The organism is Bifidobacterium bifidum ATCC 29521 = JCM 1255 = DSM 20456 (assembly GCF_001025135.1).
GTDB classification, from domain to species: Bacteria; Actinomycetota; Actinomycetes; order Actinomycetales; family Bifidobacteriaceae; genus Bifidobacterium; species Bifidobacterium bifidum.
Genome location: NZ_AP012323.1, coordinates 57672 through 173014 on the forward strand (window position 1 = coordinate 57672; position 115343 = coordinate 173014).

Genomic DNA, 115343 nt, shown 5'->3' on the forward strand with positions numbered 1-115343 from the left:
TACCGCGCGCAGGGGCAGTGAAGCGACCGCCTCTACAGGCGGCCTTTCCGCGGCAGGTCAACGTTGCGCAGCAGCCGTTGCAAGGGCTTGAGCACCACGATGTCGGCGACCACCGCGAACGCCAACGCCGCGAGCAGCGTGGCGGCGAACATCAGCACGCTGATGCCCGCGTACGACCATCCGTCCGTGGGCGCGGGAATCCGCGGGCCGATCAGAACCTTGGACAGCGGCAATGCACCAGATACATCGTGTAGGAGTATCCCGCCAGCCAGGTGGGTAGCAGGGTGCGGTTAGAGTTGGCGATTAGGGCGTTCGCGCCGAATTATTTGGGTTTGATGACTTTATTCGAGAGAGGCTGACGAATGGTTTCGCCACATCATCTTTTGAAGATTGCGACTGCGCTGTCTGCGGTTGCGTTGACGGCTTCCGTTGCGGTTACGCCGGCTTACGCATTGCAGGATATCGCGATTGAGGATGCTGTCGCGCAGAGCGGTCCCGTTACTGCAGATAATGGCGTTGTTGTGCAGTCTGACGATCAGCCGGATGATCAGACAGGCGACCAGCAGTCGCAAGACGGCATGCCTGACAATCCGAATGCGAAACTTCCGGATACCGTCAGTGACGAGATTTCCGACGATGCCACCGTGGTTTCGGAAGACCTGGCTGTCACCCCTGAAGGTGAGGTCAAGAATATTGAAACCGGCGAAACCGTGACCGATGCGACACTGGTCGGTACGCAGGATCAGCAGCCGGATCCGCTCGCCAAAACCAATGGCGAATCCTTCATTCCGGTGAGTGCGGAAGATGTCAAAAATGCTGTAGCCGACGCGAACGTACAGCTCTCCAAATTCGAAGGCAATGAATACGGCGCGCACTGGGGCACTTACAACAATACGAAAGCCTTCTTCGACTACCAGAACAACCTGTTCGTGCAGCAAGCCAAAGGCGTGATTGACGTTTCCGAATGGCAAGGCGACATCGACTGGGCCAAAGCGAAAGCCGACGGCGTGGAAGGCGTGATCATCCGCCTCGGCTACGGTTGGGGCAACAATGCCGACAAGAAAGCACAACGTAACATTTCCGAATGCAAGCGATTTGGCATCCCGTTCGGCATCTACTGGTATTCCTACGCGGACACTCCGTCGATTGCCAAAGAAGAAGGTGCCGGCGTGGTCGCCAAACTCAAGCGATTCGGTGTGCGCGCGAGCGACTTGGCGTACCCCGTGTACTACGACCTGGAAAAGTGGACGTGGAAGGGGCATCAGCCGCCCACCGATCCGAACGTGTACAACGATATCGTCAACAATTGGTACGGCGCGCTGCAGTCCGCCGGATACAAGAACCTGGGCGTCTACTCGTACACCAGCTACCTGCAAGGCCCGCTGAAACATGCCGACATTTACGCCAAAACCACGTGGGTGGCGCAGTATGGCGCTCGCATGGGATTCGACTCGTTCCCGACCAACAGTCGCGGATGGCAATACACCAGCTCCGGCAAAGTGGGCGGCATCAGGGGCAATGTGGATATGAATGCGTTTGGGAATAAGGAGTATGTGAATGGCGGGAGTAGTAATGATTTACAAGCGGCCATTGATGTACGCAAAATGACTGCAGTTACCATTCCGAATGGCAATTATTACATCAATGTTCGTTCCAAAGTCGCGTCCAGTGTTGATGTTCCTGGTGGAAGTGCTGCGGATTCCACCGCCATTCAGTTGTATTCCGGCAACAGTTCCAAGGCTCAGCAGTTCACTTTTACTAGGCAGTCTGATGGGAGCTACGAGATCGTCAATGTGAATTCCGGCAAGGCTTTGGACGTGCGTAATGGTGTTGCTGAGAATAACGCTATAGTGCAACAGTATTCTCGAAATAATTCCCAGGCTCAACGATGGTTTATTCGTGATTCCGGAGCGGGATATTATTTGCAGTCCGCTCTCGGTAATTGGGTTCTGGATTTGAGCGGCGGAAATACTGCGAATGGTGCTGCGATTCGGCTGTATACGCCAAATGGCACTGCTTCACAGCTATTTGTTGTTTCGTCAAGCGATGTCAATATAGCTACTGGAGTGTCGATGATTATCACTTCGGTTGCGAATAAAAAACTTGTCACGGATGTGACGGGTGCGTCAACGGCGAACGGGGCGCGAGTCCAGCTTGATTCAAGTAATAATACGAACGCCCAGAAATATCGATTTGAATCAATCGGCAACGGAACTTACAAGATTATCAATGCTAATTCAGGCAAGGTGCTGGATGTGGCTGGCGGATCCACTGCTGATGGAGCGGCATTGCAGCAATATACGAGTAACAATACTGTTGCTCAGCAGTGGACGGTGCGGAATTACGGCAGTGGCAGGATTGCGCTGGTGTCGGTGAACGCCAACAAAGCTGTCGATATTCCAGGTGGCAATGCCGTGCAGCAGGCTCAGTTGCAGCTTTATTCGCCGAATGGCACTGTTGCTCAGCAGTGGTTGGTCGCAAAGGCGCCGTTGACGTTGCGCGAACGTTTGAATGAAACCGCAGCCAAGCATAGGCAAGATCTGCCGGATGGCACCTACACGTTCGGATCGAAGCTTAGTACGTCCATGAAGATGGATGTAAGCGGCGCTTCCCGTTCAAATTATGGAAACGTGCAGATCTGGGCCAATAATGGAACCAATGCTCAGAAGTGGAAAGTGACGCATGATTCCAACGGATACGCGACCTTGACCAGTGTGAACTCCGGCAAAGTGTTGGATGTGAATGGCGGCGTATCTGCCAGCGGAACCAACGTGCAACAGTACGATTCCAATGGAACATACGCTCAGAAGTGGATAGCAGTCAAGAATTCCGATGGCTCATACACGTTCCAATCGGCGCTCGCGGAAAACAAAGTTCTTGATGTTTCGGGTGCTTCTACCTCGAATGGTGCCAATGTGCAGCTGTATACCGCAAATGGCACGAATGCCCAAAAGTGGGTGAAATAGCAGACAGATTAACCAATAAAATATGGCTGAGGACAAGTATCTTTTTGCTCTCAGCCATATTTGGAATCTGTGCTATTTCTGGCGCCGCATCATGGCGAATTGATTGGCGTCAATGATGAATGCTTTGCGGTCGTTTTTGGCCATGACATCGAGGATGATGCCGGTGATGAACAATAGCAGTCCGGCAATGACGAGCATGACAGCGCCGATAAGCGTGGGGAATCGCGCCACCATGCCAGTGTGCCAGAAATCCACGGTCACGCTGCCGCACAGCACGATGCCGATGATGCCGAGGATGGCGCCAAGTCCGCCGAAAAACGGCAGCGGCTTGTATTCGCGAATCATGCGGAAAATGGTGCCCATCACCTTGATGCCGTCACCCACGGTGTCGAGCTTGCTGACCGAACCCTCGGGGCGGTCCCGATACTGAATCGGCATCTCAAACAGGCGCAGATTGTTGTTCAACGAGTGGATGGTCATCTCGGTCTCAACCTCGAAGCCGCGCGAAAGCACCGGATAGGTTTTGACGAACGTGAACGAGAAGGCGCGGTAGCCGGTCATGATATCGGTGACGTTCGCGTGGAACAAGCCATTGATGGAATCACGCACGAGACGGTTGCCGAAGTTGTGGAACGGACGCTTGTTCTCTTGGAAATAGGTGGAGCTCAAGCGGTCGCCGATCACCATATCGTAGCCTTCGAGCACCTTATCCACCATGGCAGGTGCCGCGTCTGCCGGATAGGTGTCATCGCCATCTGCCATGACGTACACGTCGGCGTCGATGTCTTCGAACATGGCGCGAATCACGTTGCCCTTGCCCTGTCGTGGCTCCTTGCGGACGATTGCGCCCTCGCTGGACGCGATTTCCGCCGTGCGGTCGGTGGAGTTGTTGTCATACACGTAAATGTCGGCATTCGGCAGTGCTGTTTTGAAATCGCGTACCACCTTGCCGATGGTGACTTCCTCGTTGTAACAAGGTAAGAGGACGGCGACGGAGGCGTTCAGGTTCTTAGACATGCTATTTACTATGTATGGCTCTTGTGTTGTTTTCGTGGGTGTCGGTTCGTCGGTGAGCCGTTGAGTTCCAGGGTGTGAAGGGGCGCTTCCTGTAGGTTTGTTTTTCGACCAAGAAATACAACCGAAGAAAGCGCCTTGGTTGAAGAGGATATTCAAGCGATTGCTGAACGTCAATGGCATGGTCGTCGAGGATGTGTCGTTGGACGACTCGCCGCTGCGCCCGGCGCCGGTCCTGGTGGCCCGGGTGCGGTGCAGGAAGGCGGCGCTCAGGTGCTCGCGCTGCGGACGCAAGGCGCCCGGGTACGACAACGGCGGGGGCGAGCGGCGTTGGCGCCACCAGGACTTCGGCTGCTTCCGCGTCGAACTGGCCGGACCGGTTCCACGCGTGGCGTGCGCGGAGCACGGGGTGGTGGTGTCGCGCGTGCCGTGGGCGGAGCCGGGCAGCCGGTTCATGCATGACTTCGAGACGCAGTGCGCGTGGCTGATGACGGTCGCCAACCAGAAGACCGTGTCCGGCTTCCTGCGCGTGGCGTGGCGGACCGCCGGCGAGATCGCGCGCAGGGTCGCCGACCGGCTGGAGGCGTCGATGCCGTCGATGTTCGACGGACTCACGGCGATCGGCGTGGACGAGACGTCGTACCGCAAGGGCCACACGTACATCACCGTCGTCGTCGACCACGAGCGCAAGCGGGTCATCTGGGCGCACGACGGACACGGCAAGGAGATCCTCGACCTGTTCTTCCAGCGGTTGACGCCGGAGCAGCGCGCGTCGATCAGGATCGTCACCGGCGACGGCGCCAGGTGGATCGACTCGTCCGTGGCCGAGCACTGCCCCAACGCCGAGCGCGTGCTGGACTCGTTCCACATCGTCTCCTGGATGGAGCTTGTCAAGTTGTTTGTGTTTGGGGTGTGTTTTATAAATAAGGTTCCATTCGTTCGGGGTATGCGGCCGCGAGTTGGGCGAGGGCCTGTTTCCAGTTGGTCGTCATGCGCCCCTCGATGAGCCTTCCCTCGCTTTTGCGCCTGGTTGTGTTGCCGTTTTCGGCGCGTCTGAGACTGCGTTTGTCCTCGATGTCGCGGATCGCCAGCCAGAACAGCTTGACCACGGCCTGGTCGTTGGGGGAACCGGCCGCGGTCGCGGCTGACCTTGCGCAGCCGGTAGTTGAGCGATTCGATGCTGTTGGTGGTGTACACCACCCGGCGGAGCATGGGCGGGAACCGCGGGAACGGGACGAACCGGTCCCACGAGCGTTTCCACGTGGCGGCCACCGACGGGTATCTCCGGCCGAGCCCGCTTTCCGCGAACTCGCCGAGCGCCTTTTCCGCGGCCTGCCCGTTGGGCGCGCAGTACACGCTCCCGAGCGCCGCGCACACCCTCTTCCTGTCGTGGTCGGCGACGAACCTGTTGGCCGCGCGTATCAGGCGCACCACGCAGGTCTGCACGATCGCCTTGGGCCACGTGGCCTCCACGGCCTCGGGCAGGCCCTTGAGCCCGTCGCAGCACACGATCAGCGCGTCGGCCATGCCCCGGTTGGCCATCTCGGCGCACACGTGCGCCCAGAAGGAGGCGCCCCCGTCGTCCTGGACCCATACGCCAGGCACATGCTTGAACCCGTCCATGTCGACGCCGATGGCGATGTGCGCCGCCTTGGGCGGCACCCTGCCGTTGTCGCGCACCTTGACCCTGACGGCGTCCAGGTACAAGACCGGACAGAACTCGTCCAGCGGCCGCTCCTGCCATTCGAGCACGGCGTCGCTCACCGCGTCGGTGATGTTGGATATCGTCTCGGGGCTCAGGTCCGCGCCGATCGTCTTCTCAAGGTGGTGCTGGATGCCGCGCACCGTCATGCCGCCCGCGTACAGGGATATGATCATCTCGTCCAGTCCGCCCAGCCTCCCGGAACGCCTGGGCACCAACCTCGGGGCGAACGAGCCGTCCCTGCCGTAGGGAACCTGCACGGCCGCCTCTCCCACCGGCGTGGACAGCGTCTTGGGACACGAACCGTTGCGCGAGTTCGCATGCCCGCCGCCCGCCTTCGACCCCCCGTCGCCGGGCGCGTAGCCCAGATGCGGCGTCGTCTCGGTCTGCAGGCCGCGTTCCAGGGCGACCCTCGTGAGCTCGCCCGGCAGACCGCCGTCGCCGGTGAGCTCGATCCGCCCGCCGTCTATCCGTTCGAACAGGGGATCCAGCGCTCCCGACGCGACCAGCGAGTCCACCAGGGGCCGCGAATCCGTCACGGCGCCATTGTCATTCCCGGCCACATCGCCGGCCATAGGCTTCACTGCCTCGGTCACCATGATCGTTTCCTTTCCATCAGATGATCCCATACACAAACAATTAGACACCCTCCCTGGATGGGCGACGCCCTCGACCAGGTGCGCAAACGACTGTGGAACCAAGCCCGGCGCGAAGGCGACAAGAAGACGACCGGGACGATGCGCGGCCTGAAATACGCTCTGCTCAAGAACCCCGACGATCTGACCGACCGGCAGAACACGGCCCTCGCCACGCTCGGGGACGTCGATCCCAGGGGCCAGCTCTACCGCGCCTGGCAACTCAAGGAACTCCTCAGGACCCTCCTGCGCCAACCCGTCGAACAGGCCGAAGCCGAATTGAAACGATGGATCGGCTGGGCGTCCCGCTGCCGCATACCCGAAGTCACGGACTTATGCGGGAAGATCAGACGCCGCCGCGACGACATCCTGCGCACCATCCGCCTGGGCTACTCCAACGCCAGGCTCGAAGCGTTCAACAACAAAATCAAGGTCACCATACGCATGGCCTACGGCTTCCGCGACACCGACAACCTCATCGCCATGATCAAACTCCGATGCAGCGGCCTACCGATCCACCTGCCAGCACCCATCCCCTAACCCACGAAAACAGCAGAAGCCTCCTATAATTCTGTATTGGTCTTTTTCATTGATTATGATTAAAGTTCGCAAGAAGATTTGAATCCCATTCCTGATGTCGAATAGAGGCTTTACATGGCGGAAAATAAGGTGAAAAGAAAGCATCTAGTCTATGTTGACGTACTGAATATTATGTCGTGCTTCGCTGTGGTCATGCTGCATGTTTCTTTGAATGTTTTCAATCCCTCCGACACTTACTGGACGCAAGCGGTTTTATTTCAGGCGATTGCCATTTTCGCTGTTCCGATTTTTTTCATGATTAGTGGTATGAACCTTATTGGTTATGCTGATAAATACGATACGAAAACATTTTTTAAAAAGAGACTGTGGCGTGTAGGTCGTGCGCTCATTCTGGCAAGTGTCTTCTGCTATATCTTATTCTGCATATTTCCGTTCTCTTTTTATGGCGCCGAACAGTATGCGAGCGGAATTGGTGTTAGGGATTTTGTATCGCGTTTTTTAACGAATTCAATAAACGACATTTATTGGTTTTTGTACACAATAATTTATCTATATATGTTAACGCCGTTGTTGACTCAGATACGAAATAATAAAAAAACTCTGCAATATTTGATTGTGCTGCAGTTTGTTATTAGCATTTTAATTCCGTTAATTGAACGATTTGGCGTACCTAAAAAATATTTCGGAACCCTTTTCAATTGGCCGCTGTTCTCTTCAAGCGCATTGCTTTATTTTTTGTTGGGATTCTATATCGCCAATTACCTGTGGAAGCTTCCTCCCCTTTGGCTTGCAGGAATCATTTGTGTAATTTCAGCTGGAGCGATGTTTTTCGGTGGTTTGTACACTAACGGATACTTCGCAGTACGCGATGTTGAATACCATAGCTACGTGATTAGTGCTTCCTCTCCATTGTGTGTTATTGAGGCGGTTGCATTGTTCCTATGTGCCATGCAAGTGGAACAGCGTTTGCGGGAGATGTCTCCTACGGTTTTGCATTGTATCCGCGAGGTTTCCGGTGCATCCCTTGGCGTATACCTTTTCCATATTTTAGTGATTAATTGGATGGGAAAGCGCAATTGGGGCAATGTATCTCAATTCTGGGGAGAACATATGGGAGTACGAGCCATGGTTGTATATTTGGTTACGTTGATTGTCGTTGTCATATGTAGACATATTCTGATGCAGATTAAGAAAATATTTACTAAGCGGAGGCCTGATTGTGTTGCCTGAAATAGTATTGCACGGAGATGAGAAGAAACGATTTGCTGGATGGGGATTCCCAGTGGTACTGGGTTTTGTCTTCGCTTGTGGAACGAATGCTTCGACTGATGCGATAGTTCCATTTGATCGTCCGTATTTTTATGCGCAGTGGCTGCTCTTTGCAGTTCTCTTCCTCGCGTTTTTTCAGATTGGTTTCAAAATCGTTCAGATGGGAGCATCTGACGGTTTAACGAAGCAGGCTTCGAAGACGAATGCATTTTCGAATAAGTTTTTGTTGCTTCGATTTGAGTATGGCCAATCAAAAAAGTCCAAGTTCAAAGATTCTTTGAGAATCTTGGCTGCTTGGCTGCCGTATATTGTTTTGCTCTATCCAGGTGTTTTGTATTGGGATACCGGAGATCAAGTCGCGCAGTTCTTCGGAATCTCCGCTTTCGGGCAGAAGCCGGGCAAGATCTGGGATCACCATCCTTTCTTCGATACCTATCTATACGGAGGGTTCATTTGGCTTGGTCATGCAATTACCGGTAGCTACAATGTGGGGATTTTCCTATATGCCATTGCACAATGTGTTTTTGTTGCCGTCGCACTTGCGTGTTGGTTGAGTTATTTGAAGGAACGTGGCGTCGGACGAGTTCCGTTGAAAATATGCGCCATGTTCTTCTGCTTCTTCCCGATCTTCCCTATAGCGTTTATGAGTCTGTCGAAAGACATCACTCATGCCGCGTTCTTTATCGCATGGCTTCTGATGTTCATGCGCTTGGTTGACACGAAACTTGAAAAAATCAAGCAGCCTTCTTTCTTCTTTGGTTTCTTGATTCTCGGGCTGTGCTCTTCCCTGAGCAAGAAAATGGGAATGTATATCATTCTATTCTGTTTGATTATCCTCGTCTTTGGAAAATTTAGGATACGATTCAAGGCAGTGGTTGCGGGGATTGCCGCATTTCTTTTTGCAATCGTCAGTATCGTTCTGCCTAATTACTACTATCCGAGGGCGAATATCGTTCCTGGAGGTGGACAGGCTGCATTCGCGATGCCGATTGAACTCTTAGGACGTTCGGCTCACGCGTATCCTCAGGATGTTACCGATTCGGAAAAGAAAGCCATTGAATCATATCTGGTATATTCTTGGGATCAGATTAGCACGCAATACAATCCGTATATTGCCGATCCTGTTACGGGATACAAGTTACGCAAAGGGGCTTCTACGCCGGATTTCCTCAAGGCATGGTTAAAGATTGGTTTGAGGCATCCAATGACATATCTCAATGGTTTTGTCTGTCTTGAATCTGGATGGATCTCCTTTTCCGGAAATGATAAATCTTCTGTTTCCTATAAGGATGTAAAGAAATCGGTACAATATCCAGTGCAGTTGCAAATGGATGCCAGCGTATACACTGTCGCGAATGAAGACACTCTCGGCAAGCTAATTCCCAATAAAGACAAGAATTGGGCACAGGAAATAGTCGACAGCATTACTTCTATACTGAAATCGATTCCTGTGGTGAATGTTCTTACCTATGTGGCTTTTTGGGCATCGGTATTTCCTACGTTTATCGCTTACCTGCTATGGCGTAAGCGTAAAGAATATGTAACAGCTAAAACGATGTTCCAATTGCTGCCTTACTTCGTATCGGCAGCTTCGCTTTTCGTCTATCCTGTGTCCCGTGTAACGGGAGGTAGCCATGGTGGAGATGCTACGAGATATATGTTCCATGCATTGTTGCTTGCGCCTATCGTGATAGGGCTTTTGCTCTCGCTAAAGAAAAAGCCCCAAAAAGAAAAAAAATAGATGGAGTCCCTACCAAGGACAATCGGGATAACGTAAGGGCGAATCATCTCGCCCTTACGTTATCCCGATTGTCTTACCGCCTGCCGCGTGCTACGCGCGCGATGGCCTTCAACGCATCACGACGCCTCGAACCAATCGGCATCAATGGGTCGATGAACTTGCGGATCGGATTGTCCTCTCCGACCGCACGCTCATGTTTCGGCAGGAAGACATCCTCCGGGATTTGCGGCTCGTTCGCCAGCACCACGCGCTTGATCAGACGTTCGTAGAACGGTGTTTCGCGGGCATAACGCCAGTAGATCGAGGCGTAATCGCAATCCGGATCCACCCACGGCTTCTGGTAGCCGGCATAGTGGATGATCTGCGGATTGCTGCGCGACTTCATGTATGCGTCGTAGATATCGTTCGGTGACTGGGTGAACAGGTTGCCCACACGTCCGCCGCAGTCGTGCAACACGTTCCATTCCCATGGCAGATACAGCACGTTACCTTCGCAGTGTGCGTTGAGCACATCCTGGTCGTTGTAGATGAACTCGTCATTCGATGCGTAAGCGAGCCATTGCTCGATGGTGTAATGCTCACGCATCGCCTTGGTATTGAGCACCAGCACACCAGCCTGGAAGTAATCGTAGGGGTTCTGCATCTTCAGCACGGTCTTCGCATAATTCATACGCTTACCATGCTTTACGTTCAAATTGCCAAGGAAATCGATATCGCGCACTGCGCCAAGCAGCTTGCCCTGCAAATCGATGTTGTAGAGCTTTGCGATATCACCGTTGATGATGATGTCGGAATCAAGGTACAGCACCTTGTCATAGAACGGCAGGAGCTTTTGAATCAGGAAACGATAGTATGTTTCCACACTGATATGGGCGTTGTTGGTGGAAAGCTCATATCCGGCAAGTTCGCGGTCCACGTTGGTGAATCGCAGATTCATGTTCGGGAACTGTTTGAAGAACCCGCGCATACGTTCCTGCTTGTCCCAAGCGATGTTGCGCTGCAGTACGGTGACATCGTAGAAATAGCTCGGATCAGCGTTCTTCATGGCCGAATACACGGTGGTAGTCAGCTGTGGCACATAGTTGTCATCTGCTGCGTACACCACCGGAATGATCGGCTTGTCGGTGATATCAAGCGGTTTAAGCTGCTCGGCTGGCTCTGGATTGGTGAAGTGCACGCACTGCAGCTCCTTGAACTTCCAGTTGGATCCGATGCGCTTGTGATGCATGAGATAGATATTCAGCAGGCGTTCGGAAAGATGGCCTGGCGTACGCAGTGCCTCTTTGCTGTACGTGCTGTAATCGGTGTTCTTATCGAATTCCTCGAGAATCGGGAACATCCATTCACAATAATCGAAGAAGATTTCCTTCTTCATGATGAACATGTTGCAGAAGCATGCCTTGTTGCCGTTGAAGAAATCCTGCGCATCCTCCTTATAATCGGGATACATGGCGCACAGAATCTGGTAGCAACGCTTCAAATCGTCATCATGCAGCAGAGGAGCAGCCTCCCACAGAGCGCGTGGGCTTCCATACTTGTTGATGATTACATCCAGATTGCCGAACGGTGTGGTGATGACGTCATACTGTTTGACCACGCGGGCGATGTTCTCATCGTCCAGACCGTACTTCTTCTCAGCCTTGGCGTCGATATAATCATCCATAATTTCACCAAAGGCATTTTCCTCATGCGCTGTTTCGGAGAAATCAAAATAACGGCGGTAATGGCAGAAGCCGTAGTAGTCGGCATTGATGTTTTTCCATGCCCAGTACTGCGTGGTCAGTTCGCAATAGCGTGGATTGAGATTGGCGATGTTCTCGCCTTCGTCATCATGGAACGCCCAAGGGAAGCGCTCGTTCTTCGGGCCGACCTGCACTGGTTGCATGATGGCGCTGCCAAAACGGTCGACGTTTTTATGCGCGGTGACGAAAATGCGGATATCCTGCTTGTCGTAGTTTTGGAACGCTTCGGTATTGCGGGTTTTCTCGATGAGATTGGTCATATGGGAAGTGGCGATTCGCTTCATCTCATGGAATCTTATGGTGTCTGCAGATACTTGATCGGTAGGCATACTGATGGCGTTGGCTATGCTGAACCAGCTGTTCAGATCAGCGTCATGCGGAAGGAGCTGGTTATCGGAAAGCAGCGCATAAGCATCATCGCGTACGAAACGGTACAATTCGCGCCCCGTGATGGCCAGGCCGAACACAGCTTCCATTTGCTTGGCGGCCTCAACCTTCTCCGCTTCCGGAACCCTGACCTTCCAATCATTGGCAAGGATTTCGGTCGCCTTGCGCTGGAAACCTTGTGCGCAAGCGTGAAGCATATCGGAATGCTGCTCATCGGCGAATTCGTAGGCTGCATCGAAATCCGCCTTGAAATGGCCGCAATAGCGGGCATACTTCGCAGCATCGATCATATTTGTGCCGCTTATGCCGCGACCGTAGTAATACACATATCCGCGGCATTCCTTGAAGGAATGGTAGCTGTTGGCGAATGCCGAAACTACGAAGCACTCGTAGCCGTCCTGAGATCGGCCAAGACGATCGCGGGTCATGGCGTTGAATGCTTCCTTAAGTACGGAAGTCTTGTATAAACGCTGGGTTACGCGCCAATCGACCTTGTAGCCTCGCGTTTCATCGAAAATGTCGCGGACGATATCTTCTCCAGTGGAATCGGGCGTGGGAGTGTTGTTGAAGGTTTCGCAGGCTTGGCGTTCGTTTTCCAAAAGGTCATTGGCTGCGACAACGGTAAGACCGAAATGCAGTACGTCCACGGGATGCTTGTCGATCTCCGCGGCGAGCTGTTCGCACATATCAGGCTTGAGGGCATCATCGCCATCAAGGAAGAACGTGTATTCGCCGGAAGCGTTTTCTACGCCCGCCATGCGAGTGCGGTGTGTGCCCATATTCGGGTTGTTGGTGACTACTCGGATGCGTGCGTCCTGTGCAGCCGCCTGTGCTGCGACCTCTCCGACATTATCTGGGCTCGCATCGTTTACGACAATCGCTTCTATATCGGAGAAGGTCTGATTCCGTACTGAGTCAAGACATTCCTGCAAATAATCGCCGACATTGTATGCGGGAATGACGATTGAGATTTTGGGCATTGCTCTTCCTTATTTGGCCGCATTGATGTATTACTTGCTGAGCAACAGTGTACTGTTCGACTTCGAAAAGCACACTTTGGACTACTATATACCCAGTGCTCATTGAGAAATAAGGAGGGCATGTGCTGTTTGCAGATTGGTTGCGCGTGAAGAAAAATAAGTTGCGTCGTGCGGGCACGCATGTTCTGCGTGCGATGAAGAGGCGTCATCCTCAGATTATCGTTTCCATGACTTCATATCCTGCACGTATCAATACCGTGCACCTGGCGATTCGTTCGTTGCTTGCGCAAAAAGTGTTGCCGGACAAAATCGTGTTGTGGCTCTGCAAATCGGATTTTCCGAATCGTGAAACCGATTTGCCCCAAACGTTGCGCGACGTGTTGTGGCATGATGTGGAAATCCGTTGGGTGGATGAGGACCTGAAGCCCCACAAAAAATATTTCTGGGCTTTGCAGGAATTTCCTGATGATTACGTCATCACCACCGATGATGATTTGCTGTACCGCAATACGATGATTGGCGATTTGCTCGCAGCACACGAAGCCCATCCTCATGCGATTGCCGCTGTACGTACGCATTTGATTATGTTCAACGAGGACGGATCCCGTACCAATTATGAGGATTGGATTTACGAGGCACCTCATTACCATCCCGCGCTTGTAGGTGTGCCGTCCATGCGGATCTTCTCCACGAATGGGGCAGGCACGCTGTATCCGCCGCATACGATGCCTCCAGAGACGTTTAATGCCGAGGAAATCAAGGAAACTTGCCTGACCGCTGATGATTTGTGGCTGAAGGTAATGCAAGTGAAAGCCGGTATCCCTGTGGTTGCGGCAACAGACGATCAGTTGCTGAATTATGTGCCTGGCACGCAGGGGGAGGAAGCGTTATGCCACCAGAACACCGAAAGCGGTGTAAACAATATTGTGCTGAAGTCGATTCTGGAAGAGCTGCAAGCCAAAGGTGTGTTGGCTGACGATTTCGACAAGCGCGTTGCCGATCCTAGCTTGGATGCTTTGATTCACTAAGTGCATAGGCAGAAACTGCCGCGATATTTGCTGTGGCTTGTTTGACATGAATAATTGCGAGGTGGCCTCAAACAGCCACGGCTTGGTCTGCGCATTTTCCGGTTTTATTAAGCCACTGTGATTGATTCTTCCTGTGCGTTTTGCAGTCGCCGTGAGTATAATATGGTTTTGTTGTTACTGCAACACGTTAAGGAGAAAAGATGAGAAGGAATCATGGATTTTCTCGTGTGTTAGGGGTAATCGTCGCAGGTTGCCTTCTAGTCTCTGGATTTATAGCGTCACCGGCAAATGCTGCGGAGGACATTAAAAAGTCAGTGCAATCGCAGAAAATTATGGATGAACGGCCGGCAGCGCTTGACGAAAACACTCCATCAACGTTTTCTGAACGTTCGAATGAGCCGGTTTCATCGGTGACGGGCGTCACTTTGGGAGATGGATACAAGGCGCGTACCGATTACATAAGCATTGACCAACGTAATACCAAACGGGATGCATTGAATGCCGTTATCAAGTGGCGCAAAGATGCACTCAATGATGCGCGTATTAAATTCAAATACGACGGTTCTTGGAAAACGGTGCCGGAATATTTGAAAGCGGTTGGTATCAGCCAACAGGAATACCTTTCTCCAAAGTGGTCGAATGCTTTGGAGCGTATCGCTATTCAGCGTGCGCTTGAGGCATATACATGGGCTGATGGGCACACGCGTCCTGATGATGATTGGTGTTTTGGGGCTAGTTACAAAGGTTTGACATCCAATGCTGAAGTACTTGCTTGGGGTACAAGGAACATATCGGATGCAGTTGATTTATGGGCGAGCGAGAAATCCGATTACATTAATGAGGTGAATGGTCATGGCTCCGGTGTGACTGGTCACTATACGACGTTGACAGATCCCGATTACGGTTCATATGGCTTTGCTGGCGGATTCAGCGATAGCAGTGCATATTCTGGCGAAGCAGTTTCCAGAGGGTATGCGTCGGAATATTCGGATGAAACGCCAACCAATTTAAATGGCTACGGACGATTTGAGATTTCAGTCAGCCAAAGGCATATCAACGAGGGCATGACGTGGAAGGGATTGCACTGGAACAGCTCATCCGCTCTCGAGCCCGGCAAAAGCGATGAAGCAGTGGTGCGGCTTTCCTATGGTGCTAATCGGTACAACCTGCTTGGTGGTACATGGTCATCGTCGAACACGGCCGTGGCAACGGTGACCGAAGGAAATATTAAAACGCTCAAGCGTGGCAATACCGTCATTAAAGTAAATGCTGGCGGGCGGCTGGCGCAAGGTAATGTACGTGTGGCTCCGGCAATGCAAAGGATTTTCGGTGCCACACGGTACGACACTATGTCTCAAGTTGTGCAAAAAGAAGGACTTAAGCAGGGGCAGACGGTAATAGTTGCTTCTGGCACGAACTACCCTGATGCCTTGGCCTCATCTAGTCTGGCTGGTGCTTTGGATGCGACAATTGTGCTGACTGATCCGCAGTCGTTGTCAGCTCAGGCCTCGGAACGGATCGCCGCCATTAAACCGAGTCGAATCATCATTGCTGGAGGCCCTGCCGCTGTTTCGCAGAATGTCGAGCAACAGCTGAAGCAATATAGCTCCAATGTGAGGCGATATTACGGTGAGACCCGTTATGACACTTCGCTGGCGTTGTACAAAGCAGGCGAACGGCTGGGAGCGAAGTGGGGTGCGATTGCTCTGCTGATGACAGGTGATAATTATGCTGACGCTTTGTCGATATCGTCGTATGCGTATATGTCGCATATGCCTATTTTCTTGTGTAGCTCGACGAAGGGATTCACCGATGGTGAGATTAAGGAAATCAAAAAGATGAAAAAGATGTGGGTCATTGGCGGCGAACAGGCCGTTCCACAACGTTTTATCGAACGGCAAATTGCTGGAGGCATGGATGAGCGCATAGCTGGCTCGACACGGTATGAGACCAGCATCAATGTGGCAGATCGATTTGCCGGAGATTATGATGGTTTCCTTCGTATGAATAATGTGGTATTCACCACGGGAATGAATTTCCCGGATGTGCTTGCTGCTGGTCCTTTTGCCGGGCGCAATAAGGCGGTTTTGCTGCTTGCGGATCCGAACGGGAGCACTGCCAATTTTGTGAAGCAGTATGTGAAGCAGCATGGCAATGTTGACAATGCCTATATTGTTGGCGGTGAGAATGCCGTCTCTCGCAATACTGCGAACGGTCTTGCTGACGCTTTGGATATGCTGCGGCCATAAGGCGGAAACTGTAGCAACGTTAAGAGGGGCTGACCATGGTTCACATGGTCAGCCCCTCTTAACACGTTTTATGTCGTCATTGCGCGTGTCTGAGGCTGAGGTTGTCGGCGATGGCGTTCGCGGTGCCTTGGTCCACGGCGTTCACGCCGTCGACTACGAGCACTCTTGAGAATGATTTTAATGCGGTCTTTTGGTCAGACCGTTGGCGGAATCGCACAAGAATACTGGATCTTTTGTCGTGTATGCATATGAACTTACGGATAAGGCGTCCGCATAATTCGCGTTTGTCGCAACAATTGCAGTTGATCCCCATCCTGAAGCGTTCTGATATAGCGCGAAAGATGTATCTATACGAGTGGCGCCGGATACACGGTTCACGCTTTGCGCATATGTATGAAGAGTATGAAGAACGTTATCTGATACGGCAGCTGATCCACCTACCACAATAATTCGTGATGGTGCCAACTGCCGAAGCTGATTGGCGAACTGCGAAGAAAGCGCGGACTTCCCCGTTAGTATGATCGGAGCATTGGTTCGCCAGCCAATCCGGAAGCTGCCAATGCATCTGGATAGTTATCGCCTGAAGCTATAATCGCGGTACCACCAGTTTTCCAGTTCCCCTCTGAGACGACTGCGGCCATGGTGTTATAGCGGGTATTGACTGTTAATTGAATATTTGTAGCTTTTGAGGCCACTGGTTATTGTGCTTGGGGACCAGCATTATGGCGGGAGAAGGCCGATGGCGGATTGGTTAGAAGCCGCCGGCCTTCGGGGCTAGTTGTCGAGCATGGCTTGCCCGTGGCGTTGCCTCATGTTGTACTCGCCTGTATTAATCCAGACCGCGTTGTGCACGATGCGGTCGAGAATCGCGTCGGCGATGGCGTCGCCGCCGAGCTGTCGGTGCCATTCCTTGGTCGCCAGCTGCGTGGCGAACGCCGTGCTGACGGTGTCGTACCGGAGCTCCATGAGCTCCAGGAGGAATCGTTTGAATGGTTCGTCGGGCTTGTCGACGAGCCATTCGTCGATCGCGAGCAGGTTGTAGGTGGCGTATTTGCGCACGAGCTTGGGCGCTCCTCCTGGCTTGTTCGACGCGACCGTCACCTGCTCGGCCAGGTCCGGCATTCGGACGTAGACTGCGCGGTACCGTGCCCGGCACGCGGATTTCGCCAACGCGCATAGCAGGTGGGATTTGCCCGATCCCGTGGCTCCCTGGAACACGACGTTCAACCGTTGTTCCAGATAGTTCCCGGCGTCGAGGCCGGCGATCACGCTCCGGTCGAGCCTGCGTTCCTCCACCAGGTCGATGGTCCTCAGGTCCGCCTGGGGGTAGCGCAGACCCGCGCGTTTGACGAGGCGTTGGATCTTGGCGTCCATGTGACCGGAGTGGGCGTTGTCGACCGCAAGCCTGACGACCTCCGTGTGGCTCATGGGCGCCGTCGTTCGCTCGTCGAGCCGTTCGAACGCGTCGAGCAGATCGGATGCGTTCATCTCACGCAATTTGCGTTTGGTCTCGGTGTCGATGATCATCGCGCGTCACCTTCCCATGTCCGCGTAGTAATCGCCGCCGCGCACCCATCCGGCGTCGTCAACGGCGCCGTCGGGGATCCCGCCCGTGGCGTCCTGGCCGGATTCGAGGATCGGCCTGATGTGCGAATACCGCGGCGAGGCGATCGACCGCAGCGACAGCGAACACGCGTTCTCCAAACGTTGGGCGGAATAGCGTTTCGACAGCCGCAGGATCGCCAGCGCGGGCTCCACGCCCTGTTCGTCGAGGCGTTCCATGGCGAACAGCCTGCCGATCACGGCGGCGCAGCCGGGGCCTATTCGCCGGGCCCATTGCTCGCAACGTTTCCTGTCCCATGGTCTCCACACGGCTTTGCCGGGCAGGTCGGACTCGTTCGTGGACCACTGGTTGGATGCCGTCGTCGGCAGGAGTCGGTGCGAGCACAACCGCGTGTTCCCATGCCAGACCTCGAACATGCTCGCGCCGATCCGCAGGTCCACCGTGGAACCGATGTACGCGTACGGGACGGAATACCAGTTGCGCGCATACGCGACGTGGCTGTTGGCCTGCACCCTGCGGCCGTATACCCAGTCCGCCACCTCGTAAGGCATCGGCGGCAACGCGATCAGCAGCGGTTTCTCCTCCGATTCGAACACCGACGACCGGGATCCGTCGCGCTTCTGGAACGCACGGGAATTGTATTCCGCCAGCCAGGCGCGTATCGCGGCCCGCAGTTCGTCAAGCGATCCGAACTCGCGGTCGCGCATCGCGCCGACCAGCGCCATCGTGGCGTGCCACACGGTGTTCTCCGCGGACGGCTTGTCCTTCGGCTTCCTCACCCGTCCGGGCAGCACAGCGGCCGAATAGTGCTCGGCCATGCCCCGGTACGCGTCGTTCAACACGATCTCGCCCTCACGTGGATGCTTGATCACGCCGGTCTTCGGGTTGTCGCACACCAGGCGCGGCGTGGAGCCGCCGAACCATTCGTACATCGCCACATGGGCCCGCAGCCACGAATTCTGCCCCATATCCAGGATGGGTTCCACGAACGCGTACCGGCTGAACGGCAATACCGCCACGAACAGGTACACGGTCGACGAATCACCGGTGACCGGATCGGCGATGCGCATGGTCTTGCCGGCCCAGTCGACCTCGATGGTGCGGCCGGCCTTATGCTCCACCCTGCTTGTCACGCCGAGTCTCGCCACGTACGCGGCGTACAGCTTGCAGAACCTGTCATAACCCATATGGGGCCTACCCGACTGCCGGCATTCGTCCACATACTCGCCGTGCAGAATCCTCAACGTCACGCCGACACGGGCCAACTCCCGGTGGACCTTGCCCCAGTCGGGGTGCTCGTACACGCTCTCACGTTCCCCGCGTCCGGGGAACAGCAGCGCGTATACCTCGTCGTCCGGCCTGTTGGCGACGTCATCCCAGCCGATGCCGACGGCCTTCGCCGCGTCCAGCACGTCGGCCACGCTCCGGCGCGACATGCCTTGGGACCTTGCGATCGCGCGTCCCGATAACCCCCGGCCATGCAAACGCAGGACCAGTTTCGCCTGTATTTTCCGTACCATTGCTGGCAGCTCCTTTCACCACACGTCCCTCGCATGGTGAAAGGAGCCTAACCAGCCATGGCTTCAAAGCGCAATAACCATGGCCCTGAAACGCAATAACCGTCAAAACCCGTAATGGCCCCCAGCCGCAATAGCAACGGACCACAACAAATCAAATATTCAGTTAATCTCTTAACTGTGGTGTTTGATATGTATTCAGTTCCACCCATATGGAAGCAGATGTCCTTATCGATCGGGCCACCGATAGTTACTGACCCTTTAGCCGGAATCTGCACTTGTGTCCATCCACGTCTGTCATAGCCTCCTACATAAGTTGAAGCATAAGGAGCTTGTGCCATGAACATGGTATTCCCATAGAAATCTTTGATTGCCAGATGAGGTTTTTCCTTTTACGGCTTTGACCAGATAATTCTCTGCTGTGATATGCTGCACACTGTTTTCTCGAGCGGTGGCAGAGTACGTTCCATCGGTAAGGGCTCTTTCGGCTCCGGGATATAGAACTGGATTATCAGCATTTCGAGGATATGCTTGAAGTAATTTCCAAGAAGAGGCGCATAGGCCAGATCCCTCGAAAATATGCACAAAATAGCCGTCTTTTACTTCGATTTTTTGAGGTTTATCTTTTTCAACGGCATACGCGTCGGAGATTGAATTGTAATTCCCGGTCGCATCGTTAATGCTGGAATGAGAAGAATATCCTGTACTGACTGCGGACACAAGATAAAGTCCCGGAGCCAAACCTGCCTCATGGAAATTTGAGACATTCGTGTAATACTTATTGCCCGGTTACAAAATTTTTGACGAAGTAGGTGTTCTTGCTGATTCGTTTAATTCAGTTCACTCAGCTATGTATTCGTTTGCATTTGACAATTGCTCAGATTGATTCGATGAGTCAATAGTATCCTCGGCATACGCCGGCGCGCTAATCCCAAAAACCAGTACAGCAGCAATAGCGAGAGAAGCAAATATTCTTCTTGGAACTTGCATGTTACTTTCCATTCCTTCAAAGAAGCCTTCTTATATATATGAGAGATACTATACTCTTTTGGATAAAGTGACTGCCCTTTGTGATGCATAGCAGAGTAGCCGTTGTGTGCAATCGATCTAATAGATCCTTATGCTGGTTGGGCAGGTAAACGACTGCGGATTGCCTGCCCAACCATATCTATTCAGACATAGTGCCAACGAGGCTTGTTATCACCGCTGGCTACTTTGCAAACGATTAGTTTGCCATTCCTGGCATCGTGGTCCGTCTTGTTCAGATCAGATTTTTTACAGAATTCACCTGCTTTATGTGTGCCGTAAACTGGATCGTCCGGTTTGGGCTGCGGCTTAGGCGTTGGCTGCGGAACGTATTCTCTGTCACTCAATCCAAAGCTCTTAGCAATTGCATTGAACGTTGCCGGCCCAATGGCGTTCTGCCCACCGAGGACGTAGGCGGATTCAACATTCGGCAGTATGGATGATGCCCCGATTGTCGGGGAGGAATCGTTTTGCGCAAGCAACAGCACTGTCTTATTAAGACCTGCAAGGGCGCTTCCTGAAAGTGCGTCCGGGAAATTAGCTCCAGTGGCGTATACGACGCTAGAAGGATCGATAGAGAGACCTTCCAACGTGAACTTGCTGATTTCCAAGCTAGTCTCATAACGAGTCGTTCCCTGTATTCTCGACGTTGCAACGCCTATGGATCGGAGCTGCTGTTCCACGGATGAAGGGACCGCGTTTGTGCCACCGACGATGATTGCAGACTGAAAATCCTTGAGTGCAGCGAGAGATTCCTCATCAAGCCCCGACTGAGAGCTCAGGAAGAAAGGTGCGGATTGCATGTATGAATACGGGGACACGGAAAGCGCGTCGGCAAAGTTAGCGCCAGTGGAAATAATGGCGGTTTCGGATTTTACTCCGAGCTTGGTGAGTTCGCTATAAATTTGATATGCGGTATCAAAGCGAGTGCTTCCTGCGAGTCGTGTAATAGTTGCCGACGGACGAGATGCTTGGATTACTTTTTCAGCGTTGTTTGAAACTGCGTTTGTACCGCCGATAATGTAAATCGTGTTGACATCAAGCCGATCAAGTTCGCTGACTGTTGCGTTGGAAGGCGTTTTGGGGTCAGTAAGCAGAATCGGCGCATTGAGATACCCCGCGAGGGATGAGGCAGCAAGCGCATCTGGGAAGCTGTTTCCTGATGCTACTACTGCAGCTCCGGATGCAGCAGAAGGGAGCGCAGTCTGTGATACCATCGCCATGGTCTCATATCTGGTGCTGCCGGATATCCGAGTAATCGATGTGGCTGATGCATCAGCTATTAATCCTGTCCCCGCAAAAGCAGCGGAGGTCAGGAAAACGCTGGATAGCACAGCGGTGATTCTTTTGAAATAGGTGGCAGTTTTCCGGTTCACGGTTCCTCCCCTTTCCTCATTGATTGTTAATTGTCTAAGAGTATAGAAGGGTAATTCCTCTAGTATGATTATCCTCCATTATGAAGTGAGAGGATGACAGTGAATGGTACGACTTGCAAAACGCGTGACGGGCTTTTTGAGGATGTTGATAGTTGTTGTTTTTCTCTTTCAAGGCGTTGCCACGGCAAGTGCGGACGAAGGAGAGAACGCGCAATCTGCGCTACAGTCATTGTCTGTAATAGAGCAGACGGACGATTACCGATCGTCAGAACGTACAGAATTATTTGGCACATGGCTTCACAGCAAGACTCTTGGCGGTAATGCGACTACCCGAGACGATATTTTGAGTCGTGACATGAAGAATGTCACATATACCAATGACCATCATGTCGCAACAGGCGTCCTGAATGATCCCTATACCGGCGAGACAATCGCTTTTCAGCGCGGACAGGGCACTTCGAATGCGGGTGCAGATCGATCATGTTGTTGCTGTCGGAGAGGCATATGAAAGTGGTGCCGATTATTGGACCAAAGAACAACGCATCGCATATGCGAATGATCCATATGTGCTACCTGCAGTAAAAGGATCTGCGAATGCTTCCAAAACAGACAAGGACGCTGCACACTGGCTTCCAGGGCATGGCTATGATTGTGCCTATATCAGCAGGCAGATAGGGATTAAGCAGCATTATCATCTATCGGTGGATTCTTCAGAGAGAAATGCTATGAAAACATCTCTTTCACAGTGTCCGTCTGGGCAGACAGTTCCGCTTTACGACGGTAACAATGTAATGCCGAACACTCCGGAGCTTCCGTCTAATCCATCAAAACCCAATACGCCGTCTGCTCCTAGTGAACCTACATCTGGTAAATTGGTTCGGCTATCCGGCATAACGCGGTATGACACCATGTCGCGGATTGTTGACACCGTTTTTCCGAAGTCCGCATCAACGGTAGTTGTCGCTTCTGGAGAGAACTATCCAGATGCGCTGGCAGCGTCGGGATTTGCCGGAGTGCTGGACGCTCCGATTCTTATGACGGATCCTCAATACCTCAGTAATCAGACAAAAGATCAGATTAGTCGTCTGAAGCCGGAAAGGATTATTATCATCGGTGGGCAGAATGCGGTATCGGGGAATGTGGAGCAGTCGTTAGCCCAATATGCCACAGTGCAGAGGATTGGAGGCGTTACTCGAAGTGACACTGCTTTGAAACTGTACGACAGCGATGTCCAAGGCGAAAAGAATTGGGGAAGAACGGCAATAGTCGTTACCGGGGGAAGTGGCTTATCGTTTTGCTGATGCCTTGTCTGTTTCGTCATATGCTAATGAGTCCCAAAGTCCCATCTTCCTTTCAAATATCGACTCTGGCTTGTCTTCTGAACAATTGGAGGCATTGTCCAACGGACAGTTTGACAGGATCCTTGTCGTGGGTGGGCAGCGTGCTGTTCCGGATTCGGTGGTGAAACAGATTAGAAATTCCTCTGGTTCTGTGGTGTCTCGTATTTCGGGGACGACGCGTTATGAAACGAGTGCTACATTTGCTCAGTGGACTTCTGAACATGGAGGGCTCCATATGAACAATGCAGTATTTGCGACTGGTGCGAATTTCCCGGATGCACTTGCGGCTGGTCCTTTTGCCGGGCGCAATAGTGCGGTTCTGCTGCTTGCAGATCCGAATGGGAGTACTGCCAATTTCGTCAAGCAGTATGTGAAGCAGCATAGCGATGTTGATAATGCTTATGTCGTTGGCGGCGAAAGCGTTGTTTCCCGTAGCACTGCGGATGGCCTTGCCGATGCATTGAAGATGGGGCGTCCGTAATTTCCCACGTGCGAAGGATAACAAAAACAAGGGGACTGTTGGTACTGATCGTAATTCGTGCCAACAGCCCCCTTATCTGTTAATGTGGCAACATCACTGTGCGTGCCTGAGACCGAGACTGTCGGCTATGGCGTTCGCGGTGATGTGGTCCACGACATTTGTGCCACCGACCACATATGCTTTATCGACCTTGCCTTTGTACTCTGCGGAGAAGGAGACCGCAGGGCTATTGGCGTTTTCGACCAGCAAAGTCGCGCTGCCGGATTTGCCGGCCAGCGGTCCCGCGGCGAGTGCGTCGGGGAAGTTCGCACCGGTGGCGTACACCGCTCCATTCATGCTGAGGCCATTGTTCATGGTCCATCTGGCGATTTGCTCGCTAGTCTCATAACGGGTGGCACCGGATAGACGTACCAATTGCGCTCCGGTTATGGATTGAGCGTTCGCTGCCACGTGGTCGGATACGGCGTTCGTGCCGCCGACCACAATGACTTTGGAGAATCGTCCAGATACGAGAGCTGATCGCTGGCGGGCGGTCAAGTCATTCGTGTTGACCAGGAACACAGGAGCCTTCATATGATAGGCATATGAACTGATACTCAGAGCATCTGCAAAATTGCCTGCTGTGGCCAATACTGCGGTGGAACCCCATCCGGAGCCTTCACGATACAGGTTCAAAGACGTATCAACACGAGTTTCGCCAGCTACTCGTTGGACATTCGGACAGATGTTTTTCAACGAGTTCATCACGGTATTCGATATGGCACTGGCGCCACCTGCGATTACGATTCGAGAGGGTGCGAGTTGGTTGAGCTGGGACTGAGCCTGTGGGGATAGAATGTTTCCATCTGTCAATATGATGGGTGCATTCATGGTACCGGCCAATCCGGAGGCGGCCAGAGCATCTGGATAGTTGCCGCCGGAGGCGACGATTACGGTGCCGCCGGTCTTCCAGTTTGCAGCGTTAACAACCGCTCCCATCGTGTCATAACGGGTATCTCCCGCTAAACGTTGCAATGCGTTTGGCTCCTTGGCCCAGTGTGCGTACAACGTCATGTCGCCATTCACCGTTTGGCTGAAATCATATTTTGTTCCACCGTTCTTGGCGGTGTACCAGCCTTGGAACGTGTACCCGGAGCGGGTGGGATTCATTGGTTGTGTTGCCATTGTTCCAATATGAATATTTTGAGAGGCAATGGTTGAACCACCGTTCGAATCGAACGTTACCGTAGCGTATGCGTCACGTCCTGCCTGGAACTGAATGGTTTTGCTTACGTCGTCGTTCGATACGTCGTAATTCAGACCATAAGCTTTGAGTACCAGTGAACAGGTTTCAACCGCCGTCAGCGTTGAGAAATCAACGTCAACGGTTGCGGTCGCGTTACCGTTATAACTGTCACCGCCCTGGGCTGAACGATTCTGCCCATCGACATTCATCGATACGCTTGAAACTGCGCCGGTGGCTGTTACACGAATGGTGGCCTTGCCGGAGATTCTGGCGTTGGCCAAATCGTGCCAACTGGAACCGCCATCTGTTGAATACTGGGCAGAAACGGTAGGTTGTTCTTGATCTTCTGTCACAGCGGCATAAGCGTTGACAAGCCCCGCGCCACGGTATTCAGCGCCATCTGCAGGCGCTTCCAAGTCGTTGTATCGTTCCTTAGCTTGTTTCTTGAGCAATTGCTCAATCTGCGAAACGGAATAATCTGGATGCACCGACTTGAGCAGTGATGCCACACCTGCTACATGGGGAGATGCCATGGAAGTGCCGCTCATATACGCATAGTTGGTTCCATATGTTGAATAGACATTGCTTCCAGGAGCCGCCACATCGATAGAGCTGCTGCCGTAATTCGAATAATTGGCACGGCTCAATGGGGCCACGGAGTATGTGCCCCGTTTTTGCACTGCGGATACGGCAAGCACTCCGTCAAGCATAGCCGGAACGATGTATCCCTTGTTACTAGCAAGAGAAAGCCCCGAACCCCCAAGACCCTGGCTTTGCTGATTCGCCAAGCCGGTCAGCGGGTTGAACGTATTTTCGTTGTTGCTGGCATCGATGGCTTGCCCGATGACCTCACGCGGCTGGCGCTTTTCGATTTGTCTGCGCATCCGATCCAAAGACGTGTCATCGTGTATATTGTCGATGTCAAGCTTGTTATTTCCGGCAGAGGCAACGTTGACGACGTTGTTCTTGGTCGCATAACTCACAGCTCGTTGCAGAACGGTGTCATACGCCTTGTCGACTGCATACTTGCCAGGATAGTCAGGTGACCGGTTGCCTATGCTGGCATTGGTGACGTCCATTCCCGCTTTGGCTGCCCATACATATCCGCAGACTTCCTGTTCGAGGTAGGTGTGGTTATGCTTGAGCACACGTATGGCTGCCAATGTCGTATTCGGATTTACGCCATCGACGCCACTGCCATTGTGGGACGCTGCGATGGTGCCTGAAACGTGCGTGCCATGTTTATCGGCATCGTCGCCTGCGGTAGGCCACCATACAGGATGTCCCGTCGAGGAGTCGGTTCCCTGTTGCGGGATTCCATTCACTGTGCAATCAACGGAATAGGTGCTGTTCACCTGCCCTTGCAGATCTGGATTATCATCCTCGATGCCGGAATCGATTACGCCGGTCAGAGTCGGCTTATACGCGATATTGGTCTGCTGCGCCTTATCTGCACCGATGGCGGTAATGCCCCAAGCATCATAAATGTTGGTGTTCGGATCCGAAGAGTCTTTCTGTGGTTTGCGGATCGCGTTTCCCGACTTCCATTTTGTGGTTGTCGCGACGTCGGAAGATGTGGTATTCCCATAGCGAATTTCCTCTTCGCGGAGTTTATCGCGTGTATATGCCACCGTGTCCACAGCAATGCCATTTGCTGCGGCCCAGCGCGCGAAGTCGGAAGCGAATGTCTTGGTATGTGCTTGTACAAAGAACACACTGATTTCCGGATATGACATCAGCTTGTAGGCATGCAACGCTTCGGCTCCAGTGACGGCCTTGTCCAGCACGTCGGTTGCCGTGCCTTCTTTGAGGCTGACGACGTAATTGGTAACTGTTTCGTCGGAATCCGCTATCGGATGGCTTTCCTCCACTGTCGGCGCAGCTGAGCCGACAGTGATGTCGAACCACGTTGTCTTTGCCGTATTGGACTTCAATGTCAAGGTAACGCGCTTGGTGCCGTTGGAATTCATGTTCGGCTGAGAAAGGGTGTACTCGCTCCTTGGTAGTTGCACAGTATCGCCATTGTTCTGTATCGCAGATACCACAAGTCCTGTCGTATCGAGCGTTTCGCCTGTCTTATACGAGGCTTTTTTCGGTGGGGTCTGTACAGAGATGGAGCTGTAGCGTATTGGGCTATACCACGCATATAGAGTTATGGAACCGCTTGTCAGCAGATTCTTCACCGGAGCGCAGTAATCATACCCCGTGCCGGTGCCGTCGGCCTTGGTGTTCCAACCGGCGATCATTTTGCCGGCCGGCGCCTTGAATGTCGAGCGGTTCAGTCTCTCGTTCTTGTCATATGTCAACGTCTGCGAGGGCATGGTGCCGGTACCGCCGTTGGCGTCGAACTTCACTGTATACTTGTTCGCTTCCCATTGTGCATACAGATGTTGGCCATATCCATACTCGTTATAGATGTTTTTGACTCGCTGCCCGTCGGAATAGCTGGTGCCGGAGCCATCGGATTCGGTATTCCACCCAAGGAACGTATATCCAGGTGCGTTGAAGCTATTGTCCGCAAGATTCTCATATTCGTCATACTTGATGTTTTGCGATACGCTAGCTTCGGTGCTTGATTCGTCAGGGAAATTCGGGTAGAAAAATACGGAGTAGAAGGCGCGCTCCCATTGTGCATACAATGTTATTTTTCCATTTGCCGGGACATCAGAATCATCGAAGATCGCTTTATTCCATGTGTAGTAATTTTTGCCGGTGCCGTCGGCTTTGGTGTTCCAGCATGTGAAATTGTAATGAGTGCGAACGAGGTTATAGGATCGCAACGATTGGTATTCTCCAATGCCAAAAGTTTGCGGTGCCACGGATCCACTACCACCATTGGCATCATACGATACCGTTACGATTTCGTTCTTCGTCACGTGAATTGTACGATCGCCCGTTACTTCGTTACCGGCATTATCTTTTACCGTGTAGGTAAGTCGATAATCTCCAGGTGCCGAAATATCAAAATTGCCGGAAACCGTAACATTGCGGGTTATATCGCCATCATGGTCGTCGATGGCGCTTATGCCATACATCGTACTGAATGAGCGGTCTCCTGCCTTGGCGCTAATGGTGTCCAATCCCTTTAGGGACGGTGCAGCGATATCGGATACCACCACTGTTGCGCGGATTTTTTGATTGGGGAACCCAACGATGCTGACGCTATCGACATGGAACACATCACCTAAGTGAAGCTCAGATGCATCTTTGTTCCAGATTGCAGCGGCTTGCTCCTGGTTCCAATCCACGTTTTCCGTAATGGTCTTGCCATTGATTAAATGGATTGTCACTTCGTCCGGAAGGGATGGATAGCATTTGCCATAGCCGCATTTCGTGGTAATGGCGTCGATGGATTTCACTGCGGCATCGGTCCACTGCGCATACAGAATGATTACCTGATCGGAATTTGTAGCGCCGAATTCGCCGTAGCTCGTATTGTCTTTGTATGCAGTGCCACTGCCATCTCGCTTGGTGTTCCAACCAGTGAATACTTTGCCGTTATATTTGAATTCGTTTGGTTTCAGCGTCGCTGTGTTGTTGCTCGGGCTGGATGCTACTTTTTGATCGGGCATGCTTCCTGTGCCGCCGTTGGCATCATAGCGGATGGTGTACGGATATGAATCCCACTGCGCATTTAGCCAGATATCGCTGGTTACAGGAGTGCTGAAATCATACAGAGGTGAATCATCGGAATATCCGGTGGACCATCCTCGGAATGCGTATCCTGGCCGGGTCGGGTCGGCAGGTCGTGTGGCGGTTTCGCCATCTGCGACCTTCTGATCCTTGAAATATTCAGGTGTTGCGTTATACGCTCGGAAATGCACGGTATGAGTGGTTTTCCACTGTGCATATAAATATATGCTTCCATACTCGTCTGCGGTGAGGTTCTTTACCGATTGTCCCGCTTGATATGACGTTCCCGAGCCATCATATTCGGTGTTCCAAGATGTGAAAGTTCCATTGATGTTGCTTATTCCCACATCTGCTGGATTTGGCAGATTTTGCGCCTGATCATAGGTGAAGCTCCGACTGCTACCTCCACCTGAGCCAGTGCCGCTAGAGTAGAAATACACGGTATAGGTATTTGGCGTCCATTGCGCATATAGGTCAACCACTTCACCGGCGTTCGCGATGTTATAGATGGGATTGTAGTCGGAGTACTGCGTTCCCGAACCATCTTTTTTCGTGTTCCATCCGCTGAACTGATATCCCGTGCGAGTGAACATATTCCCATACAATGGGACGGTTGAATCCATATCGAATTTCTGATCGTCCATGGATCCATTGCCGCCATTCGCATGGTATTTCACCGTGTATGTAGAACCGACATATTGCTTGAGGGCATCGCTTACGGATTGTGTAGTGCCCCTGTCGCTGTGGTTACCGGTGTATCCGATTTCCAGAACGACGATGGTTGCGCCTTCCCAACGGCCGCTAGTCACCTGCGCCGACGCCATGCCGGCGGTATCCGCCAGATTGCTCACTTCGGTGAGGTAATGGCCATACCCTTGTCTGTTGCTACCAGCTGCAGCGGACAGTTCGCTATACCAAGATTGAATTGGATTATGATTGCTTTGTCCCGTTTCAGGGTATCCGATGAACAAGGCTTCAGGGCCAAACCAATATGTTCCGCTTTGATAGTTTGGACTCTCTCCAAGATTATATTTCGAAGTCCATGATGGTGCGCCTACATACATGTCGTCATGGCTAATTGGTTGACTCTGATTCACAGAGGCTCGTTCGGCCAAGGCATCGGCGCGCTTCTGAGCCCAACTCATCAAATCCCAGTTCACGTTAAGTTCGGGAACAGGAGAGCCGTCGGCCGCATCTTCCGCAACCTGCCCTGAACGCATGTTTGCACTGTTGTCGGCATTCTGCGCCTCAATGATTTGTTGCGCAGTCAAGGCGGTACGTCTGGATTGGCGTAGTTTGTTGAGCTCGCTCATATACTTCAATGAAGCAATAATATTGCTATTTTGCGTCGCGCTATCTGCCATGGCGATATGATTCGTAGTCATGCCCACGGTGATGCACGTGGCCAACGTGCAGAATACGGTCCATAGTTTCTTCGCTGCTGTCAACGGCCTCGGCATAGCTGCCCTTTCAGTCTCTCATCTTGGTATAGAGCATTGATGCTCCACAGATGGATGCATTGTATCGCCAACGCATATAAAAAAGGGGTCGAAGTCCACTTCGTCCCCTTTTGAATGTTTCGTATTGGAAATCAGAATCAGTCGCAGGCACTCATACCAATTTCATCAATGCGCATGGCCGAATCGTTGAGCAAACCGGCAAAATTCACCGTTCCTGGATTGCGCACTGAGAAGTAGCATGAATTCTCATCGCTGGTGAACGCGAGTTGCTCGAAATTCTTCAGATTGCTGGTATCAGGAATAATGCGCATGGTGGCGATGATTTTGAAGTCACCGTCATTGAAGAGATGCAAAGGCAATGCGAAATGCACCTTGTTATGGCCTGTCTTGTTGACCTTGAATGAGACGCCACAATCATACGGAACGCCGCCGCGCTTGACATCCAATACCGACATGGGGATGTAGAACTCGATGTCCTTGCTGTCGCGCAGATCATATTCGACGTCGAATTCGAATGTATCCTTGCAAGTGAGCATCTGTTCGGAAACCGGCAGAATGCGGAATGTGGGAACGCGCTCGCTGAGACCAAGCGGGTATTCGCCTTCCTTTTCCTTGTCTTTCTCCTTTTCCTCGTTCTTGCGCTCTACCTTGAGGTTTTCGAGAGTGTAGCGATCCGCGACATCGTTCTTGTCGCCACTTGCGATGATCTCGCCATCCTTGATGAGGATGGCCTTATTGCAGTATTTCTTCACCGCGTCCATGGAATGGGTGACAAGGATGACGGTCTTGGTCGGATCTTTCTTGATTTCCGCGAAGAAATTGTCGCATTTACGCTGGAACGCCTCGTCTCCGACGGCAAGCACCTCATCGAGCACCAGAATGTCTCCCTGGGCCTTGATGGCTACGGAGAAAGCAAGACGAACCTGCATACCGGAGGAATAGTTCTTGAGCTTCTGGTCCATGAAGTCCTCAAGCTCAGCGAACTCCACGATGTCATCGTACATCGCGTCAATCTGCGTACGAGTGAATCCAAGCAGAGCGCCGTTCAAGTACACATTCTCACGGCCGGTCAGTTCCGGGTTGAAGCCAACGCCAAGTTCGATGAATGGCACCAGTTTGCCTTTGACGGTGACCGAGCCTTGCTCCGGGGTATAGATCTGGGAGATGATTTTCAGTAATGTGGACTTGCCGGAACCGTTACGGCCAACAATACCGAAAAAATCGCCTTGGCGTACTTCGAAATTGATGTCACGGAGCACATGCTGCTTGGTGTAGCCTTTGATGCCTTTCGTCCAGTTTAAGAACGCCATCTTCAGGCCGGTCGCCTGCTCGGTGGGCAGACGGAACATCTTGGCTACATGGTCGACCTTGAGCACCACCGGGCGCTCGTCCTTGGCTTCTTCCTGTGTCTTTTCAGTCAATGCAATTTCAGCCATGATCAGAGCACCTCCGCGAACTTGGAGCTGTATTTACGGAATACATGAATGCCCAGCCATAGAATGAACGCGGACAGCACGTACGGCAGCAGGCATAGCAGTTTGTTATCGACCATGCTCCACGCGGTCGGCACATATTCTGGGGAAAGCAGGTTATGGCGAATATCCATGATTACCTGAGTGGAAGGATTCAGCATAAGCAATTTAGCCGCCCAAGAGAAATCTGGGTTGTTAGCCACCATCGAAATCGGATAGATGATAGGTGTGGCATAGAACATGGCTTGCAGCACTACCTCCCAAATATGTGCCACATCACGGAAGTACACAAACAGCGAGGCGAGCAGCAATGCCACGCCCAGCCCTAGACAGTACAACTGGATTATGCTGAACGGCACGAGCAGCACGCGCCAAGTGTAGTGTGCATGGGCGAAGAAACCGAACAAAATCACCACGCATAAGTTAATACCTAATGAAATCATGGAACCCATCGTGGTGGAGGCCACGATGATGTAATTTGGGAAATGCACTTTGCGTAGCAAATCACCGCGTCCCACGATGGATTGCATACCCATGCTGGTGGACTCGGAGAAGAAGCTCCACAAACAGGTGCCGCACAGCAGCGAAATCGGGAAGGTCGGGGTGCCGTCGGAGAACTTCAGGAATTTCACGAACACCACATACATCACCGCGAACAGCATCAACGGCTTCAATACGGACCATACCATACCTAGGAACGAACCTTGGTAGCGCAGCTGGAAATCGGTCTTCACCAGTTCCTTGAACACCACCATCGCGTAGTGGTACCTCTTCTTGAGGCTCTCAAAAAAATCTTTCACAAACATTCCATCCTACTAGTGCGAAGCGTTTGGACGCAAAATCATGTGGCAGTGCGGTTGGTGCGCTCTCCTTCGACAGTACTCTCATATATTCTAGTGAGGAAAGGACGTTTGTCTTAGTAAGGCGGAATATCTCACATGGTTCTCACAGCGGAACAGCATCATCCGAACATCAAGGTTTTCGTGTCGGCGCATAAGCGGGCCACGTTCCCCGAAGGGAAAAGCATCCTGCCGGTGCAGGTGGGTGCGGCGAACGCAGCAATCCGGTTTGCAAACACCTTGCATGACGACGAAGGTGAGAACATTTCCGCGAAAAACCCGTGTTACTGTGAACTGACCGCGCAATATTGGGCTTGGAAGAACGAAGACGCTGACTATTACGGTTTCTGTCATTACCGCCGATACTTCGACTTCACTGACACTCCGCATAAGGAAAACGACTACGGCGAGATCATCGATTCGTACATCGACGACCACGCGCTCGCCGAATACGGCATCAACGATGAGGCGATCGCACGTGCGGTGGATGGATGGGATGTCATCACCACGCCGTTGAACGACGTCCGCCGTATCGGCGGATTCTCGAATCTCAAGCAGCATTGGGCCGCCGACGAGCATCTTCGATTGAAGGATCTGCGCCACATGTACGACATCCTGTGTACGCGCCATCCCGATTACAAGGTGGACGCCGACGCCGTGCTTAACGGTCGTACCGCCGCGTTCTGCAACATGTTCATCATGAGGAAAGAAATCTTCTTCGAATACAACGAATGGCTGTTCCCGCTGCTCGACGAATTCGCCGATGCCACCGATTTCAGCAAGATGGATGTGCAAACCACGCGTACTGTGGGACATCTTTCGGAACGGCTGCTCAACATTTTCATCGCGCATAAGCAGCGTACTGGCGCACATTGGAAGATTAAGCGGATGCAATGCGTGCACTTCCTGCGCCCGGATCCAATGACTACGCTTGAACCGCTCGGTACGGAATACGGACGTATTGTGCCGGTGGTGTTCGCCGCGGACAACAACTATGTGCCGATGCTTGCCACTACCATCTATTCGATGCTGAAGAATGCTTCCACGAATCGATCGTATGACGTGATTGTGCTGGAACGGGATATTACCGACGAAAACAAGCGGTATATGGAACGGTTTTTCGCACAGTTCCCGAACGCCGCAATCCGCTTCTTCGACGTGAGCCGCTATCTGGCCGGTTTCAGTCTCACCACCAGTAACGCGCATATCAGCGTCGAAACGTATTACCGTTTCATCATTCAGGAGGCGCTACCGTTCTATTCGAAGCTACTGTACTTGGATTGCGATCTGGTGGTCAATGGCGATATCGCTGAACTGTACGATACTGAACTCGGAGACAACGCGATCGCCGCCGTACCGGATATCGATTTCATCGGCAATCTCAATATGAAAAACGGCGAGCGTGCGGAATACGTGAACAAGCAACTGCACATGCGTGATGCATATGGCTACTTCCAAGCCGGCGTACTGGTGATGAACCTCGACCGCATGCGCGAAATCCATACGGTGCATGAGTGGCTGGAAATCGCGTCCAAGCCGGGGTACCTCTACAATGATCAGGACATTCTCAACGTGGAATGCGAAGGCTTGATTTCGTATTTGGATTATTCGTGGAATGTGATGCACAATTGCGCAGGTCGAGTCAATGGCGTGTTCGATTTCGCGCCCGCCGACGTGTACCAGGCATATATGACGTCGCGTAAGGCACCGAAGATCGTGCATTACGCAGGCTTCGACAAGCCATGGAAGAATCCATGGTGCGATTTCGCTCCGATGTACTGGAGTTACGCGCAGGAGACGCCGTTCGTGGCACAGATGGTTGCCGCGATGAGCGGTGTGGAGCGTCCTGTTCCGTCAGAGCATCACGAACGTGCAATCGCCGCGGACAGCCCCATTCGCAAGTATGTGGACGTGTTTGCTCCGACTGGTTCGAAGCAACGCGAGCTGATGAAGGTGATGGCACGCAAGGTGCAGGGCAAGCGATGACAATATGGGGGTTGGTTGGATGAGCCTATCCAACCAACCCCCATATGTATTAGTGGGAAGTCAGTCCCTGCGGAACAGATCTCGGGTGTAGACCTTGGTATCCACGTCAGCGAGGTCACTGTTCCAGCGGTTGGCGACGATCACGGATGCACGGGTTTTGAAACCGGCAAGGTTATGGGTGACTTCGCTGCCTTGGAAGTCGGGCTTGTTCAACGTGGGTTCATAGATGAGCACGGGAATGCCGTTTGCCTTGAACTGTTTCATCACGTCCTGAATGGCGGACTGGCGGAAATTATCGGAACCGGACTTCATAGTCAGTCTGTAGATACCGACAACAGGATCCTGAATGTCCTTGATACGTTCCATGACTTCGGAAGCCACGAATTCCTTGCGTGTACGGTTTGCGTCCACAATGGCTTCGATAAGGTTTTGCGGTACCTGATTGTAGTTGGCAAGTAACTGCTTGGTGTCTTTCGGCAGGCAATAGCCGCCATAACCGAAGCTGGGATTGTTGTAACCGTTGCCGATGCGCGGATCCAAGCAAACGCCGTCAATGATTTCGCGAGTGTTCAGTCCGCGGCTTTCCGCGTAGGTGTCTAATTCGTTGAAATATGCCACGCGAAGCGCTAGATAGGTATTGGCGAACAGTTTGATGGCCTCAGCCTCGGTGGTGCCGACCACCAGCGTGGGAATACCGGTACTGCCATCATGATTGGCACGGGTGGCTTCAACTGGGTCTGCGCCCTCGGCAAGCAGATGCGCGAACTGATGTGCAGCCTTGACGGATTCAGCATCGTCCTGTGGAGCGCCAACCACAATACGGCTTGGATGCAGATTGTCATACAGCGCATGTCCTTCACGCAGGAATTCGGGGGAGAAGAGGATGCGATCGTCATTGAGAGTCTTGCGCAATTGCTGCGTGTAGCCAACGGGAATTGTCGATTTGATGACAATCCAAGCATGTGGCGAATACTGGCGGACTGCCGCAATCGCAGCTTCGACGCTGGAAGTATCGAAATAATTCTTCTTCTCGTCGTAATTCGTCGGCGTGGCGATTACAGCGAAATCGGCATCCGTGTACGCTTCCTGCGCGTCGATGGTGGCGTGAAAATCGAGCGGACGCTCGCCAGATGCGTTCCCCACCAGGAAATCGGTGATCACCGGATCGACGATAGGACTCTTGCCGTTGTTCAGCAATTCGACCTTCGCCGGAATGATGTCGAGCGCATGCACCTCGTTATGCTGGGAAAGCAGCAACGCGACGGACAATCCAACATAGCCGGTTCCTGCAACCGCGATCTTCATAACCAAACTGCCTTTCCCACTGCTGCCGTAATCCTAACCTATTGTAGACGGGTCACTTCGGCAAATCGACAAAGTCGATGTCCTTCAGGTAATTCTTGCCGACACTCATGTCATATTGAATGAGCTGATAGTCATGGAGTAATTGCTTGGCCTGCTTCGAGAGATTCTTTTTCTTGATGAGATTGCCGTTCGCATCCAGATAGGTCGGAGCGCTGCTGCTGCCTGAAGAATCCGGCACGGACATTGCCGGAATTGCCTGATGCATTTCAGTAAGAAACGCAAGATACGGACTGACTTTTGCATTATGATGTTCGGCGAGCTGAGCGGAGAAATAGTTTGATGATGTGTAGTCGCTGGAAACAGCGTGAAGTGGCCTGATTTTTGATGCTCCTATACATTGTCAAATGTGTTGGAGTGTTGGCTTTGCCCGAGGATTGAGTCCATCCACTCGATGATTTGTCGTTCGAGTTCGGGCAGATCCCGAACCCCACGTTCGATCTCGCTGACGCGGCTGGACGGCACGCCCAACGCGTCGCCGACCTGTTGCTGGGTTTTGCCGAGCGAGACGCGCACTTCCCTCAGCCTGGCCCCGCGTTCGACGGCGGGTTCGCGTCCGGCTTCGCCGTTGCGGATCGCGATGAGCGCCCGGTAGGCCTCGCGGGCGATGTAGCGCTTGAGACACCGCATGATCTCGAGTTTGCCCTTTCCCTCCTTGGTTTTCCTTACCACGTAGTCCTTGGTGGGTTGGTGGTGGCTCATGCGCACCAGGGCGACGTTATACAGGGCCCGGTTGCCCTGACGGTTACCGGATCTGTTCAACCGGTGCCGGTTGGTCTTGCCGCTGGATGCAGGCAGCGGGCAGGCGCCGCAGAGCTTGGCGAACGCCGCCTCGGAGCGGATTCGTTCCGGGTTGTCGCCGCCGATGACGGCCAGTTGGGCCGCCGACATGGTGCCCATGCAGTACACGTCGAGCAGGGGACGCGCGTTCTCTTCCAGAATCTGGCGCATGCGGCACTCCAGCACATCGGCCCTGTCGTGCAGTTCGCGCCATGACGACGCCAGCGTCTTCAGCGATGAGAGCACGTTCCGCTCGACGATGCCACCGGAGGGACGGCAGGCCGCGAGCTTGCCGATCCGTCTCTTGGACGGCAGCGACCGGTACCTCTCCCTGATTCCTTCCGGAGCGGTGGTGAGCAACTCGGCAAGACAGTTCGATATGGCCGTCATGGAGGTGACGAGCTGCTCGCGTGCAGCGATCAGGTGGCGCAACGCCTCGCACCAACCGTCGGATGCCTTGGGCGTGCTGATCCCATCGCCGGCGAGCACGCTTCTGGCGGCGGCTATGGCGTCGATGGGATCGGACTTGCCGTCGCTGCGGCGCACGCTGCGTTTCGGCCGCAGCACCTCGTGCACGGTGTAGCCGGCTGCGGCGAGCCTGCGCGAGAGCGCGGCACCGTACGAGTTGGTGCCCTCGACGCCCACGCCCAGGCACAGGGCCGGGTCACCTATCATGGCGATCAGCCGTTCGTAGCCCTTCGGGTCCGCATTGAAGGTCTCGGTGTCGGTCACCCGCCCGTGTTCGTCGAGCAGGGCCAGTGTGTGGGTTGTTGAATGCGTATCCACTCCGGCGAGGATCGTTGGTATAGTCGACTTCATCGTCGGTCCTTTCATGCGTTTGTCGCGATGCCGTTGCCGATGGCTTCCGGCACAGACAGAACGTTGACGGGGCACGCTACCATGGTCTTGCTGGGAACCGATGGAGCAACCACGCTCCTATGAGGTCATGTTCCATGGCCATCGGGTCGGTGGGCGGCGCGGGACAAATCAAAAACAGGACAGGTTCCAAGGAATCGTCAGTTCCGCCCGGGGTCACCGCACCGTCCATCATCCTTCATTATCGCCGGTCAGCTAAACCGGCATAACCATTATCAACGTTCCGCTCTTACAGTGAGGCGGCTTGTGCCGCTTGGTTCGTATGATACTCGGTTTCCACCGCTTCCGGTGTCCTGTAGCCCAGGGACTGGTGCAGTCGCTTCGAGTCCCCGCCACGAGACCCATCGGAACGTCGCCAGTTCCAAATCCTTCGGATCGGCGAAGGGCTTGCGCCGCCATACCAGCTCTGTCTTGTACGCGCCGTCGGCGCTTTCGGCCATGGCGTTGTCGTACGGGTCGCCGACCGTGCCGGTCGATGGCAGCATGCCGAACTCCCTGACCCTGGTGGCGTACACGAGGCCGATACACTGGATTCCGTGATCGCTGTGGTGCACGAGCCCCTCGGTGCCGCCATGGTTGGCGGCCCAGGATATGGCCTGCTCCAGCGCCTGCAACGGCAGCTCCTGCGTGCCCATGCCGGTGGCGCACGCCCGGCCCACGATGCGGCGGGCGAACACGTCGGCGACGAACGCGGTGTAGCCGAACGAGCCGTCGGCCATGCGCACGTAGGTGATATCGGCCACGTGCGACCGGTTGGGAGCCTCCGCCCCGAACTTCCGGTCCACCAGGTCGGGCCCGCCGCCCGCGCCCTTCGCCGGTTCCGTCGTCACCGGGGTCTTGCCGCGCCTGACGCCCCGGACGCCGAGTCCGCGCATGACCGAGGGCACCTGGCCGGGGCCGACCTCCTTCGGATCCCGGCCCCGGGCGATCAATTGGGCGTGCGTCTTCCCGTACCCGTACACGGCCATGAAGAAATCCGCGCGGATGCCGAGGATGTCGCGCGCCAACGCCTCGTGACGCGCCCGCATGCGGCTCACGGGCCTGGCCTTGAACATGCGGCAGCCGCGCGGCGTGACGAACCCGCAGCCCAACGATCCGGCCAATACCCTGCAGATCGGCCCGACCCCGAAACGGCCCCTATACTCGCCGATGCACGCGGCCATCAACGCCGTGTCGGGTCGAGCCTGGCCGCGAAAAAAGCCGGAGCCGTCGTCAGGATCCCGTCCGCCCGGCGCGGCTCGGCGACCTCGGCCCTCAGACTCTTGAGCTCCGCCATCGCGTCCTCCGCCGACTGTTTGGTCCCGGCGGCGACCGTCGCGTCCGCCTGGTCGCGCCAACGCCGCAGTGATTCCGGCGCTATCCCCGGATCCTTGGCGACCTGTTCGATCGCGTTCGTCTCCGACGAACACGAGCCCCGCGACTCCGTCAGCAGCCGGACGGCCTTCGCCTTGAACTCCGGCGTGTATCTCGTGCCCTTTGCCATGGTCCCATCATCTCCCATCGAGTCAGGGGAAATGCAGAACAAAAACCAGTTCATATCAGTCCCTCATAGAACTCGATGGAAGCATGCTCAAAAGAGCCAACAGATAGACCCACTGAGCTTTGTGCTGACTGTGAGTAGGACGGGCGTGAGTCGAGGGCGTTTCACCGACGCACGGCGTACTATTGCCAGTAGGGTTTCATGCGTCGACAAGGAGGCACGAAGATGTGGAGTTACGCGGCGTTATCCAAAGCGGCGAAAACAGTTGGAGGACCAGCTGGGCTTGTCCTTACGTTAATCGCTGGTGGTGTTGCCATCGGAGCCGCGAGCGTGGTAGCTATTCAGAAAATGGTTGAAAATAATGCTCGTCAAGAGATAACTGACGGGCATGACGATGATGACAATGATGAATCAAACAAGGAGGATTGATTCATCATGTATTGGTGTGGCAAGTGCAATACGGATATGAACTACATCGGGGACGGTCGGTATGAGTGCCCATCGTGCCATGCCACCGCTGGCGTTATTCCAGAAGATGGGTGGAACGATGATGACGACGAGACTTTGAGCGTTTATGACGCGGCTCTCATCTGGGCTTCTAATGGTAAGGATGAGGATTACATGTTCGGATACACGGAGGAAGAGCTTGAAAACGCTTTATAGCTGGAAGCGGAAGTGAGAGACAGTTCATGGTTCGTTATCGAGAAATGATTGGAAGTAGCTATCATGTGCTGTTCAGAGACTCTACGTCCGCTGAAGTACGTTGCGACTTCCTGTGTCCTTATTGCGAGCAGATGATGTCAGCAACTCTGACTGCCTATCCGTCCAATTATAATCTGATTGACAATGAGGGGTTCTTTGATAATCTCGCCTGTTCCTCGTGTGGAAAAGTGGCGAAGGTAAGGTTCCATCCCTCACAGAAGGTCTGAATCGTCATCGGGTTCATTGGACTGTTTTTCACTGTCGGGTTTGTTGTGCGATACGTCATTACTAGGGTGTGTTTACACTATTTAAGTTTTGCGTGATCATTGTCGTATGTGTACGCCGAGGTATGACATCACGCTGGATCAGTTCATGAGGGTCGCGCACCTGCTGCCGCGCCAGAGGGGCAACGTGGCGGTCGACAACTACACGTTCGTCAACGCCTTGCTGTGGATGTGCAGGACGGGGCCCGTGGAGGGATTGGCCGGAGTACTATGGCAAGTGGATCACCGTCTACCAGCGGTTCAACCGCTGGTCCAGGAACGGCGCGATGGAGCGCCTGTTCACGGCATTGCAGGAGGAGCGGATCATCGGGGTGGAGATCCGGGTGCTCGCCATGGACTCCACGAGCGTGAAGGTCCACCGGCACGCCACGGGCGCCCCGGAAAAAGGGGCCGCAGTCCGTCGGCGTATCCCGGGGAGGCAGGAACGCCAAAGTTCACGTGGTGTCCGACGGCGAGTCGACGCTCGTCGAAATCCATTTGAGCCCGGGCGACGGGCACGACGCGGCCACGGGCGCCGCTCCATGGCCGCGCCCGTGGCGTTCATGGGCGCGAAGCTGCTCATGGACCGCGTTTACGAGGGGGATTCCACCCGCTTGCTGGCCGGGTCGTTCGGCCTGACGCCGGTCGTGCCGCCCAAGAGGAACTGCGCGGACCCATGGGACCATGACAGGCAGGCGTACAAGGGGCGGAACGTCGTGGAACGCGTCTTCAACCGCATGAAGCACTGCCGCAAGGCCGCCACCCGCTACGACAGGCTCGACGCCACCTTCCTCGCCAACCTCCAACTCGCCCTCATCGCCATCCAACTCAAAAACACCAGCAAAACAACTAGTGTAAACACACCCTAGGACGGTCGCTTACTGCAGATAGCCATCGGGAGGGATGACGCCGCTTTGGACAAGCTTGGAGTACCAGCGGGCGCTGTCCTTCCAGATGCGCCGCTGCGTGCCATAATCGACGCGGATTAGACCAAAACGCTTGGTGTAGCCCCAGGCCCATTCGAAGTTATCGAGCAGACTCCAAGCGTAATAGCCGCGCACATCAGCCCCTTGACGCAGGGCCTCAGCCACGGCCTTGATGTGCCGCTCAAGGTAGGAGACACGCATGGCATCGTGGACAAGGCCGTCGTCACCAACCTCGTCATCCCAAGCCGACCCGTTCTCAGTGACCACCAAAGGCAAATCCGGGAACCGACGAGACAGTCCGACCAACAAATCGGTCAAGCCACGGGGATCCTGATTCCAACCCATGGCGGTCAGCTCACCTGTAGGTGCAAGCGTCTCGGTGCCGCCGACAGCCGGAATGGCTTCGCGATCGCGTCCGACGCGCGGCTCCAAAGCGTTGAGCGGTATTCCCGGACGCCGACGAACCGTATCCGTGCTGTAGAAATTGACACCTAGATTAGCCAATCGCTGTCTGATGACGGCCAGATCGCCGTCATGAACGAATGACCAGTCTGTGATGGCGCGCGTCCGTTCGATGATGCGAGGATCGTAACGTCCCTCGATCATCGGGCCGAGGAAGACGTCCCGTGTCATGAGGTTACGATGTTCGGTGGCTTCGCGATCGGCTGCACTGTCGCTGGCAGGGTAGGCCATGGGCAGATTGAGCGTTACGGACAGCCGAGCACCATCGCCCAATTCGGCCCGCACCGCTTCGACGGCCAACCCATGCGCCAGATTGAGATGATGCACGGCCTTCAGCGCAGCCAAATCACTGGAGATGCCAGGCGCGTGTACACCGCTGCCATAGCCAAGGAACGCCACGCAGAAGGGTTCGTTCAACGTGGTCCATGTGTCTACTTTCTCCCCCAACGCATGCGCCATGATCGCAGCGTATTCGGCGAACCACTGAGACACGTCACGGTTCTCCCAGCCACCGCGGTCCTGCGCCCATTGCGGCAGATCCCAATGATACAGCGTGACTACGGGCTTGATGTCGGCGTCTCGTAACGCGTCGAGTAACCGTACATAATGTTCTATGCCTTTGTCGTTCACTTTCCCCGGTTCGGGGACGATGCGGGGCCAGGCGATAGAAAGCCGATAGGCGCTGACGCCCAGTTGCTTCATCAGGCCGATGTCCTCTGCGTAGCGATGGTATTGGTCGCAGGCCACCGCGCCCGAGGAATGGTCAACGATATTGCCTGGTTGTTCGCAATAGGTGTCCCATATTGAGGGCACGCGCCCATCCTCGGGATAACGTCCGAATTCTTGCGCACTTTCGGATTCCGGCCCTGACGTAAGAGGGCATGGCCCGCGTCCTGTGTACGATTTTCATTCGCCAAAACAAAAAACCGCGATTGGAAGTCAGGAGACGGAACCATGCCCGAACACATCATACAGATCGACCAGAACCTGCTCGAGACCAGGCTCGACCGGCTGATCGCCGAGAAGATGACGCAGATCCTCAACGCGATGCTCGATGCGGAGGCCGACGAGATCGCCAACGCAGCCAGATACGAGCGGAACGGGGAGCGGAAGGCGTACCGCGCCGGCCACTACGAACGCAGCCTGACCGCCAAGGCCGGCAGGCTCGAACTCAAGGTGCCGAAACTCAAGGGCGCGGTCTTCGAGTCCGCGGTCATCGAACGATACCGGCGGCGCGAGCAGAGCGTCGAGGAATCCCTGATCGACATGTACCTGGCCGGCGTGAGCACCAGGCAGGTCGACGACATCAGCCAATTGCCGTGGGGTGACCGCATGCCCTCCCAGACATTGAGCGACAAGCTCAAGAAGGTGTACGACGAGATCGACGAATGGCGCACGAGGCCGTTGGAATCGGAGTATCCGTACGTGTTCGTGGACGGCGTGTGGCACAAACGCTCCTGGGGCGGAAGCGTGGAGAACGTCAGCGTCCTGGTCGCCATCGGAATCAACGCGGAGGGGCATCGAGGTCATCGGCGTGGCCGAGGGCAGAAGGAGGATTCCGCCAGCTGGGAGCAGTTCGTCCGCTCCATGATCGAACGCGGTCTGAAAGGCGTCAGGCTGGTGGTCGGCGACCGATGCGCCGGACTGGTCTCCACGGTCGGCTCGATGCTGCCCAAAGCGAAGTACCAGCGGTGCATGGTGCACTTCATGCGCAACGTGCTCAAGACGCCGCCAACCCACAGGGAATGGGCGTCCGCCGCCCTCAAGGCCATATTCGCCATGGAAAGCCGGGAATCCGCCCTGTCCAAGGCCGAACAGGTCGCCACGGAGATGGAATCCAGGAAGCTGAGGGGCGCGGCGAACTGCCTGCGCGAGGGGATCGGCGAGACCACCACCTACCTCCTGCCCGAATTCCCGGACGGACACCGCAGGCGCATCCGCACCAACAACATGATCGAGAGATTGAACAGGGAGATCCGCCGGCGCACGCGTGTCGTGGGAAGTTTCCCCGACGGGAACAGCGCGCTCATGCTCGTATGCGCGCGCATCCGGTACGTCACCGCGAACGAATGGTCGACCCGCCGCTATCTGGACATGTCCCGGCTCGATGACACCCTACAAGCAGCGAACTGATCATCGCGCCATGGACGGCCATGATCCAAAGTGCGCAACCTTTCGGGCACTACCGAGTCAGGGGAAATGCAGAACAAAAACCAGTTCATATCAAACAGCGCTGTGTTGGAATGAGCGCGGTCTACGGAGTTGGTTCTTGTTTCTGCGCATGCATATTCAAAAAGGGTTGCTTACGGAACCTTATCCTCTTATTAATAAAATGGTGACGTCGTAACGAGTCATGTTCGTGGGTAACATAGATGAAGCTGCATTTTGTAAGTAATTTCAACTGATGGAAGGAATGAGCCATTATGACTGATGCGGTGGAGTATCCCGATCTGGTGGTCGTGGGCGCGGGCCTGTTCGGCCTGACCGTGGCGCAGCAGGCCGTCGAGCGTTTGGGCGTCAGGGTGGAGATCATCGACGTGCGCGACCATATCGGCGGCAACGCGTACAGCTACATGGACGAGGAGACCGGCGCGGAGATCCACAAGTACGGCGCGCACCTGTTCCACACGTCCAACAGGCGCGTGTGGGAGTACGTGAACAGGTTCACCTCGTTCACCTCCTACGTGCACCGCGTGTACGCCACGCACGACGGCGAGGTGTATCCCCTGCCGATCAACCTCGGGACCATCAACCAGTTCTTCCACGCGCGTTACACGCCGGCCGAGGCGAAGGCCCTGATCGACGGGCAGGCCGGCGAGCTGGCGGGCACGGATCCGCAGAACCTCAACGACAAGGGCATTTCGCTGATCGGCCGTCCGCTGTACGAGGCGTTCATCAAGAACTACACGGGCAAGCAGTGGCAGACCGATCCGAAGGACCTGCCGGCGGGCATCATCAGCCGTCTGCCGGTGCGCTTCAACTACGACAACCGCTACTTCCGCGACACGTGGGAGGGTCTGCCGACGGACGGGTACACCGCGTGGATGGAACGCATGATCGACGATCCGCGCATCCACGTGACCCTGAAGACCGACTTCTTCGACGGTTCCCAGCCGTTCAACAAGGCCGCGCTGGCCGCGGCGGGCGTGCCGGTGGTGTACACGGGCCCAGTGGACCGCTACTTCGACTATTCGCTGGGCGAGCTCAAGTGGCGTACGGTCGACTTCAGGGAGGTGCGCTACGACGAGGGCGACCATTTCGGCTGCCCGGTGATGAACTTCTCCGACGCGGACGTGCCGTACACCCGCGCGATCGAGTTCAAGAACTTCAACCCGGAGCGCAGGGACTCGCAGAACCCGGACAAAACGGTGGTGTGGGAGGAGTACAGCCGTTTCGCGGAGCGCGTCGACGAACCGTACTATCCGATCAACACGGAGGCCGACAAGGCGCTGTACGCAAGGTACGAGGAGCTCGCGAAGGCCGAGCCGCTCACGGTGTTCGGCGGCCGTCTGGGCACGTACAAGTACTACGACATGCATCAGGTAATCGACACCGCGTTGACCGCGTACGAGGAACAGGTCGAACCACTCCTCAAGAAGTAGGCCGCACCCGCTTTCCACGCATGAAGGATCTCTAGCATCACCTTATGTTAGGAATCCTTCATGCGTTTGTGCCAAACAGAAAATGAGCGCAGTACACGGACCAGGCAGCAAGCGTAATTCCATCAGTGATTTCTCCACCTGCAATCATCTGACACACGGTGCTGGCAGGAATATAGAGTGAATTCGAAAGTTCCCAGTCGGTAGGATTGCAAGATTGCGAATCTTCTTCCGAAAGCAAGACCCTCGCAACGGCAATATCATCACGAAGAACGCCTGTGTCGGCATGAATATGCTGCAGAATCTTAACCTGATCCCGTGAAACCGTGATTCCTGTTTCCTCAGATAACTCACGGACAGCAGTATCTCGAGAATCCTCATCATCGGCACCCATGCCTCGTGGAAACTCCCAAGCCCATTGGCTGGTAGACACCCTCCAGTGTCGTGCAAGAAGAAAAGCGGATGTTCCATCTGGCAAAATCTGCTCTGCAACGCAAACAGCACCCGTCTTACCGTCTCGAACCGAAGCTACGTGAAATTGCAGGTGCTCTCCAGTTGAACGTACAATCGCAATATTTTTAGTTACAGTGAAACCTGCCCCACCCTGCTCGCGGAACACTTCAGTTTCAGACTGAATATCAAGTGGAGGAATTCCATCTTCTACAGGAACAACGTGTTGGATTGAATCAGTAGCCATGTATCAATCCCCCATAAACACAACAGTCTTGGCGCTCGAATGCACACCTCTGATCCAGGCGAACAACTCTCCAAAATCGGGCACCACAGAAACAAGCCAAGTAACAATAACAACCAGCCAAAGTGGGACTGTGCCATCGTTAAACCAAATTTGATCGCAAAACACCGAAATAAGAGCAAGCACAAATGCAAGTGCTGTCTTGTTCCACATACCTTTGGCGTCGTCAAGAAGGCTGACTTCCTCGCTTGCCTTCTGAATAAGATAAGCGGTGTTCCTGGTGTGCAGCTTCTGCGTTCTTAGCGGAGTTGTAGGAGAACAGTTCCTCCAATTATCAATGGTCGTGCGCGCCTCGTAGCAGAAGCAAGAGAAAACATGATATGGCATGCCACCCAGAATTTTCGTTATGGATCCAGACAAAGTGAGGGAAGATGAAGGATTTGCAGTGGTGAGATGTTTGAAAGAACGTACCATTTTGCGGAATATACCAGCTTCCTCTTCAATGAAATCTGCCATACTCCTACCGGCAATCTGCTCATATGCATTTGGCGTGGCTGCGACAGCGATAAGACATGCACCAAGATGAGTGGCAAGAGTCCGCTGATAAACGAACTGATACCAAGATTTCAGCAACTGATTCGGCGTACTATCCGTACCGTCCGTGCCGTCGGGAATCTTTTCAGTTGGTGTTTTTCTTGTGTGAGCTTCGACTATGCCTAACTTGTCTGGATATTTCTTATCGATATAGGCAAAAGCTTCTGAACGTTGTGACATCTCAGCAACTTGATGAAGTGTTTCGATTGCATCTACTGTTTTTGTCCCAAAAGGTTTCTTGGTTTTCAGGTGCGTTTCCAAAATCAGGTTGTTCTGACGAGAGTATCTCGCAAACAGCTTATCGAAGTCCATGTTTTTAATCTGTTCTTCACGTCCCTTGTTGATACGGTTACGCACGTCTTCAGCATTCTGATTCTCGTATAACACCAATCCGCAGGCAACCGCATTCAGCCAGTCCCGCCACCGTTGGGCAAGATAAGCGTAAGTATCTTCGGGCTTTTCGAAAAAAGAAGAAAAAGCAAAGGAGATAATTTCAGGTAAGTTTCCGATTTGTTGTTGCTTCCAAAGGTTGATTTTCTCGGTAAGATTTTGGTAAAACTCCGCGGGCTGCGAAAGCGCGTCAGTATAACTGATTGTGCAATCTAGCGCGCAATACTCCAACGGACGAATAGTGTATTGGTCAGGCATTGCGGGACATTTTTCAATTGCATTATGTAAATAATCGTCTCGTTTTGCCGCCTTCTGAGCCTTCGCTTGAACAGCCCCAACTGTGCTGAGCGTGAAATTGAACAGGCATTCCTCAAACGAATCACATCGGCCAGAAATAATGATGGACGGGCCATCTTTATATGATTTTCCAAGCAGCGAATTGACGGTATTGGGACCGAGAGCGAGGAAGAAGAGGCCGTCGCAAACCTCTGCGTCAGACAGCATGATCTGCGGGCAATACAGATATGCGGTGCGAATTATGCCGGCGAAATACGTGGCGAACGAAGTGTGGGCGTTAAGTAGGCTTTCACAGGTTCGTGTATTGCTGTTCTTGAGCCATAGCTCTTCGATAGATGGAAGCGTGGCACTGGAGATGTTTTGAGCTGATGACTGTTCATCTTCCTGGCTTTGGGCTTCCTGGAGAAGCCGTTCCCAGCTGCGTTTCTGTTCCGTTGAATCGAAGTTCGTCACCATGGTGGCATAAGGGCGCTGGTTCATGATGACTGGTTCTTTCTGAGATAAAAAGCTCACGATTTCGATTGTACCGACGTGTTTGGTAGATGAGTGCCTTCGGTGTTCGAATCAGTGAACGAACACGGAAGAATATCGGTGCGTAATCATAATGCTGTTTAACTATGCAACCCTGCCGGTACCCTGAAATCGTGAGTAGTGATATTTTCAAGCCGCGCAACATCATCGTGACCGGCGGATGTGGGTTTATCGGAGCCAATTTCGTACGCTATGTGGCACGTAACCATCCTGACGTGCGCATAACCGTGCTCGACAAACTGACCTATGCCGGAAATCCGCAGAATATCGCCGGTCTTCCGCAATCGCAAGTCGAACTCGTGCAAGGCGATATTTGCGATGTTGCATTACTGGAACGTATCGTGCCTGGTCATGACGCGATCGTGCATTTCGCAGCCGAATCGCACAACGACAATTCCATCGCCAATCCTGAACCCTTCATCACAACAAACGTGGAAGGCACGTTCCATCTGCTTGAAGCCGCCCGCAAGCATGACGTGCGATTCCACCACATCAGCACCGACGAAGTGTACGGCGACTTCGCGCTCGACGATCCATGCAAATTCACCGAAAGTACGCCGTATAAGCCGTCAAGCCCATACAGTGCGTCGAAAGCGGCGTCCGACCAGCTGGTGCGCGCATGGGTTCGCACGTACGGGCTTCGTGCCACGATCTCCAACTGTTCCAACAATTACGGGCCGTACCAGCATGTGGAAAAATTTATTCCGCGGCAGATCACTTCCATCATGGAGGGCGTGCGACCGAAACTATATGGCACAGGCGAGAACGTGCGTGACTGGATCCATACGGAAGACCACTCTTCTGCGGTGTGGGAGATTCTTACGCGCGGGCGGATCGGTGAAACATATCTGATCGGCGCAGATGGCGAAATGAGCAATATTGCCGTGATGCGTATGATTCTGCGACTTATGGGGTGTGCCGAGGATGCGTTCGACTGGGTGCGTGACCGTCCCGGACATGATCGACGCTATGCGATCGACTCCAGCAAGCTGCGTACCGAACTCGGCTGGAAGCCTGTGCACACCGATTTCGAAGCCGGTTTGCAAGCGACCATCGCTTGGTATGCTGCCAACCGCGCCTGGTGGGAGCCCGCCAAAGCCGCCACCGAAGCCCGCTACCGCGCACAAGGCCAGTAAAGCGCGTCGGACGGGAGTGTTTGCGATGGTGCGTCATGGTGGATGCGGCGCAGCCTGGCAATTAGGTTCGGTAAGTGGCGATTGGGAAATAGCGTGCTGCAAGTAGTCGGCTTCGTCAGGAAATGGCTGCGAGAGCCGGATGTACGTTCTGGCCTAATGACCCAGCTGTGAATCCAAGTTTCCCGAATCTGCCGTATATAAGCCAAATACGGTGCGAAAGTATATTTAACGGGGTGACGTGAACGGCCAACATCACCATGATTGATGGCGGCCGTTTGCATATCCACACATGGCTTTGATGTCTCAGCTGTCCAGAGCGAAGGTGATGGAATCCCGTCCTAGAACCGCCGCGTTACGTGCGCGGCTGGCGGCAGCATCGCGGTGGCCAGGACGAACGTCACCGCCAGGACCGCGCCCGCCGGGTAGACGCTGTACGCCCAGCCGTATGCGATCTGTCCGAGGGGCTGGGCGCACATGCTCGCGGAGAGCGCGAGCGACATTACCTTGCCGGTCATGTTCTCGGGGCAGCCCATCTGGATCGCCGGCACGGCGATGAGGTTCGCGAGGGTGATGACGATCATGGTTCCGCAGGTGCTCGCCGTGAGCACCGCGAGTCGCATCACTCCACCTGCGGGAATCGTCATGGCGAGCGCTTGGGGCAGGATGGTGAGCGAGAAGGCGGCGATCGCCATCGGGAATCGCCGCATGGACAGCGACCTCGCGACCCGCCCACCGACGAGCGCGCCGAGCAGTCCGGATGCTCCCACGAGACCATATGCAAGGCCGTACGCCGTGGAGCCGAACCCCAGTACGGTCCGCACCATGTAAGGGAAGCCGACCTCCGCATACCCCGTCACCAGGAAGTTGAGCGCGGCGCAGATCAACACCAGATGCAGCACATGAGGATGTTCGCGGGTGAGGAAACGTCCGGCCGCGCGCAGGTCGTCGACCGCGGTGACGCGGCCGGCGTCGCCGCGGTCGGGAGCGCCGAGCCGGATGAAACACTCCACGACGGCGGCCGCACCGAACCCCACGATCGTGATTCCCATCATGGGCATCGCACCAACCGCCGCGTACAGCACGCCGCCGAGCACGGCGGGAACGAGCGTGCTCGTCTGGTTCACTACGTTCACCACGGCCATCGCGCGACGCATCACATCCTCGCCATGGGAGCGGAACATCTGCGGCAGCGCCGCCTGCACCGTAGGCGTCTCCATCGCGTCAAGCACGGCGAGCGCCACCTGCATCACGGCTATCGCCGCCAGATTGAAACCGGCGGACGAAAAGATCGCCGCGCAGACGAGCACCGTCACGACGGAAAGCGCGTCAAGCGCCACCATGACGGTCCGACGGTTCGTACGATCCGCCATCACGCCGCCAAGGGGCGAGAGCAGAATCGTGGGCAGGATGCTTGCAGTAAGAATGGAGGCGAACGCCGCCGCCGAGCCGGTCTCGTCGAGCACCCACATGGACATGGCAAACCGCAGCATAAGGTTGGCGAAGAGCGATATGCCGAGACCCGCGACGAGCCGGCGGAAGTCGCGTGTGCGAAGAGGATCAGCGGCTTGGCTTCTTTGTGGTTGGGTCGTGCATTCGTATGCGTTCGTCATCGTGGATTCCTTTCTTGTGATTGGCCACGGCCATTTATACAAACCGACCGTCGGTCTGTTGTTGTGATAACAATACGCCCAAGGGAAAAGGCGCGGAAGCGCTTCGACATCTGTGACGTCAGGATGTGCAAGATGCGGCGCACCCGGGCGCGTCTCCTATGCGGACGCTGTATCCTCTTCCGGCGTCAGGGCCGTGAGCCCTTCGGTCGTCCGCAGGATGAGCGTCTCGTCGAACACTGGCACGCCGATGGCGTCGAGCATCGTGGCGAGGCAGCGGATGCGGTGTTCCATGCCGGCACGATCGGCGGGGTAGAAGCAGGGCATGAGCCAGTAGTTGCCGAGGAGCGAGAGCAGTTGCGCCGCCTCCTCGGGGTATGCCGTGGGAATGGAGCCGTCCTGCACGCCCATATCGATGAGCGAGCGGAAGGACTCCGGCAGTCTCGTCGACCAGAAGCGCATGTTCGCCGTAAAGAACGCAGGATCCTTGAGCAGCGCCAGCTGGGAACGGACTAGGTCCAGATGATCGGGGGCGTCCACGGCGGAAACGATGAGCACGCGCAGCTTCTCAAGCGCACTCATGTCCTTGCGCTCGATGAGTTTGTCGAGAAGACGCGCGGTGACGGCCCACTCGTCGGCGTTCAGCCGGTCGAGAATCGCCTCCTTCGATTTGAAGTGGTGGTAGAGCCCGCCCTTGGACAGTCCCAGGTCGTCCAGGATGTCCTGGATGGACGTCTTCTCGTAGCCCTTTTCAGCGAAGAGCCTGCGGACAGAATCAAGGATTCGTCGTTCGGTGTCTCCGGAATGCATATCGTGCGCCATGCGGATGACCTGCCTTTCGTTCATGTCCCTGTCAAGCATACAGACCGTCGGTCGGTCTGTCAAATAATCGAGGAAGTCACCCCTGCGATGCGATTGAATATCCGCGGCAAGGCAGGACGAAGAAGACCGGTAAGACGCCGAGTTCAAGTTCAACATCTCGAAGTAAGTGTTTCTCTGGCTCCCCTCTTTGAGGGGAGCTGTCGCTACAAGCGACTGAGGAGCGGCACGGATAAGGCCTGAGAAGTCGTCTTCTCGGGCCTTTGTCATGACATTGTTCTGCAAGGACTGGCTGCTGCAGCAGCATAATGTGTGTTTTATTATTCGGCCTTGGCGGCTTGCTGGTCAATCCGATTGCGATGGCCAACCCGCCAAGAATGATCCACGGGATATTGCCGAGAACTCGCATGATTTGCCCCTTTCCGATTCCGGTCGATGCCTCGCATGTCCGGCTTCACTTTTTTGCCAGACATCATGACGGAAACACGAGACGCAACCCTTGGCTCGCCCCTGATTCATCCTCGGACCGCTACCCAGGCGGATCGTATGCGGTAAGCCCAATCCTTTTGTAAAGATTTTGTGTATTGTCGGGCATGCGTGGGTTTCACCGTCGATCTGAATGATGATAGGCTTCTCGATGTCTGCCGTACGAAGACCCATCAAGGAGATGCCATGAACCTGTATCGCTACGCGATGTTCATCGCACACGCCTGCCGTGGGTCGTTCGTCGGCAATATTCTGTTTGCCAATCCACAAATGGCCCTATTCTCGATGCTGGTGTAGCGGGGACACGCCTTATGCCGGGATGTACCGATGGCCCATCCGCAGTCGACGTCGCATGAATCGCTCACCATAGCCATCAACTTACGCAAAGCCGCGAATCGTTTGCCGTATATGAATGCGGAACGGATGGCGGCTTTTCCTTTACCCCGGACTCATCGGTGTCCCCGCATCTTGACACAAGTATGAGGCCGGATCGCCCACACATGCCGTTACCAACAGAAGGAAATGCTGTGACCTCACAGAAAACCGCGGAATCCGGGTCCGCCGCCAGTTCCGTAAAGCCTATTGATTCGCACGCCCGATTCATCGTCGTGGGCGTGATCGTCGTCGGCTCGTTCATCGCGCTGCTCAACCAGACCGTCATGTCACCGGCCTTGCCGGCACTGATGCGTGATTTCAATATCACCACCGGCACCGTGCAGTGGGTGACCAGCGTCTACATGCTGGTCTCGGGCATCATGGTGCCGATTTCAGGCTATCTGATTGATAAATTCTCCACCCGAAAGCTCTTCGCCGGAGCCCTTGCCACTTTCATGGTCGGCACACTGCTGTGTGCCGTTGCGCCGAATTTCGTGCTGTTGCTCATCGGACGCGTATTGCAATCCGCCGGCTCCGGCGTGCTGTTGCCATTGGTCGCCGTAGTGCCGATGCTCGTCTATCCGCCGGATAAGCGCGGCACCGCCATGGGCATGGCCGGTATCGTCATGGCCGCCGGCCCGGCTATCGGCCCGGTTGTCGGTGGTCTGGTGATTGACAGTTTCGGATGGCGCCTGATGTTCATTGGCATTGCAGTCGTGGCACTGGTCATCCTTGTCGGAGGCACGATGATGCTCAAGAACGTCAGCGAGTTGAAGAATCCAAAGCTCAATGTCCTGTCCGTGATCCTTTCGACCATCGCGTTCGGTGGCCTGCTCTATGGCTTCTCGTCCGCTTCCACGATGGGATGGGCCAGTCCGGTCGTCATTACCTCAATCGTCGTTGGTCTTGTGGCCTTCGTCGCATTCGTATACAAGCAAGTCAAGCTCGATGAGCCATTGTTGCGCGTTGACACCCTTGCCACCCGCAACTTCCGCAACTCCGCGATTCTGGTCACTCTGATCAACGCCGCAGTCGCCGCAACCAACGTGACGTTGCCTATCTTCATCCAGAATGTGCTCGGCCAATCCGCCACCGTCACCGGCATGGTCATGCTGCCCGCTGCGGCGGTCGGCATCATCCTGAGTCCGGTCGCCGGTGCCGCATTCGACAAATTCGGCCCGCGCGGCGTGGGCATCGGCGGCCTTGCGCTCATGACCATCTCTCTTGGTCTTCTCGGCACCATCAACACCAAGACATCAGTGCTGTTTGTCGCCGTGTTCTGCGCATTGCAGGCATCTGGTCAGGCTATCGCCAACATGCCGATCAACACTTGGGGCGTCAACGCTTTGCCGAACGACATGATCGCCCATGGCAACGCTATCGCCAACACCGGCCGCCAGATCGCGGCAGCCATTGCGACCTCGCTTCTGGTCACCGCAGAAACATCCGTGACCGCCTCGCACATGTCCCAGGGTGTGAAGTCCGCCACGGCCAGCGGCATTGCGTTCTCCTACCTGCTGTGCGCCGCCATCTCGCTGGTCGCCCTGATCATCTGCATCTTCACCGTCACCAGCCGTGCCAAGGAGAAGGCCGCACGCAACGCCAAGGCCTACGAGGCGCAAGCCTCCGCCGAAGTCGCGGCCGAAACCACTGAAGGCCAGCCCGCCGAGCATCACTACGCCGGCGCATACGTGGCCCCCGCCTCCTCCCTGTTCAAGCAGGCCCAGGAACAGTCCATCGGCGGGATCATGGACGATCAGCCCTACAGCTGCTTGGACAGCGATGACATCACGCATGTGGTGCGCGAGTTCATCCGCCTCAACGTTTCCAGCCTTCCCGTGGTGAACGGCGATGGCAGGCTCGTCGGCTTCGTCAGCGACGGCGATGTCATGAAATCGATTGCCACCTATGAATCCCGTACGGTTTCCACCGGCACCGGTTCGACGATGGTGGTGTTCGACGACGAAACCGTGGCCTCCAAGGTGCAGGCGCTCTCCGGCAAGAAGGTGATGGACATCGCCACGCGTAAGGTCGTTGCCGCCACGCCCGACCAGCATGTTGGAGAGGTGGCCCGAATCCTCGCCAAGAAGCAGTTCAAGAAACTGCCGGTGGTGGATGGTGATGGCAGACTCGTCGGTGTGATCCGCCGTAAGTCCGTGATGGAACATGCCTTCGACGCGCTGTTCCCAAAGGATGATCGGTGATTCGGCGTCATCATCGCTGAATAGAATGAATGGAATATGAGGCTTCCCTTCTCGCGGGGGAAGCCTCATTGCTTTGTCCGCGGAGTCTTACGGCACCTGCGCAAGGGCAACGTCACGCTTTCATGATGCACTTGAATAGTGTGTTCCTATCGTTGCATGGTGACGCTAATGCATGGCGTCACGATACTGAAGCCTGCCATCTAACGGCGGGTACGGCTCGTTGCTGGAGTCGTGCACGCATACGCGCGTCGGCGTGCGTATGCCGTGATGTGACCTTTGTAGTGGAATTGAAGAGTTGAGAGGCTTCTGCTGTTTTCGTGGGTTAGGTTCTTGGTTGTGGTAGGTGTATGTCGAGTCCGTCGCAGCGGAGCATGACGAGCGCGATGAGGCTGCCGACGTGGCCTGATTTCTGTTCCCCTTTTATTGTGAGACGGTTTGTGCCGCTTGGTTTGCATGATACTCGGTTTCGATCTGTTCCGGTGTCCTGCAGCCCAACGACTGGTGGAGACGCTTCGAGTTCCACCACGAGACCCACCGGAACGTCGCCAATTCTGGCTCGGCCAGGTCGGCGAATGGCTTGCGCCGCCACACCAGCTCGGTCTTGTACGCGCCGTTGACGCTTTCGGTCATGGCGTTGTCGTATGAGTCGCCGACCGTGCCGGTCGAGGGAAGCATGCCGTGTTCCCTGACCTGGGTGGTGTACACCGTGCTGATGTGTGTTTTGCCAAATTGAAGTAGTCCAGAATGGCGTGTCAATTCAATCTCGTGCTCTACGGGCCCGTCGGCACCGGCAAGACGCATCTCGCGGTCGCGTTGGGCAGGCTCGCGTGCATGCGCGCGATACCGGTCGGGTTCTTCACCGCGACCGGGCTGCTCATGCGGCTGCGCCGCGCGAAACGGGGGCGGCTCGACGCGGAGCTCCGGCAGATCGCCAGGGCGAGGCTCCCGGTCATCGACGAGTTCGGCTACATGCCGATCGACCGCACCGTGCGCCACGGAAGGCTCACCGGATTCGAGGGAGGCTCCTACCGTAGCGAGCACGCCCTCATGACCAGATAGCCGGGAAGGAAAGGGCGGCGGGTTCCGACGGCGCAGTTTCTGTTGGAAACCAGCCGCCTACGCTGCTGAAAAAGTGCCCGTACTGTGGACACCAACTTGCAGAAACACAATCCGCACGCTCCGTCCCGGGATGCCCGGTCATCCAGTAGTAGGTGGAGCGGGGAACGCCCGGCATCCTGCATCGCGCTGATATCGGGTAGCGGGCGGTGTTGGCCCGTATCACGCCTGCCTTCGTGCGAATACCGGCACCGCGGGGTCGATCGCGCGATGTCGTACTCGGCCCTGATCTCCCGGGATGGCTTGCCGCTCTCGCACGACTGCACGATCTGCCGTTTGAACGCCTCGTCGTAGTGGCGGGGGATGTTTCGGGCCGGCCATCGTCGGCCTCCAATCTCATATCATTCGTCCCTCATCGGACTGTCTAACACATTGTAGCCACGCCGATCGCGGCGAGGCCGTCGAACGGCGAGGGCATCGCCGTTCCGAGCCGTTCGGCGACCCGGCGGGCGATGTCTCCCGCGGTCCTCCATACGATATGCGGGAAACCGCCGACCGTCTTCTGGTTCGCGACGCTCACCGGCCACGCGCACTCCGACTCGAAGTCGCGCGTGAACCGGCTGCCCGGCTCGGCCCACGACACCATCGCGACCACGACCCCGCACTTCGGGCAATCCACCCGCGGCATGTCGGCGACAAGACGGCCGTGTATATCAGCCACCGGTTGTCGTCGTGCAAGTTCTGCGACGACATCGCCGTGTCCGACCATGGCGCGATCGTCCAGTATGGCACACACGACCAGCTCGTGGCCGACGAAAACGGCAAGTACTACGAGTTGTGCATGCGCAGGCGCAGTATTACGTCAAGGAGTAGGCGCCGCGGGTGGCAGATGCATTGTCGTGCGTCGGCATGGGCGGCAGCCCGACGGTGCCGCCCATGCCGGAAGGCCGGTAAGTACGGGCGCCCGCGGCCGGTCAGAGCGGCAGCAGGTCGCTCAGGTCGTCGCGCTCGCCGACGGCGGTGATGCGCCCCGCGTCCTTCTCCTGGGACCATGTGGTGATGCCGGCGGCGAGACGGAGCCACACCTCGGGGTCGAGCTCGATGACATCGGGCGGTGTGAGATTGTGCGGGTCGGACGCCGGGCCATCCAGGATCTTCACGGCTCCCCATGGTGCGACTCGCACTTCCACGCCGGGGCCGGGCGCCTTGCGCTCCAGCAGATATAAGGTGTATCGCACCGCCATCGCCCATGTCGGTCGGGGCAGCGCCGGCATCAGGGACTCCGAGTCCGCCCCGTCCTCGCGCAGTCGCTGCGCTGCGTCGTTCCACTGCTGCCACGCGCGCTCGCCCGCGGGTATGTCTCGTTCTCGAATTGCGGCCATGACTCCATTGTGCCTCTAGGGGTGACGATTGCCTTTTCGCATCGGCCGCCGGTTCTCGGTGCGGTTTCGGATGCTTTGCATCTTTGCAAAAGTGTTTCATCGGGCTTGCGTCAGGTGTTGCAATACGTTGTTTTCCAACGTGGCAACGTTTTCTGTCGTCTCAAGATGTGGTTGATATATAGCCGATTTGGCGTATTTATGGCAAATCCTGTATGATATTTCATGTTTCTGCAAACGATTGCATAACGTTACGCAGCGTTCACCGGAACTTATTGGCGTGGTCACCAAGCCGTCGCATAATAACACAGGAAGCATAATCCGGAAAGAGAGTCAGACATGACTGAAATCACTGCACCCAAGTCACCTGTCACGACCGCCGAGTTCGCGGACGGCATCCGCGAACAGCTGAAGTACAGCCAAGGCGTCACCGTCGAGCAGGCCACCCCCGCCGACGTGTACGTCGCCTCCTCGCTGGTGGTCCGCCACTACCTGCAGGACGCATGGTTCAAGACCCAGCAGGACATGGTCAATGGCAACACCAAGGCCGTCGGATACCTGTCCGCCGAGTTCCTCATGGGCAAGCAGCTGCGTAACGCACTGCTCAACGCCGGCATGATCGACCAGTTCGACGAAGCCGTCAAGGACCTGGGCTTCGAGCCGCAGGACGTCATCGACGTCGAACACGAGCCGGGCCTCGGCAACGGCGGCCTCGGCCGTCTCGCCGCCTGCTTCATCGACTCGCTCGCGTCCCTCGGCGTGCCCGCGTTCGGCTACGGCATCCAGTACAAGTACGGCATCTTCGAGCAGGCCTTCGACAAGGACGGCAAGCAGATCGAGAAGCCTGACTACTGGCTGACCAACGAAGAGCCCTGGGGCCACATCGACTACAACCGTTCCCAGAAGGTCTCCTTCGGCGGCGAAGTCGTCGAAGAGAACGGCAAGAAGGTCTGGAAGCCGGCCTGGTCCGTGCGCGCCGTGCCCGTCGACTACATGGTCCCCGGCTACGCATCCGGCCGCGTCAACACGCTGCGCCTGTGGAGCGCCAAGAGCTACGACGAATTCGACCTGCTCACCTTCAACAAGTCCGAATACCTCGACGCCGTCAAGCCGCAGGTCAAGGCCGAGAACATCTCCAAGATTCTCTACCCGGAGGATTCCACCCCGCAGGGCAAGGCGCTGCGTCTCGAACAGCAGTACTTCTTCGTGGCCGCGTCCCTGCACGACGCCATCCGCGTGTTCTACCCCGGCCAGAGCAAGCCCGACCTGACCACCTTCCCGAGCAAGATCACCTTCCAGCTCAACGACACCCACCCCGTCATCGGCATCCCCGAGCTCATGCGCATCCTCATCGACGAGTACGGCTACGACTGGGACACCGCCTGGTCCATCACCACCAAGACCTTCAACTACACCTGCCACACCCTGCTGCCCGAGGCGCTGGAAGTCTGGCCGGCCAAGCTGATCTCCGAACTGCTGCCCCGCCACATGGAAATCATCAACGAGATCAACGAGCACTTCCTCGCCGAACTCAAGACCAAGACCCGTGACAAGGCCAAGATCGAGCGCATGCGCATCGTCACCGACGAGGAGAACCCCAAGGTCCGCATGGCATACCTTGCCACCGCCGGTGGCTCCCACGTCAACGGCGTCGCCGAACTGCACTCCGAACTGCTCAAGGACGTCACCCTTCGTGACTTCTCCGACCTCTACGGCGACAAGTTCACCAACGTCACCAACGGCGTCACCCCCCGTCGCTTCATCCGCCTCGCCAACCCGCGCCTGTCCGCCCTCATCACCGAAGGCCTCGGCACCGACAAGTGGCTGAGCGACCTCGAACTGCTCAAGGGCCTCGAACCCCTCGCCAAGGACGACGAATTCGTCAAGAAGTTCGCCGCCGTCAAGCAGGCCAACAAGGAGGACTTCACCGCCTACGCCAAGCGCGAATACGGCTTCGACCTCGACCCCAACACCATGTTCAACACCATGGTCAAGCGCCTGCACGAGTACAAGCGCCAGTCCCTCAAGATCCTCGCGCTGATCGCCAAGTACGCCGACATCAAGTCCGGCCGCGTCTCCGCCGACGACGTGCTTCCCCGCACCGTCATCTTCGGCGCCAAGTCCGCCCCGGGCTACTACCTCGCCAAGATGACCATCCAGCTCATCAACAACGTCGCCCGCGTCGTCAACAACGACCCCGACGTCAAGGGCAAGCTGCACGTCTTCTTCCCTTGGAACTACAACGTCCGCCTCGCCCAGCACCTCATCCCAGCCACCGACCTCGACGAGCAAATCTCCCAGGCCGGCAAGGAGGCGTCCGGCACCGGCAACATGAAGTTCGCCCTCAACGGCGCCCTCACCGTCGGTACGTTGGACGGTGCGAACGTCGAAATCCGTGAGCGTGTCGGCGCCGAGAACTTCTTCCTCTTCGGCATGACCGTCGACGAGGTCGACAAGCTCTACGAAGATGGCTACTCGCCGGCCAAGTACTACGAGGCCGACCCCCGCCTGAAGGCCGCCATCGACATGGTCTCCGACGGCACCTTCTCCAACGGTGACCGCAACACCTACGCCCCCCTCGTCGCCGACTGGCTCACCAAGGACTGGTTCATGACCCTCGCGGACTTCACCGCCTACTCCAGCATCCAAAGTGAGATCGAAGCCCTCTACCGCGACCCCCTCGAGTGGAACCGCAAGGCCGTCCTCAACGTCGCGAACTCGGGCTACTTCAGCTCCGACAGGTCGATCCAGGATTATCTCGACAACATCTGGCACACCTCCCCGTTGGCCTGATTGCGGAGCGTCCTCGTCGTTGCTCCTCAGTCGCGGTACTTTTGTACCGTTTCCTTCGGTGCGCCTAGAGGACGCACACGTAATCAGTCCAACGGGCTGCGCCCGCTTGCCGACTGACGGCGTGTAACGTGATTCGCCCCCGCTGGCGGGGGCGAATTTTGTTTTACATCACTGCGCAGCGCAGCGAATGGCGAACACGGCGACTGCGGCGATTAGCAGCAGGAAGCCGCTTGCAAGCATCGCCATCACCGGGCTTGCTCGGCGTGGTCGGCTGCTGGTCACCATTCGACGCGATCGCGACCGCGAACGACGCGGATACGCCTGAGTCTCGATGTTCAACGATCCGGGAAGATCGTAATCCAAGGTCTTCGCCTCATCGAACGTCCAGCTCACCCAAGGCTCGGGCTTCACACTGCCCTTGGACTGCCAGTCGCCCCACGCGGTGTCGGTATTGCCATCGCATAGGTTCGGAACCGGCGTCTTGCTTTGCGAATACGATGCTTTGAGCTTGCCGGCACCGCATACGTTGCTGCCGTTTTTCGATCGTGGCGGCGGTGGGGCATGTCTCGACGAAGAGGGGCAAAGTTGGAATCGCCATGCAGTGAGCCATCCAGAGCCTCAATGCGGCACAATATGCGAAAAGAGCCTGTCTGCGAAATGCAGGCAGGCTCTTTTCGCGGACACATGTGTGCCTACAACGATTGACTGTTAAATGAACTCAGGCGGCTTCCGGGGCTGCTTCGGCCTCATCGGCGTCGCCCTTGTCGGCGTCTTTGGTCAGGCCAAGGTCGACCGGGGACGAGCTGTTCTCCCAAGGCTCCTCCCACGGATCATAATCCGGGTTCTGCTGCTTGTAGATGTACAGACCAACCACGGCGGCCAGCAGCGCACCAAAGAACAACGCAAAGAACTTCCAACCGTTTGAAGACTTGTTCTCCATGACGGCTCCTTTCCCAATCCTGGTTGGCTTGCCCGTTCAAAACCAACTCTGGGTTCCATCTTAATTCCAAAAATGTGGCGATTGCGTGCGGGAATGCTTTTGCTTTGCCGGCGGTGCGCACGACGAGCCGGGAGCGTGTTGTTTCACCGTCCGGCGAGGAGATGCGATTCCGCTACAGTAGATGACATGAGTAATGGCCGATTCAGTTTGTTTCCCGGTGCGCCGTCGGCGCACAACCTGTTCTCCAAGCGTGCGATTCAATATCAGTGGCGGTCGAACGGCCCTGTGTTCACCAGCGCGATCATCATCGCGTGCGTCGCCGTGTGGGTTGTCGAGATGGTGTTCAGCCTGTTCTGGCCTCTTGGACTCGCAACCATGATCTATTACGGCCGGTTCGACCCGCTGACGGCGGTCGCACAACCGTGGATGTTCCTCACGTCGATGTTTCTGCATTCGCCGAAGTCGGTGCTGCATATCCTGTTCAACATGCTGGCGTTGTGGAGCGTGGGGCCGGTGCTGGAGAAGATGATGGGGCATTGGCCGTTTCTCGCGCTGTACGTGCTTTCCGGTTTGGGCGGCGGTCTTGGGCTGATGTCCTGGGCCGCGCTGTGGCCGGGTGGCACCGGGTGGCTTGGTGGTGCCTATGGCGCGTCCGGCGCGTTGTTCGGCCTGTTCGCGGCGATGCTAGTTGTGTACCGGCGCATCGGAGAGGATATCCGTTCGATGCTGGTCTGGATGGCGGTCAACTTCCTGATGCCGTTCCTGGTGGGCGGTATCGCATGGCAGGCTCATGTAGGTGGATTCATCGTCGGCGGCGTGTTCACGTGGCTGCTGGTTTCCGGCGTGCACGCGTTGCGTGGCAAGAGCCTGACGTTCCGGACGATGGTGTACGGGGCGGTGGTGTTGGCGCTGATCGTCGCAGGCGTGCTGGTCTGTAATCTGAGCAATCCAGCTCTGACGTACATCATGTGATTGGCCTCTTACCCGGTGAAAGTCCCACCCGGTGCGGCGTGTTCGAGAACAGCAGGTGCCGTTACGGGTACAGGCGCGTCCACCTGGAATTGAGGGGCGTGGGCGTCGTCGTGTCCGCCAAACGGGTCATGCGCCTGATGGCCCGGCACGGGCTCGTGCCCGTGTCCAGGAGCGCGAGGCGCTACTCCTCGTACAGGGGTGAGATCGGCGAGGCGCCCGTCATCCACTCGGACCGCGGCTGCCACTACCGGTGGCCGGAATGGATACGCATCTGCAAGGGCCACGGGCTGACCCGCTCGATGAGCGCGAAGGGCTGCAGCCCGGGCAACGCGGCCGTGGAGGGGTTCTTCGGCCATCTCAAGCAGGAGTTCTTCCACAAGCGCGACTTCACGTGCGTCACGGTCGACGGGTTCGCCGACGATGCTCGACGAGTACATGACATGGTACCGCGACGAACGCATCAAGACCGAGTACGGGATGAGCATCATGGACAGGCGCATCAAGCCGGGGCTCGTCGGCTGAACACATGTGATAACCTGCCAGACAACCATACAGACAACGAAGTCCAACAAAACGTCGCCACCCCCGAGCTTGTGATGGGACTTTTGTGGGGTGGGCGGGGCACTGGAGAATGGCTCGGGGTGGAGGCGTCGCACCAATGTGAATTACATGCGTGTAGTTTTCCACATGATGTGGAGAACTTTGTGGACAACTTGGGTATAAGTTGGGTATAACTCGTGGATAACTATGGTGAATAAGTCCGTGTGAGCTCTAACAATGTTGGAGATACTGGGTTTTGACACATTGTGGACAATGTGCACAATGCGAATAAGAGTTATCCACAATTGTGTATAAGTATGTGAATAATGTGGATAACATGGGGAAAACCGGTGGATAGACAGTGCACAACTTGATTTGCGGAGCATCCGTTACGGGTCTCGAAGCCAGGGCGCGATGACGTTGCCGGGATACCATGACACTATGGATATTTCGTCTCAGACCAGTCGGTTCATTGCGGCGCACCGCAATCAGGATGTGCGCGACCTGGCGCTCAGCGCCAAACGCGTGGACGGGCTTGACCTGCCATTCGCGCTCGACCAGATCGCCGGCTGGCAGACTGCGTGCCGCAAGCTGCCGCAATGGGCTGAGACCGACGGCATCGTCTATCCGCCGCACATCTCCATGGAACAGTGCTCTTCCCAGTTCGCCGCGCAGTACAAGGCCGGCATCGCAAGGCGCGTAGCGGGTGCCAGCGGTGCGATGGTCGATCTGACCGGCGGATTCGGCGTCGATTGCTCGTATATCGCGCGTGGATTCAGCCGGGCGGTCTATGTGGAGCGCCAGCCTCACCTGTGCGAGCTCGCGGCTCATAATTTCCGGGCGCTGGGGCTCCCGCACATGGATGTGATCAACGGCGATGCGGAGGATTGGCTGCGCGGCGTCGTTGATTCCCGCGCCGCCTCCGCAGACTCGGCCGCAGTCGATTCAGCTACAGCCGTTCCCATCGCGCTGATCTACCTCGACCCCGCGCGACGTGACGCGCATGGCGGCCGAACCTATGCCATCGCCGACTGCACGCCGGACGTACTCGCGCTGAAAGACCGTCTGCTGGCCGTCTCGCCGCACGTCATGGTCAAGCTGTCTCCGATGCTGGATTGGCGAAAGACGGTTGCGGACTTCAACGGTTCGGTCGGCGAAGTGCATATCGTCTCCACAGGCAACGAATGCAAGGAACTGCTGCTGGTGCTCGACCGCGGTTCGCACGACGCCGTACGCGTGATCTGCGTCAACGATGGCGACGTATTCGGATACGTCCATGACATGAAGACCGGCGCGGATTCTGACGGCGTGGTCCTCGCCTCCGCAGGAGAAAAAGGCAGTCAGGGCGGGTCTGCAGAGCCGTCACACGCCGCTCCGGAACAGCCCAGGTATCTGTACGAGCCGAACGCTTCGCTGATGAAGGGCGGCTGTTTCGCGCTGCTGGAGGACCATTATGGTATGCGCCAGATCGGCCCGAACAGCCACCTGCTGATATCGGGCACGCCGGCGCCGCAGTTTCCCGGCCGGGGATTTGTCATTGAAACCATCGCGGGTATGGGCAAAAAAGAGCTGAAACGGGCTCTAGCGGGCGTCGACAGGGCGAATATCGCAGTGCGCAACTTCCCGTTGACCGCTGTCCAGCTGCGCAGGAAACTCAAGCTGGCAGACGGCGGCGATGTGTATCTGTTCGGCACGACGTCCGTCGATGGCCGTCATGTCATCGTCCGCACCGTGAAGCAGTGAAACCGCGAAAAGGGTATGACAACAACACAGTTTGGCGGTGGCGCAGCACCATGCCGCGCCACCGCCAAACCGTAACGTCGCTTACCGTCGATATGGAGCTGGCTGCCGCGAGGGGATCTCGCCGCTCAGCGCCACCACATCGTCATGATGAATCCGACCATAATGATCGCGAAGGCGATTGCCAGGTTCCAAGCACCGATACCCGGGATCGGCCACGTGCCGTTCGGCGACAGGTAGTAGACCACGGCCCAGATCAGGCCGATGATCATCAGCGCGCAGAACAGCGGGACGAACCAGCGCGGGTTCGACTTGGTGCCCTTGATGGTCTCCTCGACGCGGCGCGTGTTCTCCGCCTGCCGCGACATCATGCGCTGCATCTGCGGGGTCATCTCTGACTTGTCGGCGGTGGCGTTGAGCACCGCCTGCACCTTGTCCATGGAGACGCCGTAATCGTCATCGGCCTCGTCGGTCTCGTTGGCGTCCGTGTCCTTGACGTCGGCGTCGGTCTCGGCCTGCCAGTCCTTCTGGTCTTCCGAGTCGGTTTCGTGCAGCTCTGTGTCAGCCATAAGCGTAGTCTCCATTCAATAGGCTAAAAAATCATAATAGCGGTTACACTCGAAAGTTGAACACACTGGGAGGAATCATGGCCAGACACACCAGCAGGCACGCCGCCCGGCGCACGTGGCTCGGCGGCTTCGCGGTGTGCCTGATCGTGGCTTTTTCCGGGTATCTGCTGGTGACGAACGTGCGCGTGAATCGCACGGCAACGGTCACTTCCGACACGGCGGATCTGGTGGAGCAGCGCGTGGAGCATGTTGACCAGCTGCAGAAGGACATCACCGACCTGAGCGCGCAGATCAACACGCTGAAGGATTTCGCCAACAACAGTGGCTCCTCCGAGCAGCCCTCGGGCACGAGCGACCCCAAGCCCAGCGACACCGAGGACGCGGGCTCCGGCACCATACTGCCGGCGGTGCACGGTCCCGGCATCACCGTGACCCTGAACGACTCCCCGTTGTGGGAGAACATGGTGGACAGCTCGGGCTCGGCCGCGAACATCAACGATTACGTCGTGCATCAGGAGGACGTGGAGGCTGTTGTCAACGCCCTGTGGGCGGGCGGCGCGGAGTCGATGATGATCATGGACCAGCGCGTGTTGTTCAATTCCGCAGTGATCTGCCAAGGAAATGTGCTTCTATTACAGGGCAAGAAATACTCGCCGCCGTTCACCGTGTCGGCGATCGGCCCCACAGATGCCATGATTCGGGCTTTGGACGACTCGAACGCGGTCAAGTTGTATAAAGAGTATGTCAGCGCATTCGGATTGGGCTGGAAAGTGGAAAAAAAGGACGATCTCGTGTTCGGGCAGTCTGCGGCGACGCTGCAGCCGTTGCGGTATGCGTCCGTGGTCAAGGACGGGAGCGAGGAATGAAGCATTCGCGCAACTCTCAACAGATTCAAGGCGATTTTCAGGATTTCGAGGCGCCTGCCCCTGCTGAACCGGAGTACGCCGGGGAAGTGACCATGGCGCTGCCTCCGGTGCCGATGCCCGATCCGAACGCCCGGCGCGGCCTCGCGCAGCCGGCGGCCAAGCGCAGCGTTCTGTGGTCGGTGCTGGGGATCCTTGGCGAGGTGCTGATGACGCTGGCGGCCGTCTGCGCGCTGTACGTGGTATGGCAGATGTGGTGGACCGGCGTCCAGTCCGAGCACACGCAGGTCGAGACCCGCCAGTCGGCGTCATGGTCCGATCCGGCCGGCGGCGACAGCTCGAAGGTCGCCAAGGCGCAAAGCGGCGACGTGCCGGTCCAGCCGACGAGCGCAAGCGATGGCGAGCTCATCGCGCAGGTGTACGTGCCCCGGTTCGGCCAAGGGTGGGTGCGTAACGTGGTCGAAGGCACGGACGAGGCCGAATTGTCGCTGCATGGTCTGGGACATTATCCGTCCACGCAGATGCCCGGTTCAGTCGGCAATTTCGCGGTCGCCGGCCACCGCAACGGCTACGGTCGACCGCTGGGAGACGTCGACCTGCTGCAGGAGGGCGACGCGATCATCGTGCGTACCAAGGACTACTGGTACGTGTACAAGTACACGACACACAAGATCGTCACTCCGGAGCACTCCGAGGTCATCGCCGCTAACCCGGAGGATCTCAACACGCCTCCCAGCAAGCGCATGATCACACTGACCACGTGCGAGCCGAAATACACCACGGCCACGCAGCGTTGGATCAGCTACGGTGAGCTGGACTATTGGGCCAAGGTCTCGGATGGCGTGCCGCAGGAGCTCGCCACGTCGTCGAACTCGGCGAAGGTGGCGTTCTCCAGCAGCAACACGAGCCGGTCGTTCGTGTCCAAGCTGGGCACGCTGCAGCCCATCGTGCTGTGGGCGCTGGTGGCGTACCTGGTGCTGTACATCGCGGCCCTGGTGGCCTGGCGGTACCCGGTGCTGCGCGAGATTCGCGCCGGCAAGCGCCGCCGTCCGGACGCGAGCATCTACGGATGGCTGCTGCGTCACCAGCCCGGTCCGCTGGTAATCAGGTGGGCGCTGCTGATACTGCTGCTGTTCATCGTCAGCGTGTCGCTGATTCAGTGGGCGTGCCCATGGGCGGCAAGCAACATCCCCATCCTGCAAAGCATGTCGAATTACGCGGTCGATTAGCGGCATGGCCGGTTGGCGGCGATAATGGGAACGCATGGGATGACGGTCGGCGCTCGCCGGTGCCATCCCATAATCAGAACGAGACGAGGAGCGTCATGACGGATTCGGCACGCATTGTGGTGGTGGACAATTACGATTCTTTCGTATACACCATCGTTGGATATCTGAAAACCTTGGGAGCGACGGTCGATGTGGTGCGCAACGACGCAATAGACCCCTCAGATGCCTCTGTGCTGGACGAATATGACGGTGTGCTTATTTCCCCCGGTCCGGGCGCTCCGGCGGATTCTGGGGCCAGCGAGGACGTTATTCGGCTATGTGCCAAGCTCGGCAAGCCCATGTTCGGTGTGTGCCTTGGCCTGCAGGCGCTCGCCGAGGTGTTCGGCTGCACGGTCAGCCACGCGCCCACCATCATGCACGGCAAAACCAGTCTCGTCGAGCATATCGATGATGAGATCTTCGCCGGCGTCGCCAATCCGATGACCGCGACCCGATATCATTCGCTGGCCGTCGAGCCCGACACCGTGCCCGATGACCTGGTCGTGACGGCGTGGACGAAGGATGACCATATCGTTCAGGGCATCAAGCACCGGTCGTTGCCGATGTATGCGGTGCAGTTCCATCCTGAATCGGTGATGACGCAGGACGGCTACCGGCTGCTCGCCAACTGGCTCGCCGTCTGCGGGCAGACCAACGCCGTGGCCAAGTCCATCGGTCTGCAGCCCAAGGTCAACCGCTGACACGCACGTGTGTGTGGCGCCGCGCGTGACGCGTGACGCGCATGACAACGATGATGGCCCGTGGCATGAGGAATGCCACGGGCCATCATGTGTTCTGGGCCGATGTGTGTAGACCGCGCGGCTGGGCCGCCCGTCTTGCCGATCGACCCGCCGCGATTGCCGGTTGCGCTTACCGGCCGTCAGGCGGCCGATCGGTCACACCGCAATGGCAATCACGGCCATTCCCGGCGGTTCAGTTCCCACCTGTCGTCGTGCCGCCGTTGCCGTTGTTGTCGGGATCCTCGGTGGTGGGCTTCTTGGCGGTGACCGAGATGGTGCTGCCCTTGTCGACCTGCGTGCCGGCCGCGGGATCCTGCGTTTCGATGACCGCATCATCGGTCGCGTCGCCGGTGACCTTCAGCGTGAAGTCGCTGCCCAGCGTGGCCTTGGCCTTGGCGATCGTGTTGCCGAGGAGATTGGGCACGCTGACCTGCGGCTTGCCGGTGGACACGTAGACCGTGATCTGCGAGCCCTGCAGCACCAGTTCTCCGGAACCGGGGCTGACTCGCGTCACCGAGCCCTTCTCCACCTTGTCCGAGGCCTCCTGCTCGACGACCGGCAGGAACTTCATGGACGAGAGCTTGTCCAGCACCGTGTCCTTGGGCTGGCCGACCAGACCGTCCGGCACCTTGGTCATGCCCGAGGAGATGTACAGCGTGATCGTCGTGCCCTTGGGCTGCGACGTGCCGGAGGCCGGGTCGGTGCTCACGACCTTGTCCTTCTCGATGGTGGCGCTGTCGGCGGTCTTCGTGACGGACGACACCTTGAAGCCCAGTTTCTCCAGCGCGTTGCGCGCATCCTCCTGGGTGTAGTCGCTCAGGTCGGGCACGGTCACCGACTTGGGGCCTACGGAGAACCAGACCTTCACGTCCGAGCCCTTGACGGCCTGAGTGTCGCCCTTGGGGGACTGCTTGGTGAACGTGCCGGCGGGTTCACCGGAATCCGAATCCTGCATCTCAACGAAGTTGAACCCGGCCGAGGTAACCTTCTCCTTCGCCTGCGCCTTGGTCATCGTCGCCGTGATGGTGGGCACGGTGCCCATCTCCGTGGCGGATTTGCGGCTCATGGTGTAGATCACGCCGAAGATGATCGCCAGCAGCACCACGCCGCTGATGATCGACGCGATGATGATCTTCTTCTTGCGCTTCTGCCTGGCCGCCTCCGCGCGTTGCTCGGCGCGAGACTTGACCGCCAGGGCCTCGTTCGGGTTCTGCGCCGGAGGCACCATCTCGAACTGGCCGGTCGCCGGGTTGTACGCCTGCGTGGGCTGACCCGCGCCGACAGCACTCATCGGCACGGTAGCGCCGCCGTCCTGCTGCTCCGCGGCCTTGCGGGCCTTCACGTTGGCCAGATCGGTCAGCGGGTTGAACGCCGCCGCGACCGGCACGCCGCCGTTCATGAACGTCAGGATATCGTTCTTGAATTCGGCCGCCGTCGCGTAACGGTTCTGCCGATCCTTCGCCATCGCCTTCGCGCAGATCGAATCCCACATGCGCGGCAGGCCGGGCACGAGCGTGCTGGGCGGCGTCGCCACCTCCGACACGTGCTGATAGGCGATCGCCACAGCCGAGTCGCCGGTGAACGGCGGACGGCCGGTGAGCATCTCATACAGCACGCAGCCGGCCGAGTACAGGTCGGAGCGCATGTCGACGGTCTCGCCGCGAGCCTGCTCGGGCGAGAGGTACTGCGCGGTGCCGACTACGCCCTGGGACTGGGTCATCGTCGCAGCGGAGTCGTCGAGCGCGCGGGCGATGCCGAAGTCCATGACCTTGACCACGCCCTGCTCGGAGATCATGATGTTGCCGGGCTTGATGTCGCGGTGGACGATGCCCATGTGATGCGAGTATTCGAGCGCGTTGAGCACGCCGAGCATCACCTGTTCGGCGTCTCGCTGGCTGAGCGGGCCGTTCGCCTTGATCACGTCACGCAGCGTCTGGCCCTTGACGAACTCCATCACCAGGTACGGCAGCCGCTCCGTGCCGCCGCTGTCGGTCATCACGGTCTCCTCGCCGGAGTCGTAGATGTTGACGATGTTCGGGTTGTTCATCTGCGCCACGGAGTGCGCTTCGCGGCGGAATCGGGACAGGAAGATCTTGTCGTTGGCCAGGTCGGCGCGCATGATCTTGATCGCCACCGTACGTCCCAGGCGCGTGTCCAATGCCACGCGCACTTCGGCCATGCCTCCACGCCCTACAAGTTGGCCGAGCTGATAGCGGCCGTTCGCCAGCGATGCCGGCATATTGCTGCTCATAGCTATTCCTCTCGATTCTTCGGGTCGGTCGTCGCCGTATGCCCGCCAAATTGGTTACGGTTCATGGTGATCAGCGTCGCCGTGTGCGGTGTGCTGGATACGCGGCGGGGCATGCGCCCGCCAAGTCCCATGATGGTCTCATCCATCTGCGCGGTCTCCTGATCGAGCAGACGTCGTTCTATGCGCGACAGCGTGCGCGAAACGGTCAGCGCGTCCTTCGGACGGTCAAGCGGATCCTTGGACAGCATCGACATGACGAACTGCCGAAGCTGCACATCTATGGAATCCGGCAGCGGGGGCACCGGGTCGTTGACGTGTGCGGCGGCGATGTCGACCGGCGTGGTGCCGGTGAACGGCCGATGCCCGCACAGCCCTTCGTACGCGACGACGCCCAGCGAGTAGATGTCGGATTGCGGCGTGGCCTGTTTGCCTTGCGCCTGCTCGGGGGAGATGTACTGCGCGGTGCCGACGACCATGCCATCCTGCGTGATCTGCTCCTGGTTCGTGGAGTAGGAGACGCCGAAATCGGTGATTTTCACCTCGCCCGTAGTGGAGACCATGATGTTGGCCGGCTTGACGTCGCGGTGGATCACGCCGTGGCTGTGCGCCACGAACAGGCCGCGCGCGGTCTGGATCAGTATCGGCAGCAGTTCCGTCGCGGGCAGCGTGCCACGGTCGCGGTAGATGTCGGCCAGCGAGTCGCTGGGCACGTACTCCATGATGAGGAAGCCGATGCTGTCGTGCTCGTAATACTCGAACAGCGCGGCGATGTTGGGGTGCGCCAGATTGGCGGAATTGTGCGCTTCCGCCCGCAGACGGTGCAGCTTGGCCTCGACGTTGCCCTGATCGTCGCGCAGCGCCTTGATGGCGACGGGACGGTTGAGCTGGATGTCGTGGCCTTTCCACACCTCTCCCATGCCGCCCTGCGCCAGTCGGCGATCCAGGCGGTAACGGCGGTGGATGAGTTGTCCTTCGACGAGTTTCATTGTTTCAGGGCCTCCTCCATCAGTGAACGCATGATCGGTCCGGCGGCTTCCACACCGTACTGATTGACATTATGGATAACAACGGAGACCGCGATCTTCGGGTTGTCGGCGGGGGCGAACCCGATAACCCATGCGTCGTTGGTCTGGTTGGAGCTGCCGATCTGCGCGGTTCCGGTCTTCGCCGCGACCTTGATGCCGCTCAGCTGCAGGCTGGGCGCGTCATGCTCGACCACCGACTGCATCATCTGGTTGAGCTTGGACGCCGTGCTGGAGCTGAACGCGGTGGACATCACTTCGGGCGTGGCTTCGGACAGCGTACTCAGGTCGCTGGCCCGCACGCGGTCCACCAGCGTCGGCCTCATGAGCTTGCCGTCGTTCGCGATGGCCGCGGCGACCATCGCGTTCTGCAATGGCGTGGACAGCACGTCGCCCTGGCCGATGGACGCCAGCGCCACCTTGTCGTCGGACAGCGTGTCGGGGAACTTGGCGGCGACGGACTTCATCGGGCGCCCGGACGACGAGGTGCCGTCGATGGTGATCGAGCTTCCGTAGCCGAGCTTCTTCGCCTGCTCGGCGATCTTGTCCTGGCCGAGTTTCACGCCGAGCTGGGCGAACGCGGTGTTGGACGAGTATGTCAGCGCGTCCTGCAGCGTGATCTTGCCGTCGATGCCGTTCGCCGCGGTGGTGGTGTTGGTCAGGTTCGTCGAGGTTCCGGGCAGCGTATAGCTCGCTCCGGCGGGAATCTGAGTATCGGTGTCGTAGTCGCCGGATTCCAGCGCCGTCGCGGCGACGATGGTCTTGAACGTGGATCCGGGCGGGTACAGCTGCGAGGTCGCACGGTTGATCATCGGGCTGTTGGCCTGCGCGGCGAGTTTCGAATAGTTCGCGGTGGCTTTCTTCGTGTCGTGCGTGGCGAGAGCGTTCGGATCGTAGCTGGGGGCGCTCGCCAGGGTCAGGATGCGGCCGGTCTTGACCTCGATGACCACTGCGGCGCCGTCGTTGCTGCCGAGTTGCTGGTAGGCGAGCTGCTGCAGCTTGGGATTGATGGACGTCTCGATGGACGCGCCCTTGTTCTCGACGCCGGTGAACAGCGATTTCAGCTGATCCCAGAACAGCGCGTCCGCCTTGCCGCTCAGCAGCTTGTTGCGGGATGATTCGATGCCGCGGTCGCCGCGCTGGGTGACCGAGAAGAAGCCGGTCACCGGGGCGTACACCGGCCCGTTCGTGTAGGAACGCTGGTATGAGAACACGTCGTTGACCGGGGTCGACTGCGCGAGGATCGTCCCGTCGGACGCGAGTATGGCGCCTCGGGGAGCGCCGTATTCCTGATACAGCGCCCTTGCGTTGCGCGGGCCGGAGCTCAGCGAGTTGGCGCGGATGGCGGTGATGATCGTGGTGGACATGCCGAGTACCACGAACAAGGCGATGACGGCGGTGAACAGCTGCCTGAGGTATTTGTTCATCGCGCACCTGCCTCGATGATTTCCGTGGTCTGGTTGTTCGCCGCCGCGTGGCGGGGTTCCGGTGGCCGCTCGGCCTGCGGTTCGCGTTCGGGTGCGGACTCCTTGTCAGTGCGTTCCTTCAGCTCGCGGTCACGCAGCACCGCCAGCGCCTCGTATTGGAACGTGTCGGACAGTGTGTCCGGCTCCGGGCGGTTCGCCGCGTTCGAGATGATCATCAGCAGCGCGGCGAGCAGGTAGTTCGCGATCAGCGATGAGCCGCCGGCGGCCATGTACGGCATGGTCATGCCGGTCAGCGGGATTACCAGCGTGATGCCGCCGACCACGGTGAATACCTGGAAGGCCATCGTGAACACCAGTCCGGAGGCCAGCAGCTTGCCGAACCCGTCCTTGATCTTCATGGCGGTGATGAACCCGGACGCGATGATCAGCAGGTACAGCACCAGAACGGCCATCAGACCGGTCAAGCCCAGCTCCTCGCCGACCGACGAATAGATGAAGTCGGAATTCGCGAACGTGGTCAGACCCGGCTGCCCGTGACCCAGGCCGGTGCCGGTCATGCCGCCGGAGGCCATGCCGAAGATGCCCGTGACCAGCTGCCACGAGCCGCCTATGCGGTTGTACTGCTCGTCGCTGAACGGGTGCAGCCATGAGTCCACGCGCTGGCCGACGTGGCTGAACACGCTGGCCGCGGCGACCGCGCCTACGGCGAACGCGATGAAGCCGATGACGATCCAGCTTCTGCGCCCGGTGGCCGCGTACAGCATCGCGACGAACATCGCGAAGAACATCAGCGACGTGCCCAGATCGCGCTGCATGATGAGCACGCCCATCGAGATCAGCCACACCATGATGATCGGACCGAGGTCCTTGATGCGGGGCAGCTGGAGTCCCAGCACCTTCTTGCCTCCCACGGCGAGCTGGTCGCGGTGGTCGAACAGGTAGGCGGCGAAGAAGAACGCGAGGAACAGCTTGGCGAATTCGGCGGGCTGCAGCGAATATCCGCCGATGCGGATCCAGATCTTGGCGCCGTTGATGTTGCGCCCCAGACCGGGGATCATGGGCGACAGCAGCAGTATCAGGCCTATCACCATGTTCACGTACGAGTATTTGCGCAGCACACGATAGTCGCGCATGACCGCCACGAGGATGCCACACAGCGTCAGGGCTATGCACAACCAGATCAGCTGCCTTGAGCCGACCGAGGAATTACCGGACTTGTCGATGCGCGCGATCATCACCACGCCGATCGCGGTCAGCATCAGCACGCATGGCAGAATCGCCTGGCTGGCGTACGGCTTGAACCGCAGCAGCAGTCCCCACAGCACGAGGAACAGCGCGCCGACCACGGCCAGCAGGCCGATGTAGTTGGCGGGGAAGTGGCCGTAGACGCGCAGGAACATCTGGTAGAAGGCGACGACGCTGATCAGCATGGCGAACAGCAGCAGCGACGCCTGACGGAGACGTATGGGGATCATTGGGCGTCACCGCCGTCTGTGCCGGTGGACGATGCGTCCGTGCCGGTATCGCCCGCGGTGCCATCCGCAGTGCCGCCGTCGGTCTGGCTGCTGCCGGCGCTTGAGTCGCCGTCCGTGCCGTTCGACCCGGATGAGTCGGATGAGTCGGATGAGTCGGACGTGCCGTTGCCCGCGTCGCCGGACGACTTGGACGTGTTGGAATTGTCGTTGAAGTTGCTTTTCTCCTGACGGATGACCTGCACGTGCTGGATGGCCTCGTCATAGCTGTTGAAGGTGATGCCGTCCTGCAGCTGGTCGCGCCACGCCTGCGGCAGCGAGTCGATGTCGATGTTCGTGCGCTTGACCTCGTGCGACAGCGCCAGGCCGAACACGTTGGTGTTCACGCCTTGGTACACGGCCACCACGCCGTCTGCGTTGCCGATGAAGTATTTCGTCTGGCTCCAGCGGTAGGCGCCGAAAGCGCCGCCCGTGGCAAGCGCGAGCGCGGCGATCACGATGAGGATTGCGATCAGACGATTGCGGCGGCCGCGCTTGCGCGTCTCCTTGCGCTGCGTCTGCCGCTCGTGATGGATGGCCTTGGCGACGTCGGGATCGTTGGGATCGTCGGTGACATGGCCGTCACGCTTCTGGATGACCGGTATCTCGCCGGTGTCGGGGTTGGCGCGTTCGCCGTTCTCCTCGCGCACGGCCGGCGGCTGCGCGACGCGCGGCGACGGCTGCGAGGCGGGCTGGCTCTGTATCAGCGCGGCGGCGCGTTGCGCTGGCGATGCGTTCGCGTCGCGCAGCATGGGCGCGGTGGCGACAGGCTCGTTGAGGATGTCTGCGATGGGCTCCAGGCTGGCGCTCGCCGCTCCGGCGACCAGTGGGGTCTGGTGGGGCAGGTCGAAGGCATCCGCGTCGAGAGCCAGCGTGGCGTCGGCGATGACCGCGGTCACGTTGTCGGTGCTGCCGGCCTTCAAGGCCATCGAAACCAGCTGCTGGGCGCATTCCTCCTGATCGGAGTAGGCGGTGAGCGTCTGCTCGATGGTGGAATCCTCCAGCACGCCGCACAGGCCGTCGGAGCACAGCATCCAACGGTCGGTTGGATGGGCGGCCCGAATGGCGATGTCGGGGTGCGGATCGATGTCGAAGTCGCCGAGCACGCGCATGACGACGTTGCGCTGCGGATGGTTGCGCGCCTCCGCGGGGCTGATGCGGCCTGTGTCGATGAGATGCTGAACGTAGCTGTGGTCCTGCGTCATGCGGGTCAGGCGACCGTCGCGCAGCAGGTACGCGCGCGAGTCGCCGATGTGCGCGAGCACCCAGTAGCCCGCGACCAGCGCCACGGCGGTCATCGTGGTGCCCATGCCGGCGAGCTTGCGCTCGCGCTTCGCCTTGCCGACGATCGCGTCGTGCGCGGCCATGACGGACGTTTCCATCATCCGGGCGACGGTGCTCACGTCGCCGTTGACGTCATCGTGCTCGATGTGGGCGAGTGAACGGATGGCGATGGTCGAGGCGGTGTCGCCGCCGGCATGGCCACCCATGCCGTCGCAGATCGCGATGAGGTGCTCCCCGGCGAACGCGGAATCCTGGTTGTTGGAGCGCACGGTGCCGACGTCGGACACCGTGGTCGAGTACAGGAACAAGGTCTGTGATGCAACGGAATTTGGCATGAGCCGTCACCTCAATTCGAAGGTGGTGGCGCCAATGCGCACCGGCATGCGCGGGGGCAGCAGCATGGGCATGTTCAGCCGCTGCTGGTTGACGATGGTGCCGTTGGTGCTTCCCAAATCCTCGATCGCCCATTGACCGGAGGCGGGATCCTTATATATGCGGGCGTGATGCGAGGAGACGAATTCGTCGTCGAGCACCACGGTGTTGGACGCGGCGCGTCCCAGCGTGATGGATTCGCTGGTCAGCGGCACGGAGGCGCCGGCCTTCGGGCCATCGATGATGACCAGCAGTGTGGGACCGGATTGCGGCGTGCGCTGCTGGCTTTGGCGCGGCGGCGTAACGGGCGCGGTCTGTGCGGCGGCCGGGCCGGACGGTGCCGGGCCGTCAGAGGATTTCATCGCGCGCTTGTCTCGGCGGCGTCGGGCCCGCGACGGCTGCGGGCTGAACGCTTCGATGTCTTTGTGCAGCGATCGCACCGCAAGCCAGACAAAGACCCACAGCAGGATCAGGAATCCATACTTGAGGATCGCAAATGTCAGTTCGGTCATAACGGAAAGTCGACTCCTGGCTCGGGGTCACTCCTGCTCTCGTGAGGAAGCCCAGAACAGGATGCGGGTGCGGCCGATGGTGATGGTATTGCCGTCCAGCAGCGTCGCGGCCGGCACCTGATGGCCTTCGACGTACGTGCCGTTGGTCGAGCCCAGATCGCGCGCGATGACGCCGTTGGGGGTCAGGTCAATTTCCAGGTGCTTGCGGGAGATGCCGGGATCGTCGATGACGATGTCGCAGCCGGAGCCGCGGCCGATCACCGTCTTGCTCTCGGTGAGCAGGTAGGGGTTGCCGTTGATGTCAAGCATCGGATGGTCCTCGGCCTGGTCGGTGGTGGTCACGGGGACCGCGTTGCCCTGCACGGATTCGGAGCTCAGGTTGAAGCTGCCCTTGGGCAGGTCGAGGTCCTCCTCGAAGATGACCATCACGGGGCCGACGAACGCATAATGCTGGCTCTTGGCGTATTGCGTGAGGTTGTCCGCCAGCTCGTTGGCGAGCACTTCGCTGCCCCACTGTTCGATGCGATCGAAGTCGGCCGTGCTGAGCTTGAAACGGTATTCGTTCGGGGCTACCGTGCGGTCGCGGCCGACCGGCATGGCTTCGGCGTCGATCTCGCGCTCCAGGGCGCTGGAAAGGTCGACAGGCTTCAGGTCTTTGGAGCCGAACTTGGAAAAGACTCCGTTGACCGCGCCTTCTACACTTTTCTCAAAACGGTCGAGAACGCTCATGGTGATCCCTTTCTATATCCTTACCCATCCTATACGTCAGTGGGGAAGTCAATTGTGATTTCTGAGGAAAAAGCCTGTTTGAGCGCAAAATTTCCACTTCTGACACGGCGTTGTGGGGCGTGAGACCTATTTGGACCGATGCCGTCCGCCTGATGCGCCAGCCCGCGGGGCGATCATGGGGAGGCAAGGGGGAGGGCTGCCGGCGTGGTTTGCCCAGTGCGGTGGCTACCGTGGTGGGCATGAACGATATGACGACTCTTCATGATGCAATCGGCGATTTTCCCCGCCACAAGGCGCAGACGCTGCGGTTCTCCTGCGGCGCCCCGCGTTCCGCGACCGCGATTGGCGACGGTTCCCGCGCGCTGTTCCTGCGTTCCGACGGCCCTGAGGACCTGGTGACCTCGCTGTGGCTGAGCGTGTTCGACGCGGACGGCACACATCGGGAGGTGCTGCTGGCCGACCCGCGTGTGCTGCTTGCGGACGCTGATGACGAGGACGTGCCTGCCGAGGAGAAGGTCCGTCGCGAGCGCGCCCGTGAAGGCGGCTCGGGCATTGTCTCGTATTCGGTGGATGCGGCTGGCCGCCGTGTGGTCTTCACGATCAACGGTCAGCTGTTCCTGACCGAGATCGCCGAAGACGGCAGCGGTCGCACCCGTATGCTGGCGGCGGATGGCATCGCCGCAGGAGAGGGTGCCACGCCGGTGCTTAATCCGCGCATATCGCCGGACGGCAGGCATGTGGCGTACACGACCGGCGAACATCTGATGCTGGTCGACATCGCGCCGCAGTGGCCGTCTGACAGTCGTCATGATGATGCCACCGACGACGACTGCGACGGCCAGCCGGCGCCGCACGCGCACGGCCACCGCTGCGGCGACGAGGAGTCGGGCGCCCCCTACGACCCCTCCGCCGATAAGCTCAGCACGCTGTGGAGCGTGTATCCGGACGATGACGCCGACGAGAACACGTGGAAGATCGGTCTGGCCGAATTCGTCGCCGGCGAGGAGATGGACCGTTACGACGGCTTCTGGTGGGGGCCGGACTCCCGTCACATCATCTTCGAGACGTTCAACGCGGCACCTGAGCCGATGTGGTACATCAGCGACCCGGCGAACCCGCAGACGCCGGCCTCCGGCCGTCGATATGCGCGTGCGCTCACCAGCAACGCCGATGTGCGCCTGACGCTGGCGGAGCTCGCGTACGACGGGCACGACGAGTATGCGGGACTGGGCATCCAGCAGATCTCCTGGAACCGCAAGGACTATGAATATGTCGCCGCGGTGCACTGGTCCGCCGGCCATGAGCCATTGCTGCTGGTGCAGAACCGCCGACAGACGCGTGACCAGGTGCTCTCGGTGCATCTCGGCTCCGAGGCCTCTGCGGGCTCGGCGCCGGTCGGCTCCACGACCGTGCTGGAGGAGCATGCCAACGACCAGTGGCTCGACATCATCCAGGGCACGCCGGTCTTCACACCGGACGGACGCCTGGTCTGCGCGCTCAACGACATGGACGCCGACACCAACCGGCTGACGGTGGACGGCCGCCCGTTCACGCCCGCCGGCTGGCAGGTGCGAGAGGTGCTCGACGTCACCGATGAGGACGTGCTGGCGGTCGTGCAGCGCACCCCGGAACTGGACGGATACGAGGCGCCCGACGGACTGAGCCCGTGGCGAGGCAACGCCGATGGCCATGACGCCCGCAGCTTCGACGTGGTGAGCTTCGATTATGATGGCAATGTGCTGCCGATGACCGCACGGCCCGGCTCCTGGTCGGCCAGCCGGTGCGGCGAGGGCCTGGTGATCTCCGGGCGCGACATGGACTCGGCGAAATCCGTGATGTCGCACTCCTTCACGATGCGCCCGGTCGACGGGGGAGCCGCGCCGGAAAACGATGGCGATGGCTCCGCCGCGATGAGCACGCTCGTCTGCCCGATCGACAACCATGCCGCCGAACCCGGTTTCGCGCCGAACGTGCGCTTCGCCCGGCTCGGCGAGCACCGCCTGTACACGGCCATCATCGCGCCGAGCGCCGATAGCCCGTACGCGAAGGCCGACAGGCTGCCGGTGCTGCTCAAGCCGTACGGCGGCCCCGGATTCCAGCAGGTCGTGTTCAACCAGGCGTACTACTGGGACGCGCAGTGGTGGGCCGACCAGGGCTTCCTGGTCGTCACCGCCGATGGCCGCGGCACCACAGGCCGCGGGCCGCGATGGGACCGTGAGATCTTCGAGAACATGAAGGACGTCACGCTTGCCGACCAGGTGGAGGCGGTGCATGCGTTGGCCCAGGCCGTCGAGGAGCTGAACCGCGGCACCGCGCAGGACGGCGACGCGTCGCGCATCCCCGCCCCGGACCTCGACAAGGTGTGCATGATCGGCTGGTCGTACGGCGGTTTCCTGTCGGCGCTCGCGGTGCTGGACGCCCCGGACGTGGTCAAGGCGGCATGCGCCGGCGCCCCGCCCACCGATTGGACGCTGTACGACACGCATTACACCGAGCGCTACCTCGGGCTCGACCCGGCGGCGTACGAGCGCAACAGCATCATCGCCGACGCGCCGAAGCTCGCCCGCCCGCTGATGCTGATTCATGGCTTCGCCGACGACAACGTGACCATCGCGCACAGCCTGCGCCTCAGTCAGGCGCTGATGGCCGCCGGCCGTCCGCACACCTTCCTGCCGCTGACCGGAATCACGCATATGACCAATGACCCGGTCGTCGCGGAGAACCTGCTGACGCTGCAGCGCGACTTCCTGCGCGATGCCCTCGACCTGTGACCGGTCGCCCGTTTCGGGGCGGAATGGAACGGCATTCCGCCCCGAAACGCGGCAAATGCGACATCGGCGGCGCTTGTGCACAGTATGTCCGATATCGCGTTCGACATATGGGCGGTTCGTGTCCACATATGGCCTCGGCGGTGCGCTGTGGGCGAATCCAGCTCTTACGGCTGGGGATATACTCTCACTGAGCATGATCGGGCGGAAGATACGAAACGGGGGGTTTGGTGCGTACGATTTGGCGAATATTCACGCGCGACCTCATGCGCATCCTGCGCAACCCGGTCGCGGTGGTGGTGACGCTGGGCGTGGCCATCATCCCCTCTCTGTATGCATGGTTCAACATCCTCGCCAACTGGGACCCGTATTCGTCGACCGGCAACCTCCAGGTCGCCGTCGCCAATGAAGACAAGGGCACTACATCAGATCTGGTCGGGCGGCTCGACGCGGGCAAGCAGGTCGTCAGCCAGCTCAAGAAGAACGACCGGCTCGGCTGGACGTTCGTCAGCGCCGACAAGGCCGTGGAAGGCGTGCAGTCCGGCGAATACTACGCGGCGATCGTACTGCCGAAGGACTTCAGCGAAAGCCTGATCAATTCGATCACCGGCTCTTCCGACAAGCCGAACATCATCTACTACGTCAACGAGAAAAAGAACGCCATCGCGCCGAAAATCACCGATACGGGCGCCACGACCATCGACTCCCAGATCAACGCGACATTTGTCTCCACCGTCAGCAAGACACTCGCCCAAACGATAACGAAGGAGGGCGGCAAGCTCAGCCAGTCCGCCGACGGCACGCGCACCAGCGTCGTCAACGACCTCAACGGCCTCATCGAGCAGCTGAACGACATCGACTCATCGCTCGGGCGCATGGGCGGCACGTTCGACGATGCGGAAAAGGGCATCAAACAGGCCAAGTCCACCGTCGCCTCGCTGAAACGTCAGATCTCATCCGCGCAGAAAGCCGCGAAACAGTCGCAGAAACTGCTCACGCAGGTGCAGGGCAGCGCCCAATCGTTCTCGTCGTCGCTTGCAGGCGCGTTCGACAACGGATCCGTGCAGCTGTCCGGCATCGGCGTCAGCGTGAACAACGCGGCGGGAGACGCGCTCAGCGCCTTCAACACCGCACAAGGCAGCATCGACGACATCACCAACGCTCTGCAGAAGCCGCTCGACGGCGCGGCTACGCTGTCCAGCGACCTCAAGGACGCGATGAACAAGGCCGGCATCGGCCGCGACACCGCCATCGGCAAGCAGATCTGGCAGCAGATAGACGCGCTCGACAAGACCGTGAACACCCAGCAGGGCCAGCTCGACGCCTTCCACAAGGACACGTCACAGTTCATCAGCTCCGGCAAGAGCGCGGCCACCAGCCTTTCGGACGCCACCAGCACCGCCACCGGCAGCGGCATCGGCATACTCAACCGCGCACGCACGACGCTCACCGGAACCGTCACCCCGAACCTGACCGCGGGATTGAGCAACTTCGCCACGCTCAGCGGCACAATCGACGGCACGCTGTCATCGCTGTCATCCACGCTCGGCCAGTCCGACAGCCTGTTTGACGAGCTGTCCGACACGCTGAGCCAGGCGAAAACCACCGTGGCCGGCACGCAGAAATCGCTCGCCGACCTCACCGACAGCGTCAGCGGCGTGCGCACCGACATCGCCGCGCTCGGCAGTTCGGCCACATACCAGAAAATCGAGCAGGCCCTGAACATCGACGGCGACAGCTTCGGCGAATTCATGGGCACACCGGTCAAACTGTCCACCAAAAGCGTCTACCCGATGGACAACTACGGCTCCGCGGTCACCCCGTTCTACACGAACCTGGCGCTGTGGGTCGGCGGCTTCGTGCTCATCGCCATCTACAAGCTAGAGGTCGACCGCGAGCGGCTCGGCGACGTGACCGCGTCGCAGGCGTATCTCGGGCGGTGGATGCTGTTCGTGGTCGTCGGATTCCTCCAGGCCCTGATCGTCATGATCGGCGATCTGGTGCTCGGCATCCAATGCCAGCGTCCGGTGCTGTTCGTCCTCGCCGGTCTGTTCTGCTCGTTCGTGTACATCAACATCATCTATGCGCTCGCGGTCGCGTTCCGGCATATCGGCAAGGCGGTCGCCGTGATACTGGTGATCGTCCAGATTCCGGGCGCGTCGGGCCTGTACCCGATTGAGATGATGCCGGACTTCTTCCGGGAGCTGCACCCGTGGCTGCCGTTCACGTACGGCATCAACGCGATGCGTGGCCCGATAGCGGGACTCTACGGCAACCATTACTGGATCGACATGCTGCATCTGTTCCTGTACCTGCCCGTCGCGCTGTTCATCGGGCTGGTCGTGCGCCGGTACGCGCTGAACCTGAACGCGCTGTTCGACCGGCGGCTGGCCGAAACCGACCTGATGATGACCGAGCACAACGCGATGGTCAACGAGTCGGTGAGCTTCTCTTCGATCCTGAACGAGTTCTCGAACACCGAAGAGCTTCGCAAGGTGATCCGCCGTCGCGCGAAACGGTTCTTCGGGCGCTATCCGCGGCTGATCCGCGCCGGGCTGGCCCTGCTGATCGTGCTGCCGTTCGTGTTCCTCATCCTGCTGTTCGTCATCCCAAACAAGGTGGCGATGCTGACGACGTGGATCCTGTCGATAATCATCATCGATGCCTTCCTGATCGTGGTCGAATACATGCGGGACCGGTACGCGCGGCAGCTGGGCGTCAGCGCCATGAGCGCGGACGCGTTCCGCGACGCCGTGCTGCGTGGATACACGCACCGGCACCTGACGTTCCGCACGTCCGGGAGGTCGCCGCGCAGGCATGCGGCCGTCTCCAAGGCGGCTCGGGACGACGGTGATGCCGGGGCCGCCGGCGACGGTGACATCGTGGAGCTCGGTGAACTCGACGGCCTTGACTGGCCGGCGCAACCGATTTCAGGCAATGACGATGCCGAGGGCGGCAATAACGGCAATGAGGAGAGCGTCGGGGAGACCACCGAGCAGATACCGCCCGCAGGGCATATGCCGTTCGCCGGGCAGGAGGACGAGACGCGATGAAAAACATCTGGAGGATCTTCACGCGCGACGTCTGCCACGCCACGCGCAATGTCATCGCGATCATCGTGGCCATGGGACTGATCATCGTGCCGGCGCTGTACGCCTGGTACAACATCGCCGCCAGCTGGGACCCGTACGGCAACACCAAATCGTTGAAAGTGGCCGTGGCGAACGTCGACAGCGGATACAAATCCGACCTGATCCCGGTGCGTGTCAACATCGGCGAGACCGTCGTCAGCTCGCTGCGCGCCAACCATGACCTCGACTGGCAGTTCGTCGACCGCGACACCGCGATCGACGGCGTGCATTCTGGCGAATACTACGCGGCGCTGATCATCCCTAAGCAGTTCAGCGCCGACATGATGACGCTGTTCTCGCCGGAAATGAAGCACGCCGAACTGGAGTACTACCTCAACGAGAAAATCAACCCGATCGCGCCGCACATCACCGATCAGGGCGCGTCCACGGTCGCCACGACCATCGACCAGACCTTCGCGAAGACCCTCGCGCAGGTCGCCCTCGACCTGGTATCCAGCCTGCTGAAATTCGCGCAAAGCCCGCAAATGAGCGAGTACGTATCCAACGCCACGAAACACATTTCGTCGATTTCGTCGCAGCTGAAGTCCGCCGCGTCACAGGCCGACTCCTACGCAAGCCTGATGGGCGCGACAGGCAAAATCATCAGCTCCACCGACCGTCTGCTCGGCTCGACCGGATCCAGCGCGTCGGACGCGAAGAAAGCGCTGAAACAGGGCACGACCGGCGTGAAAAGCCTGGACGAGGCCCTAGCCGGCGTCTCGACGAGCATGATCTCGTCGCTGTCCGACGCCGCGGGAGCCTACGACACGATCAGCAAGCAGGTGGACACCGCGTTCTCCGACATGGGCTCCCAATCCTCCCAGATTACCGACAAGCTCACCACGCTGCAGCGCAACATCCAATCGCAGGCCGACACATTCGGCACATACGCGGAGGCGCTGCGCTCGCTGGCCGACGCCGCGCACCTGCAGGCGGTCAAGGACGCGCTCAACAACGCGGCTCAGCAGGCGCAGAACACGCAGAACGAGCTGCAGAAGGTCGCCGACAGCATCGGCGACGCCTCCAAGAAAATCACCGACGGCACCGCCAGCGCGGACGACACGCGCAAATCCCTGAAGAAGCAGATAGCCGCCGCGAAGCAGTCGATCACCGACATGGCGAACACGTACGACACCACGATCAAGCCGCAACTCGACGAGCTGGGCAAGTCGATGAGCGATGTCGTCAAGCAGTCGGGGAGCGTCATCGACGGACTGGCCGCCACCGCCGCCAGCATGTCCGGCCTGTCCGGCGACATCACCGGCAGCCTGTCCGACGTGTAATCCTCGTTGGGCGACGCGGCGACCACCCTGAACGCCTCGGCCGAGAAACTCGACTCGCTCAACAAGCAGCTGACGGCGGTCGTCGGAGGCAGCGGCATGCCCGATCTCTCGCAGATCACGTCAACCGACCCCGATTCGATCGCCACGCTGCTGTCCGCCCCGGTCTCGGTGAACCGCATCGCGCTGTACCCGGTCGCCAACTATGGTTCCGCCATGACGCCGTTCTATACCGTGCTGTCGATCTGGGTGGGCGCGATCATCCTCGTCGCCATGATGAAGGTGTCGGTGTCCGACCGCGAGAAGGCGAAGGTGCTCGGCCTCGGCGAAACGCTGCCGATGGGCGAGACGATGGGCGTGAAGGATGCCGTGATCGCCGGACGGACCGCAGGGCCGGGCGCGATGCTCGACGTGCTGCGCAAGCCACGCCCCGAGTCGCCCGGCAACGCGCGACGGTTCGGCCTGCACCCGTATCAGGAGTATTTCGGGCGATACGCCATTTTCGGCGCGATGGCGCTGCTGCAGGGCACGCTGGTATGCCTGGGCGACATGTTCTTCCTCGGCGTGCAATGCGAGCATCCGCTGCAGTTCCTGATGGTCGGCTGGCTGTGCGCGCTGGTGTTCTCGCTGCTGATCTACACGCTGACCGTGTCGTTCGGCGACATCGGCAAGGCCATCGCCGTGGTGCTGCTGGTCATGCAGGTGGCCGGCTCGGGCGGTACCTTCCCGATCGAGACGTTGCCGCCGTTCTTCCAGACGATCTGCAAGTGGCTGTTGTTCCCGTACGGGGTCGATGCGATGCATTCGGCGATGGCGGGGTCGTTCGGCAACGAATACTGGGTGTCGATGGGCAAGCTGGCGCTGTTCATCCTGCCGGCGCTGCTACTCGGCCTGGTGCTGCGCAAGCCGGTGATGCGGCTGAATGATTGGATCATCCGCAATCTCGAATCCACCAAGGTCATGTGACGTGAGTCGGCGGGCGAGCGGTAGGCTGGCCGCGCGGGTGCGGCGGCCGGTAGCCGCCGGTTGCCGGCCGTCCGGCCGCCCGGCCGTGACGCCGGACGAAGCCGGTCGTTTCCCCGCCCGTCGCCGGCGTGAAAGGCGGTACAGTGGAGGCTATGCAAGTGAAGCTTATCGACGAGAACCGCTATGCAGACGAGATGCGCGAGACGGTGCTGCCCGCGCTCGCCACATGCCGGTCCGAAGGCTGGATGGCGCCGGCGGACGACGACGGTCTGCCGCCGCTGCAGCGTGCGGGCAAACTGCATTACGTGTGTTACGACGCGGCGAAATTCGACCGGTTGGGCGAGGACGGTGCCGCCGCCACATTCCGCGGTGCCGTGGTGATCTCCCACGGGTTCACGGAGTTCGCCGCGAAATATGCGGAGATGGTGTGGTACTTCCTGCTCGCAGGGTACTCGGTGTGCGTGTTCGAGCACCGCGGACATGGGTATTCCGCGCGTGACGTCGACAATTCGTCCCTAGTGTGGATTGATGATTGGCGGCGGTATGTGGCCGATCTGGCGAAATTCGCGGAGACGGTGGGCAAGGATTACGCGGATGGCCGTCCGCTGAACCTGTACTGCCATTCGATGGGCGGCGGCATCGGGGCGAGTGTGCTGGAGACGCATCCGACGCTGTTCGACAAGGCCGTGCTGTCGTGCCCGATGATCGCGCCGGTGACCGGTATGCCGAACTGGCTGGCGTCGGTGCTTGCCGGCGCGATGTGCCGGCTCGGGCTGGGACGGCACATGGTGTTCGGGCAGAGTGAGTTCACGCCGGAGCTGGATATGGCCGATTACGAGGGCGCGAGCGAGGCCCGCGTGCGCTGGTTCCAACAGCAGCGCATCGACGACCCGCATCAGCGGACGTACGCGGCGACATTCGCGTGGGTGCGGCAGGCGCTGCGACTGTCGCGTGCCGTGCAGCGGCCGGAGGCGTGCGACAATGTCGAGACGCCGGTGCTGCTGTTCCAGGCCGGGCGCGACGTGTGGGTGCTCAACGAGCCGCAGAACCGGTTCGCGCAGGAGGTCAACTCCGATGGAGGGAATGTGCGTGTGGTACGCATCGAGAACTCGCTGCATGAGATTTTCAGCATGCCCAATGCCGTTCTTGGGCCGTATCTGGAGCGGATTCTGGGCTTCTTCGGCTCATCTGAGATGCCGACGTTCTGATGGTTTGTGACGGATGCCGACCGGATGAGTCCGCAATGAAAGATGTCGTGAAACATGCCGTGAAACATATCGTGAAACAGTCGAAAACGCCGGCCGCCGAGTCGGCGCCCGAGACTGCATCATTCGAGCGTACGCCGAAAGCCATGCTGCTGGGCGCCGTGCTGGTGCTGCTTGGCGGTGTGCTGTGGGGCATCAACGCCACAGTGTCGAAATTGCTGATGGCCGACTATCACGCCGACCCGCTGTGGATCGCCTGCGTGCGCGAGCTCGCGGCCGGCGCGTTGTTCCTGGCCTGTGCCGGTGTGCGTACGCCGAAACTATTGGCAGGTGCGGTGCGCGACCGACGCTCCTACCCGATGCTGCTGCTCGCCGCGCTGACCTGCGTGCTGTTCGTGCAGGTCTCGTATCTGTCCGCGATCGACTGGACGAACTCCGGCACCGCGACCGTATTGCAGACGTTGAACCTGCTGTTCGTGCTGGCGTATGTGTGCATACGCGGGCGCCGCTGGCCGGGGCTGCGCGAGAGCATCGGCGTGGCGTTGGCGTTTACCGGTACGGTGCTGATCGCCACCGGAGGAGATCTTTCCACGCTGAAGCTGCCACTGGTCGGATTGCTATGGGGCCTCGCCGACGCGGCGTGTACGGCGGCGCTGTCGATTCTGCCGGCCAAGCTGGTAGCGCGATGGGGCAATCTTGCGGTCAACGGCATCATGTTCGTCATATCCGGTTTGGTGCTGACGCCGTTCGTCCGCCCGTGGGCCAGCGCGCCGCAGCTGGATTGGTTCGGCATGCTGCTGATGGTGTTCACCGTTGTCGGAGGCACGTTCGGCGCATATTGGCTGTTCCTGGCCGGCGTGATGCGTATCGGCTCGATGCGCGGCACAATGCTGGGTACCAGCGAGCCGATCGCCGCGACGATATCCGCCGTGCTGTGGGCCGGGGCGGTGTTCACGCCCACGGATTTCGTCGGCTTTGTGATGATCATTGTCATGGTGTTCCTCGTGCGCTAGCACGTGTGGCCCGCATGCCGACATACGGTCTCTCTCGCGTGCGACGCGCTTCACCGACTGTTTGCGTTCTTAAGTGCGCGCCGAGACGACAAGTCCGCGCACATAGGAACGTAAACAGGGCGATTTGCGTTCCTACGTGCGCATGGTCGTCGTTTTGGCGCGCACTTAAGAACGCAAAACCACGTTTCGCCCGCCAGGCCAGGCGTCGCGGGATGTGTGGATAGTGATAGGTGAGCATCCGAATGCATAGAACGGGGGCTGCCATGCATGAGTCATCGTATAAGGCCGGTTCGGGGCGACGTTATCAGTCCGGGCAGGGGCGTCCGGGTCGCGTTCCGCGGATCCTCGTCACTGTTGTCGCCGTAATCGCGCTCATCGTGGGCGGCCTCGCACTGGTTCGGGCCGTCGCACCCCATGCAATCGCGAAGCTGACAGCGGTATCCGTGCGCAGCCTGGCAATCGGCGCGGCGGCGCTGATCGTCGTCGCCATCATACTGATCGTCATGGCTCGCGTGGCTTCCCGACGCGGCAACCGAGTGAGCGTGCGCGGAACCGCAGGCGGAGCCATCGTCGCCGTCGTATTCGCCATCATGCTGACCGTAGCCGCGCTGCTGATCTCCAACCTGTTCAAGGACGGCATCGTCAAGCCGTCATCGCCCGACAAGTCACCTGCTCAGAGTGCGCAGAACATGCAACAATCAGTTGAGGAGGCTGGCATCTACTGCGAGTCCGGCTGGTCGGAACTCTCATCGCAAGGGTATCCGGGTGTGACGGACGTCGAGATATGCCTCAAGCCGCGCATCGCCTACGTCACGTTCGATAACGAATTCGCTGCCGACATGTACCGCGCGCCTTTGCGATACAAAATCATCGAGATGTTTGACGAGCAAGCGAACAGCACCATCTCCAAGGGAGACTGGCGGCTGTTGAGTGGCAAGAAATGGTCGGTGTTCAGCTACAGGACCATCATTGACAAGCTCCAGAAGCAGTGGGGTGGAACCGTCGAGAAAATAGGATGACGGCGGATGATCCGGGTGCGATGCAACCGCGGCACATGAGGCGCGGACGCGGTTCTCCGCGAAGGCTATGATGGAAACGTGAATGACGTCTCGAATCAGCCGGCAGCGAAGACCCCAGCCGAATCATCCTCCGAGTCCACCGAATCCTCCCGTTTCACACGCGGAGACAGCACGCTGACCACCGTAGGACGGATCGTCATGGTCTACGCGGTCGTCCAGCTGCTGATGGCGATCAGTGCGCTCGCGTCACTGTCCGGCCTTGATCCCGCGGCTTCCGTGCAAGTGATCGGCGGGTGGCGCATCGGCCTGCGCGTGGCATGGTTCACGCTCGGCCTGGTGTTCGCGGGCAATTGCGTGCTGTATCTGCTCGGCGGATGGCTCGGCCGCCGGGCCGGAGCGGACACGTCCAAATCCCGGCCGTTCATGGCACTGATGTGGCTTTCCGTGGTGACCACGCTTATCGGTCTGCTCGCCGCGCGGGCGACCACATCCGGCTGGGAGGCGTGGTTTTCGCTTCTGATCGCCGTGATACTTTCCCTATACGCGACCAAAGTCGTAAAGCGCAGCGCGCGCATCTGAGCGGTGACATCGGCGGCTGGCCTACAGACGAGCGAAACGCCGCCAATCGACGGTGCTGTGAGTGAACGCAACGCAAAGAAAAATCAGGTATGGTGAGACGCATGAGCGAGCAGAACAATCACGATACAACAAACAACTCCCGGCGCAACCCGGCCGCGGCGGACGGCCCGTCCATGCAGACGGCCTATTTCGCGGGCGGATGCTTTTGGGGGCTGGAACGCTACTTCCAGAACGTCGACGGTGTCACCGACACCACGGTCGGTTACGCGCAGTCGAAGGTCGAATCACCCTCCTATGAGCAGGTGTGTGCGGGCGTCACCGACGCCGCGGAGACCGTGAAAGTTGTGTTCGACCCAGCGCAGGTGACGCTGCGCACGCTCACACTGCTGTTCCTGGAGGTCATTGACCCGTTCTCGGTGGACCGTCAGGGCGAGGACAGTGGGCGGCAGTACCGCACCGGCATGTTCTTCACGGACGCGACGCAGCAATCCGTGTATATCGCCGCGCTGGAGCAGCTGGTCGATCGGCAGCCCGCCCGCCCGGCGGTCTTGGTCGAGCCGCTGCGCAACTTCTACCCGGCCGAGGCGCACCATCAGGATTATCTGATCGCCAATCCGGGAGGCTTCTGCCATATTCCGCTGGCCGCCATCGCGAACGTGAAACGGCGGCAGAAGTATGTGGAAAAGATCTGGGACCTGACGCTCGAACAGTTCGCGGTCACGCAGTGCGCGGCCACCGAGCGGCCGTTCGTCAACGCCTACGACGAGGAGTTCGAGCCGGGCATCTACGTGGATGTGGTCAGCGGCGAGCCGTTGTTCTCATCGCGCGACAAATTCGATTCCGGCTGCGGTTGGCCGGCGTTCTCCAAGCCGATCGCGGACGAGCTGTTGACCGAGCACGCGGATCATCGCATCCCGGGGCGCGACCGCATCGAGGTGCGGACGGCCGACACGCAGATCCACCTCGGGCACGTGTTTGACGATGGGCCAGCCAACCGGGGCGGTTTGCGGTACTGCATGAACTCCGCCGCGCTGCGCTTCGTGCCGCGCTCGCGCATGGAGGCGGAAGGCTACGGCGACTGGTTGCCTGCGGTGGATGGCGAATAGCCGTTCAGAGAGCCGTTGCGCGCCTTTTCCTCCGCGCCAGCCATCGCCGCCATTGGCCATGGACTAGCGCAACGGTCGCGATGAGACTGGCCGCCGCAGCCAATCCCAGAGAATACACGAATCCCGGAGTGCTGAAGCCGTGGGCGATCACCAGGGCGTTGGAACCGATGCAGATCGCCGCGAACGAGGCGAGCGTCGCGATACGCAGCCATGGCACCCAGCGCGCCGGGATTCTTGCGACGGCGAGATACAACGATGCGATAACGACGACTTGCAGGCATGATGCAGCGACGAATTGCCACAGCATCGCCGGATCATGCAGAAATGCGGTTTCGGGGAACATTCTGATGATTTCGCGGATGGTGTTCGGCAGGCGCCACCATTTGAGCCATACTAGCCAAGCGTCCACTGCCACTGCGATGCCCCACGCCAATCCTGTGCGCAGGCGCAGCTGTGGCGACGCGCGTCGGATGCTGCTCTTGGCGATGAGCGTAGATTCTCTCATCGTCGGCTCCTTCGAAGGCGAATCAGGTATATCGCACATTGTGAAGGCGCGGTTGCCGCGAATCGCCGCCAAACCTCATACGAACGGGCAGACTTTTCGCGGGAAGGGGCAGCCATCTGCGTTTCAGGGGGTTGATTTCGTGTTCGCCAAACGTCTATCTACGTTTCGAGGGGTTGCCAAAACGCGATGCCCGGGGTATTGAGCGCCAATCGCCATTGGAATCATGCGGTTTTGGGGGTGCTTATACTTGGCCACCAACCCCTCGAAACGCAGATAGATGTTCGGATCAAACCGAATCGCCCCCTCGAAACGCAGATAGCCTTCTGACAGCGCTTATCTGCGCAATCTCTCACCCGACAAGGTGCCGGTACAGCTCAGGATCCAGCGGCCGCGCAAGTCTCAGTGTGGAGAGCGTGACCTTCACCGTACCGTTTCCGGCCGCGTTCGGCTTGGTGGTGAGCGTCGGATTGTCAAACGCGGCGACGTGCCCGACGTAATAGTATTTGCCGTCGGCCTCTTCCGCCTTGCGCATGACGAACAGCGGAACGAAATGCGTACGGCCCCAGTCCGGTCCCACACCGCTCAGCGCCCACTGGAATTCGGGAGATTGCGGGGTGCGCCCGTTCTTGCTGAAGTACTTCATCTCCTGTGCGTTCAGGAACTCGTCTTCGTATTGGCTGGCCGCGTACTTCACGAAGATGGGCATGGTGTTGGTGTCTTTGTCGAGCAGGTACCCGCCTACGTTCTGAGGCGTGTTCTCCTTCTTCCATCCGCACAGTCGCATGACGTCGGCCATGGAGTATTTGCGCTCATACAGGAATGCATGGTCGAAAGCGCGTCGCCGGCTCTGCGCCTCCTGGAACAGGTCTCGGCAATTGGCCAGACCGGTGCGCAGCGTGTCTGCGAGAAAGATGCGGAACGTGCGATTTTCGGCGAGCATGTTGACGAAGCCGGAGCTTAAACGATAGGCCGGTTCGCCCTGATCATCGTCGGCCAGCGTCTCCACCAGTGGCAGGTTCCCGAAACGTTTGCGATTCGGTCCGGTGAAGTATGAGTAGTCAAGCACGCTGATAGCGGAGTCGAACTGCGCATCCGAGAGATCAGCCTGTGGGAAGTCCGCACGGATCGCATCAAGCAGCGCATCTCGACTGATTGGCGCGGATGCGTTCCAGCTGACAGGAGTCTCGTCATCCAGGCGCTCTTCGGCAAGCCGACACAGCCGTTCGAGGATGGCCAACTCATGAGGGCGCAGCCCGGGCAGCAGCAATTCCGTGGCCATCTTGAGGACCGCGTCTTCGGTGTCGGTTACCGGGTCCAGCTGATCCTCAAATGTTGTCTCGTGGTTCTTGCCGCCGCCGAGGCTCTTCTCGCGCGATCGCACGAAATCGAGGTAGTTGCTGCGCTTCGTGGCCAATGTATACGGCAAGGAAGGATCGTAGGCGTAGATATCCATGAGCATCGGAATGCGGCCGAGCTCGTATCGCACCTGCCGGTATTGTTCCGATAGCTTCTTCATTTCGGACCAGTTGGCGGTGTCCAGTGATTTCAGCACGCGTTCCTTGGCGATCGGGTCGAAGCTTATGGAGGACAACCCGATCGATTTGCGCTGCAGGTTCTTGCGCGCGCGGTCGCGGTCACCGGTGTTGCCGTACAGGGCCACGGGGATCAGGTAGTTGTTGTTGTAGTTGCCGATAAAATCGATGACCACGACGCTGTCCTTGTACGGGAACTTGCGCAGTCCGCGGCCAAGCTGCTGGGTGAATATGATGCTGGACTCTGTGCTGCGCAGCATCACGATCTGGTTGACGGCGGGGATATCGACGCCCTCGTTGAACATGTCGACGGTGAACAGGTAGTCGAGTTCGCCGTCGGTGAGCCGCCGGACGTATTCGTCGCGTTTTTCCTGCGATAACGGCTTGCCGTTGACGTCTTTGCTGGTCACCGCTGCCGTGCGATAGGGGCGTTCCGCTTGCTGGTTCCAATGCTCGTTGAACAAGCGGGACAGCTCGTGCGCCTCCTCCTGCCTGCTGCAGAACACCAGCCCGGTGACGGGGATCCCGAATTGCCCGTATTCCTGCAGCTTGTCGATGATATAGCGCACGCGCTGCTCGGTGGCGAGCTGCCCGATCTCGTATTTGAGCTGTTTCGACTCCTTCGCGTCGAGCCCCTGTGAAACATCGAGGCGGTGCATGTCCTGGTCCGGGTCCTCGTCGGAACCGAGATATTCTGCGACGCCGTAATAATGGAACGGGCAGAGCATGTTTTCGTCCAGAGCCTTCTGCAGCCGGATCTCATAGGCGATGTTGTGGCCGAACAACTCGAAGATGTTGATGCCATCGGTGCGTTCCGGTGTGGCGGTCATGCCCAGCATGAAGTCGGCGTCCCTGAAATGGTCGATGACGCGCTGATACCCTTCGGCGCCCGCATGATGAACTTCGTCGACAAGAACGTAGTCGAACTCGTCAGAGGCGAATTGCGCCAGTGCCTCCGGCTGGCGCATGGTCTGCACCGTGGCGAACACGTAGCGCCGATCCTGTTGTTTGCTGGTGCCGGTATACAGTCCCAGTTCGGATTGCGGACAACCGAGCACCTTTTGGTAGGATTTCATCGCCGCTTTGAGGATCATTTGCTGCTGGGCGATGTACAGCATGCGCCGGGGCCGGTACTCACGCACGTCGAACGCGGAAAGATAGGTTTTGCCTGTTCCCGTGGCCGACACGATGATCGCGCGATGCTCCCCTTGCTCGCGTAGTTTCTTCAGGCTCGCGAGGGCTTCTTTCTGCATGGCGTTCGGCTGGATCTCACGGCCTTCGAGGGACTTCAGAATGTCGCGCCGTGGCGGCGCGTACTTCTTGAAATCCTCCTCATACTGTTTGATCCATTCCTCGGTGAGTGGCTTGGAATCGGCGATCTGTGAGTCGATTTCATCTCGCACCTGCGCGACCAGTTCGCCATTGGCGAGGGATGAGACCTTGAGATTCCATTCGCGTTGAGTGTTCAATGCGGCGCCGGTAAGATTCGAACTGCCGACGAACAGGTCGTAGTACGGGGTGCCGTTGCGCATGCGGCGCGAGAATACGTATCCTTTGGGATGGAACGGCTGCCCTTGAGCGACTGATACTGAAGAGTCGGAGCCTGCCCACACGCGGACGTCCACGCCTGCCGTCCGCTGTAGGTGAAGCAGTTCCCAGAAAGCGCGTGGGTCGTTGAAATGATTCTTCGTCGACGTGATCAGTCTGCTGACCTGCTCGGGCGCATTGGCATGATGACTGCGGAAGTCCTCGAACAAACTGAGTATGGCATCAGGAGAGACGAAGGCGGTGGAGATGTCGAAGGAATCGCTGTTCGTGAGCGCATCGCTGATTTCATCATGCATGGTGAGGTCGCCTGGGCGGTTCGAAATCAGCGTTGGCTTATAGATTTCGGGGGCGTCCTGCCGGGGTTCGATCAGTCCGGAGATGACGCTTTCCAGCACGGAATGCGTGGCATCGGTTTTGAGGTCTGACTGCGGGTTGAGTGATTCTCGCGTATTCATGGCCGGCTCGGTTCCTCGGAGGTGCCCGACGTTGTCTGGGTGAGGAAGCGCATGCCTGCGATGATGCCGACGGCCGTACGGTCGACCGGAGCCCAATTCAGCTGTGGCATTGCGGAAGGATCCAGCCAACGGATGTCCGTGTGCTCGGTCAGCCGTGGCATGCCGTCGATTAGGTGACAAATGAATGTGATGAGTCGGACCGTGCCGAAGTCGTAGGCGTACTCGCTGGTGCAAACCTCATCGGCGACCTCGATCTCACAGAGCAGTTCTTCTTCGATCTCCCGATGCAATGCCTGACGAGCCGTCTCGTAAGGCTCTATTTTCCCGCCGGGGAATTCCCAATATCCGGCGAGAGATTTTCCCGGTCCGCGTTGCGCGCATAACACCGCTCCATCGCGTACGATCGCCGCACCCACAACGTTGATGATCTTGGCATGAGAGTCCATGGTTACCCAGGATGCAACGGCGGCGTTTGATAATGCGATTGTGCGGACGGGTGTCATGAGCGGCATGTGAAGTGATTGCAATTGCTGTCGGAAGTTTCAGCTACTGAAAGTTTGACACAAACCGCTCGGCAAATACCACCAACAGCAGGTATGACCGCGGCGCCGCGGTTGGAGGTCGGCTGCCCGCGATCCTTCAGCGAGACGCCAGCACAACCGTCACCATGGCAGCTGCGCCGCGTCGCTGTCGGACGAAGGGGCCGCAAGATTCGCATCGCTCGTGTAGCTCGTGCCCGGCTCCGGTGCGACGGTCTCATGCGGATCCGGAATCGCTGCGGCTGCGCTGGCTGTGCTCGCGCCCGTGCTCGCGCCCGCGTCACCTTCCAGTCCTCTGGCCACCTCATCGAGAAAATCGTCGACTTCGTCGATGTCGTATCCCCCTCTGAAACGCACATTGCTGAAGGTCTTCTCCTTGATGCGCCTTGCGAGCGAGTGGTCGCCGGTCGCCATGCGGTCGACGATTTCGTCAAGGAAGTCGTCGACCTCTCTGGTGCTATACCCTTCCTTGAACCGCACCGTAGTGAACGTTCTCGATGTGATGGTGTCTGCGCTGATCATGACTGATCCTGTCTGTCGCTGGATATCTCGCACTTCCACTCTACTCTCGCCTCGCTTGTAAGAATTGCGATTATGGAAGCAGCATTGAAGCCCGCCGCGCCCTCTGCCGTCACGGTGGTGATCACCAGCTGCAATCAGGGAGCGCTCATCCGTGAAGCAGTCGAATCTGCGCTCGCCCAGACGATTCGTCCCGATTGCGTCATCGTCGTTGATGATGGCTCCGACGATCCGGCCTCCATCGCAGTGCTTGATGGGCTCGCCGAACTCGGTGCGCCAGGACGCGACGGTACCGCTCCCGCCGGCCAGTTTGCGCCGGTCCTCGAAAAATCATCCCTATATCAATTCCCGTCCTGCCCACCTACAGGACGGGACGATTCACCTGCTCGACGCTAGACTGAAGATGTCAATCGCAGTCAAACCAAAGGCGGTCATATCATGATTCTCGTCACCACCACGCCGTCGGTCGACGGTTACGTCATCAATAGCTATCAGGGCATCGTGTTCGGTGAAGTGATTTCCGGCGTCAACATGTTCAAGGATATCGGCGCCGGCCTGCGCAACATGTTCGGCGGACGCAGCCAGGGCTATGAAGAGGAGCTGATGAAGGCGCGCAACGAGGCGATTCTTGAGATGCAGCAGCGGGCCGAGGCAATGGGTGCGCACGCCGTGGTCGGTGTGGACATCGACTACGAGGTGCTTGGCGCCGACAACGGCATGCTGATGGTCACCGCGTCCGGCACCGCCGTGCAACTCGCCCGCCGCGGCTGAACTGTGCCGGCACCAGCTTGTGTGCCGGCACCGGCGTTCGGCGAAACATCGCACGGCGACGGTATCGTAAAGCGTTGCGCCGCGAAGCGCGACGGATGATACCGGTGGAAAGGACCGTGTGATGACTCAACCGCAGGCATATGCAGTGACCGAGGGTGACGGGTTGCCCGTGGTGTTCGTGCATGGCATGGGCGTGGACCACCGTTCGCTGATGCTGCTGGATGAGGCATTCTTGTGCCCGGAGTCGGGCGCTGCCGCGTCGCGGTCGCTGAAGCGCATATATCTGGATTTGCCGGGGTTCGGCCGCACTCCGGCACTGCCGGCACGCGCGTGCGGTCTGCCGGAGATGGCCGACTGGCTGCAGTCCGCCATCGACGATCTGGTCGGCGCGGGGGAGCCGTTCGCGCTGGTCGGCAATTCGATGGGCGGTGCACTCGCCCGTGAGATGGTGGCTCGCGAGCCATCGCGGGTTCGCGGGCTGGCATTGATCGCCCCGGTGGTGGATCCGCGGCGCACTCGTCGTCATGTCGCCGAGCATGTGATCACCGAGCCGAATCCGACGCTGATACACGCGCTGCCTCAGGATCAGACGTTCGATTTCGTAACCATGGGCGTCAACCAGTCATTCGCCGCGTGGCGCCGCTATCAGTCATATATTTTGCCGGGCATCCGTCTGTGCGACCGTGACGCCTGCGCCAGATTGGACGCCCGTTATTGGCTGAATGACGACCCGGAGCGCGTATTCGGCACTTATGCCGGGCCGACCCTGTTCGTCACCGGACGACGGGATCAGATCGTTGGTTTTGAAGATCAACGGGCCCTGTTGTCGCATTATCCCGACGCCACGTTCGTCACGCTGGATGATGCCGGCCACAACGCGCACATCGACCAGCCCGAAGCGGTGATTCGTCTGCTCCGGGAGTGGGCCGGCCGGCTGTGACGGTAGGCGTCCACGCGATGCCGGGCGCGGCACGACGTATGACACGCGCTACACTGGCGCCCATGACCGGTAAAATCGAAGCCTACGACCATCTGCCTGAAACGGCTCGTGCGATACGCGAGCAGGTGTTCATCCGCGAGCGTGACTGGCGGCCTGAATTCGACGAGTGGGATGCCGTGGCCGTTCATCTGCTGGCGTTCGACGGGAATCGGACCGTGGCGACATGCCGATTCTATGCGGATCCCGACCATTCCGATCAGCCGGGAAGGTACGTGATCGCGCGTCTCGCCGTGCTGTCCGACGCGCAAGGCCGCGGTATCGGCTCCCAACTGCTGGCCGACGCCGAACGCCGTATTGCGCACAGTGGAGGAACCATCGCCGCGGTACATTCGGAGAACGACCACTACAAGTTCTACGAGCGGCGTGGATATCAACTCACCGACGAACTCTACGACGACGGCCGCCACGGTTGGCTGATCAAGGCGCTCATATGATGCAACTTACGGGTTGAAATAGCCGAGATCCGTGATTCCCCGTGCGAAATCGCCGTTTTCGGGCCCGAAAGCGACATTTTTGCACGGGGAATTGCCCAGAACGGCGATTTCAACCCGTAATTGGTGGATTCTAGTGGTGGTTGCAACGCCTGTGTTGTTTTGTTGGTTTTAGGTTAGTTGCTGGTGTCGAGTAGTTCGATGATCTTCTCGCTTGGTTTCATGAAGCCGAGGGTTTTGCGTGGCCGGTCGTTGAGTTCCTCGGCGACCGTGTCGAGGTAGTTGATATGGCCTGTTTTTTGTTCCGCTTTTCCTCTAACTCGATGGGAGATGATGGAACCATGGCAAAGGGCACTCGATACACTCCGGAGTTCCGGGCGAAGGCCGTCAGGTTGCTGGCGGAGTCCTGGTCGTCGTATTCGTCGGAGACGAAGCGGTCCGCGCAGGAGGCGATGGCGGAGTTGAAGCGGCTGCGGGCGGAGAACACGGAATTGCGCCGGGCGAACGAGATATTGACGACGGCTCCGGCTTTTTCCGCGGCCGGGCTCGACCCGACACGGCGTTGATGGCCGCGTGCATCGACGAATACGGGAACCGTTTCAAGGCCGGGCCGATCTGCAAGGTCCTGTCCGAAGCGCTGGACTGCGGTTTCCTCACGCCGCGCGGCTACCGCATGTTCAGGCCAGGACCCGTCAGCCGCATGCGGGCGCGCCACGAGGCGCCAGCCCGCGATGTCATGGACATCCATGCCGGCGGGTTCTCCGCCGTGTACGGATGCCGCGAGGTGCGGCATGGGCTCATCGGCAAGGGCCGGGATCCCGGGGAAGCGGGCCGCGACCAGGTGATGGACATCATGCGCGGGCTCGGCATGCGGGGCGTCAGGCGTGGAAAGACGCTCCGTCGCCACCAAGCCCGCGAAGGGCACGGGCGGCAGGCCCGACCTGGTGGACCGCAAGTTCGAGGCCGAGGCGCCGGACCGGCCGCACGTGGCCGGCATCACCTACGGGCGCATGACCGACGGGCGCTCCGCGTATACCGCATCCGTCACCGACATGTTCGCCAGGCGGATCGTGGGCCGGGCGTGCGCCACCACCATGAACACGGAGGAGCCGCCCCTGCAGGCGTTGGAGCAGGCGATCGCGTGGGCCGCGTCGCGCGGCGGGACCGACGGCCTCGCCCGCCACGGCGATCATGGCGTGCAGTACACCGGCACGGTGTACTGCACGCCAGGGTGATGGAATACGGCATGCTGCCGTCGACCGGCACGGTCGGCGACTCCCGCGACAACGCCATGGCCGAATCCGCCGACGGCGCGTACAGGACCGGTCTCGTCTGGCGGCGCAAGCCCTTCCATGATCCGAAGGACCTGGGGCCGGCGACGTTCCGGCGGGTCTCGTGGCGGAACTCGAAACGGCTGCACCGGCCCCTGGGCTACGGGACACCGGAAGCGGTGGAAACCGAGTATTATACGAATCAAGCGTCGCAAGCCGCCTCACTATAAAGGCGAAACAAAAACCAGGCCACTTCATAATGTTTGGAGGGTTTGTTAAGCTCTTACGCCACTGCGGCGGTTTCACTCGTCTTGCCTGCATCGATGGCTTTGAGCCGCATCTGGTCCACGGTGTCGGCGACTTCGTTGAGTCATTCGGGCCAGAGTCCGGCGTATACGTCGAGTGTGATGCTCGCCGTGGCATGGCCAAGCTGTTTTTGGAGGGTCTTGACATCCGCGCCGCAGGCGATGGCGATGGACGCGTAGGTGTGACGTAGGCTGTGGATGTTCACAGCCTCGCCCTCCATGCCCGCGTTGCGCACGCTGGGATACCAGATGCGTGTCCTCCAGCTCTGGTCGTGGATGCATCCGCCGCGTTTGGCCCGGAACAGGAACTCGTTCTTGCTTTGTCCGGCGGTCTGCTCCTCCAGTTGGGGAATGAGAGACTGCGGCAGGGCGATGGTCCTCGCCTCACCGTTTTTTGCGTGCCGAGTTGCATCCTGCCTTCCCCGTCATCGGACCATGTGCGGCGGATGCGGGCTTTGCGGTTCCTGAAGTCGAGATCCTGAATCTGCAGGGCGAGCACTTCGTTGATGCGCACGCCGGTGTAAGCGAGGAATCGCACCAGCAGTTCGACTTCCGGCACGGTGAGGAACACCATGTCCTCGTCCTTGGACACAATCTGCGGTATGGTGACCAGCTTGGCCGGGTTCTCCGGATCCACTTGTTGGTGATGGCGTATTCGAACACCGCCGCCATGACGACCTTGACGATGCTATGCAGGGACTCAGCGGCCGCGGCTTCTTCTTGCCGGACAGCTGGGCCTTATACCCGCCCTTGGAGAGTTTGTTCACCCATGATTGGAGTTCGTTGGATGTGATTTCGAGCAGCGTCTTATAGGTGTCGTCGAATCCACCGGTGGCGGCGATGGCGATGATACCGAACAAGACGGATGCGGAAAGGTACACGGGTCCGACGTATCCGCCGGGAATATACTTCTTGAACACCCGAACGAACGCGGGCACGATCAACGCCACGAACCCGGACCCGAGCGTGATCACGGTGCCGATATCCGCATGATGCTCCTTAGACGATGTAGGCGGCCTCCGGCATCGACGCCTACGAAAGCGGGTTCGGCATCAGAAAAAGACTGGGTCGGACGCCGGCGCTAACCCATCAACGCGCGCGGATAAGACCCACGTTTCTTTACTTAACCCAGAAGCCCCACTCCCCGAGCGGAAGTAGGGCCGCCGGTCGGGCTGACAGGATTTGAACCTGCGACATCCTGTTTTCGCGGGGTGTTTCTTTGTTGAATTGGCTGGCTCTTGTTGAGCCTAATATCGTTGGAAAATGGCGGTTTCCGGTTCTTGGTTGTCTTTGTTGAGACGACTGGGATTGGCTCACCGTGACGGTCATTGTTACTGGTTTTTTACTGGAATTGACCATCATGGCGGGGATATCGCCCGGCGTGTCGACGCGCTAATTTCGGAATTCTAAAAAGCTTTCAGACGAGGTGGCGCCGTTTCATCGCAACCGGGGTTAGAACTCTCCCAAGGTGTCTTCCAAGGCATGCCCATCATCAGGCTTCAAACCAAGACGGTTTATCTTCTCACGCAGTTTGTCAAAGTAGTACGGATCTCCCAGATCCTCCACGGTCGGATAGTCGTCAGCCAGCTCAATCAGCTCGCTTGCGTCTTCCGGCCAGAGCATGCGGGCATCGAAAACGCCTTCTAGCATGCTTGCTCCATCAGGATCTAGCGTTGGGTCATCAACAGGCCAATCTTTGCATCCCATGACACCCTCCGTGGCTATCGTGGTACACAAAGTTACATCACAGGCATGTGGATTCCCAAATACACCGCGTTTTTAGCTCAAATCGAGTCCTGGTTCGCATATGATGGGCACATGTACGAGAAAAACAGTTATGCCCCATATGGCATGGAATACACGAGCCGCTCAGATCTCGCCGATTTGATGACTAAGAATAACTTCACCACCGAGGCGCCGATAAGTTTCCTCATGTACATCGATGAAGTCCTTAAAAAGCCGACCGTGCTGATAGAAGGCATTCTTAATGATAAGAAACAACTCAGCACTCACCAAGCCTATGTGCCTCTAGCAGAGGTATTCGGTGCAGATCCTTGCAATGTGGGCTTTCGTTTTGAAGAATCTTTTGAAGGATATGACAAATATGCTACGAACAAAGCGAATCGTTCCGATGTAGTCGTAGTAGATCGTGAGACTGGTGATCATAAGTCCGCTTTTGAAGTGAAGCTTGTAGTCGTCCCAAACTCCGGTACCGCGCGAAAATCCCATGACGACCAGAGTTGTGAAATTGTGGTGCGCCCACCCAGCATCGAGCAGCTTACGTTTTCGATAGCTGACACCTATGGCAAAACGGGAATGGAAGAACTGCGCAAAATCATTGTCAAATTCCTTGGTGATAGCATTCAGTACTTCAAGTGGGAAGATGAATCCTTTATGCTTCGCCGCCTTCCCCAGATAAGGGAGGCTGCGGAGGCGATAGCAAAAGCAAAACTTGCACAGCAAAAGCCATTTGCCATCACAGGACTTTGGCGAACACAGGGGCAGCGAGGTCTGTTGGACGAAAACTGTTTCGATTCATTTGTGTGGACAAATCTCGCTTTTCTCCAGCTGTTTCTTGTCTCAGCAGCAAATAGAAATGACCCGAATGCCGAAATCACACGCCCAGAACGTTCGTTGATTTGGCTTGTGCGTTCGCTCTATGATTATGCGTGCCAAGGTAAAGTAAAGTTCGACTGGGCGCATTCAGCCATTACGTACAATCAGCAGACCGACAAGGCCGGCTCATTTGCTGGTAATATACCTTTCCAATTCATGAATGGGCCAAGACTGCGGAAGCCTGCGATACCTCGTGACCAGCTTGATGATGTCATACCAATGGAAGCTTTGGATCTATTCATGCCGGAACGCAGGCTAGACGCAACGCTGTTTTACGGCGCACAGATAGAGAAGGCCCGTGAGTTTGGGAAGAATCAGCCTAATCGGCATGGGGCAGAAAATTAGGCTGTGAGATTGTCAGCTAAATAGGATCTCACGGAGGCTCCCACATACTTCGCGAGATTAACAGGCACAGCATTGCCTATTAGCTGCTCCACGTCTGTTTTGCTCCCAAGAAACTCAAAATCTTCGAACGTCTGTATACGGGCGCGTTCCACTGTAGTAAGTGGCCTCGCTTCAGATACAGGTGCAGCGTCACCTGGATGGCCGGGATAACCCTGCGGTACGGGACGATTCACTCCTCGTATCGTAGGGGATGGCTCGTCTATCGAAAAAACAGCACGACGCGCATATGAACGCGGATGGCGATAATAGTACTGAGTTCCTAAAGACTCTCCAAAGTAATTTCTGACAGTCATCGGTCTGTCTGAGAGATGTGCGGTGAGATATTCCTCAAATTCATTGTCCATGTTGCCGTTAAGGAAACCAACCGTAATAAGACGTTTTCGGGCTTGTGGAACACCGCAATATGCAGCGTTCAAAACATGTTCGGTGATACCGTAGCCCGCCTCAGTCAAAATTTCAACGGCATGGCGGAATGCGGTGGCAGTTTTCGCTCTCGCGACATTCTCCATGACAAAAAAACTTGGTCTGAAATGTGCAACTATAGTGGCATATTTTTCAGTTAAATCAGCTCTAGCGCCTTCTTTTCGTTTTCCGGCACTGGAAAAATCTTGGCATGGAGGCCCTCCTATAATGCCGTCGAAGCAAAAGCCGGAGGCCTCTATTGTCCTTATCGTCAAATCAACATCGGACAAATCGAGTTTGTATGCCCGCTCTGGCAGGTTGTGGTTATATGTCCTAATAGCGGGATCCCAATTATCATATCCAGCTAGCACATTATATCCCGCATTGCGAAAACCTCGCGACAGGCCGCCGCAACCAGCAAATAGGTCAATAACAGAGGGTCCGTCAGGCTCAGGCTCACTCTGAGAAACACGCTTCTCCGATGGGGCATAAAAGCTTTTCACGTCTCCGGCTCTCCAAACTGCCCCTCCATTGATGTTCTCGGCCGTAGGCGCAGGGACCTGATGCCTCTTTTTAAGCGTCCGAACTGTCGCGGGTTTAACTCCCAAATAGTCTGCCAAGCGTTGCACGTCATACAACCCCGTGTTCTCTTCAGGCGGCACGTCAGGGTTCTGTGGCATACGAACTCGTCTTTTAGTCATGGATGAATAATATCATCGATGCCGACTTTTGGCGCCCATGCGTGTCATCTAAAGACATCGTTAGATTGGCTGTCGTTTAGCCTTATTGCGGAGAGTACATACCTACCCAAACATATAAGCCCCTTAATCCACGCTGTGAGCAAGAACGAATCAAAGGGGATTATATGGCATAACGCTTCTCCCTCTATACTGGTTAGCTTTTGCTTAGCTTTCCGTCGAAAGCCTGGTTGACGAGCGTGTACACGGTCTGGGCGACACCCACTACTCCAGCGAGTACGATGCCCCATGTGTAGGTGCCGTCGAATCCGCCGGTGGCGGCGATGGCGATCACACCGAACAGGATGGACACGGCGAGGGAAACGAGTCCCACGTATCCGCTGGGAATATAGGTTTTGAACGCCTGCACGAGTGCGGGCGCGATGAGTGCCACGAGTCCGGACGCGAGGGTGGTTGCGGTGGAAATATCCATGGGTTTTTTCTCCTTGGGTTGATGATGAAAGGTGGCCTCCGGCATGGTGCCGAAGGCCACGGTGAGTTTGGTCAGTAGCGGAGCCGTTGGCCGGGGTAAATGAGGTTGGGGTTGGCAAGGTTGTCCAACTGGGCGACGTGCTGCCAGCCATTGGCTCCGAAGATTCCGCTGAGCGTTTCGCCGCTCTTGACGACATGCACGCGGCTACCCATGGCCGTGGACCCGCTGACAGCGATTGCCTTACCACGGTAGGTGACGATGTTGCCCGGATAGATCAGGTTGAGGTTGCCGGACGGAACCCTCCATGCGGACAACGGCCACAGGCCAGTTCGCGTTGCTATGCCGGACATGGTGTCGCCGCTGCGCACGGTCACGCTCACGTCCTTCGCAACCGAGGCGGGCGCTGGAACGGACGCACTGGCGGAGGTCACGCCGAGTCGCCGGTTGACGATCTGTATGACGCGCTCGTAGTTCGCACTCAGCGCGGGCTTTGCGGGTTTGGCCGTTGCCGTAGTCGCCGCGGATCGTGGCCGTCGCCAGCGCCTCGTAATCCACGCTCGGAACGGAGGGACGCGGCGCGGGAGAAGGCCTGACGGCGGTGCCGTTGGGGGTTGGCGTACTTGTCCCACTGCCAGGCTTCGCCACGGAACACGTTGAGATCCAGCGGGCCAGCGTATCCGGGCAGCCGGCCGTTGGAAGTGTATTGGCGCATGGCCTCGCCATATGCGCCATACTTCCACGGGCGGGTCTGTCATCCTGTGGCCGCGTTGGAAGCGTATTGCGCCACCCACAGTCCGCACTTGGCCCTCACATCGGAGGGAATCTGCCAAATCGCGGATGCTTGCACGTAGACTATGGGCCACACGCCGGTCATCGCGTGCACGCGCCGGACGAATTCTCGTACCCAGTTGCCGTTGCCCCATGCGCCGTTCTGGTAGGATTCCCAATCCAATACCAGCACCGCGCGGCCCACGTAAGATCGCGTGTGGTTGGTGAAGTGGTTGGCTTCGGCGGTGGCGTTGTTACCGCCGGCGTAGTGGTAGAGGCCGAGTTTCTTGCCGGTGTCCAACGCGCCCTGTGCCTGTACACGCCATGCGGTGTTGACGAACCCGGTGTTCTGGGTGACCTTGGCCACGGCGAAGTCGGCCTGCACCTGGCGTGTGATGCCGGCCGGCTGCCAGCCGGACACGTTGATGCCGTTCATGTCCACCATCGCGGATGGCACGACCATGACCATGACCAGCAACGCCACCAGCAGCGTGGATATTCGTTTGAGTATTCGGGACATATGTTGTCCTTCCGAAGGCGTTGCGCGAGCGCCGGCCTGATACCAAGGCGCGGCGGCGCTTGTTCCACGTGTGCATGAACATCACCCAGCCCACCGGGATCAAGCCAAGGTCCGGGGCAGGCAAACAACTGCGGAAGGTCGCCGTCGCCTTGAGCCGCGTGACGGACACGGATGCCGCGGCCGCATGGCCCGCCTCCTACAGCCAGTGGGGGCAAACGTACGACGCGTCCCTTGACGGGAAGGGCACGTACGCGGACGGCACCATCGCCGACCGGCACCAACGCCTCGTCAGAGCCAGACGCATGATCCGCGAACGTATCCCGCGAGAACCACCTGTTCACGTTCCCGGGACCGACCAGGGGTCGCACCACGCCGATCCCGGCGGCGGACAGCCTCATCGAGTCATGGAACGGGTGGATCCGCGGCATGCTCCGCCACCACCGGGGATCAAGCCTGTTGCGCCGAATCAAGGCGACCTGCCGGCGGTGCCATCAACACGCCCGACAGCCCAGACCAGCCTCATGGCTCATGACCAACGCCATCAGCGACCAGCAGATCGAGGAACTCTGCCGCAAAGCATGGGAACACAGTCCGCAAGGCGCATACGAAACCTACGGCATCCCCAACCGGTACGTCACCGGCATCGGCCGGAACGAATTCCACACCCGCGTAAGATACCCCAACACCACCGACTAACCCCATACCCCCAGACACACATTTTGGACAATAACCCCACATTTCCCGGTATCCGGCATATATGAGAAAACCCCGGAGTGTTGGCGTTCCAACGTTTTCCGGGGATTCTCCATACGTGCGAGTGGGGGGAGTTGAACCCCCACGAGCATACACTCACTGCCACCTGAAGACAGCGCGTCTACCATTCCGCCACACTCGCAGACAAAGAGATAACTTACCAGCGATACGTGGATAATGCAATTCGGCGTGTCGCGGTGGGGCGCCGTAATGATTGTCGCGGCGGGTGCTGCGGTGATTGCTGCGGTGACGCCCGCCGCAAGCACCCGTCGCAGCGCTCCCTCACCTCACCCGCGCGGCCCGTTCGCATAGAAGCGGGCAAGCGACTCGTCGCGGAATTCGTCGAAGTAACCGCCGTCAATCGAGGCACGAATATCGTCCAGCAGCTTTACGAAGAAACGTTCGTTGTGGATCGTCGCCAGCGTGAACCCATTGAATTCGCGGGCGCGCAGCAAGTGGTCCACATATGCGCGCGTGTAATGCTGGCACGTGTAGCAGTCGCACCCCTCCTCAAGCGGGCCGAAATCGAACTTGTGCTGGGCACGCTTGACGTTGTAGCGCCCGTCGCGCGTGAAAATCGCCCCGTTGCGCGCGCACCTTGCGGGTGCAACGCAATCGAACGTGTCGCCGCCATTCTCCACACATGCGAAGATGTCGTCGACCGAGGCGATGCCCAGCACGTGCCGTGGCCGGCTTTCCGGCATCGCGTCGCAGATCCACGCGCACGTGTCTGCGATGATACGCTTCTCGATCGCGCCGCCGATGCCCACACCGTCGAAGTCCAGCGAGGCGATCTGCTCGGCCGCATGCCTGCGCAGGTCCTCATAGTTCGCGCCCTGCACCACGCCGTACAGTGCCTGGTACGGTTTGCCCAGCCGCTCCTCGGTCAGCCGCTGGTGCTCGGCCACGCAACGCTGCGCCCAACGGTAGGTGCGTTCCACCGAGGCTTCCTGATACGAGCGCGTGTTCATCAGCGTCGTCAATTCGTCGAACGCGAACATGATGTCCGCGCCGATTTTATGCTGGATGCCCATCGAGATTTCCGCGGAGAAACGATGACGGTCGCCGTTGAGCGGCGATTTGAATGTCACCCCATCCTCGTCGACGAACGCCAGTCGTTCCTTGCCCGCCGCGATCACGTCGTCCGATTTCATGCCGGTCACGTCCATCGCCAGCGTCTTCTTGAATCCGGCTCCCAGCGACAGCACCTGGAATCCGCCGGAATCGGTGAACGTCGGCCCGTCCCAGTTCATGAATCGCGCGAGTCCGCCGGCCGCGTCGAGCACATCCTGGCCAGGGCGCTCGAACAGATGAAACGCGTTGGACAGCAGACATTGCGCCCCCAGCTCGCGCATGGTCTCCGGCAGGACGGCCTTCATTGCCGCCTGCGTGGCGACCGGCACGAAGGCCGGTGTGCGGATGTCGCCGTGCGGCGTGTGGATGATGCCGGTGCGGCCGTAACGGCGGCCGCCACGGCCTTTGCCGTCAGCTGAATCGGGCAGTTGCGTAAGGGTTTCGAAAAAGAATGCGCTGCGGTCGCCGGGCCTGCCATCGGCCGCGCCGCGCGGGTGCTCCAGAAAACTCGTCATACGATTACTCTAGGCGATGGCCGGGAAGGCGGGAGATGGCGCTCGGAAAGCCTGCTGCGGGCTTTCCCGGCGGTTCGTGGCGTATCGTTGTCTCAAGCTGTCCGGCTGATGCGTCCGCTTTTCGGACGGGATATCCGCGGGTTTCAGAAGAATCGTTTTGCTGCTGACCGGTCGGAAATGTCGTACGAAACAAGGCCGAAGGCCTGCTTCATGATAACGGTAGATAATTCATTCTCTCCTTCCAATCAACGTTCAGGAAACATCCAGAGCAGGTATCTTTACTCTTACGTAGAGCTTGGCGGCGCGCTGGCTCACAGATACGAGCCCCAACCCGCCTGCTGATACTTACGAATATTGAAGGAGACAACATGGCTGACAACAACAACGGATACTGGCCCGCCGATAACGGCGGCCAGCCTGAGCAGCCGCAGAACGACAACCTGCAGCAGGACGCTCCGACGACCTCGGATGCGCAGGATCAGCAATTCGCCCAGGAGCCGCTGGGCGCGCCTCAGGAAGCGCCCGCGCAGAACGACGACGCGCAGCAGCCGCAGCCCGAAGCGCAGGATACCCGTCCGACCCAGCCGTTGGCGCCTGTCGCGCCGACCTCAGAGCAGGCCCAGGCTTCCGAACCGACTCAGCCGCTGCCGCCGCAGCCGACGCAGCCGACGCAGCCGCTGTACCGCCCGGCACCGGAATACGGCGCCTACGGCCCGACTCCGACTCAGCCGGAGCCCCAGCAGCCGCAGCCGACCCAGCAGCAGAATCAGAACACGGGCAACGGCGGCAACCCATTCTTTAACGGCAACCCGTTCATGACGCGCCCGACGGACGACGCCTCACAGCAGAATCGCCAGAACGGCAACACGCCCTACGGTTTCCCGTTCGGCCCGCAAGGCCCGAACGGCGGCCAGGATCAGGGCATGGCTCAGCCGGAAGACGGCGGCAACGCGTCTCGCGGCGGGAGCTCCGCGGCCAGCCACATCGTGACCGCAGTGGTGGCCGCCCTGGTGGCCGCGGCGCTGTGCCTCGGCGTTGGATACTTCGCGCTCACCTATGGTTGGGTGAGCACGCCGACGACGACATCGCTGACCAACGTCCAGTCGAACAAGTCCGGTACCGGCAGCGCCACCGCCAAGACGGGCGAGGCCGCCGACTGGAAGACCGTGGCGAGCGAGGTCTCCGGCTCCGTCGTGTCGATTCAGGCGGCGCTGAGCAACGGCACCGCCAAGGGGTCGGGCGCGATCGTGAGCGCCAAGGGCTACATCGTCACCAACAACCACGTGATCTCCGGCGCCCAGCAGATTCAGGTGACGCTGTCCAACGGGCAGATGTACACCGCTCAGGTGGTCGGCACCGACACCACCACCGACCTGGCGGTCATCAAGCTCGACAACCCGCCGAGCGACCTGAAGGCTGTGGAATTCGCCGACTCCGACAAGCTCGCCGTCGGCGAGGACGTCATGGCCATCGGCAACCCGCTGGGCTATGACGACACCGCCACCACCGGCATCGTGTCCGCGCTGAACCGTCCGGTCACCGTGACCGATGACTCCGGCTCCGACATCGTCACCAACGCGGTGCAGATCGACGCGGCCATCAACCCCGGCAACTCGGGCGGCCCGACGTTCAACGCCGCCGGCCAGGTGATTGGCATCAACTCGTCGATCGCCTCCACCGCGACCTCCAGTGATTCCGCCGGCTCCATCGGCATCGGCTTCGCGATTCCGTCGAACCTCGTCAAGCGCGTGGCCAACGAGATCATCAAGGACGGCAAGGTCAAGCACGTGGCCCTCGGCGTGACAATCACCACCGGCACGGTCGAGGCGGACGGCGTGACCCGCGCCGGCGCCAAGGTCACCGCGGGAACCTCCGGCTCCGCCGTGGTGTCCGGCAGCCCCGCCGACAAGGCCGGCCTGAAGGTGGGCGACGTCATCGTGGCGTACGACGGCAACGCGGTGAGCAGCACGTATTCGCTGCTCGGCTATGTACGTGCGTCGGCGCTCAACGACAAGGTGACGTTGACCATCGTGCGCGGCGGCAAGACCATGGACGTCGAGGTGACGCTCGACAAGGAGGAGTCCGCGGTGAACGGCTCCGGCAGCTCGAACTCGAACAACAACCAGAACAACCAGAACAACCAGAATGGCAACGGCCAGAACGGTAACGGCAATGGCAACGGCAACAGCAACAATGGCAACAGCAACAACGGCAACGGCAATGACAGCAACGGGTACGGCAACAACGACTACGGCAACGGCGGGTTCTCCGATCCGTTCGGCCTGTGGTAAGTTCCGCTCCCGAAGCCGCTGACGCTGCCTGACGGCTGACATTGCCCGGCAGTTGACATGGCTCGATGATGGAGGGGCCGGTGCGCTTGCGCCGGTCCCTCCACTTGTGTCTGCGGCCATGTTCCCGCGTGACGTTGGCGTGTCCTTTCGCAGTTGTTGCTAGAGTTAGTCGAAGACGTGGATGGCATGTGCCGCCGCGCAACATAATCGAACGAACAATTGAATATCGAATAATCTTTTTACGCCGTGTATCGCCTGCCCTCGCCGTTTTAGGCAGTGCTGCCGATGGGTTAACAAGGCGTGGGTCGCATGCCGTTCGTGATTCCGCGCTTGTTGCTGGGATGACGGATGGTCCGTATACGAGCGTAAGGAGATACGATGCGTAAGTTCATCTATCTTTGCAGTCATCTGTGTGTTCAAGTGCCGCTGTTGCCGATTGCCGTGCTCACGGTCATTCCGCTTGCCGTGTGCCCGTCATGGCGCCCGTGGGGAGCGGCGGATATTCCTGTACTGGGCAATCCCGGCGTGGGCCAGTGGATTGTCATCATCGTGGTGGCGTACACGATCATCGACACCGTGCGCGGCATGATCGACGATTTGCGGCATGGCCGGGTCGGTGTGGATCTGCTGGCTGTCGTGGCGATCGCCGCCACGGTCGCCGTGCAGGAATACTGGGCGAGCTGGGCCGTGGTGCTGATGATCTCGTCCGGCGAAGCCATCGAGGAATACGCCCAATCCAAGGCCGAAAGCAGCCTGACCGCGCTGATGACGGCCGCGCCCCAGACCGCGCACGTCGTGCGATGGCCCGGCGTGGGCGTCGCTGGTGTCAACACCGGCGACGGCAGCGACGGCAGCTCCGACGACCGGGGCGACGGCTTCCGCAAGGTCGCCGCTCTGCCGTCTTCCGCCGCCAGCGGGTCGTCCGACGCTGCGACTTCCCACTATGACACCGTTGCGGTGGAATCCGTCACCCCCGGCGATGTGCTGATTGTGCTGCCCGGTGAAACCGTGCCGGTAGATGGCGAGCTGTTGTCCGGATCCGCCACGCTCGACCTGAGCAACATCAACGGTGAGCCGGTGCCGCGTGGAGTGTTCGCGGGCGCCCGCGTCATGTCCGGCGCGGTGAACGGCTCGACCACGCTGACCATGCGTGCCACCGAAGCCGCCAGCGACTCGCAATACCAGCGCATTCTCGCGCTCGTCGCGGCCGCGCGGGATTCCCGCCCGGCGGTGGTGAAGACCGCCGATGTGCTGGCAGTGCCGTTCACGGTGCTCGCACTGGCGATCGCGGCCGTGGCATGGTTGGTGTCCGGTGTGCCGACGCGCTTCGCTCAGGTGCTGGTGCTGGCGACCCCTTGCCCGTTGCTGATCGCCGCCCCCGTCGCGTATGTGGCGGGAACCGGCCGACTAGCCAAGTCGGGAATCCTGATCAAGACACAGGACGTGCTGGAGAACCTCGGCCGCGTCACGCACGTGTTCTTCGACAAGACCGGCACGCTGACCGTGAAGCAGCCGCAGGTGACCCGCGTCGAGATGCTGCCCGGTGCCGGCACTCACCTCAATGAGGACCACGTACTGATGATGGCGGGCGTGGTCGAGACCTATTCCGTGCACATCCTCGCCAAAGGCATCGCGAAGGCCGGCACGGAAGCTCTGTCCCGGCTGCATCGGCGGTTCGAGGAGGGGCAGCGGCTATGCCCGCAGCCCGATGCGGACTGGCCTGGTCACGGGCGCGATTATCCGGTCGTCAAGCACATTGATGAAGACGCCGGGAAAGGCATCTCCGGCGAAGTGAATGGGCATAAGGTGCGCGTAGGCAGACTGTCTTTCGCGGCCTCAAGCGAAGATGGGTTCCTGCCGGTTGAGCGGATCGTCCCGGGCCGGGCCACGACTGATGGAGACCGGCGGTCCGGAAAACAAGGTGAGGGGCGGCTTGCGGACGAGATCCGTACCCGTTTCGGCATGCTCGCGCCGGATGAAATGGCCTCGTACGTGTCGGTCGACGGTCAGCTCATCGCCCGGATCGTCCTGCGTGACGTGCCGCGCGCGAACGCCAAGTCGGCGCTCGCGAGCCTGCGCGGTCTCGGCGTCGCCAAGCTGTCCATGCTGACGGGAGACAAACGATCCTCCGCCGCCATCATCGCCAGTGAGGTCGGCATCGACGACGTGCATGCGGAACTGTTCCCCGAAGATAAGGTCACCGCTGTCACGACCGCGACCGTGACGCCATCGCGCGGCGTGACGATGATGGTCGGCGACGGCGTGAACGACGCGCCCGTGTTGGCCGCCGCCGATATCGGCATGGCCATGACGGACGGCACGTCGACCGCGGCCTCGGAGTCCGCGCAGGTGGTGATCCTGAACGACGACATCGCCGCCGTTCCACGGGCCATCGCCATCGCCCGCCGCACCAAGCGTGTGATGCTGCAAGCCGTGCTGGCCGGTCTCGCGCTGGCCCTGATCGGCATGGTTGCGGCGGCGTTCAACTTGATTCCCGTCGTGGTCGGCGCTTTTCTGCAGGAAGCCATCGACGTGGTAAGCATCCTCTGGGCGCTCACCGCGCTGCTTGACCGTGACTGACGGGCCGTGGTCGACGGGCGCAGCTGGGCCGGTCGTGATCGACCGGCCGCGCCCGTCGCCGGACGATCGGGCGAGAACGAATGTGACATTCGACAACAATGGGGGCAATGCCGGGAAATCCCGCCGTTGCCCCCTTCCGTGATTCGGTGGCTTGCGATAACCTATAACGCGTGACTGAATCTGAGAACAATGAACTTCGTATCGCCGTGATCGGCGCCGGTCCCGCCGGCGTCTACTCCTCCGACATCTTCCTGCGCCAGCTGAAGAAGCTCGGCGAGGAGCTGGGTCTGGGCACCAAGGCCCGCATCGACCTGTTCGAGAAGCTGCCGGTCCCGTTCGGCCTGGTCCGTTACGGTGTGGCCCCCGACCATCCGAGCATCAAATTCATCGCATCCGCGCTGGAGAAGACGCTCGACAACCCCGACATCCACCTCTACTGCGACGTGGAATTCGGCAAGGACGTGACCCTGGACGACCTGCTGGCGCGTTACGACGCCGTGCTGTTCGCCACCGGCGCCGTCAAGGACAAACCGCTGAACCTGCCGGGCGCCGACCTCGACGGCGTGTACGGCGCCGCCAAGTTCGTCGAATGGTATGACGGATACCCCACGGGTGCGCGCGAATGGCCACTTTCGGCCGAGAACGTCGCCGTGATCGGTGGCGGCAACGTGGCGATGGACGTCGCGCGCGAGCTCATGCGCAACGCCGACGACCTCAAGGCCAAGACCGACATCCCCGACAACGTCTACGAAGGCATCCAGGGCAACAAGGCCAAGGTGCTGCATCTGTTCATCCGCCGTGGCGTCGCCCAGGCCAAGTTCAGCGTGCAGGAACTGCGTGAGATGGAGAAGCTGCCCGGCGTGCAGCTCATCATCAACGAGGACGACTTCGAGCTGGATGACGACACGATCGAAGAGGCCGGCAAGGACAAGCTGACGCGCCAGATGGTCGAGGAGCTGTTCACCATCCGCGAGATGGCCGAAGACATGGAAGACGACGGCGACGTCGATTACGAGGGCAACCCCGCAGATCGCAAGTATTACGTGCACTTCAACTCCGCTCCCACCGAGATCCTCGGCAAGGACGGCAAGGTCGCGGGCATCCGCGTGGAGAAGACCGAGACCGGCGCCGACGGCAAGATGCACCGCGCCGGCGAATTCGAAGACTACCCGGTCGAGGCCGTGTACCACGCAATCGGCTACAAGCCCGCCGAAGCGCCCGGCATCACCTATGACGAGAAGGGCGCCCATCTGGCCAACGCGAACGGCGATGGCCGCATCACCACCGAGGCCGCCGGCGGTGACGTGCGTGAACGCCTGTATGCCACCGGGTGGGCCAAGCGCGGGCCGGTCGGCCTGATCGGCTCCACCAAGTCCGACGCGTTGATGATCGTCACCAACATGCTGGAAGACCTCGCCAAGGCGGCCGAAGGCGGCCGTGTGGCCGTCGACCGCGACCCCGAGTCCATCGACCGCCTGCTCGCCGAGCGCGGTGTCAAGCCGATTGACTTCGCCGGTTGGAAGAAGGTCGATGCCTTCGAACGCTCCGAGGGCGCGAAGGAAGGCCGCGAGCACAAGAAGGTCGTCGAGCCGGATCAGATGCGTGAGCTTGCTCACGCCTGAGCGACCTGTAGCGCGACTCGTATACATCGATCAAGCCGCCTCCCGTGTGACATTGTGGGCGGCGGCTTGTTTTTGCCCGTACTTGTATCATCCCGTGCCTCCGGAATCATTTCATTGTGCTCAAGGCGCATATCCAGCCAACTGTCAGACAGTGAATTTAGTGTGTGGGCTATGGACGGTAAATTGCATGTGCGCGGCCACTTCAACGGCCTGAAAACGACGCTGCTCTTTGCGTTGATGTGGGCCATCGTCATGTTGATCTGGTGGGCCACCGGCGGTGGCCGCGGCACGCTGGGCGTATATATCGTCATCGGTCTGGTCTCCACGTTCAGCACGTACTGGTTCTCCGACAAACTCGCCATCGCCTCGATGGGCGCCCGCGCGGTCACCGAGCCGGAAGCTCCCGCACTGTACCGCATCGTGCGCGAACTCAGCGCCAAGGCCGGCAAGCCGATGCCTCGCATCTACGTCGCCCCGACCATGAGCCCCAACGCGTTCGCAACGGGCCGCAACGAGCGCCATGCAGCCGTATGCTGCACGCAAGGCATCCTCAACATACTCAACGAGCGCGAGATTCGCGGCGTCCTCGGCCACGAGCTCATGCACGTGTACAACCACGACATCCTCACCTCCGCCATAGCCTCCGCACTGGCGACCATCATCACGTATCTGGGATACTCGCTCATGTATTTCGGCGGCGGTCGCAGCAACGACCGTGACAACTCCTCCGGTGCCTTCGGTCTGATCGGCGTGCTGGTGAGCGCGATTCTCGTGCCGATCGGCGCCTCTCTGATCCAGATGGCCATCTCCCGCACCCGCGAATTCGACGCCGACGAGGACGGCAGCCGCCTGACCGGCGACCCCGAAGCGCTCGCCTCCGCCCTGAACAAGATCTCCTACGGTGCTCAGACCAATCCGATGCCGAAAACCGCGGGCACGCAGTCGGTGTCATCCATGATGATCGCCAACCCGTTCTCCGCGCGCGGATTCTCGAAGCTGTTCTCCACGCACCCACCTACCGACGAGCGCATCAGCCGGCTCATGCAGATGTCGCAGGAGATGCGCAATTCCGGCATCGGCGGCGGCAGCAGCCCGCAGTACTTGTACTAGCTTCGTTGCGCAAGGTTCGCGGGCATCGCCGTCATGTGATACACTGACGACTTGTGCACAAAGCACTGCGGATGTAGTTCATCGGTAGAACGAAAGCTTCCCAAGCTTTAAAGGCGGGTTCGACTCCCGTCATCCGCTCCACTTCCCTCAACGATAAGGCTTTAAAACCCAATCATTCCAACGATTTTCAATTTTGTAGGCACTTGCCCAATCACACGATTTTTGTCGAATTGTTGTCACCGTGTTGTCACGAGGTGTGTAAAAGAGGATTCGGAGAGTGGTTTGGGCTCAAGAGTTTTCCCGTGGTCAATGTTTCTGCTGCAGTGATCTTGCTGCTGATGGATGTTGCCACGTAATCAAGATCGGTGTCGAATAGGTCTGCATAAGTATCCCTTCTTAGCTTGGCTTATGACAGGATTTTTCTCTGAATTCAGTGCTCTTTCTCTGAATTCAGAGAAAGAATGTATAATTCAGAGAAAAATTCAGAGATTCAGAGCAGGCGGTGGCGAATGGCGCACGAGTATGGCAAAGAAACCCTGTCCAAGGAATTCAAAAGCGATCGCGATAAAGGTCTGCCGGATTCCGAATTAGTGGAGGCTGTTGTCGCCTTAGCCAATACGGACGGCGGGTGCGTGTATCTGGGTGTTGAGGACGACGGCACCGCGACCGGTGTCCAGCGCAAGCATCAAGATCCTGTCGGGCTGTCAGCGATGATTGCCAATAGGACTGTGCCCCCGATATCGGTTCGCGCGCAATTGGTGGGTGATGGCGTCACCGTCATCCAAGTCGATGTACCCAAGTCACATAGTGTGGTGTCAACTAAGTCGGGGAGAATCCTGCGGCGCATGATGAAAGTGGACGGTACGCCCGAAAGCGTACCTATGTATCCGTATGAGATCGCTACCCGGCTTTCGGATCTGGGTAAGCTCGACTACTCCGCCCAACCGGTTCCGGGGGCCACGCGGGAGGATTTCGATCCGTTGGAGCGCGACCGCCTGCGCAAGATCATCTCCACCTACCGATCCAGCGACCGTAATCTTCTAGAGCTTTCAGACGAGGATCTGGAAAAATCATTGCGTCTTGTCGTATCGGCGGATGGGAATGTAACGCCGACCTTGACAGGTTTGTTGCTCATCGGCAGTGAGGAGTCACTGCAACGTCTTGTCCCGACAAGCGAGGCGGCTTTCCAAGTTCTGGTCGGCACCGACATCAAGGTGAACAATACATATCGCGGCCCGCTGCTCAAGACCATAGAGCAGATAGCGGAGTCGTTCGCTCCTTGGAATCCAGGAACTGAACTGACCGTGGGTTTGTTTTCCTCGGTGGTGCCCGAATTCGACGAGAGGGCGTTCAGGGAAGCGTTGGTCAATGCGTTCGGCCACAGGGATTACTCAGTTCTTGGCCGTGTGCGTGTGCTGGTGGATGACGCGGGACTGACGATTGCCAATCCTGGAGGATTCGTGGAAGGCATCAACGTTCACAATCTGCTTACCGCGGAACCGCATGGACGAAACCCATGCCTCATGGATGCGTTGAAGCGAACTGGGCTAGCCGAGCGAACCGGTCGTGGAATCGATCGCATTTTCGAGGGGGCCTTGAACTATGGTCGGCCCTTGCCTGACTATTCGAGATCCAACGGGCGGGGTGTTTCGGTGCTGCTGCCTCGGAGCGCGCCCGACGAGGCGTTTGTGGAATTATTAGCCGAGGAACGCGAGCGTAGCGGCAAGTCAATGTCGCTTGACGGTCTGCTTATTCTGGATAAGCTCAAGCGAGAGAGACGTTGTGGCTTTGACGCGTTGTCAGAGTCCTTGGATATGAGCGATCAACGTCTGCGCACTGTATTGGGGCAGT

General features: G+C 58.6%; 83 protein-coding genes, 2 tRNA genes and 9 pseudogenes (2 of these 94 cut by a window edge). 46 read left to right on the forward strand and 48 right to left on the reverse strand.

What is annotated here, in order from left to right:
* Positions 1–21: the 3' end of a dTDP-glucose 4,6-dehydratase gene (rfbB, locus tag BBBF_RS00225; RefSeq protein ID WP_033509620.1), read on the forward strand. The gene continues 1005 nt to the left of window position 1, outside the view; only the last 21 of its 1026 coding nucleotides appear in the window; the start codon falls outside the window, past its left edge; its stop codon occupies positions 19–21.
* Between the two features lie 11 nt (positions 22–32).
* Here the strand turns inward: rfbB (BBBF_RS00225) and BBBF_RS00230 are convergent.
* Positions 33–271 (reverse strand): annotated as a pseudogene (locus tag BBBF_RS00230) (acyltransferase); the annotation flags it as partial.
* A gap of 91 nt (positions 272–362) precedes the next feature.
* On the opposite strand from BBBF_RS00230, the gene BBBF_RS00235 reads away from it, so the two are divergent.
* On the forward strand, positions 363–2966 hold the full coding sequence (locus BBBF_RS00235) for an RICIN domain-containing protein (RefSeq protein WP_021647511.1): 2604 nt from the start codon (positions 363–365) through the stop codon (positions 2964–2966).
* Positions 2967–3038: 72 nt separating this feature from the next.
* Here BBBF_RS00235 and BBBF_RS00240 read toward each other — a convergent pair whose 3' ends face one another.
* On the reverse strand, positions 3039–3983 hold the full coding sequence (locus BBBF_RS00240; RefSeq protein ID WP_033509590.1) for a glycosyltransferase family 2 protein: 945 nt from the start codon (positions 3981–3983) through the stop codon (positions 3039–3041).
* Positions 3984–4161: 178 nt separating this feature from the next.
* Between BBBF_RS00240 and BBBF_RS00245 the strand changes: the two genes are divergently transcribed.
* Positions 4162–4986, forward strand: a complete 825-nt coding sequence (locus tag BBBF_RS00245) for a transposase (protein WP_231855253.1) — start codon at positions 4162–4164, stop codon at positions 4984–4986.
* Here BBBF_RS00245 and BBBF_RS00250 read toward each other — a convergent pair.
* Positions 4898–6257: pseudogene (locus tag BBBF_RS00250) on the reverse strand (IS256 family transposase). The gene BBBF_RS00245 and the pseudogene BBBF_RS00250 sit on opposite strands and share 89 nt — an antisense overlap.
* Before the next feature lie 81 nt (positions 6258–6338).
* Between BBBF_RS00250 and BBBF_RS09280 the strand changes: the two are divergent.
* The 3 genes from BBBF_RS09280 to BBBF_RS00265 all read left to right on the forward strand — a co-directional run bounded on the left by BBBF_RS09280 (position 6339) and on the right by BBBF_RS00265 (position 9867).
* Positions 6339–6857, forward strand: coding sequence for a transposase (locus BBBF_RS09280; protein WP_021647509.1), 519 nt, complete (start codon positions 6339–6341; stop codon positions 6855–6857).
* 114 nt (positions 6858–6971) lie between these two features.
* Positions 6972–8087, forward strand: a complete 1116-nt coding sequence (locus BBBF_RS00260; protein ID WP_021647508.1) for an acyltransferase — start codon at positions 6972–6974, stop codon at positions 8085–8087.
* Positions 8077–9867 (forward strand): DUF6020 family protein, encoded by a 1791-nt coding sequence (locus BBBF_RS00265; RefSeq protein WP_231855222.1) that lies wholly within the window; start codon positions 8077–8079, stop codon positions 9865–9867. The genes BBBF_RS00260 and BBBF_RS00265 overlap by 11 nt, the downstream gene beginning before the upstream one ends.
* 73 nt (positions 9868–9940) lie before the next feature.
* Here the strand turns inward: BBBF_RS00265 and BBBF_RS09335 are convergent, their stop codons facing one another.
* Entirely contained in the window at positions 9941–12976 is a 3036-nt protein-coding gene (locus BBBF_RS09335; RefSeq protein WP_021647506.1) for a DUF4422 domain-containing protein, read from the reverse strand.
* Positions 12977–13098: 122 nt separating this feature from the next.
* Between BBBF_RS09335 and BBBF_RS00275 the strand changes: the two genes are divergently transcribed.
* On the forward strand, positions 13099–14004 hold the full coding sequence (locus BBBF_RS00275; RefSeq protein ID WP_033509594.1) for a glycosyltransferase family A protein: 906 nt from the start codon (positions 13099–13101) through the stop codon (positions 14002–14004).
* Positions 14005–14204: 200 nt separating this feature from the next.
* Positions 14205–16253, forward strand: a complete 2049-nt coding sequence (locus tag BBBF_RS00280) for a cell wall-binding repeat-containing protein (protein WP_220183463.1) — start codon at positions 14205–14207, stop codon at positions 16251–16253.
* A gap of 177 nt (positions 16254–16430) precedes the next feature.
* Here BBBF_RS00280 and BBBF_RS10660 read toward each other — a convergent pair whose 3' ends face one another.
* The 6 genes and pseudogenes from BBBF_RS10660 to BBBF_RS09345 form a co-directional block, all read right to left on the reverse strand.
* Positions 16431–16697 carry a cell wall-binding repeat-containing protein gene (locus BBBF_RS10660; protein WP_161788265.1) on the reverse strand — a complete coding sequence of 89 codons (267 nt, stop codon included), beginning with the start codon at positions 16695–16697 and terminating at the stop codon, positions 16431–16433.
* A pseudogene (locus tag BBBF_RS10665) lies at positions 16674–16948 on the reverse strand (cell wall-binding repeat-containing protein); the annotation flags it as partial. The pseudogene BBBF_RS10665 and the gene BBBF_RS10660, both read right to left, overlap by 24 nt.
* A 79-nt stretch (positions 16949–17027) precedes the next feature.
* Positions 17028–17780, reverse strand: coding sequence for an ATP-binding protein (locus BBBF_RS00285; RefSeq protein WP_021647502.1), 753 nt, complete (start codon positions 17778–17780; stop codon positions 17028–17030).
* Between the two features lie 6 nt (positions 17781–17786).
* Positions 17787–19337, reverse strand: a complete 1551-nt coding sequence (gene istA / locus BBBF_RS00290; protein ID WP_021647501.1) for an IS21 family transposase — start codon at positions 19335–19337, stop codon at positions 17787–17789.
* A gap of 47 nt (positions 19338–19384) precedes the next feature.
* Positions 19385–19681, reverse strand: a complete 297-nt coding sequence (locus BBBF_RS09755; RefSeq protein ID WP_126436125.1) for a hypothetical protein — start codon at positions 19679–19681, stop codon at positions 19385–19387.
* Between the two features lie 825 nt (positions 19682–20506).
* Positions 20507–21736, reverse strand: coding sequence for a cell wall-binding repeat-containing protein (locus BBBF_RS09345; RefSeq protein WP_021647500.1), 1230 nt, complete (start codon positions 21734–21736; stop codon positions 20507–20509).
* A 461-nt stretch (positions 21737–22197) separates the two neighbouring features.
* On the opposite strand from BBBF_RS09345, the gene BBBF_RS09350 reads away from it, so the two are divergent.
* Positions 22198–23037, forward strand: a complete 840-nt coding sequence (locus BBBF_RS09350; protein ID WP_161788266.1) for a cell wall-binding repeat-containing protein — start codon at positions 22198–22200, stop codon at positions 23035–23037.
* Positions 23018–23557, forward strand: a complete 540-nt coding sequence (locus BBBF_RS09355; protein WP_080665028.1) for a cell wall-binding repeat-containing protein — start codon at positions 23018–23020, stop codon at positions 23555–23557. The genes BBBF_RS09350 and BBBF_RS09355 overlap by 20 nt, the downstream gene beginning before the upstream one ends.
* A 93-nt stretch (positions 23558–23650) precedes the next feature.
* Here BBBF_RS09355 and BBBF_RS10475 read toward each other — a convergent pair whose 3' ends face one another.
* The 3 genes from BBBF_RS10475 to BBBF_RS00305 all read right to left on the reverse strand — a co-directional run bounded on the left by BBBF_RS10475 (position 23651) and on the right by BBBF_RS00305 (position 32147).
* The gene (locus BBBF_RS10475; RefSeq protein ID WP_161788267.1) at positions 23651–29800 is read right to left on the reverse strand and encodes an InlB B-repeat-containing protein; all 6150 of its coding nucleotides are present in this window, start codon (positions 29798–29800) and stop codon (positions 23651–23653) included.
* 212 nt (positions 29801–30012) lie between these two features.
* On the reverse strand, positions 30013–31311 hold the full coding sequence (locus tag BBBF_RS00300; protein WP_013141402.1) for an ABC transporter ATP-binding protein: 1299 nt from the start codon (positions 31309–31311) through the stop codon (positions 30013–30015).
* A gap of 2 nt (positions 31312–31313) precedes the next feature.
* Entirely contained in the window at positions 31314–32147 is an 834-nt protein-coding gene (locus tag BBBF_RS00305) for an ABC transporter permease (protein ID WP_007052892.1), read from the reverse strand.
* Between the two features lie 138 nt (positions 32148–32285).
* On the opposite strand from BBBF_RS00305, the gene BBBF_RS00310 reads away from it, so the two are divergent.
* Positions 32286–34172 (forward strand): DUF4422 domain-containing protein, encoded by a 1887-nt coding sequence (locus tag BBBF_RS00310; RefSeq protein WP_021647494.1) that lies wholly within the window; start codon positions 32286–32288, stop codon positions 34170–34172.
* Between the two features lie 60 nt (positions 34173–34232).
* Here the strand turns inward: BBBF_RS00310 and BBBF_RS00315 are convergent, their stop codons facing one another.
* From BBBF_RS00315 to BBBF_RS00330, 4 genes are all read right to left on the reverse strand, one after another.
* Entirely contained in the window at positions 34233–35477 is a 1245-nt protein-coding gene (locus BBBF_RS00315) for a nucleotide sugar dehydrogenase (protein WP_021647493.1), read from the reverse strand.
* 52 nt (positions 35478–35529) lie between these two features.
* A complete protein-coding gene (locus tag BBBF_RS10670; RefSeq protein WP_033509597.1) occupies positions 35530–35721 on the reverse strand; it encodes a hypothetical protein in 192 nt (63 codons plus the stop codon).
* Positions 35722–35867: 146 nt separating this feature from the next.
* Complete coding sequence (locus tag BBBF_RS00325; RefSeq protein WP_033509599.1) at positions 35868–37133, reverse strand: IS110 family RNA-guided transposase; 1266 nt, start codon at positions 37131–37133, stop codon at positions 35868–35870.
* A 272-nt stretch (positions 37134–37405) separates the two neighbouring features.
* A protein-coding gene (locus BBBF_RS00330; RefSeq protein ID WP_117726484.1) for an IS3 family transposase occupies positions 37406–38673 on the reverse strand; the annotation gives its coding sequence in 2 pieces (ribosomal slippage) (positions 37406–38397 and positions 38397–38673; 1269 coding nt in all).
* Between the two features lie 222 nt (positions 38674–38895).
* On the opposite strand from BBBF_RS00330, the gene BBBF_RS00340 reads away from it, so the two are divergent.
* Both BBBF_RS00340 and BBBF_RS09365 read left to right on the forward strand, forming a co-directional pair.
* The gene (locus tag BBBF_RS00340; RefSeq protein WP_033509601.1) at positions 38896–39099 is read left to right on the forward strand and encodes a hypothetical protein; all 204 of its coding nucleotides are present in this window, start codon (positions 38896–38898) and stop codon (positions 39097–39099) included.
* Between the two features lie 778 nt (positions 39100–39877).
* Positions 39878–40504 (forward strand): IS5 family transposase, encoded by a 627-nt coding sequence (locus tag BBBF_RS09365; protein WP_117726483.1) that lies wholly within the window; start codon positions 39878–39880, stop codon positions 40502–40504.
* Positions 40505–40513: 9 nt separating this feature from the next.
* Here the strand turns inward: BBBF_RS09365 and BBBF_RS00355 are convergent.
* A pseudogene (locus BBBF_RS00355) lies at positions 40514–41857 on the reverse strand (GH1 family beta-glucosidase); the annotation flags it as partial.
* 120 nt (positions 41858–41977) lie between these two features.
* On the opposite strand from BBBF_RS00355, the gene BBBF_RS00360 reads away from it, so the two are divergent.
* Positions 41978–43156 carry an IS256 family transposase gene (locus BBBF_RS00360; protein WP_021647483.1) on the forward strand — a complete coding sequence of 393 codons (1179 nt, stop codon included), beginning with the start codon at positions 41978–41980 and terminating at the stop codon, positions 43154–43156.
* 290 nt (positions 43157–43446) lie between these two features.
* Positions 43447–44625 carry a UDP-galactopyranose mutase gene (gene glf, locus BBBF_RS00365; RefSeq protein ID WP_033509605.1) on the forward strand — a complete coding sequence of 393 codons (1179 nt, stop codon included), beginning with the start codon at positions 43447–43449 and terminating at the stop codon, positions 44623–44625.
* 58 nt (positions 44626–44683) lie between these two features.
* Here glf and BBBF_RS09370 read toward each other — a convergent pair whose 3' ends face one another.
* Together BBBF_RS09370 and BBBF_RS00370 are read right to left on the reverse strand one after the other, a co-directional pair.
* Entirely contained in the window at positions 44684–45319 is a 636-nt protein-coding gene (locus BBBF_RS09370; RefSeq protein ID WP_080665026.1) for an NUDIX hydrolase, read from the reverse strand.
* Positions 45320–45322: 3 nt separating this feature from the next.
* On the reverse strand, positions 45323–47110 hold the full coding sequence (locus BBBF_RS00370; protein ID WP_033509607.1) for a hypothetical protein: 1788 nt from the start codon (positions 47108–47110) through the stop codon (positions 45323–45325).
* Positions 47111–47214: 104 nt separating this feature from the next.
* Here BBBF_RS00370 and rfbB (BBBF_RS00375) point away from each other — a divergent pair, with 104 nt between their 5' ends.
* Positions 47215–48264: a dTDP-glucose 4,6-dehydratase gene (rfbB, locus tag BBBF_RS00375; RefSeq protein WP_021647477.1), complete on the forward strand. Its 1050-nt coding sequence runs from the start codon at positions 47215–47217 to the stop codon at positions 48262–48264.
* 338 nt (positions 48265–48602) lie between these two features.
* On the opposite strand, the gene BBBF_RS00380 is transcribed toward rfbB (BBBF_RS00375), so the two are convergent.
* Complete coding sequence (locus tag BBBF_RS00380; protein WP_021647476.1) at positions 48603–49874, reverse strand: MFS transporter; 1272 nt, start codon at positions 49872–49874, stop codon at positions 48603–48605.
* 156 nt (positions 49875–50030) lie between these two features.
* Complete coding sequence (locus BBBF_RS00385; RefSeq protein ID WP_033509638.1) at positions 50031–50693, reverse strand: TetR/AcrR family transcriptional regulator; 663 nt, start codon at positions 50691–50693, stop codon at positions 50031–50033.
* 1010 nt (positions 50694–51703) lie between these two features.
* On the opposite strand from BBBF_RS00385, the gene BBBF_RS00395 reads away from it, so the two are divergent.
* Entirely contained in the window at positions 51704–53755 is a 2052-nt protein-coding gene (locus BBBF_RS00395; RefSeq protein ID WP_013362931.1) for an MDR family MFS transporter, read from the forward strand.
* A gap of 394 nt (positions 53756–54149) precedes the next feature.
* On the opposite strand, the pseudogene BBBF_RS00400 reads toward BBBF_RS00395, so the two are convergent.
* Positions 54150–54544, reverse strand: a pseudogene (locus tag BBBF_RS00400) (IS3-like element ISBlo10 family transposase); the annotation flags it as partial.
* Here BBBF_RS00400 and BBBF_RS00405 point away from each other — a divergent pair.
* Positions 54515–54814: pseudogene (locus BBBF_RS00405) on the forward strand (ATP-binding protein); the annotation flags it as partial. The pseudogenes BBBF_RS00400 and BBBF_RS00405 sit on opposite strands and share 30 nt — an antisense overlap.
* A gap of 100 nt (positions 54815–54914) precedes the next feature.
* On the opposite strand, the pseudogene BBBF_RS10160 reads toward BBBF_RS00405, so the two are convergent.
* The 3 genes and pseudogenes from BBBF_RS10160 to BBBF_RS00415 form a co-directional block, all read right to left on the reverse strand.
* A pseudogene (locus tag BBBF_RS10160) lies at positions 54915–55192 on the reverse strand (transposase); the annotation flags it as partial.
* Between the two features lie 43 nt (positions 55193–55235).
* On the reverse strand, positions 55236–55532 hold the full coding sequence (locus BBBF_RS00410) for a transposase family protein (protein WP_192829045.1): 297 nt from the start codon (positions 55530–55532) through the stop codon (positions 55236–55238).
* A 253-nt stretch (positions 55533–55785) separates the two neighbouring features.
* Entirely contained in the window at positions 55786–56193 is a 408-nt protein-coding gene (locus BBBF_RS00415) for a sterol carrier family protein (RefSeq protein WP_003811373.1), read from the reverse strand.
* Between the two features lie 336 nt (positions 56194–56529).
* Here BBBF_RS00415 and BBBF_RS00420 point away from each other — a divergent pair, with 336 nt between their 5' ends.
* Positions 56530–58983: a glycogen/starch/alpha-glucan phosphorylase gene (locus BBBF_RS00420; RefSeq protein ID WP_003811376.1), complete on the forward strand. Its 2454-nt coding sequence runs from the start codon at positions 56530–56532 to the stop codon at positions 58981–58983.
* Positions 58984–59151: 168 nt separating this feature from the next.
* Here the strand turns inward: BBBF_RS00420 and BBBF_RS09390 are convergent, their stop codons facing one another.
* Together BBBF_RS09390 and BBBF_RS00425 are read right to left on the reverse strand one after the other, a co-directional pair.
* Positions 59152–59394 carry a hypothetical protein gene (locus BBBF_RS09390; protein WP_080545144.1) on the reverse strand — a complete coding sequence of 81 codons (243 nt, stop codon included), beginning with the start codon at positions 59392–59394 and terminating at the stop codon, positions 59152–59154.
* 307 nt (positions 59395–59701) lie between these two features.
* Positions 59702–59923, reverse strand: a complete 222-nt coding sequence (locus BBBF_RS00425) for a hypothetical protein (protein WP_003811385.1) — start codon at positions 59921–59923, stop codon at positions 59702–59704.
* Positions 59924–60109: 186 nt separating this feature from the next.
* Here BBBF_RS00425 and BBBF_RS00430 point away from each other — a divergent pair, with 186 nt between their 5' ends.
* The 3 genes from BBBF_RS00430 (at position 60110) to BBBF_RS00440 (ending at position 63178) form a co-directional block, all read left to right on the forward strand.
* A complete protein-coding gene (locus BBBF_RS00430) occupies positions 60110–60895 on the forward strand; it encodes a rhomboid family intramembrane serine protease (protein ID WP_021647471.1) in 786 nt (261 codons plus the stop codon).
* 420 nt (positions 60896–61315) lie between these two features.
* Positions 61316–61417: an integrase gene (locus BBBF_RS10675; protein ID WP_198050520.1), complete on the forward strand. Its 102-nt coding sequence runs from the start codon at positions 61316–61318 to the stop codon at positions 61415–61417.
* A gap of 459 nt (positions 61418–61876) precedes the next feature.
* On the forward strand, positions 61877–63178 hold the full coding sequence (locus BBBF_RS00440) for a class I SAM-dependent methyltransferase (RefSeq protein ID WP_231855225.1): 1302 nt from the start codon (positions 61877–61879) through the stop codon (positions 63176–63178).
* 125 nt (positions 63179–63303) lie between these two features.
* Here the strand turns inward: BBBF_RS00440 and crgA are convergent, their stop codons facing one another.
* Complete coding sequence (crgA, locus tag BBBF_RS00445; RefSeq protein ID WP_014759709.1) at positions 63304–63744, reverse strand: cell division protein CrgA; 441 nt, start codon at positions 63742–63744, stop codon at positions 63304–63306.
* A 77-nt stretch (positions 63745–63821) separates the two neighbouring features.
* Here crgA and BBBF_RS00450 point away from each other — a divergent pair, with 77 nt between their 5' ends.
* The 3 genes from BBBF_RS00450 to BBBF_RS00460 all read left to right on the forward strand — a co-directional run bounded on the left by BBBF_RS00450 (position 63822) and on the right by BBBF_RS00460 (position 66576).
* Entirely contained in the window at positions 63822–64610 is a 789-nt protein-coding gene (locus BBBF_RS00450) for a DUF881 domain-containing protein (protein ID WP_021647467.1), read from the forward strand.
* Positions 64607–65836, forward strand: coding sequence for a class E sortase (locus tag BBBF_RS00455; protein ID WP_021647466.1), 1230 nt, complete (start codon positions 64607–64609; stop codon positions 65834–65836). The genes BBBF_RS00450 and BBBF_RS00455 overlap by 4 nt, the downstream gene beginning before the upstream one ends.
* A gap of 95 nt (positions 65837–65931) precedes the next feature.
* Positions 65932–66576, forward strand: coding sequence for an anthranilate synthase component II (locus BBBF_RS00460; protein ID WP_003811402.1), 645 nt, complete (start codon positions 65932–65934; stop codon positions 66574–66576).
* A gap of 232 nt (positions 66577–66808) precedes the next feature.
* On the opposite strand, the gene pknB is transcribed toward BBBF_RS00460, so the two are convergent.
* The 7 genes from pknB to BBBF_RS00495 are packed head-to-tail and all read right to left on the reverse strand — an operon-like array spanning position 66809 to position 75723.
* Positions 66809–68866 carry a Stk1 family PASTA domain-containing Ser/Thr kinase gene (gene pknB, locus BBBF_RS00465; RefSeq protein ID WP_003811404.1) on the reverse strand — a complete coding sequence of 686 codons (2058 nt, stop codon included), beginning with the start codon at positions 68864–68866 and terminating at the stop codon, positions 66809–66811.
* Between the two features lie 2 nt (positions 68867–68868).
* Positions 68869–69852, reverse strand: coding sequence for a serine/threonine-protein kinase (locus tag BBBF_RS00470; RefSeq protein ID WP_003816154.1), 984 nt, complete (start codon positions 69850–69852; stop codon positions 68869–68871).
* Positions 69849–71315, reverse strand: coding sequence for a peptidoglycan D,D-transpeptidase FtsI family protein (locus BBBF_RS00475; protein ID WP_021647465.1), 1467 nt, complete (start codon positions 71313–71315; stop codon positions 69849–69851). Before BBBF_RS00475 ends, BBBF_RS00470 begins: the two co-directional genes overlap by 4 nt.
* Entirely contained in the window at positions 71312–72790 is a 1479-nt protein-coding gene (locus BBBF_RS00480; protein ID WP_003811411.1) for an FtsW/RodA/SpoVE family cell cycle protein, read from the reverse strand. The genes BBBF_RS00475 and BBBF_RS00480 overlap by 4 nt, the downstream gene beginning before the upstream one ends.
* Complete coding sequence (locus BBBF_RS00485; RefSeq protein WP_021647464.1) at positions 72787–74445, reverse strand: protein phosphatase 2C domain-containing protein; 1659 nt, start codon at positions 74443–74445, stop codon at positions 72787–72789. The genes BBBF_RS00480 and BBBF_RS00485 overlap by 4 nt, the downstream gene beginning before the upstream one ends.
* Before the next feature lie 6 nt (positions 74446–74451).
* Positions 74452–74994 carry an FHA domain-containing protein FhaB/FipA gene (locus tag BBBF_RS00490; protein WP_003811415.1) on the reverse strand — a complete coding sequence of 181 codons (543 nt, stop codon included), beginning with the start codon at positions 74992–74994 and terminating at the stop codon, positions 74452–74454.
* Between the two features lie 27 nt (positions 74995–75021).
* Positions 75022–75723, reverse strand: coding sequence for an FhaA domain-containing protein (locus tag BBBF_RS00495; RefSeq protein WP_003811419.1), 702 nt, complete (start codon positions 75721–75723; stop codon positions 75022–75024).
* A gap of 239 nt (positions 75724–75962) precedes the next feature.
* Between BBBF_RS00495 and BBBF_RS00500 the strand changes: the two genes are divergently transcribed.
* From BBBF_RS00500 to msrB, 8 genes and pseudogenes are all read left to right on the forward strand, one after another.
* Positions 75963–78494, forward strand: coding sequence for a S9 family peptidase (locus BBBF_RS00500; protein WP_003811420.1), 2532 nt, complete (start codon positions 75963–75965; stop codon positions 78492–78494).
* A 227-nt stretch (positions 78495–78721) separates the two neighbouring features.
* Complete coding sequence (locus tag BBBF_RS00505) at positions 78722–81544, forward strand: YhgE/Pip domain-containing protein (protein ID WP_033509640.1); 2823 nt, start codon at positions 78722–78724, stop codon at positions 81542–81544.
* Positions 81541–83868: pseudogene (locus BBBF_RS00510) on the forward strand (YhgE/Pip family protein). Before BBBF_RS00505 ends, BBBF_RS00510 begins: the two are co-directional and overlap by 4 nt.
* A gap of 152 nt (positions 83869–84020) precedes the next feature.
* A complete protein-coding gene (locus tag BBBF_RS00515; RefSeq protein WP_021647460.1) occupies positions 84021–85076 on the forward strand; it encodes an alpha/beta fold hydrolase in 1056 nt (351 codons plus the stop codon).
* Between the two features lie 35 nt (positions 85077–85111).
* Entirely contained in the window at positions 85112–86086 is a 975-nt protein-coding gene (locus BBBF_RS00520) for a DMT family transporter (protein WP_021647459.1), read from the forward strand.
* 263 nt (positions 86087–86349) lie between these two features.
* Positions 86350–87105: a DUF1109 domain-containing protein gene (locus tag BBBF_RS00525; RefSeq protein ID WP_021647457.1), complete on the forward strand. Its 756-nt coding sequence runs from the start codon at positions 86350–86352 to the stop codon at positions 87103–87105.
* A 78-nt stretch (positions 87106–87183) separates the two neighbouring features.
* On the forward strand, positions 87184–87684 hold the full coding sequence (locus tag BBBF_RS00530) for a hypothetical protein (protein WP_029414686.1): 501 nt from the start codon (positions 87184–87186) through the stop codon (positions 87682–87684).
* Positions 87685–87785: 101 nt separating this feature from the next.
* Positions 87786–88790, forward strand: coding sequence for a peptide-methionine (R)-S-oxide reductase MsrB (msrB, locus tag BBBF_RS00535; RefSeq protein ID WP_003811437.1), 1005 nt, complete (start codon positions 87786–87788; stop codon positions 88788–88790).
* Between the two features lie 4 nt (positions 88791–88794).
* On the opposite strand, the gene BBBF_RS00540 is transcribed toward msrB, so the two are convergent.
* The 4 genes from BBBF_RS00540 to BBBF_RS00555 form a co-directional block, all read right to left on the reverse strand.
* The gene (locus BBBF_RS00540) at positions 88795–89295 is read right to left on the reverse strand and encodes a hypothetical protein (RefSeq protein WP_003811438.1); all 501 of its coding nucleotides are present in this window, start codon (positions 89293–89295) and stop codon (positions 88795–88797) included.
* A 349-nt stretch (positions 89296–89644) separates the two neighbouring features.
* Complete coding sequence (locus BBBF_RS00545; RefSeq protein ID WP_021647454.1) at positions 89645–92830, reverse strand: DUF3427 domain-containing protein; 3186 nt, start codon at positions 92828–92830, stop codon at positions 89645–89647.
* A complete protein-coding gene (locus BBBF_RS00550; RefSeq protein WP_003811442.1) occupies positions 92827–93276 on the reverse strand; it encodes a (deoxy)nucleoside triphosphate pyrophosphohydrolase in 450 nt (149 codons plus the stop codon). Before BBBF_RS00550 ends, BBBF_RS00545 begins: the two co-directional genes overlap by 4 nt.
* A gap of 216 nt (positions 93277–93492) precedes the next feature.
* Positions 93493–93891 (reverse strand): DivIVA domain-containing protein, encoded by a 399-nt coding sequence (locus BBBF_RS00555; RefSeq protein ID WP_014759724.1) that lies wholly within the window; start codon positions 93889–93891, stop codon positions 93493–93495.
* A 72-nt stretch (positions 93892–93963) separates the two neighbouring features.
* Between BBBF_RS00555 and BBBF_RS09400 the strand changes: the two genes are divergently transcribed.
* The 5 genes and pseudogenes from BBBF_RS09400 to BBBF_RS09405 all read left to right on the forward strand — a co-directional run.
* The gene (locus tag BBBF_RS09400) at positions 93964–94284 is read left to right on the forward strand and encodes a glycosyltransferase family A protein (RefSeq protein WP_014759725.1); all 321 of its coding nucleotides are present in this window, start codon (positions 93964–93966) and stop codon (positions 94282–94284) included.
* Positions 94285–94326: 42 nt separating this feature from the next.
* The gene (locus BBBF_RS00560; RefSeq protein WP_003811449.1) at positions 94327–94659 is read left to right on the forward strand and encodes a putative heavy metal-binding protein; all 333 of its coding nucleotides are present in this window, start codon (positions 94327–94329) and stop codon (positions 94657–94659) included.
* A gap of 121 nt (positions 94660–94780) precedes the next feature.
* Positions 94781–95599, forward strand: a complete 819-nt coding sequence (locus BBBF_RS00565) for an alpha/beta fold hydrolase (RefSeq protein ID WP_021647452.1) — start codon at positions 94781–94783, stop codon at positions 95597–95599.
* A gap of 62 nt (positions 95600–95661) precedes the next feature.
* Complete coding sequence (locus tag BBBF_RS00570; protein WP_021647451.1) at positions 95662–96093, forward strand: GNAT family N-acetyltransferase; 432 nt, start codon at positions 95662–95664, stop codon at positions 96091–96093.
* Positions 96094–96431: 338 nt separating this feature from the next.
* Positions 96432–97614, forward strand: a pseudogene (locus BBBF_RS09405) (transposase family protein); the annotation flags it as partial.
* A 117-nt stretch (positions 97615–97731) separates the two neighbouring features.
* On the opposite strand, the gene BBBF_RS10165 reads toward BBBF_RS09405, so the two are convergent.
* Both BBBF_RS10165 and BBBF_RS00595 read right to left on the reverse strand, forming a co-directional pair.
* The gene (locus tag BBBF_RS10165; protein WP_310591001.1) at positions 97732–98040 is read right to left on the reverse strand and encodes a tyrosine-type recombinase/integrase; all 309 of its coding nucleotides are present in this window, start codon (positions 98038–98040) and stop codon (positions 97732–97734) included.
* A gap of 1078 nt (positions 98041–99118) precedes the next feature.
* Positions 99119–99373: a hypothetical protein gene (locus tag BBBF_RS00595; protein WP_126436123.1), complete on the reverse strand. Its 255-nt coding sequence runs from the start codon at positions 99371–99373 to the stop codon at positions 99119–99121.
* A gap of 111 nt (positions 99374–99484) precedes the next feature.
* Here BBBF_RS00595 and BBBF_RS00600 point away from each other — a divergent pair, with 111 nt between their 5' ends.
* A complete protein-coding gene (locus tag BBBF_RS00600; RefSeq protein ID WP_051265193.1) occupies positions 99485–100627 on the forward strand; it encodes a HindVP family restriction endonuclease in 1143 nt (380 codons plus the stop codon).
* Here BBBF_RS00600 and BBBF_RS09415 read toward each other — a convergent pair.
* The 4 genes from BBBF_RS09415 to BBBF_RS10180 all read right to left on the reverse strand — a co-directional run bounded on the left by BBBF_RS09415 (position 100624) and on the right by BBBF_RS10180 (position 103547).
* Positions 100624–101769 (reverse strand): DNA cytosine methyltransferase, encoded by a 1146-nt coding sequence (locus BBBF_RS09415; protein ID WP_080580096.1) that lies wholly within the window; start codon positions 101767–101769, stop codon positions 100624–100626. The two genes, BBBF_RS00600 and BBBF_RS09415, sit on opposite strands and share 4 nt — an antisense overlap.
* A 214-nt stretch (positions 101770–101983) precedes the next feature.
* Entirely contained in the window at positions 101984–102259 is a 276-nt protein-coding gene (locus BBBF_RS00605; protein WP_014759734.1) for a hypothetical protein, read from the reverse strand.
* 71 nt (positions 102260–102330) lie between these two features.
* Positions 102331–102633, reverse strand: a complete 303-nt coding sequence (locus BBBF_RS10175) for a LysM peptidoglycan-binding domain-containing protein (RefSeq protein ID WP_033510175.1) — start codon at positions 102631–102633, stop codon at positions 102331–102333.
* 377 nt (positions 102634–103010) lie between these two features.
* Positions 103011–103547, reverse strand: a complete 537-nt coding sequence (locus BBBF_RS10180; RefSeq protein WP_021648386.1) for a GH25 family lysozyme — start codon at positions 103545–103547, stop codon at positions 103011–103013.
* Positions 103548–104075: 528 nt separating this feature from the next.
* On the opposite strand from BBBF_RS10180, the gene BBBF_RS09770 reads away from it, so the two are divergent.
* On the forward strand, positions 104076–104243 hold the full coding sequence (locus tag BBBF_RS09770; protein WP_021648387.1) for a hypothetical protein: 168 nt from the start codon (positions 104076–104078) through the stop codon (positions 104241–104243).
* 116 nt (positions 104244–104359) lie between these two features.
* Here the strand turns inward: BBBF_RS09770 and BBBF_RS00625 are convergent.
* Both BBBF_RS00625 and tgt read right to left on the reverse strand, forming a co-directional pair.
* A tRNA-Leu gene (locus tag BBBF_RS00625) sits at positions 104360–104442 on the reverse strand.
* Between the two features lie 145 nt (positions 104443–104587).
* Entirely contained in the window at positions 104588–105889 is a 1302-nt protein-coding gene (gene tgt, locus BBBF_RS00630; protein WP_013389403.1) for a tRNA guanosine(34) transglycosylase Tgt, read from the reverse strand.
* Positions 105890–106257: 368 nt separating this feature from the next.
* Here tgt and BBBF_RS00635 point away from each other — a divergent pair, with 368 nt between their 5' ends.
* From BBBF_RS00635 to BBBF_RS00660, 6 genes are all read left to right on the forward strand, one after another.
* A complete protein-coding gene (locus BBBF_RS00635) occupies positions 106258–108180 on the forward strand; it encodes a S1C family serine protease (RefSeq protein ID WP_021648389.1) in 1923 nt (640 codons plus the stop codon).
* A gap of 378 nt (positions 108181–108558) precedes the next feature.
* The gene (locus BBBF_RS00640; protein WP_021648390.1) at positions 108559–110760 is read left to right on the forward strand and encodes a heavy metal translocating P-type ATPase; all 2202 of its coding nucleotides are present in this window, start codon (positions 108559–108561) and stop codon (positions 110758–110760) included.
* Positions 110761–110930: 170 nt separating this feature from the next.
* Positions 110931–112382 (forward strand): FAD-dependent oxidoreductase, encoded by a 1452-nt coding sequence (locus BBBF_RS00645; protein WP_003819183.1) that lies wholly within the window; start codon positions 110931–110933, stop codon positions 112380–112382.
* Positions 112383–112553: 171 nt separating this feature from the next.
* The gene (htpX, locus tag BBBF_RS00650; protein WP_013389407.1) at positions 112554–113492 is read left to right on the forward strand and encodes a zinc metalloprotease HtpX; all 939 of its coding nucleotides are present in this window, start codon (positions 112554–112556) and stop codon (positions 113490–113492) included.
* A gap of 67 nt (positions 113493–113559) precedes the next feature.
* Positions 113560–113633, forward strand: a tRNA-Gly gene (locus tag BBBF_RS00655).
* A 368-nt stretch (positions 113634–114001) separates the two neighbouring features.
* Positions 114002–115343, forward strand: partial view of an ATP-binding protein gene (locus tag BBBF_RS00660; protein ID WP_003811470.1) — the 5' portion only. It continues 344 nt past the right edge of the window; only the first 1342 of its 1686 coding nucleotides appear in the window; the start codon lies at positions 114002–114004; its stop codon lies off the right edge, out of view.

Excerpts from the sequence above, each read along its gene's own strand:
- rfbB (WP_021647477.1), top strand. The coding sequence starts at position 47,215 with ATGCAACCCTGCCGGTACCCTGAAATCGTGAGTAGTGATATTTTCAAG.
- BBBF_RS09280 (WP_021647509.1), top strand. The coding sequence starts at position 6,339 with ATGGGCGACGCCCTCGACCAGGTGCGCAAACGACTGTGGAACCAAGCC.
- BBBF_RS00260 (WP_021647508.1), top strand. The coding sequence starts at position 6,972 with ATGGCGGAAAATAAGGTGAAAAGAAAGCATCTAGTCTATGTTGACGTA.
- BBBF_RS00560 (WP_003811449.1), top strand. The coding sequence starts at position 94,327 with ATGATTCTCGTCACCACCACGCCGTCGGTCGACGGTTACGTCATCAAT.
- BBBF_RS00310 (WP_021647494.1), top strand. The coding sequence starts at position 32,286 with ATGGTTCTCACAGCGGAACAGCATCATCCGAACATCAAGGTTTTCGTG.
- BBBF_RS09755 (WP_126436125.1), bottom strand. The coding sequence starts at position 19,681 with ATGTTCATGGCACAAGCTCCTTATGCTTCAACTTATGTAGGAGGCTAT.
- BBBF_RS00555 (WP_014759724.1), bottom strand. The coding sequence starts at position 93,891 with ATGATCAGCGCAGACACCATCACATCGAGAACGTTCACTACGGTGCGG.
- BBBF_RS00480 (WP_003811411.1), bottom strand. The coding sequence starts at position 72,790 with ATGATCCCCATACGTCTCCGTCAGGCGTCGCTGCTGCTGTTCGCCATG.
- BBBF_RS09335 (WP_021647506.1), bottom strand. The coding sequence starts at position 12,976 with ATGCCCAAAATCTCAATCGTCATTCCCGCATACAATGTCGGCGATTAT.
- BBBF_RS00440 (WP_231855225.1), top strand. The coding sequence starts at position 61,877 with ATGGATATTTCGTCTCAGACCAGTCGGTTCATTGCGGCGCACCGCAAT.
- BBBF_RS09350 (WP_161788266.1), top strand. The coding sequence starts at position 22,198 with ATGCGGGTGCAGATCGATCATGTTGTTGCTGTCGGAGAGGCATATGAA.
- tgt (WP_013389403.1), bottom strand. The coding sequence starts at position 105,889 with ATGACGAGTTTTCTGGAGCACCCGCGCGGCGCGGCCGATGGCAGGCCC.
- BBBF_RS00525 (WP_021647457.1), top strand. The coding sequence starts at position 86,350 with ATGCATGAGTCATCGTATAAGGCCGGTTCGGGGCGACGTTATCAGTCC.
- BBBF_RS00380 (WP_021647476.1), bottom strand. The coding sequence starts at position 49,874 with ATGACGAACGCATACGAATGCACGACCCAACCACAAAGAAGCCAAGCC.
- glf (WP_033509605.1), top strand. The coding sequence starts at position 43,447 with ATGACTGATGCGGTGGAGTATCCCGATCTGGTGGTCGTGGGCGCGGGC.
- istA (WP_021647501.1), bottom strand. The coding sequence starts at position 19,337 with ATGGTACGGAAAATACAGGCGAAACTGGTCCTGCGTTTGCATGGCCGG.
- BBBF_RS00360 (WP_021647483.1), top strand. The coding sequence starts at position 41,978 with ATGCCCGAACACATCATACAGATCGACCAGAACCTGCTCGAGACCAGG.
- BBBF_RS09400 (WP_014759725.1), top strand. The coding sequence starts at position 93,964 with ATGGAAGCAGCATTGAAGCCCGCCGCGCCCTCTGCCGTCACGGTGGTG.
- BBBF_RS00635 (WP_021648389.1), top strand. The coding sequence starts at position 106,258 with ATGGCTGACAACAACAACGGATACTGGCCCGCCGATAACGGCGGCCAG.
- BBBF_RS00280 (WP_220183463.1), top strand. The coding sequence starts at position 14,205 with ATGAGAAGGAATCATGGATTTTCTCGTGTGTTAGGGGTAATCGTCGCA.
- crgA (WP_014759709.1), bottom strand. The coding sequence starts at position 63,744 with ATGGCTGACACAGAGCTGCACGAAACCGACTCGGAAGACCAGAAGGAC.
- msrB (WP_003811437.1), top strand. The coding sequence starts at position 87,786 with ATGAGCGAGCAGAACAATCACGATACAACAAACAACTCCCGGCGCAAC.
- BBBF_RS00340 (WP_033509601.1), top strand. The coding sequence starts at position 38,896 with ATGTGGAGTTACGCGGCGTTATCCAAAGCGGCGAAAACAGTTGGAGGA.
- BBBF_RS00245 (WP_231855253.1), top strand. The coding sequence starts at position 4,162 with ATGGTCGTCGAGGATGTGTCGTTGGACGACTCGCCGCTGCGCCCGGCG.
- BBBF_RS00495 (WP_003811419.1), bottom strand. The coding sequence starts at position 75,723 with ATGAGCGTTCTCGACCGTTTTGAGAAAAGTGTAGAAGGCGCGGTCAAC.
- BBBF_RS10475 (WP_161788267.1), bottom strand. The coding sequence starts at position 29,800 with ATGACTACGAATCATATCGCCATGGCAGATAGCGCGACGCAAAATAGC.
- htpX (WP_013389407.1), top strand. The coding sequence starts at position 112,554 with ATGGACGGTAAATTGCATGTGCGCGGCCACTTCAACGGCCTGAAAACG.
- BBBF_RS00235 (WP_021647511.1), top strand. The coding sequence starts at position 363 with ATGGTTTCGCCACATCATCTTTTGAAGATTGCGACTGCGCTGTCTGCG.
- BBBF_RS00455 (WP_021647466.1), top strand. The coding sequence starts at position 64,607 with ATGAAGCATTCGCGCAACTCTCAACAGATTCAAGGCGATTTTCAGGAT.
- BBBF_RS10675 (WP_198050520.1), top strand. The coding sequence starts at position 61,316 with ATGCTCGACGAGTACATGACATGGTACCGCGACGAACGCATCAAGACC.
- BBBF_RS00385 (WP_033509638.1), bottom strand. The coding sequence starts at position 50,693 with ATGGCGCACGATATGCATTCCGGAGACACCGAACGACGAATCCTTGAT.
- BBBF_RS10180 (WP_021648386.1), bottom strand. The coding sequence starts at position 103,547 with ATGTCCCGAATACTCAAACGAATATCCACGCTGCTGGTGGCGTTGCTG.
- BBBF_RS00420 (WP_003811376.1), top strand. The coding sequence starts at position 56,530 with ATGACTGAAATCACTGCACCCAAGTCACCTGTCACGACCGCCGAGTTC.
- pknB (WP_003811404.1), bottom strand. The coding sequence starts at position 68,866 with ATGAGCAGCAATATGCCGGCATCGCTGGCGAACGGCCGCTATCAGCTC.
- BBBF_RS00565 (WP_021647452.1), top strand. The coding sequence starts at position 94,781 with ATGACTCAACCGCAGGCATATGCAGTGACCGAGGGTGACGGGTTGCCC.
- BBBF_RS09415 (WP_080580096.1), bottom strand. The coding sequence starts at position 101,769 with ATGCCACAGAACCCTGACGTGCCGCCTGAAGAGAACACGGGGTTGTAT.
- BBBF_RS00570 (WP_021647451.1), top strand. The coding sequence starts at position 95,662 with ATGACCGGTAAAATCGAAGCCTACGACCATCTGCCTGAAACGGCTCGT.
- BBBF_RS00430 (WP_021647471.1), top strand. The coding sequence starts at position 60,110 with ATGAGTAATGGCCGATTCAGTTTGTTTCCCGGTGCGCCGTCGGCGCAC.
- BBBF_RS00485 (WP_021647464.1), bottom strand. The coding sequence starts at position 74,445 with ATGCCAAATTCCGTTGCATCACAGACCTTGTTCCTGTACTCGACCACG.
- BBBF_RS00470 (WP_003816154.1), bottom strand. The coding sequence starts at position 69,852 with ATGAAACTCGTCGAAGGACAACTCATCCACCGCCGTTACCGCCTGGAT.
- BBBF_RS00460 (WP_003811402.1), top strand. The coding sequence starts at position 65,932 with ATGACGGATTCGGCACGCATTGTGGTGGTGGACAATTACGATTCTTTC.
- BBBF_RS00315 (WP_021647493.1), bottom strand. The coding sequence starts at position 35,477 with ATGAAGATCGCGGTTGCAGGAACCGGCTATGTTGGATTGTCCGTCGCG.
- BBBF_RS00450 (WP_021647467.1), top strand. The coding sequence starts at position 63,822 with ATGGCCAGACACACCAGCAGGCACGCCGCCCGGCGCACGTGGCTCGGC.
- BBBF_RS00475 (WP_021647465.1), bottom strand. The coding sequence starts at position 71,315 with ATGAACAAATACCTCAGGCAGCTGTTCACCGCCGTCATCGCCTTGTTC.
- BBBF_RS00415 (WP_003811373.1), bottom strand. The coding sequence starts at position 56,193 with ATGGCCGCAATTCGAGAACGAGACATACCCGCGGGCGAGCGCGCGTGG.
- BBBF_RS00600 (WP_051265193.1), top strand. The coding sequence starts at position 99,485 with ATGTACGAGAAAAACAGTTATGCCCCATATGGCATGGAATACACGAGC.
- BBBF_RS00595 (WP_126436123.1), bottom strand. The coding sequence starts at position 99,373 with ATGGGATGCAAAGATTGGCCTGTTGATGACCCAACGCTAGATCCTGAT.
- BBBF_RS00640 (WP_021648390.1), top strand. The coding sequence starts at position 108,559 with ATGCGTAAGTTCATCTATCTTTGCAGTCATCTGTGTGTTCAAGTGCCG.
- BBBF_RS09770 (WP_021648387.1), top strand. The coding sequence starts at position 104,076 with ATGACCAACGCCATCAGCGACCAGCAGATCGAGGAACTCTGCCGCAAA.
- BBBF_RS00490 (WP_003811415.1), bottom strand. The coding sequence starts at position 74,994 with ATGACCGAACTGACATTTGCGATCCTCAAGTATGGATTCCTGATCCTG.
- BBBF_RS00300 (WP_013141402.1), bottom strand. The coding sequence starts at position 31,311 with ATGGCTGAAATTGCATTGACTGAAAAGACACAGGAAGAAGCCAAGGAC.
- BBBF_RS00550 (WP_003811442.1), bottom strand. The coding sequence starts at position 93,276 with ATGGACTCTCATGCCAAGATCATCAACGTTGTGGGTGCGGCGATCGTA.
- BBBF_RS00500 (WP_003811420.1), top strand. The coding sequence starts at position 75,963 with ATGAACGATATGACGACTCTTCATGATGCAATCGGCGATTTTCCCCGC.
- BBBF_RS00425 (WP_003811385.1), bottom strand. The coding sequence starts at position 59,923 with ATGGAGAACAAGTCTTCAAACGGTTGGAAGTTCTTTGCGTTGTTCTTT.
- BBBF_RS00325 (WP_033509599.1), bottom strand. The coding sequence starts at position 37,133 with ATGAAGTCGACTATACCAACGATCCTCGCCGGAGTGGATACGCATTCA.
- BBBF_RS00545 (WP_021647454.1), bottom strand. The coding sequence starts at position 92,830 with ATGAATACGCGAGAATCACTCAACCCGCAGTCAGACCTCAAAACCGAT.
- BBBF_RS00605 (WP_014759734.1), bottom strand. The coding sequence starts at position 102,259 with ATGGATATTTCCACCGCAACCACCCTCGCGTCCGGACTCGTGGCACTC.
- BBBF_RS00520 (WP_021647459.1), top strand. The coding sequence starts at position 85,112 with ATGAAAGATGTCGTGAAACATGCCGTGAAACATATCGTGAAACAGTCG.
- BBBF_RS00515 (WP_021647460.1), top strand. The coding sequence starts at position 84,021 with ATGCAAGTGAAGCTTATCGACGAGAACCGCTATGCAGACGAGATGCGC.
- BBBF_RS00540 (WP_003811438.1), bottom strand. The coding sequence starts at position 89,295 with ATGAGAGAATCTACGCTCATCGCCAAGAGCAGCATCCGACGCGCGTCG.
- BBBF_RS00240 (WP_033509590.1), bottom strand. The coding sequence starts at position 3,983 with ATGTCTAAGAACCTGAACGCCTCCGTCGCCGTCCTCTTACCTTGTTAC.
- BBBF_RS10670 (WP_033509597.1), bottom strand. The coding sequence starts at position 35,721 with ATGTCCGTGCCGGATTCTTCAGGCAGCAGCAGCGCTCCGACCTATCTG.
- BBBF_RS00285 (WP_021647502.1), bottom strand. The coding sequence starts at position 17,780 with ATGATCATCGACACCGAGACCAAACGCAAATTGCGTGAGATGAACGCA.
- BBBF_RS09370 (WP_080665026.1), bottom strand. The coding sequence starts at position 45,319 with ATGGCTACTGATTCAATCCAACACGTTGTTCCTGTAGAAGATGGAATT.